General features: G+C 67.7%; 109 protein-coding genes and 1 tRNA gene (1 of these 110 cut by a window edge). 73 read left to right on the top strand and 37 right to left on the bottom strand.

What is annotated here, in order from left to right; all coding sequences use genetic code 11:
* The 4 genes from E3T61_RS18185 to E3T61_RS18170 form a co-directional block, all read left to right on the top strand.
* Positions 1-231: the 3' portion of a beta-xylosidase/alpha-l-arabinosidase gene (locus E3T61_RS18185; protein WP_134642287.1), read on the top strand. 2,049 nt of this gene lie to the left of the window's left edge; 231 of the gene's 2,280 nt are visible here — the last part of the coding sequence; its start codon lies off the left edge, out of view; it ends in the stop codon at positions 229-231.
* Between the two features lie 530 nt (positions 232-761).
* Complete coding sequence (locus E3T61_RS18180; RefSeq protein WP_134642260.1) at positions 762-1,958, top strand: acyl-CoA dehydrogenase; 1,197 nt, start codon at positions 762-764, stop codon at positions 1,956-1,958.
* Entirely contained in the window at positions 1,952-3,421 is a 1,470-nt protein-coding gene (locus E3T61_RS18175) for a bifunctional PIG-L family deacetylase/class I SAM-dependent methyltransferase (protein WP_134642259.1), read from the top strand. Before E3T61_RS18180 ends, E3T61_RS18175 begins: the two co-directional genes overlap by 7 nt.
* Positions 3,418-4,122 carry a glycosyltransferase family 2 protein gene (locus E3T61_RS18170; RefSeq protein ID WP_134642258.1) on the top strand — a complete coding sequence of 235 codons (705 nt, stop codon included), beginning with the start codon at positions 3,418-3,420 and terminating at the stop codon, positions 4,120-4,122. The genes E3T61_RS18175 and E3T61_RS18170 overlap by 4 nt, the downstream gene beginning before the upstream one ends.
* A 24-nt stretch (positions 4,123-4,146) precedes the next feature.
* On the opposite strand, the gene E3T61_RS18165 is transcribed toward E3T61_RS18170, so the two are convergent.
* Positions 4,147-4,893, bottom strand: a complete 747-nt coding sequence (locus E3T61_RS18165) for an SGNH/GDSL hydrolase family protein (protein ID WP_241992664.1) — start codon at positions 4,891-4,893, stop codon at positions 4,147-4,149.
* A gap of 69 nt (positions 4,894-4,962) precedes the next feature.
* Entirely contained in the window at positions 4,963-5,517 is a 555-nt protein-coding gene (locus tag E3T61_RS18160; protein WP_134642256.1) for a HEAT repeat domain-containing protein, read from the bottom strand.
* Between the two features lie 174 nt (positions 5,518-5,691).
* Here E3T61_RS18160 and E3T61_RS18155 point away from each other — a divergent pair, with 174 nt between their 5' ends.
* The 3 genes from E3T61_RS18155 to E3T61_RS18145 all read left to right on the top strand — a co-directional run bounded on the left by E3T61_RS18155 (position 5,692) and on the right by E3T61_RS18145 (position 8,367).
* Positions 5,692-6,678, top strand: coding sequence for a methionine ABC transporter ATP-binding protein (locus tag E3T61_RS18155; RefSeq protein WP_134642255.1), 987 nt, complete (start codon positions 5,692-5,694; stop codon positions 6,676-6,678).
* A 3-nt stretch (positions 6,679-6,681) separates the two neighbouring features.
* Positions 6,682-7,446, top strand: a complete 765-nt coding sequence (locus tag E3T61_RS18150; protein WP_134642254.1) for a methionine ABC transporter permease — start codon at positions 6,682-6,684, stop codon at positions 7,444-7,446.
* Positions 7,447-7,527: 81 nt separating this feature from the next.
* Positions 7,528-8,367 (top strand): MetQ/NlpA family ABC transporter substrate-binding protein, encoded by an 840-nt coding sequence (locus E3T61_RS18145; protein ID WP_134642253.1) that lies wholly within the window; start codon positions 7,528-7,530, stop codon positions 8,365-8,367.
* A 40-nt stretch (positions 8,368-8,407) separates the two neighbouring features.
* On the opposite strand, the gene E3T61_RS18140 is transcribed toward E3T61_RS18145, so the two are convergent.
* Positions 8,408-8,884 (bottom strand): GNAT family N-acetyltransferase, encoded by a 477-nt coding sequence (locus E3T61_RS18140; protein ID WP_134642252.1) that lies wholly within the window; start codon positions 8,882-8,884, stop codon positions 8,408-8,410.
* Positions 8,885-8,995: 111 nt separating this feature from the next.
* On the opposite strand from E3T61_RS18140, the gene E3T61_RS18135 reads away from it, so the two are divergent.
* Genes E3T61_RS18135 through E3T61_RS18125 form a run of 3 tightly spaced genes read left to right on the top strand, consistent with a single transcriptional unit; the run spans position 8,996 to position 11,122 of the window.
* Positions 8,996-9,442 (top strand): FAS1-like dehydratase domain-containing protein, encoded by a 447-nt coding sequence (locus E3T61_RS18135; protein ID WP_104163907.1) that lies wholly within the window; start codon positions 8,996-8,998, stop codon positions 9,440-9,442.
* Entirely contained in the window at positions 9,439-9,879 is a 441-nt protein-coding gene (locus E3T61_RS18130; RefSeq protein WP_134642251.1) for a MaoC family dehydratase, read from the top strand. The genes E3T61_RS18135 and E3T61_RS18130 overlap by 4 nt, the downstream gene beginning before the upstream one ends.
* A 7-nt stretch (positions 9,880-9,886) precedes the next feature.
* The gene (locus E3T61_RS18125) at positions 9,887-11,122 is read left to right on the top strand and encodes a UDP-N-acetylmuramate dehydrogenase (protein WP_134642250.1); all 1,236 of its coding nucleotides are present in this window, start codon (positions 9,887-9,889) and stop codon (positions 11,120-11,122) included.
* 219 nt (positions 11,123-11,341) lie between these two features.
* On the opposite strand, the gene E3T61_RS18120 is transcribed toward E3T61_RS18125, so the two are convergent.
* The 5 genes from E3T61_RS18120 to E3T61_RS18100 form a co-directional block, all read right to left on the bottom strand.
* A complete protein-coding gene (locus tag E3T61_RS18120) occupies positions 11,342-11,965 on the bottom strand; it encodes a response regulator (RefSeq protein ID WP_134642249.1) in 624 nt (207 codons plus the stop codon).
* The gene (locus E3T61_RS18115; protein ID WP_134642248.1) at positions 11,962-13,242 is read right to left on the bottom strand and encodes a sensor histidine kinase; all 1,281 of its coding nucleotides are present in this window, start codon (positions 13,240-13,242) and stop codon (positions 11,962-11,964) included. Before E3T61_RS18115 ends, E3T61_RS18120 begins: the two co-directional genes overlap by 4 nt.
* Positions 13,243-13,270: 28 nt before the next feature.
* The gene (locus tag E3T61_RS18110) at positions 13,271-14,146 is read right to left on the bottom strand and encodes an ABC transporter permease (protein WP_134642247.1); all 876 of its coding nucleotides are present in this window, start codon (positions 14,144-14,146) and stop codon (positions 13,271-13,273) included.
* A complete protein-coding gene (locus E3T61_RS18105) occupies positions 14,143-15,039 on the bottom strand; it encodes an ABC transporter ATP-binding protein (RefSeq protein ID WP_134642246.1) in 897 nt (298 codons plus the stop codon). Before E3T61_RS18105 ends, E3T61_RS18110 begins: the two co-directional genes overlap by 4 nt.
* Before the next feature lie 149 nt (positions 15,040-15,188).
* Entirely contained in the window at positions 15,189-16,391 is a 1,203-nt protein-coding gene (locus E3T61_RS18100; RefSeq protein WP_134642245.1) for a pyridoxal phosphate-dependent aminotransferase, read from the bottom strand.
* A 170-nt stretch (positions 16,392-16,561) separates the two neighbouring features.
* On the opposite strand from E3T61_RS18100, the gene E3T61_RS18095 reads away from it, so the two are divergent.
* The 6 genes from E3T61_RS18095 to E3T61_RS18070 all read left to right on the top strand — a co-directional run bounded on the left by E3T61_RS18095 (position 16,562) and on the right by E3T61_RS18070 (position 20,257).
* Positions 16,562-16,634, top strand: a tRNA-Trp gene (locus E3T61_RS18095).
* Between the two features lie 42 nt (positions 16,635-16,676).
* On the top strand, positions 16,677-16,949 hold the full coding sequence (gene secE / locus E3T61_RS18090) for a preprotein translocase subunit SecE (RefSeq protein WP_130177039.1): 273 nt from the start codon (positions 16,677-16,679) through the stop codon (positions 16,947-16,949).
* Positions 16,950-17,072: 123 nt separating this feature from the next.
* Positions 17,073-18,041 (top strand): transcription termination/antitermination protein NusG, encoded by a 969-nt coding sequence (nusG, locus tag E3T61_RS18085; RefSeq protein ID WP_134642244.1) that lies wholly within the window; start codon positions 17,073-17,075, stop codon positions 18,039-18,041.
* 99 nt (positions 18,042-18,140) lie between these two features.
* Positions 18,141-18,572 (top strand): 50S ribosomal protein L11, encoded by a 432-nt coding sequence (gene rplK, locus E3T61_RS18080; protein WP_066592266.1) that lies wholly within the window; start codon positions 18,141-18,143, stop codon positions 18,570-18,572.
* A 135-nt stretch (positions 18,573-18,707) separates the two neighbouring features.
* A complete protein-coding gene (gene rplA / locus E3T61_RS18075) occupies positions 18,708-19,397 on the top strand; it encodes a 50S ribosomal protein L1 (RefSeq protein WP_066592268.1) in 690 nt (229 codons plus the stop codon).
* Positions 19,398-19,618: 221 nt separating this feature from the next.
* Positions 19,619-20,257 (top strand): GntR family transcriptional regulator, encoded by a 639-nt coding sequence (locus E3T61_RS18070; protein WP_134642243.1) that lies wholly within the window; start codon positions 19,619-19,621, stop codon positions 20,255-20,257.
* A 51-nt stretch (positions 20,258-20,308) separates the two neighbouring features.
* Here the strand turns inward: E3T61_RS18070 and E3T61_RS18065 are convergent, their stop codons facing one another.
* Positions 20,309-22,009 (bottom strand): ATP-binding cassette domain-containing protein, encoded by a 1,701-nt coding sequence (locus E3T61_RS18065; RefSeq protein ID WP_134642242.1) that lies wholly within the window; start codon positions 22,007-22,009, stop codon positions 20,309-20,311.
* Positions 22,010-22,285: 276 nt separating this feature from the next.
* Between E3T61_RS18065 and E3T61_RS18060 the strand changes: the two genes are divergently transcribed.
* The 4 genes from E3T61_RS18060 to E3T61_RS18045 all read left to right on the top strand — a co-directional run bounded on the left by E3T61_RS18060 (position 22,286) and on the right by E3T61_RS18045 (position 26,294).
* Positions 22,286-23,971, top strand: a complete 1,686-nt coding sequence (locus E3T61_RS18060; RefSeq protein ID WP_134642241.1) for a circularly permuted type 2 ATP-grasp protein — start codon at positions 22,286-22,288, stop codon at positions 23,969-23,971.
* Entirely contained in the window at positions 23,965-24,894 is a 930-nt protein-coding gene (locus tag E3T61_RS18055; protein WP_134642240.1) for an alpha-E domain-containing protein, read from the top strand. The genes E3T61_RS18060 and E3T61_RS18055 overlap by 7 nt, the downstream gene beginning before the upstream one ends.
* Positions 24,891-25,733: a transglutaminase family protein gene (locus tag E3T61_RS18050; RefSeq protein WP_134642239.1), complete on the top strand. Its 843-nt coding sequence runs from the start codon at positions 24,891-24,893 to the stop codon at positions 25,731-25,733. The genes E3T61_RS18055 and E3T61_RS18050 overlap by 4 nt, the downstream gene beginning before the upstream one ends.
* Positions 25,734-25,832: 99 nt before the next feature.
* The gene (locus tag E3T61_RS18045; protein ID WP_134642238.1) at positions 25,833-26,294 is read left to right on the top strand and encodes a MarR family winged helix-turn-helix transcriptional regulator; all 462 of its coding nucleotides are present in this window, start codon (positions 25,833-25,835) and stop codon (positions 26,292-26,294) included.
* 58 nt (positions 26,295-26,352) lie between these two features.
* Here the strand turns inward: E3T61_RS18045 and E3T61_RS18040 are convergent, their stop codons facing one another.
* Positions 26,353-27,879, bottom strand: coding sequence for a helix-turn-helix transcriptional regulator (locus E3T61_RS18040; protein WP_134642237.1), 1,527 nt, complete (start codon positions 27,877-27,879; stop codon positions 26,353-26,355).
* A 177-nt stretch (positions 27,880-28,056) separates the two neighbouring features.
* On the opposite strand from E3T61_RS18040, the gene aceA reads away from it, so the two are divergent.
* The 3 genes from aceA to E3T61_RS18025 all read left to right on the top strand — a co-directional run bounded on the left by aceA (position 28,057) and on the right by E3T61_RS18025 (position 31,932).
* Complete coding sequence (aceA, locus tag E3T61_RS18035; RefSeq protein WP_420898497.1) at positions 28,057-29,472, top strand: isocitrate lyase; 1,416 nt, start codon at positions 28,057-28,059, stop codon at positions 29,470-29,472.
* A gap of 47 nt (positions 29,473-29,519) precedes the next feature.
* Positions 29,520-31,256, top strand: a complete 1,737-nt coding sequence (aceB, locus tag E3T61_RS18030; RefSeq protein ID WP_134642236.1) for a malate synthase A — start codon at positions 29,520-29,522, stop codon at positions 31,254-31,256.
* Between the two features lie 133 nt (positions 31,257-31,389).
* On the top strand, positions 31,390-31,932 hold the full coding sequence (locus E3T61_RS18025; protein WP_338145543.1) for a GNAT family N-acetyltransferase: 543 nt from the start codon (positions 31,390-31,392) through the stop codon (positions 31,930-31,932).
* A gap of 147 nt (positions 31,933-32,079) precedes the next feature.
* Here the strand turns inward: E3T61_RS18025 and E3T61_RS18020 are convergent, their stop codons facing one another.
* From E3T61_RS18020 to E3T61_RS18010, 3 genes are all read right to left on the bottom strand, one after another.
* Complete coding sequence (locus E3T61_RS18020) at positions 32,080-33,792, bottom strand: HNH endonuclease signature motif containing protein (RefSeq protein ID WP_134642234.1); 1,713 nt, start codon at positions 33,790-33,792, stop codon at positions 32,080-32,082.
* A 278-nt stretch (positions 33,793-34,070) separates the two neighbouring features.
* On the bottom strand, positions 34,071-35,501 hold the full coding sequence (locus E3T61_RS18015; RefSeq protein ID WP_134642285.1) for a cryptochrome/photolyase family protein: 1,431 nt from the start codon (positions 35,499-35,501) through the stop codon (positions 34,071-34,073).
* Between the two features lie 29 nt (positions 35,502-35,530).
* Positions 35,531-36,529, bottom strand: a complete 999-nt coding sequence (locus E3T61_RS18010; protein ID WP_241992663.1) for an NADP-dependent oxidoreductase — start codon at positions 36,527-36,529, stop codon at positions 35,531-35,533.
* Between the two features lie 430 nt (positions 36,530-36,959).
* Between E3T61_RS18010 and E3T61_RS18005 the strand changes: the two genes are divergently transcribed.
* From E3T61_RS18005 to E3T61_RS17990, 4 genes are all read left to right on the top strand, one after another.
* Positions 36,960-37,532 (top strand): alternate-type signal peptide domain-containing protein, encoded by a 573-nt coding sequence (locus E3T61_RS18005; RefSeq protein WP_134642233.1) that lies wholly within the window; start codon positions 36,960-36,962, stop codon positions 37,530-37,532.
* A 69-nt stretch (positions 37,533-37,601) separates the two neighbouring features.
* A complete protein-coding gene (locus tag E3T61_RS18000; protein ID WP_134642232.1) occupies positions 37,602-38,210 on the top strand; it encodes a hypothetical protein in 609 nt (202 codons plus the stop codon).
* 2 nt (positions 38,211-38,212) lie between these two features.
* Positions 38,213-39,499: an RICIN domain-containing protein gene (locus E3T61_RS17995; protein ID WP_134642231.1), complete on the top strand. Its 1,287-nt coding sequence runs from the start codon at positions 38,213-38,215 to the stop codon at positions 39,497-39,499.
* 1 nt (position 39,500) lies between these two features.
* Positions 39,501-40,091, top strand: a complete 591-nt coding sequence (locus E3T61_RS17990) for a signal peptidase I (RefSeq protein ID WP_134642230.1) — start codon at positions 39,501-39,503, stop codon at positions 40,089-40,091.
* Here the strand turns inward: E3T61_RS17990 and E3T61_RS17985 are convergent.
* The 3 genes from E3T61_RS17985 to E3T61_RS17975 form a co-directional block, all read right to left on the bottom strand.
* A complete protein-coding gene (locus E3T61_RS17985) occupies positions 40,079-40,750 on the bottom strand; it encodes a YqaJ viral recombinase family protein (RefSeq protein ID WP_174777046.1) in 672 nt (223 codons plus the stop codon). The two genes, E3T61_RS17990 and E3T61_RS17985, sit on opposite strands and share 13 nt — an antisense overlap.
* Positions 40,751-40,852: 102 nt before the next feature.
* Positions 40,853-42,724, bottom strand: a complete 1,872-nt coding sequence (locus E3T61_RS17980; RefSeq protein ID WP_134642228.1) for a glycoside hydrolase family 2 protein — start codon at positions 42,722-42,724, stop codon at positions 40,853-40,855.
* 79 nt (positions 42,725-42,803) lie between these two features.
* Positions 42,804-43,829, bottom strand: coding sequence for a LacI family DNA-binding transcriptional regulator (locus tag E3T61_RS17975; protein ID WP_134642227.1), 1,026 nt, complete (start codon positions 43,827-43,829; stop codon positions 42,804-42,806).
* 239 nt (positions 43,830-44,068) lie between these two features.
* Between E3T61_RS17975 and E3T61_RS17970 the strand changes: the two genes are divergently transcribed.
* The 4 genes from E3T61_RS17970 to E3T61_RS17955 are packed head-to-tail and all read left to right on the top strand — an operon-like array spanning position 44,069 to position 48,208.
* Positions 44,069-45,385 carry an ABC transporter substrate-binding protein gene (locus tag E3T61_RS17970; RefSeq protein WP_134642226.1) on the top strand — a complete coding sequence of 439 codons (1,317 nt, stop codon included), beginning with the start codon at positions 44,069-44,071 and terminating at the stop codon, positions 45,383-45,385.
* Between the two features lies 1 nt (position 45,386).
* The gene (locus tag E3T61_RS17965) at positions 45,387-46,340 is read left to right on the top strand and encodes a carbohydrate ABC transporter permease (protein ID WP_420898499.1); all 954 of its coding nucleotides are present in this window, start codon (positions 45,387-45,389) and stop codon (positions 46,338-46,340) included.
* A 9-nt stretch (positions 46,341-46,349) separates the two neighbouring features.
* Positions 46,350-47,204: a carbohydrate ABC transporter permease gene (locus tag E3T61_RS17960; protein WP_134642224.1), complete on the top strand. Its 855-nt coding sequence runs from the start codon at positions 46,350-46,352 to the stop codon at positions 47,202-47,204.
* Positions 47,205-47,221: 17 nt separating this feature from the next.
* Positions 47,222-48,208, top strand: a complete 987-nt coding sequence (locus E3T61_RS17955; protein ID WP_241992662.1) for a glycoside hydrolase family 43 protein — start codon at positions 47,222-47,224, stop codon at positions 48,206-48,208.
* Positions 48,209-48,289: 81 nt separating this feature from the next.
* Here E3T61_RS17955 and E3T61_RS17950 read toward each other — a convergent pair whose 3' ends face one another.
* Positions 48,290-48,961 carry an ABC transporter ATP-binding protein gene (locus E3T61_RS17950; protein ID WP_134642223.1) on the bottom strand — a complete coding sequence of 224 codons (672 nt, stop codon included), beginning with the start codon at positions 48,959-48,961 and terminating at the stop codon, positions 48,290-48,292.
* A gap of 36 nt (positions 48,962-48,997) precedes the next feature.
* On the bottom strand, positions 48,998-50,479 hold the full coding sequence (locus E3T61_RS17945; RefSeq protein ID WP_134642222.1) for an ABC transporter permease: 1,482 nt from the start codon (positions 50,477-50,479) through the stop codon (positions 48,998-49,000).
* A gap of 182 nt (positions 50,480-50,661) precedes the next feature.
* On the opposite strand from E3T61_RS17945, the gene E3T61_RS17940 reads away from it, so the two are divergent.
* Both E3T61_RS17940 and E3T61_RS17935 read left to right on the top strand, forming a co-directional pair.
* Positions 50,662-51,408, top strand: coding sequence for a response regulator transcription factor (locus tag E3T61_RS17940; protein ID WP_130177232.1), 747 nt, complete (start codon positions 50,662-50,664; stop codon positions 51,406-51,408).
* Positions 51,408-52,928 (top strand): sensor histidine kinase, encoded by a 1,521-nt coding sequence (locus E3T61_RS17935; RefSeq protein ID WP_134642221.1) that lies wholly within the window; start codon positions 51,408-51,410, stop codon positions 52,926-52,928. Before E3T61_RS17940 ends, E3T61_RS17935 begins: the two co-directional genes overlap by 1 nt.
* Positions 52,929-52,958: 30 nt before the next feature.
* Here the strand turns inward: E3T61_RS17935 and E3T61_RS17930 are convergent, their stop codons facing one another.
* Positions 52,959-53,468 carry a MarR family winged helix-turn-helix transcriptional regulator gene (locus E3T61_RS17930; RefSeq protein ID WP_166793300.1) on the bottom strand — a complete coding sequence of 170 codons (510 nt, stop codon included), beginning with the start codon at positions 53,466-53,468 and terminating at the stop codon, positions 52,959-52,961.
* 10 nt (positions 53,469-53,478) lie between these two features.
* On the bottom strand, positions 53,479-55,260 hold the full coding sequence (locus tag E3T61_RS17925; protein WP_134642219.1) for an MDR family MFS transporter: 1,782 nt from the start codon (positions 55,258-55,260) through the stop codon (positions 53,479-53,481).
* Positions 55,261-55,576: 316 nt separating this feature from the next.
* Here E3T61_RS17925 and rplJ point away from each other — a divergent pair, with 316 nt between their 5' ends.
* From rplJ to E3T61_RS17905, 4 genes are all read left to right on the top strand, one after another.
* Entirely contained in the window at positions 55,577-56,092 is a 516-nt protein-coding gene (rplJ, locus tag E3T61_RS17920; RefSeq protein ID WP_130177228.1) for a 50S ribosomal protein L10, read from the top strand.
* Positions 56,093-56,144: 52 nt separating this feature from the next.
* Positions 56,145-56,528, top strand: a complete 384-nt coding sequence (rplL, locus tag E3T61_RS17915; protein WP_066592329.1) for a 50S ribosomal protein L7/L12 — start codon at positions 56,145-56,147, stop codon at positions 56,526-56,528.
* 224 nt (positions 56,529-56,752) lie between these two features.
* Positions 56,753-57,232, top strand: coding sequence for a MarR family winged helix-turn-helix transcriptional regulator (locus tag E3T61_RS17910; protein WP_174777044.1), 480 nt, complete (start codon positions 56,753-56,755; stop codon positions 57,230-57,232).
* Positions 57,229-58,530: an MFS transporter gene (locus E3T61_RS17905; RefSeq protein ID WP_134642217.1), complete on the top strand. Its 1,302-nt coding sequence runs from the start codon at positions 57,229-57,231 to the stop codon at positions 58,528-58,530. The genes E3T61_RS17910 and E3T61_RS17905 overlap by 4 nt, the downstream gene beginning before the upstream one ends.
* A gap of 202 nt (positions 58,531-58,732) precedes the next feature.
* Here E3T61_RS17905 and E3T61_RS17900 read toward each other — a convergent pair whose 3' ends face one another.
* Together E3T61_RS17900 and E3T61_RS17895 are read right to left on the bottom strand one after the other, a co-directional pair.
* Positions 58,733-59,662 (bottom strand): DNA-3-methyladenine glycosylase family protein, encoded by a 930-nt coding sequence (locus tag E3T61_RS17900; protein ID WP_134642216.1) that lies wholly within the window; start codon positions 59,660-59,662, stop codon positions 58,733-58,735.
* 99 nt (positions 59,663-59,761) lie between these two features.
* Positions 59,762-60,772 carry a LacI family DNA-binding transcriptional regulator gene (locus E3T61_RS17895; protein ID WP_134642215.1) on the bottom strand — a complete coding sequence of 337 codons (1,011 nt, stop codon included), beginning with the start codon at positions 60,770-60,772 and terminating at the stop codon, positions 59,762-59,764.
* Positions 60,773-61,081: 309 nt separating this feature from the next.
* On the opposite strand from E3T61_RS17895, the gene E3T61_RS17890 reads away from it, so the two are divergent.
* The 4 genes from E3T61_RS17890 (at position 61,082) to E3T61_RS17875 (ending at position 66,504) form a co-directional block, all read left to right on the top strand.
* Positions 61,082-62,443: an ABC transporter substrate-binding protein gene (locus E3T61_RS17890; protein ID WP_134642214.1), complete on the top strand. Its 1,362-nt coding sequence runs from the start codon at positions 61,082-61,084 to the stop codon at positions 62,441-62,443.
* Between the two features lie 111 nt (positions 62,444-62,554).
* Positions 62,555-63,526 (top strand): carbohydrate ABC transporter permease, encoded by a 972-nt coding sequence (locus E3T61_RS17885; RefSeq protein ID WP_134642213.1) that lies wholly within the window; start codon positions 62,555-62,557, stop codon positions 63,524-63,526.
* A complete protein-coding gene (locus E3T61_RS17880) occupies positions 63,523-64,506 on the top strand; it encodes a carbohydrate ABC transporter permease (RefSeq protein ID WP_241992661.1) in 984 nt (327 codons plus the stop codon). Before E3T61_RS17885 ends, E3T61_RS17880 begins: the two co-directional genes overlap by 4 nt.
* Positions 64,507-64,611: 105 nt before the next feature.
* Positions 64,612-66,504: an ABC transporter ATP-binding protein gene (locus E3T61_RS17875; RefSeq protein WP_134642212.1), complete on the top strand. Its 1,893-nt coding sequence runs from the start codon at positions 64,612-64,614 to the stop codon at positions 66,502-66,504.
* 37 nt (positions 66,505-66,541) lie between these two features.
* Here the strand turns inward: E3T61_RS17875 and E3T61_RS17870 are convergent, their stop codons facing one another.
* The gene (locus E3T61_RS17870) at positions 66,542-67,183 is read right to left on the bottom strand and encodes a DUF305 domain-containing protein (RefSeq protein ID WP_166793299.1); all 642 of its coding nucleotides are present in this window, start codon (positions 67,181-67,183) and stop codon (positions 66,542-66,544) included.
* A gap of 28 nt (positions 67,184-67,211) precedes the next feature.
* Complete coding sequence (locus E3T61_RS17865) at positions 67,212-67,901, bottom strand: DUF3105 domain-containing protein (protein WP_134642210.1); 690 nt, start codon at positions 67,899-67,901, stop codon at positions 67,212-67,214.
* Positions 67,902-68,171: 270 nt separating this feature from the next.
* Here E3T61_RS17865 and E3T61_RS17860 point away from each other — a divergent pair, with 270 nt between their 5' ends.
* Together E3T61_RS17860 and E3T61_RS17855 are read left to right on the top strand one after the other, a co-directional pair.
* Positions 68,172-69,536 (top strand): cystathionine beta-synthase, encoded by a 1,365-nt coding sequence (locus tag E3T61_RS17860; RefSeq protein WP_134642209.1) that lies wholly within the window; start codon positions 68,172-68,174, stop codon positions 69,534-69,536.
* A gap of 62 nt (positions 69,537-69,598) precedes the next feature.
* On the top strand, positions 69,599-70,759 hold the full coding sequence (locus tag E3T61_RS17855) for a cystathionine gamma-synthase (RefSeq protein WP_134642208.1): 1,161 nt from the start codon (positions 69,599-69,601) through the stop codon (positions 70,757-70,759).
* A 3-nt stretch (positions 70,760-70,762) separates the two neighbouring features.
* Here E3T61_RS17855 and E3T61_RS17850 read toward each other — a convergent pair whose 3' ends face one another.
* Together E3T61_RS17850 and E3T61_RS17845 are read right to left on the bottom strand one after the other, a co-directional pair.
* Positions 70,763-71,962, bottom strand: a complete 1,200-nt coding sequence (locus tag E3T61_RS17850) for a hypothetical protein (protein WP_134642207.1) — start codon at positions 71,960-71,962, stop codon at positions 70,763-70,765.
* Between the two features lie 151 nt (positions 71,963-72,113).
* Complete coding sequence (locus tag E3T61_RS17845) at positions 72,114-72,332, bottom strand: Beta-galactosidase C-terminal domain (RefSeq protein WP_166793298.1); 219 nt, start codon at positions 72,330-72,332, stop codon at positions 72,114-72,116.
* Between the two features lie 34 nt (positions 72,333-72,366).
* On the opposite strand from E3T61_RS17845, the gene E3T61_RS17840 reads away from it, so the two are divergent.
* The 9 genes from E3T61_RS17840 to E3T61_RS22505 all read left to right on the top strand — a co-directional run bounded on the left by E3T61_RS17840 (position 72,367) and on the right by E3T61_RS22505 (position 81,495).
* Complete coding sequence (locus E3T61_RS17840; RefSeq protein WP_134642205.1) at positions 72,367-73,383, top strand: LacI family DNA-binding transcriptional regulator; 1,017 nt, start codon at positions 72,367-72,369, stop codon at positions 73,381-73,383.
* Positions 73,384-73,508: 125 nt separating this feature from the next.
* A complete protein-coding gene (locus E3T61_RS17835; RefSeq protein WP_420898496.1) occupies positions 73,509-74,561 on the top strand; it encodes a LacI family DNA-binding transcriptional regulator in 1,053 nt (350 codons plus the stop codon).
* Positions 74,562-74,672: 111 nt separating this feature from the next.
* Positions 74,673-74,864: a hypothetical protein gene (locus tag E3T61_RS17830; RefSeq protein ID WP_134642203.1), complete on the top strand. Its 192-nt coding sequence runs from the start codon at positions 74,673-74,675 to the stop codon at positions 74,862-74,864.
* Entirely contained in the window at positions 74,861-75,571 is a 711-nt protein-coding gene (locus tag E3T61_RS17825; protein ID WP_134642202.1) for an L-ribulose-5-phosphate 4-epimerase, read from the top strand. The genes E3T61_RS17830 and E3T61_RS17825 overlap by 4 nt, the downstream gene beginning before the upstream one ends.
* Positions 75,571-77,106 carry an L-arabinose isomerase gene (gene araA, locus E3T61_RS17820; protein WP_134642201.1) on the top strand — a complete coding sequence of 512 codons (1,536 nt, stop codon included), beginning with the start codon at positions 75,571-75,573 and terminating at the stop codon, positions 77,104-77,106. Before E3T61_RS17825 ends, araA begins: the two co-directional genes overlap by 1 nt.
* A gap of 68 nt (positions 77,107-77,174) precedes the next feature.
* Complete coding sequence (chvE, locus tag E3T61_RS17815; RefSeq protein ID WP_277613771.1) at positions 77,175-78,296, top strand: multiple monosaccharide ABC transporter substrate-binding protein; 1,122 nt, start codon at positions 77,175-77,177, stop codon at positions 78,294-78,296.
* A gap of 84 nt (positions 78,297-78,380) precedes the next feature.
* Positions 78,381-79,910 (top strand): multiple monosaccharide ABC transporter ATP-binding protein, encoded by a 1,530-nt coding sequence (gene mmsA / locus E3T61_RS17810; RefSeq protein WP_134642199.1) that lies wholly within the window; start codon positions 78,381-78,383, stop codon positions 79,908-79,910.
* Positions 79,911-79,943: 33 nt separating this feature from the next.
* A complete protein-coding gene (gene mmsB / locus E3T61_RS17805) occupies positions 79,944-81,185 on the top strand; it encodes a multiple monosaccharide ABC transporter permease (RefSeq protein ID WP_134642198.1) in 1,242 nt (413 codons plus the stop codon).
* A 184-nt stretch (positions 81,186-81,369) separates the two neighbouring features.
* Entirely contained in the window at positions 81,370-81,495 is a 126-nt protein-coding gene (locus tag E3T61_RS22505) for a hypothetical protein (RefSeq protein ID WP_255455709.1), read from the top strand.
* Positions 81,496-81,526: 31 nt separating this feature from the next.
* Here E3T61_RS22505 and E3T61_RS17800 read toward each other — a convergent pair whose 3' ends face one another.
* Together E3T61_RS17800 and E3T61_RS17795 are read right to left on the bottom strand one after the other, a co-directional pair.
* The gene (locus E3T61_RS17800; RefSeq protein WP_134642197.1) at positions 81,527-82,588 is read right to left on the bottom strand and encodes a LacI family DNA-binding transcriptional regulator; all 1,062 of its coding nucleotides are present in this window, start codon (positions 82,586-82,588) and stop codon (positions 81,527-81,529) included.
* Positions 82,589-82,733: 145 nt separating this feature from the next.
* Positions 82,734-84,290, bottom strand: coding sequence for a sugar ABC transporter ATP-binding protein (locus E3T61_RS17795; protein WP_241992660.1), 1,557 nt, complete (start codon positions 84,288-84,290; stop codon positions 82,734-82,736).
* 406 nt (positions 84,291-84,696) lie between these two features.
* On the opposite strand from E3T61_RS17795, the gene E3T61_RS17790 reads away from it, so the two are divergent.
* The 8 genes from E3T61_RS17790 (at position 84,697) to nrdF (ending at position 93,758) form a co-directional block, all read left to right on the top strand.
* Positions 84,697-85,692, top strand: a complete 996-nt coding sequence (locus E3T61_RS17790) for an ABC transporter substrate-binding protein (RefSeq protein WP_134642195.1) — start codon at positions 84,697-84,699, stop codon at positions 85,690-85,692.
* A 115-nt stretch (positions 85,693-85,807) separates the two neighbouring features.
* Complete coding sequence (locus E3T61_RS17785; RefSeq protein WP_134642194.1) at positions 85,808-87,334, top strand: sugar ABC transporter ATP-binding protein; 1,527 nt, start codon at positions 85,808-85,810, stop codon at positions 87,332-87,334.
* On the top strand, positions 87,331-88,407 hold the full coding sequence (locus E3T61_RS17780; RefSeq protein ID WP_134642193.1) for an ABC transporter permease: 1,077 nt from the start codon (positions 87,331-87,333) through the stop codon (positions 88,405-88,407). Before E3T61_RS17785 ends, E3T61_RS17780 begins: the two co-directional genes overlap by 4 nt.
* Entirely contained in the window at positions 88,404-89,429 is a 1,026-nt protein-coding gene (locus E3T61_RS17775; RefSeq protein WP_134642192.1) for an ABC transporter permease subunit, read from the top strand. Before E3T61_RS17780 ends, E3T61_RS17775 begins: the two co-directional genes overlap by 4 nt.
* Before the next feature lie 376 nt (positions 89,430-89,805).
* Entirely contained in the window at positions 89,806-90,039 is a 234-nt protein-coding gene (gene nrdH / locus E3T61_RS17770) for a glutaredoxin-like protein NrdH (RefSeq protein WP_066592430.1), read from the top strand.
* Positions 90,040-90,117: 78 nt separating this feature from the next.
* Positions 90,118-90,579 carry a class Ib ribonucleoside-diphosphate reductase assembly flavoprotein NrdI gene (nrdI, locus tag E3T61_RS17765; protein WP_134642191.1) on the top strand — a complete coding sequence of 154 codons (462 nt, stop codon included), beginning with the start codon at positions 90,118-90,120 and terminating at the stop codon, positions 90,577-90,579.
* A gap of 35 nt (positions 90,580-90,614) precedes the next feature.
* Positions 90,615-92,720 carry a class 1b ribonucleoside-diphosphate reductase subunit alpha gene (gene nrdE, locus E3T61_RS17760; protein WP_134642281.1) on the top strand — a complete coding sequence of 702 codons (2,106 nt, stop codon included), beginning with the start codon at positions 90,615-90,617 and terminating at the stop codon, positions 92,718-92,720.
* A 63-nt stretch (positions 92,721-92,783) separates the two neighbouring features.
* Positions 92,784-93,758 carry a class 1b ribonucleoside-diphosphate reductase subunit beta gene (gene nrdF, locus E3T61_RS17755; protein ID WP_134642190.1) on the top strand — a complete coding sequence of 325 codons (975 nt, stop codon included), beginning with the start codon at positions 92,784-92,786 and terminating at the stop codon, positions 93,756-93,758.
* Positions 93,759-93,860: 102 nt separating this feature from the next.
* Here nrdF and E3T61_RS17750 read toward each other — a convergent pair whose 3' ends face one another.
* Positions 93,861-94,898 carry a GTP-binding protein gene (locus E3T61_RS17750; RefSeq protein ID WP_166793297.1) on the bottom strand — a complete coding sequence of 346 codons (1,038 nt, stop codon included), beginning with the start codon at positions 94,896-94,898 and terminating at the stop codon, positions 93,861-93,863.
* A 46-nt stretch (positions 94,899-94,944) separates the two neighbouring features.
* On the opposite strand from E3T61_RS17750, the gene ykgO reads away from it, so the two are divergent.
* From ykgO to E3T61_RS17735, 3 genes are all read left to right on the top strand, one after another.
* Positions 94,945-95,067, top strand: a complete 123-nt coding sequence (gene ykgO / locus E3T61_RS17745; RefSeq protein ID WP_088455075.1) for a type B 50S ribosomal protein L36 — start codon at positions 94,945-94,947, stop codon at positions 95,065-95,067.
* Positions 95,068-95,129: 62 nt separating this feature from the next.
* Complete coding sequence (locus E3T61_RS17740) at positions 95,130-96,506, top strand: FAD-binding oxidoreductase (RefSeq protein WP_134642188.1); 1,377 nt, start codon at positions 95,130-95,132, stop codon at positions 96,504-96,506.
* A complete protein-coding gene (locus E3T61_RS17735; protein ID WP_134642187.1) occupies positions 96,503-97,849 on the top strand; it encodes a class I SAM-dependent methyltransferase in 1,347 nt (448 codons plus the stop codon). The genes E3T61_RS17740 and E3T61_RS17735 overlap by 4 nt, the downstream gene beginning before the upstream one ends.
* 35 nt (positions 97,850-97,884) lie before the next feature.
* Here the strand turns inward: E3T61_RS17735 and E3T61_RS17730 are convergent, their stop codons facing one another.
* Complete coding sequence (locus E3T61_RS17730; RefSeq protein ID WP_134642186.1) at positions 97,885-99,963, bottom strand: ABC transporter ATP-binding protein; 2,079 nt, start codon at positions 99,961-99,963, stop codon at positions 97,885-97,887.
* 2 nt (positions 99,964-99,965) lie between these two features.
* The gene (locus tag E3T61_RS17725; protein WP_134642185.1) at positions 99,966-101,699 is read right to left on the bottom strand and encodes an ABC transporter ATP-binding protein; all 1,734 of its coding nucleotides are present in this window, start codon (positions 101,697-101,699) and stop codon (positions 99,966-99,968) included.
* A gap of 122 nt (positions 101,700-101,821) precedes the next feature.
* Here E3T61_RS17725 and E3T61_RS17720 point away from each other — a divergent pair, with 122 nt between their 5' ends.
* Positions 101,822-102,103 (top strand): helix-turn-helix domain-containing protein, encoded by a 282-nt coding sequence (locus E3T61_RS17720; RefSeq protein ID WP_134642184.1) that lies wholly within the window; start codon positions 101,822-101,824, stop codon positions 102,101-102,103.
* Between the two features lie 16 nt (positions 102,104-102,119).
* Here E3T61_RS17720 and budA read toward each other — a convergent pair whose 3' ends face one another.
* Together budA and E3T61_RS17710 are read right to left on the bottom strand one after the other, a co-directional pair.
* A complete protein-coding gene (gene budA, locus E3T61_RS17715) occupies positions 102,120-102,848 on the bottom strand; it encodes an acetolactate decarboxylase (protein ID WP_241992659.1) in 729 nt (242 codons plus the stop codon).
* A gap of 41 nt (positions 102,849-102,889) precedes the next feature.
* Positions 102,890-103,810 carry a hypothetical protein gene (locus E3T61_RS17710; protein WP_134642183.1) on the bottom strand — a complete coding sequence of 307 codons (921 nt, stop codon included), beginning with the start codon at positions 103,808-103,810 and terminating at the stop codon, positions 102,890-102,892.
* Between the two features lie 175 nt (positions 103,811-103,985).
* Here E3T61_RS17710 and E3T61_RS17705 point away from each other — a divergent pair, with 175 nt between their 5' ends.
* Positions 103,986-105,425 (top strand): protein kinase domain-containing protein, encoded by a 1,440-nt coding sequence (locus E3T61_RS17705; RefSeq protein ID WP_241992658.1) that lies wholly within the window; start codon positions 103,986-103,988, stop codon positions 105,423-105,425.
* 138 nt (positions 105,426-105,563) lie between these two features.
* Positions 105,564-106,109, top strand: a complete 546-nt coding sequence (locus E3T61_RS17700) for a universal stress protein (protein ID WP_134642182.1) — start codon at positions 105,564-105,566, stop codon at positions 106,107-106,109.
* A 48-nt stretch (positions 106,110-106,157) separates the two neighbouring features.
* On the opposite strand, the gene E3T61_RS17695 is transcribed toward E3T61_RS17700, so the two are convergent.
* Entirely contained in the window at positions 106,158-106,451 is a 294-nt protein-coding gene (locus tag E3T61_RS17695; RefSeq protein ID WP_166793296.1) for a PLDc N-terminal domain-containing protein, read from the bottom strand.
* Positions 106,452-106,669: 218 nt separating this feature from the next.
* Here E3T61_RS17695 and E3T61_RS17690 point away from each other — a divergent pair, with 218 nt between their 5' ends.
* Positions 106,670-107,311, top strand: a complete 642-nt coding sequence (locus tag E3T61_RS17690) for a ScbR family autoregulator-binding transcription factor (RefSeq protein ID WP_134642180.1) — start codon at positions 106,670-106,672, stop codon at positions 107,309-107,311.
* A gap of 195 nt (positions 107,312-107,506) precedes the next feature.
* On the opposite strand, the gene E3T61_RS17685 is transcribed toward E3T61_RS17690, so the two are convergent.
* Complete coding sequence (locus tag E3T61_RS17685; protein WP_166793295.1) at positions 107,507-108,736, bottom strand: LCP family protein; 1,230 nt, start codon at positions 108,734-108,736, stop codon at positions 107,507-107,509.
* Positions 108,737-108,823: 87 nt separating this feature from the next.
* On the bottom strand, positions 108,824-109,255 hold the full coding sequence (locus E3T61_RS17680; protein WP_130177888.1) for an Ohr family peroxiredoxin: 432 nt from the start codon (positions 109,253-109,255) through the stop codon (positions 108,824-108,826).
* Between the two features lie 127 nt (positions 109,256-109,382).
* Between E3T61_RS17680 and E3T61_RS17675 the strand changes: the two genes are divergently transcribed.
* The 3 genes from E3T61_RS17675 (at position 109,383) to E3T61_RS17665 (ending at position 110,882) form a co-directional block, all read left to right on the top strand.
* Positions 109,383-109,943 carry a MarR family winged helix-turn-helix transcriptional regulator gene (locus E3T61_RS17675; RefSeq protein WP_134642178.1) on the top strand — a complete coding sequence of 187 codons (561 nt, stop codon included), beginning with the start codon at positions 109,383-109,385 and terminating at the stop codon, positions 109,941-109,943.
* A gap of 43 nt (positions 109,944-109,986) precedes the next feature.
* Positions 109,987-110,355, top strand: coding sequence for a GNAT family N-acetyltransferase (locus E3T61_RS17670; protein ID WP_134642177.1), 369 nt, complete (start codon positions 109,987-109,989; stop codon positions 110,353-110,355).
* Positions 110,356-110,468: 113 nt separating this feature from the next.
* Entirely contained in the window at positions 110,469-110,882 is a 414-nt protein-coding gene (locus E3T61_RS17665; protein WP_134642176.1) for an Hsp20/alpha crystallin family protein, read from the top strand.
* 88 nt (positions 110,883-110,970) lie between these two features.
* Here the strand turns inward: E3T61_RS17665 and arsB are convergent, their stop codons facing one another.
* The gene (arsB, locus tag E3T61_RS17660) at positions 110,971-112,053 is read right to left on the bottom strand and encodes an ACR3 family arsenite efflux transporter (protein ID WP_134642175.1); all 1,083 of its coding nucleotides are present in this window, start codon (positions 112,051-112,053) and stop codon (positions 110,971-110,973) included.
* 96 nt (positions 112,054-112,149) lie between these two features.
* On the opposite strand from arsB, the gene E3T61_RS17655 reads away from it, so the two are divergent.
* The 3 genes from E3T61_RS17655 to E3T61_RS17645 all read left to right on the top strand — a co-directional run.
* Positions 112,150-112,512, top strand: a complete 363-nt coding sequence (locus E3T61_RS17655) for an ArsR/SmtB family transcription factor (RefSeq protein WP_134642174.1) — start codon at positions 112,150-112,152, stop codon at positions 112,510-112,512.
* Between the two features lie 49 nt (positions 112,513-112,561).
* Positions 112,562-112,750 carry a hypothetical protein gene (locus tag E3T61_RS17650; protein ID WP_134642173.1) on the top strand — a complete coding sequence of 63 codons (189 nt, stop codon included), beginning with the start codon at positions 112,562-112,564 and terminating at the stop codon, positions 112,748-112,750.
* A gap of 384 nt (positions 112,751-113,134) precedes the next feature.
* On the top strand, positions 113,135-113,473 hold a 339-nt coding region (locus E3T61_RS17645; RefSeq protein ID WP_194114248.1), incomplete at its 3' end, for a hypothetical protein.

Below are 113,473 nucleotides of genomic sequence, written 5' to 3'. Positions count from 1 at the left end.
GAGGTTCCGACGGCCCGGCTGGCGTTCACCGGCCTGCGCCACGAGCGCATCGTCGAGGCGGGCCGGGTCGACCTGTGGGTGGGTGGTTCGTGCGCGGACAAGCAGACCGAGACCGGCATCACCATCACCGGGGCCGTGCACCGGGTGACCCTGGCGGATGGCCGCCTGGTGCTGAGCGCGGCCGAGAAGATGGCGGAGCCGTCGCGGGGGACCGCGCCGGTGCCGGTCTAGCGGCGGCGGCCTAGCGCCGGCCGGGTGGTGCCGGCCCGGTGGGGGTGCGCCGCGCGTGGGTGGTGCGCCGCGCGAGGTAGGCGGGGTAGGCGCCGGTAGGCGGGTGGCGCGCCACCCGCCTACCGGCGCGTACCCCGCCCGGCGCGAAATGGTCGCACGGACGGATGCCGCGCTCGCCGAGGAGCCCTCGGACGGCACCCGGCGCGGGGCCGGTCGCTCAGCGCAACGGCACCAGTGCGCAGAGCACCAGCGGGCAGGGGAAGGGGCAGGCCACCCCGATGACGGCCCGCCCCATGCGGAGATGCTTCTGGTGTGACCTCGGTCAGGCCCTATCAACGGTGCCTCAGGGCCACACTTCGGGGAACACCCCCGTATGGGGGGATACTAACCCGGATTTCCCGGCTTCGTAAGGAGTCGGGCGTGGATATCTGCGCCGCGCGGTGCGTTTTTTGGCAGGATATTCAGACACGAGAGGCGCATGGCGGCATCGGGGACGCCGGACAACCGCCGCGCCGGAACTTGGGAGAGCCATGACGACACAGCCAGGCCCCGCGGCGGTCATCGTCGGGGGAGTGAGCGGGAGTCGCGGATCCCGGCGGCCGGAGGATCTCGGGCGGCTGGCGCACCTCGCCGAGGCGGCCTGGGCGGTGGACGGCAACGCAGAGCGGGCCATCCGGTTCGCTGTGGCCGAGGCCGCCGGCCTGCCGCAGCCCGGCTCCGGCCACACCGTCACCCTGTTCGACGCCCTGGCCACTGTGGCCGCGGCCGACCTCACCGCCGCCAGAGTGCTCGAGGCGCACACGGATGCCCTCGCGATTCTGCAGCAGGCCCAGGGATCGGCCGACACGCTTCTGACCAGCCCCGTCCCGGCCGGCACTGTCCCGGCCGGCACGGTCCCCGCCAGCACGATCCTCGCCAGCCCCGTCCCGACGAACCCAGCCTCGACCAGCTGGGGTGTCTTCGCGGCGGAGGGCACAGGCCAACGGGTCGACGCCGTCAGCACCCCGGCCGGCTGGAGGCTGAGCGGTCGGAAGCCCTGGTGCTCGCTGGCCGGGTCGCTCAGCCACGCCCTGGTCACCGCACACACCACGACGGCGGGCGTGGAGCCGGCCCGGCGGCGGCTCTTCGCCGTTGACCTGGCCGACCCTGGCATCACGGTGCGGGAGGACGCCTGGTTCGCCACGGGACTCGTCGAGGTGACCAGCGGCCCGGTGGACTTCGCCGGTGTTGCCGCGCGGCCCGTCGGAGACGACGGGTGGTACCTCACCCGGCCCGGGTTCAGTTGGGGCGGTATCCAGGTGGCGGCGTGCTGGTTCGGCGGCGCCGTGGGCGTGGCGAGGCAGCTGCGCACCGCCGCCGCACAGCGGTCGGCCACCGGCGGGCGGGAACCCGACCAGATCCTGCTGGCCCACCTGGGCGCGGTGGACCTGGCGCTCGTGGGTGCGGGCGCGGCCCTGTTCGACGCCGCCGGGGCGATCGACAGGGGCGAGGCCGTCGGTGAAGCCGGCGCGCTGTTGGCTGCCCGGGTGCGCGGGCTCGTCGCGCGCACCGTGGACGAGGTGCTCTCCAGGGTCGGGCACGCGCTCGGACCGGCCCCGCTCGCTCTGGACGCCCGGCACTCCCGCCGGGTGGCCGACCTCAGCCTGTATATCCGTCAGCACCACGCCGAGCGGGACGACGCCGCGCTCGGCAGTCGCCTGGTCGCGGAGGAGGCGCCGTCATGGTGACCTTCACTCATCACAGCGGCGGCACGAGCGAACACGTGTGGCACGACGCCGATTGGTCTTCCCGCATCCGGCCGTTGGCCCTGGCGGACTGCGGCCGTCTGATCGTTGTGGCCGCGCACCCCGATGACGAGTCGCTCGGCGCGGGCGGTCTGATCGCGGTCGCCGGGCAGCTCGGGCTGGGCATCACGGTGATCCTGGCCACGAACGGTGAGGCGTCGCACCCGCGGTCGCCCACCCTCACCCCGGCGGATCTGGTGGCCGTGCGCCGGGTGGAGATGGTGAACGCGGTGCGAGCGCTGGCGGCGGCGGCGGTGGTGCGCCTGCTCGACCTGCCCGACGGCGACCTGTCCCAGCACCGGAACAGTCTGGAGGAAGCGCTCGCGGCCGAGGTGGCGGAGCTGACCGGTGCCGAGACCGCCGGCGCCACCTGGGTTGTCACCCCCTGGCGGCTGGACGGGCATCCCGACCACGCGGCCGCGGGCGAGGTGGCGGCGCTCGTCGCGGCCCGCACCGGCGCCAGGCTGCTCGAGTACCCGATCTGGGCGTGGCATTGGTCCTCGCCCGAGGATCCGGTGTGGCCCACCGGGCACGGCACGGGGCTGTGGAGCCTCGAGCTGGACGCGGCGGCGCGGCAACGCAAGAACGCCGCGATGGCGGCCCACACGAGTCAGGTGCAACCGCTGTCCGACCGGCCTGGAGACGAGGCGATCGTGCAACCGGGCTTCGCCGCCCATTTCGAACGACCCCGGGAGCTCTTCATCGGCGCCGCCGACGAGCCGGCGCACGGCCCACACGACGACGCCTCGCACGGCAGCAAGCCGACCAGCACGCCGAGCACGACGGATGCCGCGGCGCCGCAGAGCCTGTCCGCCGGGTTCTTCGACGACTTCTACGCCGGCTCGAGGGATCCCTGGGGCTTTGAGACCCGGTGGTACGAGGCCCGCAAGCGCGCGCTCACCCTCGCGGCGCTGCCCCTGCCGCGGTACAGTGCCGCCCTCGAGCTGGGCTGTTCCATCGGTGTGCTCAGCCGGGACCTCGCCGACCGCTCAGACACCCTGCTCGCCACCGACATCAACGAGCAGGCGCTCACCGTGGCCCGAGAGCGACTCATCGGCCTGCCCGGCGTGCGGGTGGAGCGGCGGGCCCTGCCCGGGGAATGGCCGGCGGGCACCTTCGACCTGGTGGTGTTGTCCGAGATCGGCTACTACTGCTCGCCGGCAGACCTGGCCGTTCTGCTCGAGCGCTGCCGGCAGAGCCTACGCCCCAACGGCACGCTGGTGGCGTGCCACTGGCGGCATCCGGTGGGCGAATACCCGCTCGGCGGCGACGAGGTGCACGCGGCGCTCGCCGCCCTACCCGGACTTGAACGCACCGTGCAGCACCTCGAAAGGGACTTCGTGCTGGAGGTCTACGAGCACGGCCCGGCCCCCTCCGTGGCCCAGCGGGAAGGGCTGGTCCCGTGACTCGCCGCATCGACCGGCTCATCGTGGTGATACCGGCCCGCAACGAGGAGAGCCGGTTGCCGCGGTGCCTGGCGGCTCTGGCCGATGCCGTGCAGGCCGTGCGGGACGAGTTCGGCGCCGACGCCCCGACCATGTCGGTCGTCGTGGTGCTCGACCGCTGCACCGACGGCTCGGCCGATGTCGTGGCGCGATGGCCGCAGTTCGGTGCCCTGGAGAGCGAGGCCGGGTCGGTGGGATCCGCCCGGCGGGAGGGCGTGGCCCATCTGCTGACCGCCGGAGCGGACGGCAGCACCTGGGTGGCGACGACGGATGCCGACTCCGCGGTTCCCCGGCGATGGCTGGCGGTGCAACTGGCCCTGGCCCAGGCGGGCACCGAGCTGGTGCTCGGCACCGTGCTGCCCGACGAGGAGCTTGCGGTGCCGGAGCGGGCCCGCTGGCACGACTCGCACACCCTGGTCGACGGGCATCCGCACGTGCACGGCGCCAACCTGGGCGTGCGCGCCGACCGTTACTTGCAGGCGAACGGGTTCAGCGACGTGGACTCAGACGAGGACGTGCTGTTGGTGGCGGCGCTTCGCCGCATCGGCGCTCGCGAGTGCCGCACCGCGCTCATCCCGGTGCTCACCTCCGGTCGGCTGCGCGGCCGGGTGCCGGGCGGATTCGGCGGCTACCTCGCCGGGCAGGTCGCGGCGACACGCTGAGAGAACCGCCGGGCCGACGTGCGGCTACGGTGTCTCGACGACGGTGAGTTCGGGGCGCTTGGGCGGCCGTCCGTCGCCGGACGACCGGCCGGTGAGCCGGCGGCCGATCCACGGCAACACGTAGGCGGCATAGTAGGCGGCGGTGTCCTGGATGCGTTCCCTGGGCGGTGCTTCGCCCGCCTGTCCCTGTCCCCAGCCGGCCGGAATCGGCACATCGAGGGCCTTGAGCACGTTGATCGCCACGCGGGTGTGCCCGCAGGCGTTCAGGTGCAGCTTGTCGGCCGACCAGAACCGGCTGTTCATCAGCTCGGTGTCGATCCAGTTGTCCACCAGGGTAACGCCGGGCTTGCCGAAGGTGTCCCTGGCGGCCTCGGCGAGCCTGTCGCCGCGCTTCTGCATCAACGAACCCAACGGCAGGTGCCTGGACGGATTGCCGCCGCTGAGCACCACAACGTGGATGCCGTCGGCCACCGCCCGATCGACGACCCTGTCGAGCAGGTCGACGACGTAGGAGATCTCCACCCGGGGGCGCATCATGTCGTTGCCGCCACCGCAGACGGTGAGCAGGTCGGGCTTCAGCGCCAGCGCCGGCTCCAGCTGGTCGTTCACGATCGGGCCGAGCAGCTTGCCGCGGATGGCGAGGTTCGCGTACGAGACCGGCTCGGGGGCCGCCGCGGCCAGCCCGAGCGCGACAAGGTCGGCCCAGCCGCGCACCTGGCCGTCGGGCAGGTCGTCACCGACGCCCTCGGTGAAGCTGTCGCCGATCGCCACAAAGCGGCGGTACGGCTGCGTGCTCCGGTGCGGGGTGTCCTGGTGCGAAGCGGCGATGGCGTTCGTGGGTTACTCCTTGGGAAGGTTGAGCCGGGTCGCGATGGCGTCGCGGGCCTGCTGGGCGGCGCGGCGCACATCCTTGTCGGGGTCGCGCAGGCGAACCACGATGGTGGGGATGTCCTGTTCGCGACCCTGCAGGGCGAGGGCGTTGAGGGCGGCGACCCGCACGCGGGGCACCTCGTCGGTGGTGGCCTTCACGAGCTTGGGCGCTACATCGAGCTTCCGAAGCATGACGACCTTCGCGCACATCTCGCGGATGCGCCAGGCCTCGTTGTTCAGGCCGACGACCACGTACGGGGCCGCAGAGTCGTTCCAGACGTGCAGCAGGGCGCGGGCGCCCCACAGCTCGGGCCAGTACAGCGCCGGCGCTCCCTCGAGGATGCCGAGCGCGTGCCGGCCGCCCACATAGAGGAGGAAGTCCTTGCCGGCGTTCTTGCCGCGCATCAAGGCGACGGAGTGGTCGACGACGGTGGACTCGCCGTAGTGCTCGACGGCCTTGGCGAGGCGTTCGGCCGTGGGCAGGTCGATCGGAAGATCGGGGTGTGGGGTCAATTTGTTATGCATAACGAGTCAACGTTATCCCTCGTAGCGGGTCGGTGTGGCTTCCGGGGGTCAGGTGACGCATTTCGTCACAGTGATTTGGCCGACGGCGTTGCGATTGACACACTCGGAAGGACTGCGGTAGAAGGCCGCCCGACACCGCCGCTCGCACAGCTCGGCCAGAACCTCAGGACCCCCGTGATCTCCGTACAGCACGTCTCCAAGACATTCCGCTCAGGCGGCACCGTCACCGCGGCCCTGCAGGATGTCTCGCTGGAGGTGGCCGAGGGCGAGATCTACGGCGTCATCGGGCAGAGCGGCGCAGGCAAGAGCACCCTCATCCGTGCCGTCAACCTGCTCGAACGGCCGGATACCGGCACGGTGACCGTGGACGGCGACGAGCTCACCGCGCTCACGCCGGCCGACCTGCGTCGGGCCCGCCGCAAGATCGGCATGGTCTTCCAACACTTCAACCTGTTGCAGGGCCGCACGGTGCGCGGGAACGTGGAGCTGGGCCTGGAGATCATCGGCGTGGACGGCGACGCCCGCCGACGCCGGGCCCTGGAGATCCTCGACCTGGTCGGCCTGGCCGACAAGGCCGGGGCCTACCCCGCCGAACTCTCCGGCGGCCAGAAGCAGCGGGTGGGCATCGCCCGGGCACTGGCCGGCAGCCCCAAGGTGCTGCTCTCCGACGAGGCCACCAGCGCCCTCGACCCCGAAACCACCCGGTCGATCCTCGACCTGGTCAAGAAGATCAACACCGACCTGGGCCTCACCGTGCTGCTGATCACGCACGAGATGGATGTGGTCAAGCGCATCTGCGACTCCGCCGCGCTGATCGAGGGCGGCCGGATCGTCGAGCAGGGCCGCATCGTCTCGCTGATCTCCACCGCCGGGTCCCGCCTCGCCCACGAACTCTTCCCGCTCGGCGCCGTACCGTCGCTGCCGGGCGACACCGTCATCGACATCACCTTCAGCGGCGGCTCCGCCGACCGCCCCGTGATCGCCCAGCTGGCCCGCACCTACGGTCTGGACGTGTCGATCCTCGGCGCCGCCATCGAGACCATCGGCGGCAATCAGGCCGGCCGCACCCGCCTGGCGCTGCCGGGTAGCCCGGCGGGCAATGCCGCGCCGATCCGCGACCTCCGCAGCCAGGGCATGCTCGTCGAAATCGTGGGGGAGTAACTTATGATCGATCCATCCGCACCCGACTTCTGGTCCGGCCTGTTCCAGGTGCTGCTCGTCGGCACCGGGCAGACCCTCTATATGGTGGGCGTTTCGCTGCTCATCACCATCCTCGTGGGCCTGCCGCTGGGCATCGTGCTCGTCGGCACCGAAGCCGGCGGCCTGTTCGAGAGCCCGTTCGGCTCCCGCCGCTTGGGCCGGGTGGTCAACCGGGTGCTCGAGTTCATCGTCAACCTCGGCCGCAGCGTGCCGTTCATCATCCTGATGGTGGCCCTGATCCCGTTCACCAGGCTCGTCGTGGGCACCTTCATCGGCCCCACCGCCGCGATCGTGCCGCTGGCCGTCGTGGCGATCCCGTTCTTCGCCCGGATGGTGGAGATCGCGATCAAGGAAGTCGACACCGGCCTGATCGAGGCGGCTGAGTCGCTCGGGGCCACCCGCTGGCAGATCGTGTCCAAGGTGCTGGTGCCCGAGGCGCTCTCGCCGATGATCCTGGGTCTGTCCACCACGGTGACGTCGATCATCAACTTCTCGGCCATGGTCGGGACCGTCGCCGGCGGCGGCCTGGGTGACGTGGCCGTGCGCTACGGCTACCAGCGCTACAGCACCATCCACATGGTCGCCGTGATCATCGTGATCTTCGTGATCGTGATGGTGCTGCAGGGGTTGGCGACGTTGCTGGCCCGGCGCTTCGCGCACAAGTCGCGGCCCGCCCGCGCCGAGAAGATCCTGCCGGCCCTGCGCGAAAGCGTCATCACCGGCGCCTGACCCACCCCAGTCCCCACCCGACCGCGTCGAAGTCAGCATGACGGCGTGGCCACCACCCCACCCCACGAGAAGAGTCCGCCCATGCAGTTCACCACCCGCCGCACGCGCCTTGCTGGTGCCGCCGTTGCCCTCTGGGCCGTCTTCGCCCTCACCGCTTGCGCGGGAACGGCCGACGAGCCCGCCGCCACTACCGGAGCCGCCGGCGACGACCTCGGCACGGTCACCGTGGGCGCCCTGGCCACCCCGGCCGGCGACATCCTCAAGTTCGTGCAGGACAACCTCGCCGCCGACGCGGGTCTGGACATCAAGTTCCAGGAGTTCACCGACTACAACACGCCCAACGTGGCGCTGTCCGACGGGTCGATCGACGCGAACCTGTTCCAGAACGCCACGTTCCTCGAGACCTACAACACGCAGGCCGGCGGCAACCTGGTCAGCGTCGGCGAGATCTACCTGCCCAGCGCCGCGTTCTACAGCAACACCGTGAAGTCCCTCGACGACCTCAAGGACGGCGCCACCATCGCCATCCCGAACGACCCGACGAACGAGGGCCGCGCGCTCAAGATCCTCGCCGGCGAAGGCCTGATCGAGACCACGGATGAGCCGACGTCGCTCGCCGACATCACCGACAACCCCAACAAGTACGAGTTCCGGGAGATCGAGAACGCCACCCTGCCGCAGGCCGTGCAGGATGTCGACGCCGCGTTCGTCACCATCTCGTTCGCACTGCCGGCCGGCCTCACCGCCGACCAGGCGATCCTGATCGAGGGCTCCGACAGCCCGTACGCCAACGTGCTGGCGACCACGCCGGAGCTCGAGAACGACCCGCGCATCGTCAAGCTCAAGGAGCTGCTGCTCTCCGACGAGACCGCGGCCTACATGGAAGAGACCTGGGGCGGACTGGTCATCCCGTCCGTCTAAGTCCTCCCGCAAGCCCCGTCCCTGCCGGCCCTGGCTGCCGTCAGTGGCGGGGCTTCGTCGTGACGTCGTCCAGGCTCAGCTCGAAAGCTGTGGCGTTCTCATACGGGCCGTAGCTGTCGATCTGCACGAACCCCAGCCGCCGGTACAGCGCCAACGCCTCGGGCTGGGCGTAGCCGGTTTCGAGCCGCACCCGCTGATAGCCGAGCTGGCGGGCCAGGCCGGCGAGCTCGCGCAGCAGCCGGCTGGCGTAGCCCTGACGGCGGTAGTCGGGGTTGGTCCACATCCGCTTGATCTCCACGACAGTGTCGTCGATGCGACGGATGCCGCCGCCGGCAACCGTGGTGCCCTCATCGAGCAGCACCACAAAAGCGCCGGTCGGCCCGTCGAACTCGCCCGCGTCGACATCCAGAACCGACTCGCCGGCGCCCTGCCCGTACCGGGCGTCGTACTCCTGGCGCAGGCCGGTGAGCAAGGGGGCAACCTCAGGGGCGGTCAGTGCGACCTGTACGTAATCCACTGGGCCAAGTCTGCCTTAACCTCACCTTCTGGACAATTCTGCCGGCCGCTACATGCCGAGCGGGCGCCGCCCGGCCAGCGCCCGCTTGCGTGGCGCAAGTACACTCGGTACGTGTCCGTGAATCCAGCAATCCAGGGCCGGGTCTTTCCCGCCGTGCCGCCGTATCTCGTCGGCCGGGAGAAGGTGCGCGAATTCTCGCGTGCAGTCTTCGCGACCAACCCGATCAACTTCGACCCTGACGCCGCCCGCGCCGCCGGGCACAGCGACATCGTCGCGCCGCCCACGTTCGCCGTCGTGGTGCAGGAGGCGACGCTCGCCCAGCTCCTGGCCGAACCCGACGCCGGCATCGATTTCACCCGGGTGGTGCACGGCGACCAGCGCTTCAGCTACAGCCGCCCGATCGTGGCCGGCGACGAACTCACCGCAACGCTTCGCGTCGCCAGCGTGAAGAGCCTCGGCGGTCACTCGATGGTCACCGCGGAGTCGACAGTCGTCGACGCCACCGGCGCCCACGTCGTCACCGCTACCTCCACCCTTGTCGTCAGGGGAGACGAATGACCATCAGCGCACCCGTCACGCCCGCCTTGGACACCCTCACGGTGGGTGACATCGTCGCGGAGAGCAGCTTCCCGCTGACCCGGGACTCCCTCGTTCGATACGCGGGCGCCTCCGGCGACTTCAACCCCATCCACTACCGCGACGACGTGGCCCACGCGGTGGGGCTGCCCGGTGTGCTCGCGCACGGCATGCTCACCATGGGCCTGGCCATCCAGCCTGTCGTGGACTGGGCCGGCGACTCCGCCCGGGTGCTCGACTACCAGGTACGGTTCACCCGGCCGGTGCCGGTCGACCCCGACCTCGGCGCCGTCGTGACCGTGGTCGCCAAGGTGGGAGCGCTGGACGCCGACGCCGGGGTGGCCCGGATCGACCTCACCGTGACCTTCAACTCGGTCACCGTTCTCGGCAAGGCGCAGGCGCGCGTCTCCCTGGTCTAGGGCTGTCATGACCGAGCCCGTGCCTGTTCCGGCGCCCGTGACCCTGGCCGAACTGACCACACTGCGTGTCGGCGGCGCTCCGGCGCACCTGGTGGCACCCGGCGACGAAGCCGGCCTGATCCAGGCCGCCCTCGACGCCTGGGCGTCCGACGAGCCGTGGATGCTGCTGGGCGGCGGCTCGAACACTGTCGCGGCCGACGCCGGCTTCGACGGCACCGTCATCCGGGTGTGCACCCGCGGTGTGCAGGTGCTTGCTCCGGCTCCAGAGCGGACGACCGCGCCCGCGAGCGAGGCCGTGACCGCGCCGGGTACCGACGGGGGTGTCGGCGGAGATGTCGACGGGCGGGCCGTGCGGATCCGTGTGCAGGCCGGTGAACCGTGGGATGACCTCGTCGCGCTCACCGTGGCCAACGGCTGGGCCGGCATCGAAGCGCTCTCCGGCATCCCGGGCACCAGCGGCGCCGCCCCGGTGCAGAACATCGGCGCCTACGGCCAGGAACTGGCCAGCAGCCTGGCCGCCATCGACTTCCTCGACTACGAATCCGGCGAGGTGGAGCACCTCAGCGCCGCCGAGCTCGGGCTGGGCTACCGCACCTCCGTGCTCAAGCAGGGTCGCCGAGGTGTGGTGCTGGCCATCGAACTGGACCTGCACGACATGTCGCCGCAGGCCGCCGTGCTCGGCAGCGCCCTGAGCCGGCCGGTGACCTACCCGCAGCTGGCCCAGGCCCTCGGTGTGCAGCTGGGCGACCGGGTACCGCTGGCCGACCTGCGCCGGAGCGTGCTCGAGCTGCGGGCGAGCAAGGGCATGGTGCTCAACGACGCCGACCCCGACACCTTCAGCGCCGGGTCGTTCTTCACCAACCCGATCGTGACCGAGAGCTTCGCCCGCTCGCTGCCCGCCGACGCCCCGCGCTGGAAGCAGGCCGAGATCGACCTGCCCGACCGGGTGATCCCGCTCGACGAGTACGCCGGGGTTGGACCGATGCCGGGCGCGGAGGTCCTGCGCACCGTGAAGCTCAGCGCCGCCTGGCTGATCGAGCACTCCGGCATCCAGCGCGGCTTCAGACTGCCCGGCTCCGCCGCAGCGATCTCGAGCAAGCACACACTGGCCATCACCAACACCGGCGGGGCCACCGCCGACGAGATCGGCCAGCTGGCCCGTTTTGTGCAGCAGCGGGTACAGGCCGACTTCGGTGTCATCCTGCACCCCGAGCCCGTCTTCGTGGGCTTCTCGCTGGTCTAGCAGCCAGGCTGCCGCGCTGCCCGCTCACAAGGCTGCCGCCGAGAGGGCATTTAAGGCCAGTTGTGGAGCCCCGGACTACCCCACAGTGCCTTCTCGCGAGCGACGCCGCCGGCGAGAGGACAGTTGGGGCCAGTTGCAGAGCCCTCCGACTGGCCCCAAGTGTCTTCTCGCGAGATCGTGTCCGGCGCTCCCGGCGGGCAACGGGCGGGGATGAGCGGGCTAGAGCAGGCGCAGTTCCATCGCCAGGGTGACCGCGCGGGTGCGGTCACTCACCCCGAGCTTGTCGAACACGTGCAGCAGGTGGGTCTTCACGGTGGCTTCGCCGATGAAGAGCGACCTGGCGATCTGCGGGTTGCTCTCGCCTGCCGCCACCAGGCGCAGCACCTGCAGTTCGCGGGCCGACAGCCTGGGCGCCGGCGTCGCATCCGCGCGCACCCGTTGCACCAGCTTGGCGGCGATGACCGGGGCCAGCACGGTCTGGCCGCCGTAGACCGAGCGCACGCCCTCGATGATCTCGGCCTGGGGCGCGGCCTTGAGCAGGTAGCCGCTGGCCCCGGCGGCGATGGCGCCGAGGATCTGGTCGTCGGACTCGTAGGTGGTGAGGATCAGCACCCGGGTGGCCGGGTTGTGCGCCAGGATCTGAGCCGTGGCCGCGGCGCCGTCCAGGTGCGGCATCCGCAGGTCCATCAGCACCAGGTCCGGGCGCAGTTCTTCGGCCAGCCGTACCGCGGCGACGCCGTCGGCGGCCTCACCGACCACCTCGATGTCGGCGGCGGCGCCGAGCAGGCCCACAATGCCGCCGCGCACGATCGGATGGTCGTCGGCGACCAGAACCCGGATCATCCGCGCCCACCGGGGGTGGCCGGCAGGAGCCCGGGCACGGGCATCGCTACCGGCACTGGCGTCGGCAGCATCACTCGAAGCACCGTGCCGGTTCCGGTCGTGGCGTCGGCCGCCTCGAGCCTGCCGCCGACCAGGCCGACCCTGTCGCGCATGCCTGCCAGGCCGAAGCCGTTTTCGGACTCCGGACGGTACCCGCCCAGGCCCTGGCCGTTGTCGGCGACCGTGAGGGTGACCTCATCGGCCGTGCGGTCGATGGTAATGCGGGCGACGTCGGCCCTGGAGTGTTTGCGCACATTGGCCAGACCCTCCTGAGCGCAGCGCAACAGCACCACCTCGAGGGCGCGATCCAGCGTGCCGGCCCCGCCCAGGCCGTCGAGGCCCAGCGTCACCTGGATCCCGGTCTCCCGTTCGAAGCGTTCCGCGAGCCGGGTCACGGTGTGGGCGAGGTCGCCGTCGGCGGCTCGCACCGGCGACATCGACGCCACGAGCGCGCGGGCCTCGGTGAGGGCCTCGCGCCCGGTCGACTCGATCAGGTCGAGGCTGTCGGCCACGGCGGAGGTGTCGCCGGGCAGGGCGGCCAGCTCGGAGCGGCCGCGCTGGGTGAGCATGACCAGGCTGGTGAGGCTCTGCGCGATGGTGTCGTGGATCTCGCGGGCCAGGCGCTCCCGCTCGGCCGAGCTGCCGGCATCGCGGTGCAGGACGGCGAGTTCCTCCTGCGCGGCGGTGAGCTTCTCCACCAGCCGTCGCTGGGCGGTGCCGGCGTCGGCGATGCGAGTGATCCAGGTGCCCATCGCCAGGGCGAAGACGAAGGAGATCGACTCGATCGCGGCGGCCTGAACGGCCGCGTCACTGGTGCGCCCCATGCCGACCCACAGGCCCAGGCCGGCAGAGAAGGCCAGCAGGGCGCTCAGGACGACGGCGCCGGAGAACGACGGCGCCAAGGCCCAGAGGATCGGAAATGCCAGCGTCTGCGCGGTGGCCAGGCTCGGGTCGAACGCCGCGGCAGCACCGCACGCGACGATCAGGGTGACCTGGAACAGCCGGGCGGACACGGGGAACGCCACGAGGTCGAACCCGGAGTCGCCGGCGCTTCCCGACGCGTTCGGTGAGCGGAGCATCCGCCGGCCCCAGACCAGGTAGGCGAGACCGATCGTCGCGAGTGCGAGCACCGCGCCGACGTGAGCGGCGGGGCCGGACGCCGTGCCGTCCAGCGTGATGAGAACCAGAACGAGGAGGGACCCGACCACGATCAGGTCCCACCACCGCCTGGCATTCATGCGCTAAGCATCCCATGCCCCCGGCGCATCAGGCGTCCTTGCGGATCCAGCGGAAGGTGAGCCTACTGCCGACCAGGCCCACCACCAGCCAGATCAGCAGCGCGAGCGCCACCATGCCCAGCTCCCAGGCGCCGTTCTGCTCCTGGACGGCGAAGCTGTCGGGCAGGAACACCGCCCGCATGCCCTGCGCCATCCACTTGAGCGGGAACAGGCCCGCGACGTTCTGCATCCAATCGGGGAGCTGGTTGAACTGCAGGTAGACGCCGGAGATGAACTGCAGCACCAGCACGATCGGGATCACGACGGCCGAGGCGCTGCGGCCCGACCGGGGCAGGGCCGAGAGGGCGATGCCCAGGAAAGCGCAGGTGATCACGCCGAGCAGGAACACCCAGGCGAAGGTGAGCCATTTCTCCGGATCGGTGGGCAGGGCGATGTCGAAGACGAACCTGGCCACCACGAGCAGCAGCACGGCCTGCAGGATGCCCGTGACGAGCACCTGGCCGATCTTGCCGATGAAGTAGCTCAGCGGTGACAGCGGGGTACCGCCGAGCCGCTTGAGGGTGCCGTCACCCTTCTCTCCGGCGATGTCGATGGCGAGGTTCTGCAGCCCGGAGAGCAGCATGCCGGCGGCCAGCATGCCTGGCAGGTAGTACGCGCCCACACTGATGCCGCCGGAGCCGTCCGGGTTGGTGCCGATGTTGCCGGAGGCGCTGAAGGCGGCCGTGAAGATGCCCAGCATGATGAACGGGAACAGGAACGTGAAGAAAACCGTGTCGGTGGAGCGGAAATACAGCTTGATCTCGAAGCCCACCCGGGCCAGGCCGAGGGTCAACATGCCGTGCCTGGTGGTGCGGCGCTGTGCGAGCCGAGGCCGCTGCGGTTGCGGGGTGAGCGTCGCGCTCATGCGAGCACCTCCGTGCTTTCGGTGGCGCTGGTGGTGCCGGCCGCGTGACCGCGCACCAGGCCCAGGTAGATGTCTTCGAGGCTGGGCCTGATGATTTGCAGCTCGGCGGGTTCGCCGCCGAGATCTCTGGCCAGTTGGGCGACCAGCCGGGCCGGCGTCTCGGTGCGGCACTCCTGTGCCGCCCCGTCGGCATCCAGCCAGCGCACCACCGGGATGCGCGCGGCCGGGCCGCCGAGCTCGCCGATGGTGCCGATGTCGATGAGCTTGCCCCCGACGATGATGCCTGCACGGTCACTGAGCTCCGCAGCCTCGTCGAGGTTGTGAGTGGTCAGCAGTATCGTGGTGCCCTCGGACTTGAGGGTGCGGATGAGATCCCAGAACTGGTGCCGGGCCTCGGGGTCGAAGCCGGTGGTCGGCTCGTCCAGGAAGAGCAGTTCCGGCCGGCCGATAATGCCCAGCGCCACATCCACGCGCCGTTGCTGCCCGCCGGAGAGCTTGTGGATGCGGGTCTTCGCCTTCTCCTCGAGCCCGACCGCGGCGAGGACTTCGTCTACCGATCGCGGGTTGGGGTAGAGGCCGGCGAAGTGCCGCAGCTGCTCGATGACCGTGGCGTTGCCGCTCTCGCCGCTGGACTGCAGGACGATGCCGATGCGTGCCTTCCAGTCCAGGCCGGCATGCTGGGGGTCTTCGCCCAGCACCGTGACGTCACCCTCCGACCGGTCGCGGTAGCCCTCGAGAATCTCGATAGTGCTGCTCTTGCCCGCGCCGTTCGGGCCGAGCAGCGCGAAGGTCTCCCCGGCGCGGATGTCGAAGCTGATGTCGTTGACCGCGTCGAACGCGCCGTACGACTTGCTCAGCCGCGCCACACGCACGGCCGGAGGTGGAGTTGTCATGTACCCACAATCGCCCCAGAGCCGCCCCGGGGCAACACCTTTCCGGTCGATGTCCCCATCCACCGCCCGGTGGATACGCGAACCGTGAGTTAAGCCCCGAAAACTCGCGGGTTGAGGTGCTTAGCTCACAGTTCGCGGAGACCCGAAGGCTAGGAGAACAGCTTCTGGAGGCGACGGATGCCCTCCAGGAGTGCATCGTCGCCCAGAGCGTAGGACAGGCGGAGGAAGCCGCTCGGCCCGAAGGCCTCGCCGGGGACCGCGGCGACCTCGGCCTGATCCAGGATCAGGTCGGCCAGCTCGAGCGACGTGGTGGGGGTGACCCCGCCCCAGGTGCGGCCGAGCAGACCGGTCACGTCGGGGTACACGTAGAACGCCCCCTGCGGGGTGGGCGTGCGGATGCCGGGGATCTTGTTGAGCTCGGCGACGATGAGCTTGCGGCGGCGGTCGAACGCAACCCGCATGGCTTCTGCGGCGTCCTGCGGTCCGTTCAACGCCGCGATGCCGGCGCGCTGGGAGATGTTCGACACGTTGGAGCTGAGGTGCGACTGCAGGTTGGCCGCGGCCGTGATCGCATCCTGCGGCCCCACCATCCAGCCCAGGCGCCAGCCGGTCATGGCGTAGGTCTTGGCGACCCCGTTGACCAGGATGGTGCGGTCGGCCAGGGCGGGGACGGCCTCGACGATCGAGACCGCGCGCACCCCGTCATAGGTGAGGTTCTGGTAAATCTCATCGCTGATCACCCAGAGCCCGTGTTCCTCGGCCCATTCGCCGATGGCGCGGGTCTCGTCCTCGGAGTAGACGGCGCCGGTGGGGTTGGAGGGGGAGACGAACAGCAGCACCTTGGTCTTGTCGGTGCGGGCGGCTTCGAGCTGCTCGACGGTGACCAGGTAGCCCTGGTCGCTGCCGGCGAACACGTCGACAGGCACGCCGCCGGCGAGGCGGATCGCCTCCGGGTACGTGGTCCAGTACGGGGTGGGCAGCAGCACCTCGTCACCCGGGTCGAGCAGGGTGGCGAAGGCCTGGTAGACGGCCTGCTTGCCACCGTTGGTGACGAGCACCCGGGATGCCGGAACGGCCAGGCCGCTGTCGCGCAGCGTCTTCGCTGCGATGGCTTCGCGCAACTCCGGCAGGCCGGCTGCCGGCGTGTACCGGTGGTTGCGCGGATCCTTCACGGCGGCCAGCGCGGCCTCGACGATGTGCGGCGGGGTCGGGAAGTCCGGCTCGCCCGCGGCGAAGCTGATCACCGGCCGTCCGGCGGCCTGCAGCGCCTTGGCCTTGCCGTCGACTTTGAGGGTTGCGGACTCCGCAATGGAGCCGATTCTGGTGGAGATCCGTTTGATGTCGTGTGCCACATAACGAGCATACGGGGCCGTCGTGTGCGGGGAACAGGGGTGCTGGCTTTACAGGGCCTTCGCCGTGACCTAGACTTGATCCGGTAGTTGAAATCTGCCAAGCTTTTTTGCGCCTATTTTGGTCATTCGGCCAGCCTGGGCGGCATTGACGCCTGACGGTTTCGCTTCATAGGGTGGTGGCTCAATTGGTAGAGCAGCGGTCTCCAAAACCGCAGGTTGCAGGTTCGAGTCCTGTCCGCCCTGCAAGTCGGTGGTCTTTCCGCCGGCCCACGAAAGGTGTAACAGGTGGCCCGAAAAGTTATCGACGAACCCAGCGAGGAAATCGTCGCCAACGCCAGAGTGGCCCGCGAAACCAAACGCGGTCCGTTCGCTCGGGTGTCCCTGTTTATCAAGCAGGTCCTGGCCGAACTCCGCAAGGTCGTCACCCCGACCCGCAAGGAACTGCTCAGCTACACCGGTGTGGTTCTGGTTTTCGTCGTGATCATGATGGCGCTGGTATCGGCACTCGACTGGGTGTTCGCGCTCGTCGTCACGTACGTATTCGGCACTCCCAGTTGACCCGTGCCGCACTAGCGGCACCGAGACTGATCATGAAAAACGTGGATCGGTGAGCACGCACCACGGCAGTAATCAGAACGCTGCAGCCTCACGCCCACGCAATAGAAGAAGGATTGATATTTAGTGACTGAGACCAATCGCGACGACGTCGACTGGGCCACCGCCGCCGAGCAGTCCTCCAACGACGATGAGGCGCAGGAGGGCAACACCCTCGCCGCCGACGAAACGTCGGTCGAAGCCGCCGAGCAGGTCGCCCTGCACGTTGAAGACGAAAACGCCGACGTCGAAGACGACCTCGACGCCGCACTGGACGCCCTCGCCGAGTCCACGGACCCCGAGGCCGACGCCATCGTCGAAGACGCCCTCGACATCGACTCCGCCGACGAGGCCGAGGCCGCCGTCGAAGCCGTTGAAGACGAGGAAGAGGTCGACGGGGACGCATCCGTCGAGACCGACGCCGACGCTGAAGCCGAAGAGGAAGACCCGTACGAAGCCTTCCGCAAGGAACTGCGCTTCCAGCCCGGCAAGTGGTTCGTCATCCACTCCTACGCCGGCTTCGAACGTCGCGTGAAGTCGAACATCGAGAACCGCAAGCAGTCGATGGCCATGGAAGATTTCATCTACCAGGTCGAGGTTCCGATGGAAGACGTCGTCGAGATCAAGAACGGCCAGCGCAAGATGGTCACCCGCGTGCGCATCCCCGGCTACGTCCTGGTGCGCATGGACCTCAACGAAGACAGCTGGTCTGTCGTGCGCCACACCCCCGGGGTCACCGGCTTCGTGGGCAACGCGCACAACCCCACCCCGCTGCGTTTCGAAGAAGCCTTCGGCATGCTCAAGGGCCTCGTTGAGATCAAGGATGTCCCGGTCACCAAGTCCGGCGCCCCAGGCAAGGCCGCCCAGCGCGTTCTGCCCGCCGAGATCGACTACGAAATCGGCGAGACCATCACGATCAAGGAAGGCTCGTTCGCGGGCCTGCCCGGTTCGATCAGCGAGATCAAGCCCGAGAGCGGCAAGCTCATCGTGCTCGTGTCGCTCTTCGAGCGCGAGACCCCGGTCGAGCTCAGCTTCGACCAGGTCACCAAGCTTTAACCTCCCCCAACCACCGCCCCCCGGAAATGCCGGGGACGCGGGAGAACCTGGATCTCGACTAGCTCGATCCCGGGTTCGATCACTGAAAAGGAATAGAACATGGCACCGAAGAAGAAGGTTACTGGTCTGATCAAGCTTCAGATCAAGGCCGGCGCCGCCAACCCCGCACCCCCCATCGGGCCGGCGCTGGGTCAGCACGGCGTTAACATCATGGAATTCTGCAAGGCCTACAACGCCCAGACCGAATCCCAGCGCGGCAACGTCATCCCGGTTGAGATCACCGTGTACGACGACCGTTCCTTCACCTTCATCCTGAAGACCCCGCCCGCAGCGGAGCTCATCAAGAAGGCCGCAGGAGTTGCCAAGGGCAGCGGAACCCCGCACACCGTCAAGGTTGCCAAGCTCACCAAGGCGCAGGTTCGCGAAATCGCCGAGGCCAAGATGGTTGACCTCAACGCCAATGACCTCGACGCCGCGTCGAAGATCATCGCCGGAACCGCTCGCTCCATGGGCATCACGGTCGAGGGCTAACACCCTTTCGTTCGATTCGTCGAACACCCGCCGACAGGCATGGTCTCAGCGACCTGCCGACTGGCACCAAGTGGAAGAGCCAGCCAGGCTCACGAAAACCACGCTCTCAGCACATGCATCTACAGGAGATTCAAAATGGCACCCAAGTCAAAGGCCTACCGCGCTGCGGTCGAGAAGATCGAAGCCGATAAGTTCTACACCCCCACCGAAGCCGTCACCCTCGCTCGCGAGACCGGCTCCGTCAAGTTCAACTCCACCGTCGAGGTCGCGCTCAAGCTCGGCGTCGACCCCCGCAAGGCAGACCAGATGGTCCGCGGCACCGTGATTCTTCCCCACGGCACCGGCAAGACCGCCCGCGTCATCGTCTTCGCAACGGGCCCCGCGGCTGAGGCAGCCATCGCTGCCGGCGCCGACGAGGTCGGTGGCGACGAGCTCATCGAGAAGGTAGCCGCCGGCTACACCTCGTTCGACTCCGCCGTCTCGACCCCCGAGCTCATGGGCAAGGTCGGTCGTCTCGGTAAGGTCCTCGGCCCGCGCGGTCTCATGCCCAACCCGAAGACCGGAACCGTGACGCCTGACGTCGCCAAGGCCGTGTCCGACATCAAGGGCGGAAAGATCGAATTCCGCGTCGACAAGCACTCCAACGTGCACTTCGTCGTTGGCAAGGCTTCGTTCTCGGCCGACCAGCTGAACGAGAACATCGGCGCAGCACTCGAGGAGATCGTTCGCCTCAAGCCGAGCTCCTCCAAGGGCCGCTACATCACCAAGGGCGCCGTGTCGACCACGTTCGGTCCCGGCATCCCGCTCGATGTGAACAGCATCTAAGCATTTCGCTGGCGCGTTTCGCAAGAAACGCACATCGACACAGGGGCCCGTCGCGAGACGGGCCCTTTTGTGTGCCCGGCCCTCTTGCTTGCAGGGCGGGGGCGGCGTCACCCCAGTACTGGGCAGTCTGCGAGGTTTGGCGAGGGCAGCCCCCGTTGGCCGCCGTACTGTGTCAAGCTCGATAGCACGGGCAGGAGTGCCCGTCGCGAAGAAGGGGAATCGTGGCGTCAACAGGTGGGGAAACGGTCTATCTGACCCTGCGCGCGCGCATCCTCTCCGGCGAACTGGTTTCCGGCCTGATGCTGAGGGAACAGGCCCTGGCCGAGGAACTCGGGGTGAGCCGCACCCCGATCCGGGAAGCGCTCCGCCGCCTCGACGAGGCCGGACTGGTGACCGTCGTTCCCAATCGCGGCGCCCAGGTGGTGCCGTGGACCATCGAACAGGTTCGCGAAACCTACTTCGTGCGGGCCGGGCTCGAAAGCCGGGCCGCAGGCTTGGCCGCAAGTCGGATCACGCCTGACGAAATCGCCATGCTCAGCGTGCTCATCGACGCCATGGAACCCCTGGTGACGGCGGAAGACGAGCTCGGAATCACCGAACTGGGCAGGCTCAACGCCGAATTCCATCGCATCGTGGTCACCGCCTCCCGCAGTCCGCAGCTGATGGCCCTGACCACCTCAGTTGCCCGGGTGCCGTTGATGGAGGCCGCCTTCCGCGCTCACGGCGCGCTGTACCGCTCGCGGAGCAACCACCAGCACCGCGACATCCTGACCGCTCTGCGCACGGGTGACACCATTTGGGCCGAAGCGGCCATGCGATCGCACATCCTCGGCGCCCGCAACGCCGTCAGCGACGCCTGACCGGCTCTTGAGCCGCGCGGGCGTGCTCGAACCGGGGCGCGACCGTGAGCGTCAGGGGCCGTTGGATTCCGGCGCGCCCCGTGCGACCAGCCGCTGGGTGTGCGGATGCTGGGGCGCGGTCAGCAGCTCCGGAACCGACGCGTATTCCACGATGGCGCCATGGCTCATGATCGCGACCCGGTCGCATCGTACGGCGATCTCCACCCTCGGGGACACGATGATGAGGGTGAAGCCGCGCTCCTGTTGCAGCGAGTGCAGCAGGTCGAGGAATTCTGCCTCATCACCGGCGGTGAAGCCCCTGGTGGGATCGTCGGCGACGACCAGTTGCGGCCCGCCGACCAGCGCACCGGCGAGCAGCACTCGCTGGCAGGTCGCCGTCGGCGTCTCACCGGGGTAGGCCGCGAACACCTTCTCCGCATCGTCGAGACCGACCTGGGCCATCAGCGCCAGGGCAGCCGAGCGGGCTTGGGATCGGGGCGTTTCGGTCCGGCGGGTGACCAGCGTCACGAGGTGCTGCCCGATGCGGGCGTTCGGGTCGAAGTGGTCGGCAGCCGGCGCGGGCAGGAACCCGATGCGCTGCCCACGCAGGTGCCGGAAGTCCCGCTCTGGCAGCCCGACGAGTTCGATGCCGTCGAAGAGGATAGACCCTGACATTGCGGTGTGCCTCAAGTGCTGCATTCCGGCGATGGACTGGCAGAGCAACGAGGTGCCGTCCGGGTCGTCGCCGATGACCGCAAGGGTCTGCCCACGCGGCAGCGTGAGGCTGACGCCGTCCAGAGGCTCCCGCTGCAGTCCTTCCCCGGTCGTGCGGGTGCGCAGGTCGCGGATGTCGAGGAAATCAGCGGCCCGGAAACCTGTGGAGGCCAGGGTGGGCTTGGTGAGGCTGGGCCGGGGAGGGCTGGGCCGTGGTGAGGTGATTCCCGGTACGGCGAGCAGGGCGGCGAGCCCGCTGTCCGCAGCCGAAGTCCGCCGCAGCGTGTCGACGACGGGTGCCGGGGTGCTCGTTGCGAGGGCGACACCGGCCATCACGAAGCCGACGGCGCCGAGCAGGATGCTCCCGAGCACTATGGGCAGACTTTCGGCGGGGAGCAGCGGGGGCAGGTCGGCGGCCGGGAGCGGTGTGGCGAGTGCGGCCTGGACAGTCAGCGAGCCACCGTAGAACACGAGGAACTCGACGAGCTGGACGGCCACGATTGCGGGTAGCGTGCGGCGGATCACCCGGCGAAGGATCGGCCAGGTGGTGGGCAGCCCCCGACTGCGGGCGGTTTGCACGTGCCCCTCGGTGACCATGATCCGCGTCGCCGCCCTGACGTGCACGGCGACGGCGACCGCGCCGCCGAACACCGCGATGGTGGACGGAATGAGGAGGGTGTTCAGCGTGTCCAGTCCGGCGTGGGCAGCCGGCTCATCGGCCAGTAACGGCAGGATCTCACCCTGCACCGCAAACCAGAAGACACTCACGAGCGTCAACCAGAGCAGGCATACGGCGCCCCCGGCAAGAATCAGCGCACGAAACCGCTGGTCGGCCCAGCCACGGCGCCGCGTGACCAACAGGCCTGAACCCACGCCCAGAAGACCGGACAGGATCGGTGCAACCACGGTGCCCGCCGCGGCAAACGGCAGTCGCTCCGAGAGCGAGCCCAGCAATGCGGTGTCGGGTCCGGCCAGCGACCACGTGATGATCACTGGGCAGGCCACCAGGGACAGCAGGATCAGCAGCCCCAACCATCGGGGCCATACAACAGCGCGCATGAGTGCTCGGATCTTGTTGGTGCGGCCGAACGTGAACTGACGTGTGCGGCAGAGAATCGGACTTTTGCTAACTGTATGCAAAAAAGCCGCAGTCTGTCACCGATTTCGGGAGATCTGCAGGGCACGGCTCGCTTGTTCACATGATTGTGTATGCATATTGCACGGTGGGGACGACAGATGGGTCGGTCCGGCGCGCGGCGGGGCACCCGGGATGAACCACCGGACGCGCCGCAAGCAGGAAACAAAACGGCAACACCGGGCGACTAGCATCCAGTCATGGTTGACCTCTTCAGTGGCTATGGCGCTACCTCCGCACCGCCCCGCGAGCGAGGCGCGACTTCGGCCTGGGACGAGATGTTCCCGGATCCGTCGTCGCTCTCGCCCACGGAAACCCGGGCGGCATACAAGGACGTTTACAACGCGCTCGCCCGCATGACCCAGGAGGAACTGCGCGGGCGCACCGACGCCCTGGCCAGCTCCTACCTGGCCCAGGGAGTGACGTTCGACTTCGCCGGCGAGGAGCGGCCGTTCCCGCTCGACGCCGTGCCCCGGGTGATCGAGCAGCCGGAATGGGTGAACGTGGAGGCCGGCATCAAGCAGCGAGTCCTCGCGCTGGAGGCCTTCCTGGCAGACATCTACGGCCCGCAGGCCGCGGTGCGAGACGGCGTCATTCCCGCCGGCCTGATCACCTCGTCCAAGCACTTCCACCGTCAGGCCGCGGGCATCACGTCGGCGAACAATGTGCGGATCCAGGTGTCCGGCATCGACCTGATCCGCGACGAGGTGGGCGCCTGGCGGGTGCTCGAAGACAACGTGCGGGTGCCCAGCGGGGTCAGCTACGTCATCTCCAACCGGCGCGTGATGGCGCAGACCCTGCCCGAACTGTTCGTCTCGATGCGGGTGCGCCCGGTGGGCGACTACCCGAACAAGCTGTTGCAGGCCCTGCGTGCCTCGGCCCCGGCCGGCGTCGACGACCCCAACATCGTGGTGCTCACCCCCGGCGTCTTCAACTCCGCCTACTTCGAGCACACCCTGCTGGCCCGGCTGATGGGCGTCGAGCTCGTCGAGGGCCGCGACCTGTTCTGCTCCGGCGGCCGGGTCTGGATGCGCACCACGGCGGGCCCGACCCGGGTCGACGTGATCTACCGCAGGGTCGACGACGAGTTCCTGGACCCACTGCAGTTCCGTGCCGACTCCCAGTTGGGGTCGCCGGGCATCCTGATGGCCGCACGCCTGGGCAACGTGACCATCGCCAACGCCGTCGGCAACGGCGTCGCCGACGACAAGCTGGTGTACACCTACCTGCCCGACCTGATCAAGTACTACCTCGGCGAGGACGCGATCATCCCCAACGTGGACACCTGGCGGCTCGAAGACCCGCTGGCGCTGGAGGAGGTGCTCGACAGGCTCGACGAACTCGTTGTCAAGCCCGTCGACGGCTCGGGCGGCAAGGGCCTCGTGGTGGGGCCGGCAGCGTCCAAGGCGGAGCTGGAGACCCTGCGGCTGCAGCTGCTCAAGGATCCGCGCGGCTGGATCGCCCAGCCGGTGGTGCAGCTGTCGACAATCCCCACCCTCGTCGACGACGGGATGCGTCCCCGTCATGCGGACCTCCGTCCGTTCGCGGTGAACGACGGGTCGGATGTCTGGGTGCTGCCGGGCGGCCTCACCCGGGTGGCCCTGCCTGAGGGTGAGCTCGTGGTGAACTCCAGCCAGGGCGGTGGGTCGAAGGACACCTGGGTGATCGGGCTCGAGCCCGACTTCAACACCGGTGGCGGTTCGGCCCGCAACATCCAGGGTCTCGTCAACGACCAGGCCGCGAACACCCAGTCCATCTCGATCATCCCGACCCGGATCGTCGACCACTCCCCGCAGGACACCCCGCCGGGAGGCGACCAGGATCAAGAACAGCAACAGCAACAGCAACACACCATCACTCCAGCCGAAAGGATCCTCGAATGCTGAGCCGCATCGCCGAGAGCCTGTTCTGGATCGGCCGTTACATCGAACGCAGCGACGGCACTGCCCGCATCCTGGACGTGCACCTGCAGCTGCTGCTGGAGGACCCGTGGATCGAGGAGAACCTCGCCTGCCGGTCCCTGCTGCACCTGATGGGCAGCCCGGTGCCGCCCAACCGTGAGCTGACCCGCAAGGACGTGCTCGCGACCCTGGCGGCGGACCGCACGCATCCGGCCTCGATCGCGTACTCGCTCGGCGCCGCCAGGGAGAACGCCCGGCGGGCTAGGGAGATCGTGTCGACCGAGCTGTGGGAGTGCCTGAACACCACCTACACGAAGATGCCCAAGAACATCGCCAGCGCCAAGACCCACGACTTCTTCGGCTGGGTGCGCGAACGCGCGGCCCTGGCTGTGGGGATCGTGGAGTCCAGCGCCAGCCGGGACGACGCCTGGCACTTCTTCACGTTGGGCCGCAGCCTCGAGCAGGCAGACATGACCGCGCGACTGCTGGCCACCCGGTCGCTGACCGAGAACAGCGGGCCGTCCTGGACGACCATCCTGCGCTCCTGCGGGGCGTACGAGTCATATCTGCGCACCTACCGCGGGGTGCCCTCGGCCCGGAACGCTGCCGAATTCCTGCTGCTCGACCGGCTGTTCCCGCGGTCGATCGTCTTCTCGATCTCGCGGGCGGAGCAGTGCCTGCAGGAGCTGGAACCGCGCACCGACCGGTTGGGTGTCTCGGAGTCGTCCCAGCGGGTGCTCGGCCAGATCCGTAGCCAGTTGGAATACCGGCCGATCATGGAGATCCTGAACGACCTGCCCGGGCACATGGACATGGTGCAGGACGCCACCAGCACCGCGTCGGAGTCGATCGGGCAACGGTACTTCCCCACCAGCGCTGTGCCCACCTGGACGGGAGAGGCATCGTGAAACGCCTGCGCATCCGGCACACCACCGGCTACCGGTACAACGGTGAGGTCGCGACGTCGTACAACGAGGCGCGGATGCTGCCCGTCACGTCGCCGGACCAGTTCGTGTTGTACTCCAACCTGGACATCAGCCCGGTCTCGAGCAACCACAACTATGTGGACTACTGGGGCACCCGGGTGTCGTCGTTCGAAGTGCTCACCCCGCATGCCGAGCTGACCCTCACCGCCAACAGCCTCGTGGAGGTGTCGCCACGGGAGCACCCGCTGCATCCGATGCCCTGGGACGACCTGGCGGCGCTGGTGGCCAGGTCGACCTCCTCCGTCGAACAGTCCTGGCAGACGCCACTCACCGAGCCACCGGAGGATGTGGTGGCAAGCGCCGCCGAAATCGCCGGCCGGCTTGACCCGTGTGACGCGGCGCTGGCGATCTGCCGGTTCGTGGGCGAGAACATGGCCTACGTGCAGGGGGTCACCGGTGTGAAGACCAATGCCCGCGAGGCCTGGTCCGACAAACGCGGGGTCTGTCAGGACATCACGCATGTGGCACTCGGGGCGCTCCGCTCGGTCGGTATCCCGGCCCGCTACGTCTCCGGCTACCTGCACCCCAAACCGGACGCGTTGATCGGGGAGACCGTCACCGGGGAATCGCACGCCTGGGTGGAGTGGTTCTGCGGCGAGTGGCGCGGCTACGATCCCACCAACCTGATCGACATCGGCGACCGGCACGTGGGCGTCGGCCGAGGCCGCGACTATAACGACATCGCCCCGCTGCGCGGTGTCTACGCCGGGTCGGGCGGGTCACAGCTGTTCGTGAAGGTGGAGATCACCCGGGAGTCGTGAGAGTCGGCTGGGCCGTGGGCGCCGGGCTGCCTAGACTGGTAGTTGCAAGCGCGTTGTACTTGCGTTTTTAGCTGGAGTCGGGTCGAGGGAGCAGCACGGATGAGCATCGAAGACGACGCCGTCGAGATTCGGGCGCAAGGCTGGCGTACCCTTGCCGCCCTGCACGGCCGAATCGAGACCGTGCTGGAGCGCGCCCTGCAGGCCGGCTTCGACCTCTCGGTGGTGGAGTTCACGGTTCTGGATGCCCTCAGCCGCCAGCACGGCTGGCACATGCGGATGCAGCAGCTCGCGCGGGCCGCGGCGCTGTCGAGCAGTGCCACGACCCGCCTGGTGAACCGGTTGGAGGACCGGGCGCTGCTCACGCGCATCCTCTGCGCTGATGATCGGCGCGGCATCTACACCGAGCTCACCGAGGCCGGCAAAGCACTGCTGGCCCGGGCCCGCCCGGTCTACGACGACGCGCTCGCCGGCGCCCTGGCCGCCGCCGAGGAGGAGCCGGAGCTCGGCCCGCTCGTGGACGCCCTACACCGCCTGCCCGACCTGGCCCGCGCCTCGGCCTGACCCCGCCCGCATCCTCTCGAACTCGAGGAATCAACTCGGCGCGGGCGAGCCGGGCACCTCAGGCGGGGGAGTGCGCCTCGAGGAACTCGTAGACCTCAGTGGGGTCGACACCGGGAAAGGTGCCCGTTGGCAGGGCGGCGAGCAGACTCGTGGGGGTGCGGGCCACCGGCCAGGACTGGCCCTCCCACCGACCGGAGAGCGTGTCGGGCGCCCGCCGGCAGCAGGACTCATCCGGGCAGCTGGACACCGCACGGTTGGTGGTCTCCCGGCCGCGGAACCAGTTGACGTGCGTGAACGGCACGCCGACGCTCACCGAGTAGTCGCCTTCCTTGGCCTTCTCGATGCGTGAGGTGCACCAGAAGGTGCCCGACGGCGTATCGGTGTACTGGTACCAGGGGCTGAACCGGTCCGGCACATCGAAGACCGTGCGAGCGGTCCAGCTGCGACAGACCGTGGAGCCCTCCACGGCGCCGAGGGCGTCGCTGGGGAACTGCACGTCGTCGTTCTCGTAGGCCTTGATGATGGTGCCGGACTCGTGCACCTTCATGAAATGCACCGGGATGCCCAGCCTGGCCGTGGCCAGGTTGGTGAAGCGGTGCGCGGCGGTCTCGTAGGACACCGAGAAGGCATCCCGCAGGTCTTCGAGCGAGATCCGGCGGGCGGCTTTGGCGTCGTTCAAGAGGCGCAGGGTGTCGGTTTCGGGCAACAGGATGGCTGCGGTTAAGTAATTGGTCTCCACCCGCTGTCGCAGAAAGTCGGCGTAACTTTCCGGTTCGGAGTGGCCGCAGAGGTGGCTGGCGAAGGCTTGGAGGATCGGGGAGCGACTGTCGCGGGACGCTGACTGCTCGGTGGGCAAGTAAATTCGGCCGTTGCGCTTGTCGGTCACCGACCGGGTGGAGTGCGGCAGGTCGCCGACGTAGTGCAGCGAGAAGCCGAGGTGGGCAGCCATGTCGGCGACCACCTGGTGCGAGACCGGGCCGCCGGAATGCCCGACGGCGGTGAGCAGTTCGAGCGCCTGCGCCTCGAGGTCGGGGAAGTAGTTGTCCCGCTCGCGCATCTCGGCGCGCAGCTGGGCATTGGCGCGCCTGGCCTCCTCCGGGGTGGCCGCCCGTTCCCGGTGCAGCCGTTCGATCTCGTTGTGCAGGGTGAGGATGGTCTGCAGGGTCTCGTCGGGTTGGCCGGGGCCGACCCGGAACCGAGGCAGCCCGAGGGCCGTGAATACCGGCCCGCGCTGGGCCCGTTCGACGGCGATCTCCAGCGCCGCCCGCGGGGTGGGCGCATCGGTGCGCAGCAGCTCGTCGACGGAGGTGTCCAGGGCCGCGGCGATCAGCCGCAGCATCGACAGCCGCGGCTCACGTTTGCCGTTCTCGATCATCGAGATCTGCGAGGGTGCCCGGTCGACGGCCGCGGCGAGGGTGTCAAGGGTGAGTCCGAGCCGGTGCCGCCGATCCCGGATGCGACGCCCGAGGGTGAGCGCGTCGAGGCCGGTTTCGCCCGGGTCGGCGGCGCCGGGCGTGCTGGTCGGGGCAGGCGCCGGACGGGTGGGCGCGGCGGCGGACGAGAAGCTGGGATCGACGGTGACCATCTGCTCATGGTCACATGCGGCGATTGTTCACACAACCGGAAGAACAGGATTTCTTCTTCGGAACGAGCCAGGGGTGCGGGCGATGGCGCGCCGCAGAGTGGGTGCACACACCAGATCCGCCCCGCACTATTTGGCCCGCACTATTTGGCCCGCACGATCCGCCCCGCACGATCCGCAATGACGCAGACCGAGGAGAACACCATGACGCACCCCGCCGCATCAGGACACAACGCATCAGGCACCCCCAAATCCGGCCCCACCGGCGCCCGGCCCGGCGATCAGACTCAGACGGCCGCAGAACTCGCCCTGGAGTGGGCCGCCGACCCGCGCTGGGAGGGTGTGCGTCGCGACTACACCGCCGAGGACGTAATCGCGCTGCGCGGTGCGGTGCGGGAAGAGCGCACCCTGGCCCGCCGCGGCGCCGAGAAGCTCTGGGAGCTCATCCACCAGAACGGCACCCCGGAGAACCCGGAGTGGGTCGCCGCGCTCGGCGCCCTCACCGGCAACCAGGCCGTGCAGCAGGTGCGCGCCGGGCTCAAGGCCATCTACCTGTCCGGTTGGCAGGTCGCGGCCGACGCCAACCTGTCCGGCCAGACCTACCCCGACCAGTCGCTCTACCCGGCGAACTCGGTGCCCGCCGTGGTGCGGCGCATCAACAACGCGCTGCTGCGCGCCGGGCAGATCGAGGGCTCGGAAGCGGTCGCATCCGGGGCCGACGCCACGAACAACGGCACCGGCATCGACTGGATGGCGCCGATCGTGGCCGACGCCGAGGCCGGCTTCGGTGGCCCGCTGAACGCCTATGAGCTGATGGCGTCGATGATCGAGGCCGGCGCGGCGGGCGTGCACTGGGAAGACCAGCTGGCCAGCGAGAAGAAGTGCGGCCACATGGGCGGCAAGGTGCTCGTGCCCACCGGTCAGCACATCCGTACCCTCAACGCGGCCCGGCTGGCGGCGGATGTCGCGGGGGTGCCCACGATCATCATCGCGCGCACCGACTCGCTCGCGGCTACCCTCATCACGAGCGACATCGACGAGCGCGACCGGGAATTCCTCACCGGTTCCCGCACCGCCGAGGGGTTCTACGACACCGCGAACGGACCCGATGTGGTCATCGCCCGCGGCCTGGCCTACGCGCCGTACGCCGACCTGCTCTGGGTGGAGAGCAGCGAGCCCGACCTCGCACTCGCCCAGCGCTTCGCCAAGGAGATCCACGCCCAGTTCCCCGGCAAAAAGCTCGCCTACAACTGCTCGCCGTCGTTCAACTGGAAATCCCACCTCAACGACGAGCAGATCGCGGTGTTCCAAAAAGAACTCGCCGCCTGCGGTTACGCGTTCCAGTTCATCACGCTGGCCGGCTTCCACGCCCTCAACCACTCCATGTTCACCCTGGCCAAGGACTACTCCGAGCGTCAGATGAGCGCATACGTCGACCTGCAGGAGGCCGAGTTCGCCTCGGAGGCCGACGGCTACACCGCCACCCGCCACCAGCGGGAGGTGGGCACCGGCTACTTCGACCGGATCGCCACCGCGCTCAACCCCACCAGCGCCACCCTCGCGCTGGCCGGTTCCACCGAGGCTGAGCAGTTCTAACCGGCCTCGCCACAGACATCCGTATCGCTTCGAAGGAGAACACGATCATGACAACACCACCGCTGTCGACGGCGCCGAGCCCCGTGACCCGCACGCAGAGCGCCCCACGCCCTGCCCGGGCGTTCGGCGAGACCAGTACCGGCAGCTTCGCCACCATCCACCCGCACCTCGAGGTCACCGGAACTCTCGGCGACCGTTACGACGAGGTCCTCACGCCGGCGGCCCTCGAGTTCCTCGCCGAGCTGCACGACAGGTTCGCCGGCACCCGGCACGACCTGCTGGCCGCCCGACTGCAGACCCGGGTGGATGCCGCGAACGGCCGGGACCCCCGTTTCTTGCCCGAGACCGCGCATATCCGGGATGATCCCTCCTGGCGGGTGGCCGGGCCTGGCCCCGGCCTTCAGAACCGCCGGGTGGAGATCACCGGACCGACCGACCGCAAGATGGCCATCAACGCGCTGAACTCCGGTGCGGCGGTGTGGCTGGCCGACCAGGAGGACGCCACCAGCCCCACCTGGGCCAACGTGATCGAGGGCCAGCTCACCCTGATCGATGCCGTGCGTGGCACGCTGTCGTACGACGGCCCTGATGGCAAGGCGTACCGGGTCACCGGTGCCCCGTCCGGCCGGCAGGATGGTGCGACGCCCGGGTCCACGCCGACCATCGTCATGCGGCCGCGCGGTTGGCACCTGGTGGAGAAGAACCTCACCTTCGTCGACCGGGCCAACCGACGGATGCCGGCATCCGGCAGCCTGGTGGACTTCGGCCTCTACGCGTTCCACAACGCGCACAAGCTGATTGAGAACGGCAGCGGCCCGTACTTCTACCTGCCCAAGCTGGAGACCCACCTCGAAGCGCGGCTGTGGAACGACATCTTCAGCCACAGCGAAGACCACCTGAACCTCGGGCACGGCACCATCCGCGCCACGGTGCTGATCGAGACCATCCAGGCCGCGTTCGAAATGGACGAGATCCTCTACGAGCTGCGTGACCACTGCGCGGGCCTGAACGCCGGCCGGTGGGACTACATCTTCAGCATCATCAAGACCTTCCGCGCGAGGGGCCGCCGGTTCGTGCTGCCAGACCGCAGGGAGATCACCATGACGGTGCCGTTCATGCGGTCGTACACCGAGCTGCTCGTGGCCACCTGTCACCGACGGGGCGCGTACGCGATCGGTGGGATGAGCGCCTTCATCCCCAACCGGCGCGACCCGGCCGTGACCGAGCGAGCACTGGAACAGGTTGCCGCCGACAAGCGCAGGGAGGCCGGCGACGGCTTCGACGGCACCTGGGTGGCGCATCCGGACCTCATCCCCACCGCCAGGGCCGAGTTCGATGCCGTGCTCGGCGACCGGACCAACCAGCTGGACCGCACCAGGGACGAGGTGCATGTCACCGCTGCCGACCTCCTGGATGTGGCGTCGGCCGGTGGCCAGATCACCGAGGCCGGGGTGCGCGACAACGTGCGTATCGCTCTTCGGTACATCGAGTCCTGGCTGCGCGGCGTGGGTGCGGCGGCCATCGACAACCTGATGGAGGACGCCGCGACGGCGGAGATCTCCCGCTCCCAGATCTGGCAGTGGATCCACGACAATTCGGTGCTCGACGATGGCCGCCGGATCGACGCGGAGTGGGTGGCCGGGCTGGTCGCTGAGGAGATGGCGGCGCTGCCGCGCACGACCGGAGACCGGTTCGACGACGCCCTCGAAGTGTTCCGGTCCTCGGCACTCGAGGCCGATTTCCCGACCTTCCTCACCGTCGCCGCATACGCCCGCTACCTGTAGGCGCCCGGCACACACAATCGGCCCCGTCGGCACCCCGACGGGGCCGTTTGCGCGCCGGGAAACCTGCTGCGAAGCTGGGATGGTGACCGAGACCACCCCGCCAGCTCCCATGCCCGATCGCCCGGATCGGCAGGTGACGATCCGCCCGGCCCGACCCGATGAGGCCGCGGCGCTCGCCGAACTGGCGGCCGCCACCTTCGCCCTGGCCTGCCCGCCGCACACCAGCGCCGACGCCATTGCCGCGTTTCTCACGCATGTGCTCGCGCCGGCCAACTTTGAGACCTTCCTCGCCGACCCCGACCGACTTCTCCTCGTCGCTGAGGCCTCCGGCGGAGAGGAACCACGCGGACTCCTGCTGGGCTACACGATGCTGGTCTTCGGCGAGCCCCACGACGCGGATGCCGCCGCCGCGATTCGTATTCGCCCGACCGCCGAACTCAGCAAATGCTACGTGCGCGCCGAGGCGCACGGAAGCGGCACGGCCGCCGCCCTGATGGCGGCCACGCTCGATGCCGCACGGGAGCGCGGAGCGGCGGGCTCCTGGCTCGGGGTGAACCAGGAGAACGTGCGTGCCCTCCGTTTCTACGGCAAGCACGGCTTCGAACAGGTGGGCATCAAACGCTTCCTGGTGGGCGAGCGTTACGAAGACGACTACGTGCTGGAGCGCGCCCTCTAGCGATTCGAGAGCTGACTACGCGTGGGGCATCTCCGTTGGCCAAGCTTGTCGACGTGTGCTGCGCATCTCGAAGTGCTTGTGCTGAGCGCGTCCTATGTTCTTGTGCTGGGTCTGTCGAAGTAGATCTCGTGACGTGCCCGTGTGTGGCTAGAACGGCGGGTTCTCGGGCACCGGTGGTGTCGGTGTACGGGTCGGTCGGGGCCGCGGCGGCATCAGGTAGCTCTCTTCTGCGGGTCGTTTCCGGGTTTTGGGACCCACCACCGGTGCTTGGGGTCGGGGTGGTCCCATGGGGTTGGCCGGGTCGGTGCGGTAGCCGCGTTTGCCGGGGGAGGTCCAGAGCAGAATCCCGCCCGGTTCCTGGGTCACCTGCCACTGCGAGAGGTGCTTGAGTCGGTGGTGCGGTTCGCAGAGATGGGCGAGGTTGTCGCAGTCGGTCTTCCCGCCGCCGGCCCAGTCTTCGGTGTGGTCGACGTCGGACTTCACCGCGGGCCTTGAGCAGCCGGGGAACCGGCAGGTTTCGTCGCGCACCCGCAGCCACTTCTTCATGGCTTTGGTGTTCTTGTGCTGGGTCTTGCCCAGCGAGAGCACGACGCCGGTTTCCGGGTGGGTGAGCAGCCGGGTGAAGCTCGGGGCGTGTCCGGCGATCTGCCGGGCGACGTCGGGGGATATCGGCCCGTACCCTTCGAGGGTGGCGGGTTCCTCGTCCAGGCCGAGGAGGGTGAGCACGGGCACGGTGATCATCACCGTGCCGCGGATCCCGGCGCCCATTCCGTCCGGGGTGATGCCGTCCAGCAGCAGGGCGCGGGTGATGTCGGCGCGGAGTTGGTCGAGGGTGCGTTTCTGCTCCTCCGCGTCCTCTTCAGCACCCGCAACCGCGCCCGCTTCCGTGCCTGTCGCCGCGCTCGCGTCCGCGCCTGCCCGTGCGCTGGCTTCTCCGGCCGCGGCGCCGGCCCGCGTGGGGTCGCCAAGTTTCTTCAGGCTCGTCGCCATGGTGTTGATCCGGTCGTAGGCGGCCTTGGTGTCGTGCGCGGTTCCGTACCAGTGCAACCAGCCCATCCCGTCCGGCGCCGCCTCCCACCGGCTGTGGCGTTCGGCGAGGGCGTTGGTGGTGCGGGTCACGATGGATTCCGGGTGCAGTCGTTCCCGGAGTCGGCGGGCCCGGTCGGTGAATCGGGCGACCGGGAGTCGTTTCGCGTCCGGCAGGACTTTCTCTTCGAAGGCTTCCTGGTCTTCGGCGGGCAGGGTGCGCATCTGGTCGATGAGCACGGTGGCGTGCCGGTAGCTGATCTCACCACTGGAGAGCGCCTCGAACGTCGCGGGGGCCGACAGGAGCCAGAGCGACTGCTCCATCAGGTGTTCCACCGTGCGTTCGTGCATCCGGAGCAGGCACGCGGTCTCGCTCACGATGGTGCGGCGGGCCACTTCCCGGTCCTCCCACCGGCCATACGCGGCCGCGCGGGCCTGATCCTCGGTGAGGGTCGCCGCGTCCAGGTCGGCCAGCCGGATGCTTTCCGGGTTGCCGTGCAGCCGGGAAGACACCTGCGGGTCCTCGCTCCAGCACTGCAGCTCCACAAGGAATTCGGCCTGCCGGGCCTGCGCGTGGGCGATGGCCCGGGCCTCGGCCGCGATCAGTGCGGTGCGGCGGGCCAACTCCGAACAGACCAACTCGTCCAGGGCTGGATTGGGAACATAGGCCTCACGATCAGCGGGTTCAGTCGGGCCGGGTTCAGTCGGGCCGGGTTCAGTCGGGCCGGGTTCGGCCGGGCCGGGTTTAGTCGAGCCTGGTCCGGTCGAGCCGGGTTTAGTCGAGCTGGGTTCAGGCGGGGCAGTCTCGGCCGGCTGGGCCGAGGCCGCTGGCATCGACCGAGATTCGGCAGGGGAGACGGCGGGCGGGGTGTTGCCAGGTGGAGCGGACTCCGGAGAGCAATGGTCATCATCCGGAGCGGGCGGTGTTGCCTGGTCGGGGTTACTCATAATGAGATCGTCTCACCTGCCACTGACACTGCCCCCGCCCGCGGGCACACCCCAGACGACCCATCCGCGAACCGTGAGAAAAGCACCAAAAATCGCGGAACTACGGTGCTTAACTCACAGTTCGCGGGCTCGACGGGCTCGACGGGCTCGGCGGGCTCGGCGGACTAGGAGGACGGGCGGGCGGCCTTTACGTGCTCGTAGGCGGCCAGGGCGGCGCGCCGGGTCTCGCCGAGGTCGACGAGGGGCTGTGGGTACGACGGTGTGCCCCACTCCGGCACGTTCTGGCGCACGTACTCGTTGGCAGGGTCGAACTTGTCCGCCTGCAGCTCGGGGTTGAACACCCGGAAATAGGGCGCCGCATCCGCCCCGGAACCGGCCACCCACTGCCAGCCGAACGGGTTGCTGGCCGGGTCGGCGTCGACGAGGGTGTCCCAGAACCATTTCTCGCCCTCGCGCCAGTCGATGAGCAGGTTCTTGATCAGGAACGACGCCGTGACCATGCGCACCCGGTTGTGCATGCTGCCGGTGCGCCACAACTCGCGCATGCCCGCATCCACCAGACGGAAGCCGGTGCGGCCCTGCTGCCAGGCCGAGAGTGCGACCTTGTCGAGCGGGGGCCAGGGGAACGCGTCGAAGCCGGGGCGCAGATTGGCGGTGGCCAGATCGGGTGCGTGGAAGAGCACGTGGTAGGCGAATTCGCGCCAGCCCACCTCGGTGAGGAAACGGGTGGCGCTGGTGGCGGCCGCGCCGCTGAGGCCGCGGCGGGCGATGTCGGTGGCGTGCCAGATCTGGTGCGGGCTGATCTCTCCCCAGCGCAGGTACGGCGAGAGCCTCGAGGTGGCCTGCTGCGCGGGCAGGTCGCGCTCGGTGCCGTACTTCGGCAGGGACTCGTCGAGGAAGGCCGCCAGCAGCTGCTGGGCGGCGGCCTCACCGGGCGTCCAGGCCTCGCGCAGGCCGCCGGCCCAGTCCGGGTGGCTGGGCTGCAATTCCCACGACGCGAGGTCGTCACCGGGTAGAGCGGGTGCGGCGTCGGTGAGCTCCGCCGGCGCCGGGTAGGGCGCCCGCGGCGGTGGCCCGGCGGTGCACGCCCGCCAGAACGGGGTGAACACCGTGTACGGCGTGCCGCCTCCGGTGCGGATGGTCCACGGTTCGAACAGGAGCGAGCCGGCGAAGCTGTGCGCCACGACGCCGGAGTCGGTGAGGCCGGTCTTGATGCGAGTGTCCACCTCGCGCTCTGCCGCACCGTACCGGCGGTTCCAGAACACAGCGCCGGCGCCGAGCTCCTCGACGAGTTCGCCGATCACGGCCTCGGCCGCGCCGCGGCGCAGCACCAGCCGGCCACCGAGCGCCGCGGCGTCGGCGGCGAGCGAGACCAGGCTCTGGTGCAGCCACCAGCGCGCGGCACCACCGAGCGGGCGGATGCCGGGGGAGACCTCGTCGAGCAGGTAGACCAGGGCGATCGGTCGGCCGCGTTCGAGCGCCGCGGTGAGGGCGGGGTTGTCGCCCAGTCGCAGGTCGTCACGCAGCCAGACCAGCGAGGGCCCGTCGGGATGGGCCGGGGCCGGGCCTGTCGAGGCCGTACCTGTCGAGGCCAGGCCGGAGGCAGCGGACCCGCCGGTCACGCTCACGCCGCGCTTTCGTCGGCGTCGGAAACCCGCAGCACGATCTTGCCGCGGGTGTGTCCACCCTCGAGGGCCCGGTGAGCGGCAGCGCCCTCTTCGAGGTCGAAGACTGAGTCGATGTTCACCCGCACGCTACCGTTGTCGATCAGCGCCGTGATGGTGTCGAGCACCCGGGCGTCTGCGGCGACCTTGTAGCCAGTCGCGCGCACCCCGGCGGCGGCTGCCTCGGCCTGCATGGTGGGCCAGCTGCCGGTGGGGGCGTTCACGAGCAGGCCGTCGGGCCGCAGCGTCGCGAGCGACCGGGTACCGGTGGCGTCGTGCACGTTGCCGATCAGGTCGATCACGCTGTCGAGGCCCGAGAGCGTCTCTTCGAACCGGGTCGTGCTGTAGTCGATCACCTCGTGCGCGCCAAGGCGGTGCAGGAACTCTACCGAGGCGGTGGAGCCCGTCGCGGTGACGTGGGCGCCCAGGTGCCGGGCGAATTGCACGGCGAAGTGACCGACGCCGCCGCTGCCGGCGTGGATGAGCATCCGTTGGCCGGGTGCCGCGCCGGCGAGGGTCACCATGCCCCAGGCGGTCATGGCGGCCAGCGGGATGCCGGCGGCCTCGATGTGACTCACGGCGACGGGCTTGCGGGCCACGGACAGGCTCGACACCACCAGGTATTCGGCGTAGCTGCCCGCGATGCGGGGCGGCCGGGCCATGCCGTACACCGCGTCGCCGGGCTGCAACGGGAAGGTGTCGTAGGGAGCGCGCACGACGATGCCGCTGAAGTCGTTGCCGAGCACCGTGGGGTAGCCGCCGATCGCGGGCGCGGCGCCGGAGCCGGCCCTGGTCTTCGCGTCGATGGGGTTGATGCCGGCGGCCACCACACGCACGAGGAGTTCGTCGCTCACCGCGGCGGGCAGCGGCAGCTCGGCGAGGTGTAATTCCTCGGGACCGCCGGTGCGGTCGATGACGAGGGCGCGCATGTGGGTGGGCAGTACCGGGGAAATGGGCATGACCCTATTCTGTGGCACGGAGCCGACTGTGCGTCGGGACGCAGCGGCCGTTCGAGGTGCGCACCCGGCGCCGGTACGCCGGGACAATCGACGGGTCCGCCCCTCCGGTAAGCAGTTGTGACTCTCACTGGGGGTGCGAAATGCCCGGTTGTGCCCACAGCTGGGGGCGGGCTGCTCGCGGCGGCGGGATCTCGCGAACGTACGCTGGAGGAAGGAAGAGAAGCTCTGAATCTGATGGTTCAGCCCTTCTCTGGTACCTCACTCGCTGCAGTCGAACCCCAGCAGGCGCCGCTGCGACAGCGAGCTCTCCCAGGCAGCCGGAGTTTTCCGGCGCGGTCAGGCAGGTCTTTTTGCTGCCCACACCTTGTCACGCCCGTCCCGATTCCTGACAACGATTTGGCGCCGGCATGGGCGCCGCGAGAGGAAGATCATGAACAAGTTTTTGAAGGGCGGGATCGCCGGTGCCGTGGGCATCGTGCTCCTCCTTGGTGGCGCGGGCACCTTCGCGCTGTGGAATTCCAGTGCGAACACCGATGCCGGCACCATCGCCGCGGGCAACCTCTCGGTCGTCGCCTCCAGCACCGCCGGTTCCTGGACCGTCAATGGCAGCACGTCCCGCGCCACCATGACCGGATACAAGGTCGTCCCCGGCGATGTGCTGGTCTACAGCAAGACCATGAGCATCATCGCCACCGGCGACAACCTCGTGGCTACCCTGGGTATCACCCCGGCGTCCATCCTTGCGACCTCCACGAGCGCGCCGGCCGATGTGGCGCTGGCCGCGTACCTGACCAAGACCGCCACACTGACGGCGACGGGAACGGGTATCTCCACAGGGTCGGCGCCGTACACCGTGACGGCGGGCGCTGCGGGGGTGTCCCAGGACATCTCGGTGGCCGTGACCATCACCTTCCCGAAGAGCACGACAGCCGGTTTTGAGAACGACACGAAGCTGGGCTCGGTGAACCTCAACGCATTGGCCGTCACCCTCACCCAGAAGTAGTCGTGTATCGGTGGTAGGAGCAGCCGTTTGCGGGGCCCAGACCCCGTGGGTGGCGGAAGGATGGTCGCAATGCAACGGGTGCGGAGGTCAGCCAGGCACGCTGCCGGCGGGCACGGCGGGCGCATGCGTTCGGCGGCCCTGCGCTGGCCGGCTGTGCTCTCGGCCGCGGGGTTGACCCTGGTCCTCCTCGCCACGTCGGAGATCGGGGGCACCGCCGCGTTCCTGAATGCCAGTGCGGCTGCGTCGCCTGCCGCCGCAGTGATCACCTCGGGAACGGCCGACCTGACGGTATCGGCGCTGTCATTGCCCGCGACAGCGCTCTACCCGGGGCTGACCTTGTACGGCGCGGTGACCGCCAGCAACACCGGAGATGTCCCGCTCACCCTCCGGGTATCCGGGCTCACCGTCACGGGCACGCCCACGAACGACCTCTCCACTTCACTGGTGGTCGGCATCGGTGCGGCCGGATCAACCGCCGCGTGCACCGCAGGCACTGTCGCGCCGGGCTGGAGCGGCTCCGTCGCCGCTCAGACTGCAGGTCCGGTAGGCGTGATCCTGCGCGCGGGTGCACCGCAGGTGCTCTGCGTGTCGGTGACACTGCCGCTGGCGGCTCCGGCCACGAGCCAGGGGCAGTCCGCGGCCAATGTCGGTCTGCGCCTGACCGGAATCGCGGACTAGCAATGCCTCGCATCAGACAGCACAGTTCCGGCGCGGCCGGTCTGGCCGTGCTGGCCGCCGCCCTGGCGGTGGCGCTTTCGGGCGCCGGGGTCGCCAACGCCAGCTGGACCACCCCGGAGAAACCGGTGGCGGGCAGCGTTGCCGCCGGCACCCTGAGGATCGAGCAGACGGGTCTTGGCGCCCTCACCAGGATCTACTCGTCGGGTGCGCTCAGCGCGACCGCGCCGGTCACCGTGCGCAATGTCGGCACCGTTCCCGCGCCGTACACCTTGAGCTTCGGAGCGCAGGCGGCGACAGCGCTCGCCGGTGCGGCGGATGTGCGCGTGTGGCCGGTGGCATCCGCGGCGCTCTGCACCGCGGCGGCGACCGCGGCAGGGCCGACCGGGAAGACCTGGCTCACCGTTGGGGCCGTCACCGGCACCCTTGCCCCTAACGCCGACGCCGTCTATTGCGTGCGCAGCTCGGTGAGCCAGTCGCAGCGCTTCGCTCTGGTGGGCGGAGATGTGACAGCCACGGCCTCGGCGGCTGCCAACCAGGGCAGCTGGACCAGCGCGGTAACCGCGACCACGGCCCAATCCGTCGCCGACACCCTCACCCCTGGCGTGCCCACGAAGACGGGTGACACCGACCGGAGCATCACGTTCACCTGGTCCGCGCCCGCTGACACCGTGGCCGTGACCGGGTACCAGATCTACCGGGACTCGGTGCTCGTGGGCTCGGTTGCGGCGGCCTCGCTCAGCTTCACCGATACGGGTCTGGTCATGGGAAAGGGGTACGTCTACACCGTGCGTGCCGCCCACGCGGCGACTCCAGTGGATCTGTCACCGGCTTCGCTATCGGCGAACCTGACGACGGGAGGGCTGAGCACGTCGAGCTGGTACGTAATCAGGAACACCGCTACCCAGCTCTGTCTTGACGCCGAGGGCGTCGGTACCGACTCGGGCACGGCGCTGATCGACTATTCCTGCAACGGAGGGACCAACCAGTCCTGGAAATTCACGCAAACAGGGGCGTACTACCGGGTCGCCGGCCGGCACGCGCCGACACTGTTCTGGGATAGTCCGACCCTCGACCGGTCAATTCTGCGCCCATTCAACAGCTACGTCTATGCCCAGCAGTGGACCGTCACCCCGGTCACGGCGGGCAGCGGAACCGTCACCCTTCGCAACCGCAACAACAAGTGCCTCGACATCGGCGGCGGAATCACGGCCGACGGCAACAACCAGCTGAAGGTGGCCACCTGCGACGGTTCAGTGGACCAGGTCTTCACCCTCACGAACGGCGGCTGACATGCGTATGCATTTTGGTCGAAGCGCTCCCTCCGCGACTAGGACGGCCGGCTCCGGAATCTGGCACTGGATCGGCCAGGGCGTGAGCGCCGGCCTCCTGTTGCTCGTTCTGGGCTTGGCGCTGCTGGTCATCGTTCTTCCGAGGCTCACCGGCGCCATTCCGCTGACCGTTCTCACGAGCTCGATGGAGCCGGGGTTGCCGGCCGGCACCCTGGTCGTCATCCGCGCGGTGGCGGCGGATGACCTCGCGCTCGGCGACATCGTCACGTACCAGGTGCGATCCGGTGACCCCACCGTCATCACCCACAGGATCGTCGGCCTCACCCTCGCCGCGAACGGCGACCGCAGCTTCGTCTTGAAGGGGGACAACAACAGCCTTGCCGACCCGGATGCGGTCAGCGCCGCCCAGGTGCGCGGCCGGCTCTGGTACTCGGTGCCGTTGATCGGGCTGGTCAATAACGCAATTTCCGGCCAGGCGAAGGGTTGGGTCACGGCGGGAGGGGCCGCGCTGCTGTTCGGCTACGCGGGGTTCATGATCGTCGGAGGCATCGGTGACGCCCGGTCACGACGCGCGGCGGTTCAGCGACCGTAGTCGTAGGGCGGCGGCCCGGCGGCGCGCTCACGTTCGCGCTGGTGGTTGAGCAGGTCGATCAGCTGGTCGGCGAATCCCACCAGAATGCTGATCTGGTCATCGTCACGGTCGATCCACCGGCACTCGGGAACGGCGGAGCGGGGCACGAAGTTGTCGTGTTCCTCCCACACCAGCAGGGTGCGGTCGGCGCCGAGCACGTACTGCTGCCACCAGATCTGACGCAGGTATGAGCGGGGGATGCTGCGCCAGGGCTTGCTGGTGGTCTTGATCTCGGCGAGCTCGAACACCCCGTTGCCGGCAAGGCCCAGACCGTCGGGAGTGGCCAGGTGGCGGGGCTGCTCCGCCGCGTGGAACAGGTTGGTGCTCGGTTCGATGCCGTAGTTCGCCAGCACCCAAGCCGCGATCTCCGGCTCCCTGGCGCGGCCGTGATCGGTGTACGGGTTGCCGCTGAAACCGCTGCCGTTGATCTTCTCCCTGGCCGCGGTGTGCACCGATTTCTCCGTGGCGAGCTTGGCGACATCCGTGGCGGTGATGCCCTGGCTGCGAGCCCGCAGCCAGGCGACCCGGTCGGTGGAATCGGCCACGATGCGCGACAAGTGGGAATGCGCGGCCGGCGCCGGGGGCTGCTGTACGAGTAATTCGGCAGACTCCTCGCCCAGGTCGAACAGGGCGAGCAGGTTGTGGGGCACCTGCCTATTCTGCCGCACCGCTGAGCCGCCGCTGTCGTGGCGGGCCGAATAACGAAGGACCGGGCGCCGGATCTAGTCGAGCGCGGGCGTCGCGGGCGCACTCTGCGTGACAATGGCACGTAGGTGCCGCATCGGCGCCTTGGGCATCCGGTTCTCATCCAGCAACCCGTTGGTCTCCTGCAGAGTGTCGGTGAGCTGGGTGTAGCAGAATCCGGCGAGGAACGCACTGGTGTGGACGGCCGAAACGACGGCGTCCATCCGTTCGAGAAAATCGTCTGCGGTCTGCGCGCTCGAGTAGCCCCAGGCATCGCTGTCGGTGTACTGCGTGGCGAACGAGATGCCGCCGAATTCGGTGAGCATCACCGGTCGCTCCCCGATTTCCTGCCCGGGCAGCAGCAGGCGCCGGCCGGCGGGGCCGAGGTCGCCAAGCAGGGCGTGCTTGGCGTGCTCGTCGCTGTAGCGTTCTCGCAGGATGTCACCCGACGATTCGTAGTCGTGAACAGACAGGATGTCGGAGTCGATGTGCTCCCAGCCGTCGTTGGAGATCACGGGTCGGGAGGGATCCAGAGTCCGGGTGAGGGCCGCGAGGGCACGCGCATAGTTCTGTTGGGCAGGGTTGTGGGCGATGTGCTGCACGCCCCAGCTTTCGTTCAGCGGTACCCAGGTCACCAGGGAGGGATGGGAGAGGTCGCGCTCGATGACCTCGGTCCATTCCGCCAACATGCGCTGCACAGCCGTTGCGCCGAATTCGAAGGCCCCGGGGGTCTCACCCCAGACCAGGAGACCGAGCCGGTCGGTCCAGTAGAGGAAACGAGGGTCCTCGATCTTCTGGTGCACGCGGGTCGCATTGAAGCCGAGTTCCTTGATGAGCTCGACATCCCTGCGCAGCGCCTCGGGCGAGGGGCTGGCGAGGTGGGATTCGGGCCAGTAACCCTGTTGCAGCACCGATCGCACATAGTAGGGCCGGTCGTTCAGGAGAAACCGGCCCCGGGCGACGGCCGCGGAACGAAGCCCGAGATAGGAGTGCACGACGTCGACGGCCGTGCCCTGCACGTGCGAGGTGGAACCGGTGCGCACGGTCAGGGTGGCGTCGATCAACCGTGGGGACTCCGGGGTCCAGAGCAGTTCCTCGTAAGCCTGGCCGTTCATCTGAACGGGGACGGCGAGTGTGAAGCTCTGGGTCGTTGCGGTCACCGCGACAGTCGTGTCGGACAGGGGGACGCCGTCGAAGCTGAGGCTGAGCGAGACCGTGGTTCCGGGCGCGGGCCGGCGGCTGAGGTCGACCCGGACCCGGACGCTCGCGTTGGGCAGGTCGGGCACCCAGTGCACGAGTGTGACGGCAAGGGGGTTCGTGGATTCGAGCCAGACCGGCTGCCAGATGCCGCTGGTGCGGTGGTACCAAATGGAGTGCGGATCCACCCGCCAGTCCTGCTTGCCGCGCGGCTGCGTCACGTCGAGAGGATCGTCCTCCGCCCGCACCACGATGGTGTGCTCTGACAGACCGGACACGACGGCGTCGGTGATGTCGAAGCTGAACGGAGTGTGGCCGCCTTCGTGCTGCCCGAGGAAGGTTCCGTCGACCCACACGCTGGCGCGATAGTCGACCGCACCGAAGCGCACGTGCAGGCGCTGACCCGCGAAGAAGCCCGCCTCCGCCAGGTCGATATCGTCGAAGGTCCTTGAATACCAGGCCACCTTGTGAAATCCGGTGTCCTGGATGCCCGACGCGGCCGACTCGAAGGGGAAGGGAACCTGGATCTTCCGGTCGAACTGCGGGTCGGCAAACCACCGGGCAGTCAGGCCGATGTCGGCGTCGTCGAAGGCGAAGCCCCACTCCCCGGACAGCTCGGCCCAGGACGGGCGCACCAGCTGGGGGCGCGGGTAGCGCCCGTCCTGCTGGCTGGCGCGGAAGACGGCGGGCTCGAGGTCGACGCTGCTACTCATGTCACCCATAATGCACCGAATTTGCAGCGCTGTAAAACTGGATACTTGAAGTCGGGGACCGAATGGCCTCGCGGCCGGCTCAGGCCGGGGGTGCCGCCGGCGCGCTTTCCCTGATGACGAGGTCGAAATCGACCAGGCGGTGACGGCCCAGGCCGGTGTACCCGGCGATGCGCTCCTCGAGCATTTCGAGGGCGACCTTGGCCAGCGCGGGCATGTCGGGGGCGATCGTGGTCAGGCTCGGGAAGGTGACCGCTGCGAAGGAGATGTCGTCCCAGCCCACGACGGCCACATCGTCTGGAATGCGGATCCCGCGTTCTTGCAGTGCGCGCAGTGCGCCGATCGCGGCGAGGTCATCCCGGCACACCAGGCCGTCGAATCGGAGGCCCCGGTCCAGCGCCGCACCCACCGCGCGGGCCGCTTCGGCCGGAGCGATGGCACGGGTGGGGATGAGCAGGGACATGTCCACGTTCAGTCCGGACTCCTCGAGCCCCTGTTGGTAGCCGATCAGCCGTTGGGTGGAGGTGGCCGATTGCCCGGCCTCCTCGTGGCCCACGAAAGCAATCCTGGTGCGGCCGAGCGCGCTGATGTGGCGGGTGGCGCGGTTGGCGGCGGCGACGTTGTCGATCATCACGTGGTCGACGCCGATCGGCGCGGCGCCCTCGCCCAGCAGAACCATCGGGATATCGCCGCGGCGCTGGGCCACTTCGGTGGAAGTCATCATCGAGGGCTGGAAGAGCATGCCGTCGACGAGGCCGGCTTCACTGGACGAGAGGACGGCCCGTTCGCCTTCGATTGTTCCGGAGGTTTCCTCGAGCAGCAGCCTGTAGCCGGCACCCGTCGAGGCCGCTGCCGCTGATACCAGGCTCGCCAGCTCGGAGAAATAAGCCAACCGCACATCGGCGAAGGCGAGCGCGATCAGGCCGGTGCGTCCGGTGGCCAGGCGCCTACCGAGTGCGTTCGGCCGGTAGCCGAGTTCGTCGATGGCGCGTTGCACACGCTCGCGCATGGCGACCGACACGTTCGGATGCGCGTGCACCACGTTCGATACGGTCTTCATCGACACGCCGGCATGAGCGGCGACGTCCTGGAGTCGAACTCCGGCCATTGCTGCTCCTTGAGTCGGCGCTTCGGGGGCCCGTGCGGGTTCCATTCATGACTCTAGCCGTCGTGCCGGTGTAGCTCGTGAAACAAATGACGCTTGACGGATCACTTTCTAGCGCTGTAAATTTGTCCCCGTCGCATCATCGGGTTTCAGACGCCGGTCCGGAACGCACGCATCCCCGGTCCGTTGGCTGATGTGACTCATACTTCGCCGTGTCGGGCGACTACTCAAAGGAGAGCACCATGAAGGAAGGATTCGCGCGTCGCGCAATCGCCGTGACCTTAGCGGTCGGAATGGGAGTGGCCCTCGCCGGCTGCGGCAGCGGAGGTGCGAGTTCCAGTGGCGGCGTCGTCTCCGGAGCCGACTACACCGGCCCGGAGGTGACGATCAGCTTCTGGAACGGCTGGACCGGCGGCGCGGCTCCGGTCCTTGTCCCCAAACTCGTCGAGAAGTTCAACTCCGAGCACCCGAACATCGTGGTCAAGAACGTTCCCATGGAATGGGGCGACATCTCCAAGAAGATGCCGTTGGCCGTCAAGGCAGGCAAGGGCCCCGACGTCGCCGTGGCCCACGGTGACGACGTCGCCACCTACGCGGCACAGGGCCTGCTGTTGGAAGCCGACACCATCATCGATGACCTCGGATACACGGCAGACGACTTCCCCGAGGGCCTCATGGACGCCGGCGCGTACTCCGGCAGCCAGTACGGGATCCCGTGGAGCGTGACGCCTCTCGGTCTCTACGTCAACAACGACGTCCTCAAATCCGCCGGCATCGACCCCGCCGTCGTGCCCACCGACAAGGACGGCTACATGGCCGCGTTGGAGGCCCTCAAGGCTGCCGGCATCCAGGGTGAGTGGGTCGACGGCTACGTCTTCACCGGCACCTTCGAATTCCAGTCCCTGCTCTGGCAGTTCGGTGGTGACCTGTACAACGACGATGTGACCAAGGCGACCTTCAACTCCGAAGCCGGCGTTCAGGCGCTGACGCACATGACCGACCTGGTCGACCAGGGCTACAGCCCGGCGAACGTGGCGCAGGACGGCAACATCAAGGGGCTGCTCTCGGGTCAGACCGCCTACAACTGGAACGGTGTCTGGCAGACCACCAATGAGGCGTTCGACGCCCTCGACTGGACCGCCGCGGCGGTGCCCCAGATCGGGACCGAGAAGGCCGTCTGGTCGAGCTCGACGCACTGGATGTTCATGAACAACAAGGGCCAGGACGCGAACAAGACCTCTGCCGCGGCCACCTTCGTCAAGTGGATGAACGAGAACTCGGCCGGCTGGGCCGAGACCGGCGAGTTGCCTGCGGCCAACGACGTGCGTAATGATCCGGCTCTGATCGAGGCGCACCCCAACCTGAAGACGTTCATCGATGAGCTGCCGTACGCGCACTACGAGACCAGCGCACCGGGCATCACAGCCGCGAACGCTCTCATCACCACCGCGCTCAACGAGGCCCTGACGGGTAAGAAGTCAGCCCAAGACGCCCTCGACGACGCGGCCAAGCAGGCCGACGCCATCCTGAAGCAGAACGAGGCGAAGTACGGTGACTAGCCTGGCACCCCTGTCCGCCACCACTGTGGTGCCCGAACCCTCGGCCACCCGGCGCGAACGCGTCGGGCGGCCGGCGGCCCGCAAGCGGACCGTCACGGCCTATGCCTTCCTGGCTCCGTTCCTGATCCTCTTCGCCACCTTCGTGGTCTGGCCCGCGGTCTTCGGTATCTGGATCAGCGTCACAGACTGGAGCCCGTACAAGACCGAACAGACCTTCATCGGACTCCAGAACTACATCGACCTGATCACGCCGGGGTCGGTCTTCTTCAGCGATTTCTGGCAGAGCCTGGGTGCCACCGGCATCTTCACCGTGGCGAGCGTCCCCTTCCTTCTGGTCATACCGCTCGGCGTCGCGCTGCTGCTGAACCAGAAAATCGCCGGCGGAACCGTGTTCAGGGCGATCTTCTTCGCCCCGTTCGTCTTGGGCGCCGCGGTGATCGGGGTGATCTGGAAGTACATGCTCGACACGCAGTCGGGCATGATCAATCACCTCCTGGGTCTGGTGGGTCTGCCGACCGACATCCCGTGGACAGTGGATGTGCCATGGGCCTGGGTGTCGCTGGTGGGGGTGACCGTGTGGTGGACCCTCGGGTTCAACGCGGTCATCCTGCTCGCCGGGCTCAAAGGCATCAACACCGACCTCTACGAGGCGGCAGCCCTCGATGGTGCCGGAACGATCCGCAAGTTCTGGAACGTCACCCTGCCGGGCCTGCGCCCGGTGATGCTCTTCGTCAGCACCACAACCATCCTCGCCTCGGCGAACATGTTCGGCCAGTCCTACCTGCTCACCAAAGGCGGGCCGGCCAACCAGACGCGCACGGCGATCATGTACATCTCGGACCAGGGCCTGTCGCAGGACAACATGGCAGCGGCTGCGGCGATGAGCTACGTGCTCTTCGCCTTCCTGGCGATCATCAGCGTGATCAACTTCCGCCTCCAGCGGGACAAACTCTAAGGATCATCGATGACTACTCTCACTGTGCGGCGGGTGTCGGGCCCCGCCCGCCTCCGCCGTGGTGCCCTGTATGCCGTGCTGATCATCATCGCCCTGACGATCATCCTTCCCCTCATCTGGATCGTGATCACCTCGTTCAAGACAGACTCCGACGTGATCTCCAACCCCTATTCGATCCTGCCCAACCCGTTCTCCGCCGACGCGTACCGCACCCTGGCCAGTGGGCAGCAGCCGATCTTCCGATGGCTGGCCAACAGTTTCGTCGCGGCCACGTTCCAGACAGTCATCGTGCTGGTGACGGCCTCGATGGGTGCCTACGCGCTGGCCCGGCTCGACTTCGCGGGAAAGAAGTTCATCTTCGGGCTGATCATCGGCACCCTCCTGGTGCCGCCCGTGATCTTCCTCATCCCCAACTACCTGATCGTGCAGAATCTCGGTTGGCTGGACACCCTGTGGGCGGTATCGGTTCCCGGGGCTGCGGGCGCATTCGGGATCTTCTTCCTGCGTCAGTTCTTCGTCGGGCTTCCCACCGAGATCGAGGAAGCCGCCCGAATCGACGGCGCCGGGGATATCAGGATCTTCCTCCAAATCCTGCTGCCGCTGGCCAAACCGGCGCTGTCGACCCTGGCCATCCTGACCTTCCTCGGCAACTGGAACGATTTCCTCTGGCCCATCTACGTTCTGCTCAGCCCGGAGAACCTCACTCTGCAGCCCGGCCTGTCCCAGCTTCAGGGCGCTTATTCCACCCATTTCAGCATCGTCATGGCCGGGGCGGTCCTCGCGTCGGTGCCGGTGCTGATCCTGTTCTCCCTGGTCCAGAAGCAAATCGTGGAGAGCGTGGCCAGTTCGGGCGTGAAAGGGTGATCGCGCCGGGCGGCGTCGTGTCTGTGCTCCTGGCCGGGGTGCTGGCCCTGGGCGTGAGCGGATGCGCGGCCACAACACCGGGCGCCGCGCCGGGCGCCGCGCTGGATGTCTCACCGGCACCATTCGCGATCGATCAGGACTTCGCCGATCCTGACGTGCTTCTTGTGGACGACACCTACTACGCATACGCGACCAATTCGCTGGTCGCGAATGTGCAATACGCCACCTCGAGCGACCTCGACTCGTGGGAGGTGGCGGACACCGACGTCTTCCCGGAGCTGCCCGAGTGGGCGGACACGCGCAAGACTTGGGCGCCGGATGTGAGCGACCGGGGCGATGGGACGTTTCTGCTGTACTTCACCGCCGCAGACAAGGCCTCCGGCAAGCAGTGCATCGGTGTCGCCACGGCTCCGGCGGCTACGGGTCCGTTCGTCGGTGACCCGTCGCCGTTGATCTGTCCGATCGACCAGGGCGGCGCCATCGACGCGAGCAGCTTCGTCGACCTCGACGGCAGCCGGTGGGTGCTGTGGAAGAACGACGGAAACTGCTGCGCCCTCGACACCTGGCTGCAGATCACTCCGCTCAGCGCTGACGGCCTCACCGTTACCGGGGACACGACGAAGCTGATCAAGCAGACCCAGGGCTGGGAGGGCGACGTGGTGGAGGCGCCGGTGCTGGTGCGCGGGCCCGACGATCGCTACGTTCTCTTCTACTCAGCAAACAGTTACGCGGATGAGAGTTACGCCATGGGCTTCGCCACGGCCTCGACGATCGTGGGTCCGTACGTGAGCGACCCCCGACCGCTTCTGAGCACCGACAGTACGAACGAGCGTTACCTCGGTCCCGGGGGCCAAGACCTGGTCTTCGCACCGGGCGCCGGCGGGGCCGGGACGCCGAGCCGGATCGTTCTGCACTCCTGGGACCCCGCCTATGTCTATCGCGGGCTGAGTGTGCTCGACCTGGACTGGATCGACGGCCGACCGTCTGTGCGTCTCCCCGGGTGACGAAAGTGGCCGGTGGACTCCCTCGTCGGGACTCCGCCGGCCATCTCTCGTCTGGACCGGTCGATGACCGGTTCGGCGCGGTTAGCTGATCTCCTTGACCACGCCCTGCTTGATCAGGAGACGGCGCTGGGCACGCTTGGCCACGGCACTGTCGTGGGTGACCACGATCAAGGTCAGGCCGCGGTCCCGCCAGAGCCCCTCGAGCAGGTCCATGATCTCGTCGCGGGTCTGCTCGTCCAGGTTGCCGGTCGGTTCGTCGGCCAGGAGCACGGCCGGCTCCTTGACCAGCGCGCGGGCTATCGCCACGCGCTGCTGCTGGCCGCCGGAGAGCTCGGCCGGCAGGTGGCTGCCGCGTTCGCCGAGCCCGACGGACTCAAGCGCCGCCGCGGCCCTGGCGGTGCGTTCGGCCGAGGGAACCCCCAACGGCGCGAGCGCGGTCTCCACGTTCTCCTGAGCGGTGAGGGTGGGGATCAGGTTGAAGCCCTGGAACACGAAGCCGATCTCGCGCGCGCGGATCTCACCCAACGGCCCCTGGCCGAGCTTGGACAGATCAGATGTACCTAGCTGCACAGTGCCGTCGGTGGGCCTGTCGAGGGCGCCGAGCATCTGCAGCAGCGTGGACTTGCCGCCGCCCGTCGGTCCCTGGATGGCGACCATCTGGCCATCCGGAATGGATAGGGTGACCTTGTTCAGGGCCGTGACCGAGTGCTTGCCCTGGTCGTATTTCTTGGTGACATCGGTCAGTTCATACATGGGAGCTCACTTCTGGGATGAATTCGACGGAGGGGATCACGCGATGCTGCGCAGCGCTTCTGAGGGGCTCAGGCGCGAGGCACGCCAGCCGCCGATGGCACCGGCGAGCAGACCGCCGAGCACGGAGAGACCGACGGCGATGAGGATGACCGACAGGGTCACCGGCACCTGCAGCACGATGTCGGAGGTGGCGGCTTCCACCGCAGCCTGACCGAATCCGCCGCCTCCGCCGGGCATGCCCATGGGGCCTGCAGTGTCGGTGGTGGCCGCGCCCGCGGTGAGGGTGGGTGCGACGAGGTTGATCACCAGGATGCCGGCCAGGCCGACCGCGATGCCGACGACCCCGCCGATCAGGCCCTGTACGAGGGATTCGCCCGCCACCTGGCGCACGATCCGGCCGTTCGACCAGCCGATCGCCTTGAGGGTGCCGAATTCACGGGTGCGCCGGGTGACACCGGAGATCGTGAACAGGATGGCGATCAGGAACGCCGCGGCCAGCACGATGAGCGACAGCCAGAGACCGAGGTTCTTCACCAGGTCGGAGGCGCTGGACAGCGACCCGGACACACTTGACGCGAGGTCGGACTGGGTCTGCACCGTCGCATCCGGCAGGGCGGTTTCGACATCGGCCTGGATCTGCTCGATGTCGGTGGACGAGGTCGCCTGCACGTAGATGTCGGTGACCTGGTCGGTCAGGCCGGAGAGGGACTGGGCCACGTCGAGCGGGATGTAGACGTTGGACGCGGTGGCGGCATCCGCCGAGGAGGCCGTGACCAGGCCGACGACGGTGAAGTCGGTGCCCGCGATGGCAACGGTGTCGCCCACGACGAGCTCGGCGGTGGTGGCGTAGCTGGCGTCGAGAACCGCGACGTTGCTGCCGGCGTCGCTGCTCTCCAGGCTGCGACCGTCGGTCAGGCTCACGGTGGAGAGCGGTCCGACGGCTTCGTCGGCCGGGTCGAGGCCCAGCACGCTGAAGGAATCGACGCTGAACGAGCTGCCGCCGGCGCCGTCGGGGCCACCGCTGGGCGGTGTTCCGCCGGCTGCGGCATCGCCACCGGTGGGCATTCCGCCGGTTTCGGAGAAGTCCGGCAGGGCGCCGTCGAACGTGGTGTTGCTCAGCGACAGGGTCGCGGCGGCGGCGGAGACATTGTCGATGCCGCTGACCGTGTCCAGCGCCGTGGCGTCGAAGGCTGTCGTGCCCCGGTCCACGGAGAGCCTGGACTGGCTGACGGTGGTGGTGCCGTCGGTCGTGGCGCCGTCATCCGCGCCGAAGTCGAAGTTCTGCGGGCCGCCGGCACCCGCTTCGCCCTCGGTGGGCGCCGTGGGCGTCTCGCTGACGGTGATGTCGGTGCCGACGCCGTACACCGAGGCCAGCACGGTGGACTGCGCCAGCTGCACCCCGCTCGAGACGGCGTTGACGATAATGACCAGGGCGATGGCGAGGGCCATGCCGATGGCGACGATGGCGGTCTGCTTGCGGCGACCCGCCAACTCTCGTCGCAGATAGGTAACAAACATCGATTCTCCACTCCGGTGGCAGGGAGGTTCCCGCCTTTCGTTTCTGAAGTTAAGGAACCCGGTTATGGCCGCACTATGGCCTGCCTATGAATCTGCCCAGGATGCGACCGGGCAGGATCTTCTCAGGGCGCCCCTGGCCGGCACATAGCCCGTTCATAGAAAAGGCAGGGATACTTCGATTCATGAGCACACGAACCACCGAGCAGCCGGCCCACGGACCCCGCCTTCGCAAGGCCGACGGATCCCCGATCCGGGTCCTCGTCGTCGATGACGAGCCCACCCTGACCGATCTGCTCTCGATGGCCCTCCGTTACGAGGGCTGGGAGGTCCGCACGGCCGGCGAGGGCCGGGCGGCCATCACCCTGGCGCGCGAGTTCCGGCCGGACGCCATCGTGCTCGACATCATGCTGCCCGACATCGATGGCCTGCAGGTGCTCCAGCGGGTTCGGGCGGATGGCTACGAGACGCCGGTGCTCTTCCTCACCGCCAAGGACTCCCTCGACGACCGCATCGCGGGCCTCACCGCCGGCGGTGACGACTACGTCACCAAACCGTTCAGCCTGGAGGAGGTCGTCGCGAGACTGCGCGGACTCATCCGCCGCTCCACCATGGCCGTCTCGGACTCCAACGACCCCCGGATCACCGTGGGCGACCTCACCCTCGACGAGGACAGCTACGAGGTGTTCCGCGCCGGCGAACAGATCGAACTGACCGCCACCGAGTTCGAACTGCTGCGCTTCCTGATGCGCAACCCGCGCAGGGTGCTCAGCAAGGCCCAGATCCTGGACCGGGTCTGGAGCTACGACTTCGGCGGCAAGTCCTCGGTCGTGGAGATCTACATCTCCTACCTGCGCAAGAAGGTGGATGCCGGGCGCGAGCCGATGATCCACACGGTGCGCGGTGCCGGATACATGCTGAAGATCGCCTGATGGTCGGGAGGCCAGCCGCGGTGAACCCCCCGATCATCGCGACCCGCACCGGACGCGCGCCCTGGACGCTTCGCCGCCGCCTGGTCGTGGCGGTGGTGGGGCTGCTCGCCCTGGTGAGCCTGGTCATCGGTGTGGTGAGTGTGGCCATCCTCAGCGCCAGCCTGATGGACGGCCTCGACCAGCAGGTGAAGGGTGCCGCCGAACGTTCGACCGTGTTCTTCGACCGCCGGCCGAGCGGCGATTTCACGCTCCCCGCGGCAACGGCCAACGATGTGCTGAACGGACCCTCCCAACCGCCCGGCACCCTCGCGCTGGTGTATGACGGCAGCACCGTCACGGCTGGGTACACCGACGACACCGGTGCCGTTGTGGCGCTGAGCAGCGAGCAGGTCACCCAGCTCGTCACCGAACTCGACACCGCCGTGCAAAACGGTGGCACCGCCGTGCCGTTCAGCGTGAATCTCGGCGGCGACGTCGGCGAATACCGGGTCCTGGCCGAAACGGCACGCTCCGGCACCCTCTACCTGATCGGCCTGCCCGTCGCCAGCGTCACCGGAACGGCCACCCAGCTCGCCCTGATCATCGCGGTTGTGTCCTTGGTTGGCATTGTGCTGGTGGCCTTCCTCGCCACCGCCATCGTGCGCCTGGCCCTGCGGCCGCTGCAGCGGGTCACCGCTACCGCCACCCGGGTCTCCGAGCTGCCGCTTGACCGCGGCGAAGTGCTGCTGGTCGACCGCGTTCCGGCGGCGGACACCGACCCCCGCACCGAGGTCGGCCGGGTGGGCTCAGCGCTCAACCGCATGCTCGACCACGTCGACGTCGCCCTGGAGACCCGGCAGGCCAGCGAGAACAAGGTGCGCCAGTTCGTGGCGGATGCCAGCCATGAGTTGCGCACCCCGCTCGCGTCGATCCGCGGCTACTCCGAGCTCACCCGCCGAAGCGGCCAGGAACTGCCGCCAGATGCCATCCATGCCCTGGGTCGCATCGAGTCGGAGTCTGTGCGGATGACCGGCCTCGTCGAGGACCTGCTGCTACTAGCCAGACTGGACGAGGGCCGGGAACTCGAGCGGGAGCCCGTGGACCTGACCAGGCTGCTCGTCGACGTGGTCAGCGACGCCCATGCGGCCGGCGGTGACCACACCTGGGACCTCGACCTGCCCGAAGAGCCCGTGCTGGCCGCCGGCGACGGCCCGCGGCTGCACCAGGTCTTCGCGAACCTGCTCGCCAACGCGAGGGTGCACACCGACCCCGGCACCCGGGTGGACGTGGCGTTGGGCGTCGAGGGGGAGCACGCCGTGGTGACGGTGTCCGACGACGGCCCCGGCATCCCGGAGAACCTGCGGGCGACCCTGTTCGAGAGGTTCGCCCGCGGCGACAGTTCCAGGTTCCGCGGCACAGGGGGCAGCACCGGCCTGGGCCTGGCGATCGTGCAGGCCGTTGTGCTGGCGCACCACGGCGAGGTCACCGTGGACAGCCGGCCGGGGCGCACCAGCTTCAGGGTGGTCCTGCCGCTGGCCTGAGGGGCGCGGCCTGCTGGTCGCCTGCGCGGGTTACGCGGCGCCGTCCGGCGAGTTCAGCCGTTTGAGCATCAGGGCGAAGTTGTGCAGGTCGGCTTCGGGCCAGCCGGCCAGCCGGCCGTGCAGGAGGCTCTTGTCGCCACCGGGCACGGCCGCCATCTTCTCGATCGCCAGCGGGGTTGCCGCGAGGTACTTGGCGCGCCCGTCGGCCGGGTCCGCGGCGAGTTCGAGCAGACCGAGATCCTCGAGCAACCGGGCCTGGCGGCTGATCACGCTGCGGTCCACCTCGAGAGCCTCGGCCACTGCGCTGGCGTGGGTGGGGCCGCAGCGGCGCAGCATTCGCAGGATCTTGAGGCCGAACGGCTGGAGTGCCGGATCGATGCGCAGGGCGGTGTCGCGCATCGCGCCCCGCACATAGGCAGCGAGCTGCATCATCTGCTCCTCGACCTCGGCCAGCGCCTCGGCGCTGTCGGGATCGCTGCCCGAGGGCTGGGCCGGGTCGCCGGGCGCGGCGGCCGGGGGGAGGTCACCGTTCTCGGTCATGACCATCACCCTAGCGACCCGTGCCCGGGTTTCCGGACCGGCCGTCGGCAGCCTGCTGCACGCGGATCGAGCCGGTCGGGTGGGCCAGGCCCACCGGGGTGAGGCCGGCGGTTGCGGCGCCGACTTCGATCAGGATGTCTTCGGCGTCCTCGAGTTCGCGCAGGTCCTCATCCTCGAGGTTCTCGGGGGAGTTCTTCGCGTTCTTCGCCGCCTCGGCCTTGGTCAGGGCGACCGCGGTCTGAGTGCCCAGTGACGCGTTGGGCATCAGCGCCACCATCACCAGGGTGATCACGGCCAGGGGCACACCGAGCAGGAACACCGTGCCGACGCCGGAGCCGTAGGCAGACTCGACGACCACGCGGATGGCGGCCGGCAGGTCGCTGACGTGGGGGATGACGCCCGAGCCCAGGGTCTGCACGGCAACGGCCTGGTCGGCCGGGGCGAGCGTGGTGATGCCGTCCTTGATGTGCTGGGCGACGACGGTGCCGAGGACCGAGCCGAGCACCGAGACGCCCACGGTGCCGCCGAGGCTGCGGAAGAACGTGACGGCGCTGGTGGCCACACCGAGGTTCTTCACCTCGATGGAGTTCTGCACCACCAGGACCAGGTTCTGCATGACCATGCCCAGGCCCGCGCCGAGGACGAACATGAAGATGCCCACCAGGATCAGGTTGGTGTCGTACTGCAGGGTGCCCAGCAGCAGCAGGCCGGCGACAACGAGGACCGAGCCGGAGACCATGATCGACTTCCACTTGCCGGTGCGGCTGATCAGCGTGCCGAACAGGGTGGACGAGATGAGCAGGCCGCCCATCATCGGGATGGTCAGCAGGCCGGACTGGGTGGGTGTGGCGCCGCGGGCCAACTGCATGTACTGGCTGAGGAAGACCGAGGTGCCGAACATGGACACGCCGACCGAGATGCTGGCGACGGTGGCGAGGGTGAAGGTGCGGTTCTTGAACAGGGTGAGCGGGATGATCGGCTCGGCGACCTTGAACTCCACGATCACGGCGGCGATGAGCAGCAGCGCCGCGGCGGCGACCATGATGAACGAGGTGACGGATGCCCACTCGAAGTCGTTGCCGGCCAGGGTGACCCAGATCATCAGCAGCGAGACGCCGCCGGCGATGAGCGCGGCGCCGAGGTAGTCGATCTTCACCACTCGCTTCACCCGTGGTGGCAGGTGCAGGGTGCGCTGCAGCAGCACGATGGCGACGATGGCGATGGGCAGGGCGATGAAGAAGTTCCAGCGCCAGCCGAACGCATCCGTCACGACGCCGCCGAGCAGCGGGCCGCCGACGGTGCCGAGGGCCATGACGCCGCCGAACAGTCCGGCGTAGCGGCCACGGTCACGGGGGCTGATGATGTCGGCCATGATGATCTGGCTGAGCGCAGCGAGGCCGCCGGCGCCGAGGCCCTGCAGCACGCGGAAGCCGATGAGGGTGCCGGTGTCCTGCGAGAAGCCGGCCAGGGCCGAGCCGATCACGAAGGTGGCCAGGGCCAGCTGGATGAGCAGCTTGCGGTTGAACAGGTCGGCGAACTTGCCCCAGATGGGAGTGGACACCGTGGTGGCCAGCAGTGTCGCGGTGATCACCCAGGTGTAGGCGGACTGGTCACCGTGCAGGTCGGAGATGATGATCGGCAGCGAAGTGCTGACCACGGTGCCGGCCAGGATCGAGACGAACATGCCCAGCAGTAGGCCGGACAGTGCCTCGAGCACCTGGCGCTTGGACATGGAACCGTCGGCCGAGATGGCCCGGTTCGGGGTGGTGGTGGTGCGGGAACGGCGTGACATGAATCTCCAGCTGAATAATTGACAGATGTCAACTATAAATAGATAGTGGACTTCTGTCAACTACTTTTACAGATTCGGGTGTCTGATGCTCGATTTGCGCTCCGCCGGGGGAGTCCCGTAGGGTGGGGAACAGCCAAAGACCGCCGGTTGTCGCTGCCCAGAAATGGAAAAGCGATCGAAGGTTCATTCACGTGAACGGCCCGCGCAGGTGTTCGAAGTTAGCCAGTCCAACTGGCCTCAGCTCCGGCGCTTGCGCTGGGGCTTTTTTCATGTCTGCGCCCCGGGCTACCGGCACATGAATATTTAGAGGAGCGCCATGGCGAACAAGGAAGCAACGGTCGCCGAGCTGCAGGAGAAATTCCAGAGCTCGACCGCCGTTCTGCTCACCGAGTACCGCGGACTCACTGTTGCGAAGCTCAAGGAGCTGCGCACGTCCATCAGTGAGGACGCCACGTACGCCGTGGTAAAGAACACGCTCACCAAGATCGCGGCCAACAACGCCGGCATCACGTCTTTCGACGAGGAGCTCGTTGGTCCGTCCGCTATCGCTTTCGTACACGGTGACCCTGTCGCCGTCGCGAAGACCCTGCGTGCCTTTACCAAGGCAAACCCTCTCCTGGTTGTCAAGGGTGGTTACTTCGACGGTAACCCCCTGACCGCCGCAGAGGTAGGCAAGCTCGCCGACCTCGAGTCCCGTGAAGTTCTGCTCGGCAAGCTTGCCGGCGCCTTCAAGGCCTCGCTGTTCGGAGCCGCATATCTGTTCAACGCACCGCTGTCGAAGGCTGTTCGCACCATCGACGCGCTGCGTGAAAAGCAGGAGTCCGCGAACTAGGCATCTGCCTGTTCCGCGGTGAGTAACTTTAGAAACTAATAGGAGAAAAATCATGGCAAAGCTTTCCACTGAAGAGCTGCTCGAGCAGTTCAAGGGCCTCACCCTCATCGAGCTCTCCGAGTTCGTCAAGGCATTCGAGGAGACCTTCGAGGTCACCGCCGCTGCCCCCGTCGCCGTCGCCGGAGCCGCTGGCCCCGCCGCCGCTGCCGAAGAGGTCGAAGAGCAGAGCGCGTTCGACGTCATCCTCGACGCCGTTGGCGACAAGAAGATCCAGGTCATCAAGGTTGTGCGCGAGCTCACCAGCCTGGGCCTCGGCGAAGCCAAGGCTGTTGTCGATGGCGCGCCGAAGGCCGTCCTCGAGGGCGTTGCGAAGGAAGCTGCCGAGAAGGCAAAGGCTTCCCTCGAGGCCGCTGGCGCAACCGTCACCCTCAAGTAATCACGCCCCGCAAGGGGTTGTTACTTAAGGTGTAACGGCTTAGCCGCACACTCGCGAAACGGGCGTCGCATCCACACGGATGCGGCGCCCGTTTCCGTACCCCCCTCCCTTCCTTCCGCGAACTGTGAGATAAGCCCCTAATAACGCGAGTTTTCGGGGCTTAGCTCACAGTTCGCGGGGAGGGTGGGGTGGATGTATAGCTTGGCTATGTATATGATATGGGGATGGCTTCTGATCTACACGACATCCTCGGGGACCTGGTCTCCGTCAACCACCGGCTGACCCGTGTGGCCGCTCGCGCCGCGCGCGGCACCGAGTCGCCCGCCCTGTGGCGCACCCTCAGCGTGCTGCTCTCGACCGGTCCGATCCGCCTGGGCGAACTGGCCGACCTCAGCCGCGTCTCGCAGCCCACCGCCACCAAGCTCGTCGGCAGCCTCGTCGCCCGCGGCTGGATCGAGCGCACCAGCGACGCCGCGGACGCCCGGGTGAGCCTCATCGCCAGCACCCCGGCGGGGGAGGCCGCCCTCGTGGCCTGGCGCACCGAGCTGGCCGCCGCTCTGCTGCCCTACTTCGCCGACCTGCCTGCCGCCGACGTCGAGACCCTCGAACGCGCGGTCGCCATTCTGCGCGAGCGCGTCGAGGCCACCGAACGGATGGCTGCGCCGCACCGTCCGGCCGCGGCGACCACGGTGACCGACCGATGAGCCGCCGCTCCTCTTCGGCCCCGTCCTCCTCCGCCTTGTCTTCCGCGCCTGCTGGGTCGCCCGCTGCCACCGCCCCGGCCGCCAGCATCCTGCACCAGCCCAAGGCAGTCTGGGCCGTGGCGTTCGCCTGCGTCATCGCCTTCATGGGCATCGGGCTCGTCGACCCGATCCTGCCGGCCATCGCCGCCGACCTCGCCGCGACCCCCACCGAGACCGAAATGCTCTTCACGAGCTATCTGCTCATCACCGGCATCGCCATGTTCTTCACCAGCTGGCTGTCCAGCCGCATCGGCGCCAAGCGCACCCTGCTGATCGGCCTGGCCCTCATCGTGGTGTTCGCCCTCGCGGCCGGCCTCTCGCAGGACGTCGAGTCGATCATCGGCTTCCGCGCCGGCTGGGGCCTGGGCAATGCCCTGTTCATCTCGACCGCGCTGGCCACCATTGTGGGCGCCGCGGCCGGCGGTACCTCGTCGGCGATCATCCTCTACGAGGCCGCGCTGGGCCTGGGCATCGCGATCGGTCCGCTGCTGGGCGGGTTGCTCGGCAGCATCAGTTGGCGCGGACCGTTCTTCGGCAGCGCCACCCTCATGGCCGTCGGCTTCATCGCCATCGTCGTGCTCCTCAAGACCGAGGGCCCGAGCCCCGTGCCCACCCGCCTGTCCGCCCCGTTCCGGGCGCTCGCCCGTCCGGGCCTGGGCATCCTCGCCGGCGCCGCCCTGTTCTACAACATCGGCTTCTTCGTGCTGCTGGCCTACACGCCGTTCGCGCTGGTGCCGCTGGGCCTCGGCAGCGCCGTCAGCCTCGGCCTGGTCTTTTTCGGCTGGGGGCTCTCGCTCGCGATCACCTCGGTCTGGGTTGCTCCGCTGCTCACCCGACGGATGCGCCGTAGCCGGGTGCTCTGGCTCGTGCTGCCCCTGCTCGCCCTTGACCTGGCCGCGGCCGGCCTCCTGATCGGCTCGGCCGGGGGCCTGGTGCTGTGTGTGATCGTGGGCGGGCTGCTGCTCGGCGTGCTGAACACCGTGCTCACCGAGAGCGTGATGGAGGCCACCGACCTGCCCCGCAGCGTCGCGTCGTCGGCCTATTCCGGGGTGCGGTTCCTCGGTGGGGCCGTCGCTCCGCCGGCGGCGACGCTGCTGGCCGCCCAGTTCAGCTCGGCGACACCGTTCTACGCCGCCGGCGCATCCGTTCTGGTTGCTCTGCTGGTGATAGTGCTGGGTCGCCACCACCTGGCCAGTGCCGACGGCGGCGTCGAGAGCTCCCTCGAAGAGGCCGAGGCCATCGGCGCCGGCGACAGCTGACCGCCCGCCGCTGCGCCTCAGTCGGTAGCGCTCGTGGCGCAGGTTGCGCGGCCGCTCTTCCTGCGCCGCGACGCTTCTCCTGCGCGGCGAGCTCCCCTCCTCGCCGCGAGGACTGTCCCGCGCCGCCAGCACTTTCCCACGCTGCGAGACTGCTCTCACCGCGGAGGTGTCCTCCGCTGCGGGTGTCTCCTCACTGCGACCGTCAGTGCAGGCGGTGATCCTGGATGGTCATCCGCGGGCCACGCCGGGGCGCCCGGTAGCCGCTGCCCAAGATGAGGCGCACCACGCGTTGGCGGTGCCCCGCGAAGGGCTCGAGCAGCTCGAGCATGCCGTCGTCGTCGACCGGAGCGCCGGTCAACGCCCAGCCCACCTGGGCGGCGAGGTGGTAGTCGCCCACGCTCACCGAGTCGGGGTCGCCGTGCGAGCGCTGGGTCACCTCGGCGGCGGTCCAGCGGCCGACGCCGGGCAGTGACTGCAGCCGGCGCGCGGCGGTACCGGCGTCGACGGGCCGGTCCAGCGAGGTCGCCACGGCCGCGACCGTCACCGCCGTGCGCGAGCGCCGCGGATCCACGCCCGCCCGGTGCCAGTCCCAGGACGGCACCAGTCGCCAGCGCTCGGGACCCGGCGAAACCATCATGCCCGCCGGAGCAGGGCCGGGTGCGGCCTCACCGTGTTGGCGGATGAGCCGGTACCAGGCCCGGTGCGCCTCGAGGGTGGTGACCTTCTGTTCGATGATCGCGGGGATCAGTGCCTCGAAGACCAGCCCTGAGCTGCCCAGCCAGACACCGGGATTGCGGCGGCGCACCTCGGCGAGGGCGGCGTGGGCGCCCAGGTCGAGACCGGTCCAATCGTCGTCGGCGCCCAGCAGGGCGGGCACCTGGCTGATGCACCACTCGGCGCCCTGCCCCCAGGCGCGGGCGTCGATCACGCCGTCGGATCCCTGCCGCAGCCGCAGGGTCGCCGGACCGAGCGGGGTGCGCTGGGTGCGCCAGAGGCCGTCGGCGTCGGTGCGTGCGGTGGGGTCGCCGCTGCCGCGACGGTGCGGGGCCATGGTGGCCGCCAGATCGACCGGTCGCCGGGGCTCATACAGCGTGGCGACCACCTGAGGCGCGGCGGCTGGATCGGAATTCATCCCTTCGAGGCTAACCCGGGCCGCCGATGGTCTCAGCCGGCCTGCCCCAACTGTTACCGATGCGGATACTCCGCACGGGCAACAGTTGCCCTGTCGCCGTCACCGCGGTGCGCTGGTGCTGGAGCGCATCACCAGGTTGGTCGGCGCCCTGGTGAGCCCCGGGCTGACCGTGACCGACTGCTGCTCGAGCGCGCCCAGTAGAGCCTCCACAGCCATCCGGGCCTGATTGCGCGGGTGCTGTTCGATGGTGGTGAGCCGGAACATCTCGGCGTAGGGATGCCCGTCGATGCCGATAACCGAGAGCTCGGAGGGGACCAGGATGCCGAGCTCCCTGGCCGCGACGATGAGGCCGATCGCGATCTCGTCGCTCGCCGCGAACACCGCCGTCGGCCGCCGGTGCGGATCGCCGAACAGGGCCAGGCCGGCTTCGTAGCCGCCGGGCACCGTGAACGCGCAGGGGGCGAAGCAGCCGTCCGTGTTGAGCCCGGCGGCTCGCATTGCCGTGTTGAAGCCGGTGAGCCGTTTGGTGTGCACGGCGAAATCCATTTGATCCACCTGGTCGCCGCCGATGTGACGGATGTCGGTGTGGCCGAGACTGATCAGGTGTTCGGTGGCCAGCCGCGCGGCCGCGATGTCGTCGATGGCGATGGTGTGCACACCGGGGATCTCTCCGCCGATGCCGACCAGCGGGCGGCCCAGCCTGTGCAGCAGTTGCACCTCGGTGTCGCTGAGTTCGACCCCGACCGAGATGACGCCGTCGAACCGTTTGCGGGCAAGGAAGAAGTCGAAGACCCGTTCCCGCTCGACCGAGTGCGCGGGGAGGTTGTACAGCGTCATGTCGTAGCCCTTGGCGAGCAGGGACTGTTCGAGGCTCTCAAGGATCTCGGAGAAGAACCAGCGGCTGATGAACGGAATGATCACGCCGACGCTCTGGGTTCGCCCGGTCACCAGGCTTGCTGCGTTGGGGGAGGCGACGTAGCCGATCAGGGCCGCGGCCGCGACCACCTTGCTGCGCGTTTCGTCCGACACGTAGCCGCGGCCGCTGAGGGCGCGTGAGGCCGTCGCTTTGGCGACACCGGCGAGGCGTGCGACATCCGCGATCGCGCTCATACCAGCCTCCCGTCGTTGGAACCGCTGTGCACACCCTAGCCCTTCGGCCACCAGGCTGGAATCGGTTCCAGAAATTCGACGCCGAAGTGTGACCCGGTCGAAACCCCGCCGTGGTGAGAGCGCGATCTTTGTCAATCTGTGATCTATACGGGCTTGTGGCGAACCGTTCCGTGCCGTACTTTGTGGTGTGGAACCGGTTCCTTATGCAACCGTTTCCAGATCTGTCTGTACCCAGAGCACCCGCACCACATTTTCGGCCCGACCGCCCGGCGGAACGGCCACAAGCAACACTCAACGAGGAGGATTTGCATGAGCGTGAAACAGCATCGCCGGCTCATTGTCCCGGTCGCTGCAGCCGCAGTGATGGGACTCGCCCTGACCGGCTGTACCGGCGACATCGCCGCCCAGACCGCAGAAGACACCGACTGCGCCGCCTACGCCGACTACGGCACCTTCGAGGGCAACCCCGAAGTGAGCATCGGCGGAACCATCCAGGACGTCGAAGCCGACCGGCTCGTGGAGTCCTGGGCCGACTTCCAGGCCTGCACCGGCATCACGGTGAACTACACGGGCACCAAGGAGTTCGAGGCTCAGATCGCCGTTCTCGCCGAGGGCGGCTCCGCGCCGGACATCGGCATCATCCCGCAGCCGGGTCTGTTCAACAAGCTCGCCGACGCCGGATTCCTCAAGCCCGCCCCCGAAGCCGTCGAGGCCAACGTGGACAAGTGGTGGTCCGCGGACTGGAAGGGCTACGGCACTGCGACCGACGGCACCTTCTACGCCGCCCCGCTGATGGCCAGCGTCAAGGGCTATGTCTGGTATTCGCCGGCCATGTTCGAGGACAAGGGCTACGAGATCCCCACCTCGCTTGACGAGATGATGGACCTCACCGCCCAGATCGCCGCCGACGGCACCGTGCCGTGGTGCGCGGGCGTCGGATCCGGTGACGCCACCGGTTGGCCGGGAACGGACTGGGTCGAGGACTACGTTCTTCGCCAGGCCGGTGCCGAGACCTATGACAAGTGGGTCAAGCACGAGATCCCGTTCAACGACCCCGCCATCGTCACCGCGTTCAACTCGGTCGGCGACATCCTGAAGAACCCGGAGTACGTCAACGGCGGACTCGGCGACGTCTCGTCGATCATCTCCACGGAGTTCGGCGACGCCGGCCTCCCGGTTCTCGACGACAGCTGCGCGATGCACCACCAGGCCTCGTTCTACGAGGGCTTCTGGAAGAACGCCGATGGCTCTGAGGTCTCCGTCGCTCCCGACGGCGACGTCTACGCGTTCCTCCTGCCGCCGGCCGAGGCCGGCGGAGAGCAGGCCGTCACCGGTGGTGGCGAGCTGGTCAGCGCGTTCAACGAGGGCGACGAGATCACCGCGGTGCTCAGCTACCTCTCCAGCGACACCTGGGCGAACAACCGCGTAGAGCTGGGCGGCGTCATCAGCGCCAACACCGGCCTCGACGCCTCGCTCGCATCCAGCGACATCCTGAAGCAGAGTGTCGAGATCCTTCAGGACGAGAACACCGTGTTCCGTTTCGACGGCTCTGACCTGATGCCGGGCGCCGTGGGCACCGACTCCTTCTGGAAGGGAATCGTGAACTGGCTCAGTGGCGATGACACCCAGAAGGTCGTCGACGCCATCGAGTCCAGCTGGCCGAAGAGCTAGCTTCCCGCATTACCCCCACGGGGTGGGCCCGCCGTCTGGCGGGCCCACCCCCGCATTACCCCCCAAAGTTTTCGAACCACCCCCTCTCGACACCATAGAAGGGTCCGGCCAATGACGACCGCAGATCTGCTCGGCAAGATAATTCAGGTGGTAGCGGCCCTCGCCGCCTTCTCGCTCGTTATCGGGCTCGTGCTATTCCTTATCGACAAGGCGCCCAAACGTGGGCGCGACTACTGGCAACTCGCCTTCTTCCTGCTTCCCGCCCTGATCCTGCTGGCCGTCGGGCTCATCTATCCGGCCTTCCGCACCTCGCTGCTGGCCTTCAGCAATAGCTCCGGCGAATGGGTGGGCGCAGAGAACTTCATCTGGATGTTCACCCAGCCGGCCGCACTGGTCACCCTGGGCAACACCGTGATCTGGGTCGTGGTGGTGCCGATCCTCTCCACCACCATCGGTTTGGCCTATGCGATGTTCATCGACAAGTCCCGCGGGGAGAAGTACTTCAAGGCGCTGGTGTTCATGCCCATGGCGATCTCCTTCGTGGGCGCCGGCATCATCTGGCGCTTCGTCTACGACTACAAGTCCGGCGACAACGCGCAGATCGGCCTGCTCAACCAGATCCTGGTCTGGTTCGGCGGCGAACCCGTGCAGTGGCTGCAGACCTCGCCGATCAACACCTTCCTTCTGATCGTCGTGATGATCTGGATCCAGACCGGTTTCGCCATGGTCATCTGCTCCGCCGCGATCAAGGGCGTTCCGACCGAGCAGATCGAGGCCGCGCAGCTGGACGGCACCAACCCGTGGCAGCGGTTCACCAACGTGACCCTGCCGGGCATCCGCGGTTCGCTGGTCGTGGTCATCACCACCATCTCGATCGCCACCCTCAAGGTGTTCGACATCGTGCGCACCATGACCGCCGGTAACTTCAACACCAGCGTCATCGCCAACGAGATGTACACCCAGGCCTTCCGGGCCGGCGAGCAGGGCCGAGGCGCCGCGCTCGCGATCGTGCTGTTCCTGCTGGTGCTGCCGATCGTCATCTACAACGTACGAGTCCTGCGTCAGCAGAGGGAGATCCGATGAGCGACAACGTAGTCGACCTGCCCATCCCGGGTGCCAAGACGAGCAAGGCCGACACCGCCGCAGAAGTGGTCGGCAAGTCAGCCCGGGTGAAGCGCCGTCTCACCTCGCGCACTGCCACAGTCGTGGCGCTGGTCATCGCGGTGCTCTGGACCCTGCCCACCTTCGGGCTGTTCATCTCCTCGTTCCGGCCCGCCGGCCTGATCAGCACCACCGGTTGGTGGACGATCTTCCAGAACCCGGGTTTCACTCTGGCGAACTATCAGGAAGTGCTGTTCAGCACGTCGCAGTCGTCGCCGCAGCTTGGCGCCTACTTCGTGAACTCGTTGGCCATCGCGATCCCGGCCACACTGTTCCCGCTGGTGATCGCCGCGATGGCCGCCTACGCCTTCGCCTGGATCAAGTTCAAGTGGAGCGGCGGCCTGTTCGTCCTGATCTTCGCGTTGCAGATCGTCCCGCTGCAGCTCGCCTTGATCCCGCTCCTGCAGATGTTCACCCAGTTCCTGCGCCCCGGCCAGGCCTGGGTGCACGACCTGATCCCGATGATCCCCGAGCAGGGCTACCTGCCGGTCTGGATCGCGCACACGATCTTCGCGCTGCCGCTGGCGATCTTCCTGCTGCACAACTTCATCTCGGAGATTCCGGGCGAGGTCATCGAGGCAGCCCGGGTGGATGGCGCCAGCCACGGCCAGGTCTTCTTCCGGATCGTGCTGCCGCTGGCGGTTCCCGCCCTGGCGTCCTTCGCGATCTTCCAGTTCCTCTGGGTCTGGAACGACCTGCTGGTGGCGTTGATCTTCTCGGGCGGCACCCAGGATGTGGCGCCGCTCACCCAGCGGTTGGCGGAGCTCACCGGTACCAGAGGGCAGGACTGGCAACGTCTGACGGCTGCCGCGTTCGTGTCGCTGATCGTGCCGTTGGTCGTGTTCTTCAGCCTGCAGCGCTACTTCGTGCGCGGTCTGCTGGCCGGTTCCACCAAGGGATAGTTCTCCATCGTGGCCGGGCCGGCACTGGCACCGGCTGCGACGGACCGGCCCCGGACTCTCCGGGGTCGGTCCGCTGTCTTTAAACCACTGTCTTAGAGTGAATGCATGAGCGGAACGCACGGCGCGGGAGGACGTCCTCCAGAGGGGTTCCGCGGTCGCCGGAACCGGGTCAGCGGAGACGATCCGGCCGCTCAGAAGGCCGAGAACGCCGAGGCGCCCGAGATCCCCAACCTGCTCGGCCGCATCCGGGCGCTGTTCGCCCCGCACACGCGCAAGCTCGTCGTCACGGTCATCCTGGTGCTGATCTCCGCCGGGCTGTCGGTGCTGCCGCCGCTGCTGATCCAGCGGGCGTTCGACGACGGGTTGTTCCCTCCGTCCGGCGGGCCCAACCTGCAACGGTTGACCGTACTCGTGGCGCTGATGATCGCGGCCTACCTCACCACCGCACTGCTGGGCGTCTGGCAGACCTGGCTCACCGCCACGGTGGGCAACTCGGTGATGGGCGAGCTGCGGGTGCGCCTGTTCAGCCACCTGCAGGCCATGGAGCTGAGCTTCTTCACCCGCACCAAGACCGGCGTGATCCAGTCCCGGCTGCAGAACGACGTCGGCGGCGTGGCCGGCGTACTCACCAACACCGTCTCCAGCGTGCTCGGCAACGCCGTCACCGTGATCGCGGCGTTCGTGGCGATGTTGCTGCTCAACTGGCAACTGGCCATCGTCGCGGTGATCCTGATGCCGATCCTGGTGTTCGCCCAACGCCGGGTGGGCCAGGTGCGGGCCCGGATCGCGGGCAAGACCCAGGAGTCCCTCTCCGACATGACCGCGATCACGCAGGAGACCCTGAGCGTGTCGGGCATCCTGCTCTCCAAGAGCTTCACCCGGCAGAAGGCCGAGATCGCCCGGTACTCGCTCGAGAACGACAATCAGGTGCGCCTGCAGGTCAGCCAGCAGATGAGCGGCCAGTGGTTCTTTGCCATGGTCAGCATTTTCCTCTCCAGCATCCCGGCCATCGTCTACCTGGTGGCCGGGCTGCTGCTCACCAACGGCGCCGCCGATATCACCGCGGGCACCGTGGTGGCCTTCACCACCGTGCAGGCGCGGCTGCTCTTCCCGCTGCTCGGCCTGATGCGGGTGGCCCTGGACCTGCAGACCTCCAGCGCCCTGTTCGCCCGGATCTTCCAGTATCTCGACCTGACCCCGGCGATCAGCGACGCTCCCGATGCCCGCCCGGTGCCCCACGTGAGCGGCCGGGTGCAGTTCGACGCCGTCACGTTCGCCTATCCGGATGCCCCGGCCGACGCCCGGCCCACCCTCGACGCGGTCTCGTTCACGATCGCGCCTGGGGCGTTCGCCGCCTTCGTCGGGCCCAGCGGAGCGGGCAAGACCACGGTGTCGTATCTCATCCCGCGTTTCTACGAGGCGACCGGGGGCCGGGTGCTGTTCTCCGGGGTCGACGTGCGCGACCTCGAGCAGGAGTCGCTGGTCTCCCACATCGGCATCGTCAGCCAGGAGACCTACCTCTTCCACGCGACCATCGCCGAGAACCTCCGGTACGCCAAACCCGACGCCACGGATGCCGAGCTCGAGAGCGCGGCGCGGGCCGCGAACATCCACACCACCATCGCGTCGTTCCCGGACGGTTACGACACCGTGGTCGGCGAGCGGGGCTACCGGCTCTCCGGTGGTGAGAAACAGCGGGTGGCGATCGCCCGGGTGCTGCTGAAAGACCCGGAGGTGCTCATCCTCGACGAGGCCACGAGCGCGCTCGACGCGATCTCCGAGCGTGTGGTGCAGTCGGCCCTGGACACCGCGTCCCGCGGCCGCACGACCATCGCCATCGCGCACCGTTTGTCAACCATCGTGACCGCCGACGTGATCTTCGTCGTCGACGCAGGCCGGGTGGTCGAGGCCGGCACCCACCAGGAGCTGCTCGCCGCCGGCGGTACCTACGCCTCCCTCTACGCCGAGCAAGCCCCCGAGCAGGCTCGCGAACTGTGAGCTAAGCCCCGAAAATCACGAGTTTTCGGTGCTTTTCTCACGGTTCGCGGTCGGCGAGCATCGACTCCATCAGGGTGATCTCGGCCTCTTGGGAGAGGATCACCGAGTTCGCGAACCCGAGGATCGCGCTGTTGTTGGCGCGATCCTGAACGGCCTCGGCCATCTCGACGGCGCCCAGGTGGTGTTTGATCATCAGGGTGAGGAACTGCCGCTCGGCGTCGACGCCGCTCGCGGCGGTGAGGGCGGCGATCTGGTCGGCGGTGGCGAGTCCCGGCATCGGGTCGCCCGGGGTGTGGGCGCCGGCCGAACCGTTGCCGGTCGCGGCGTCGTCGGTGTGGGCATGCCCGGCATCCGAGCGGCCGGGCCGGGTCATCCAGGTCATCGACGGCTCCGGGCCGGCCTGCGAGAGGTTCCACTCGGTGAGCCAGCCGTAGAGCTGGCCCGCCTGCTGCTGCTGGGTGAGGGCGATGTCGTAGCCGAGCCGGCGCACATCCTCGGCGTCGGTGCGGTCACGGATGATCATGGCCAGCTCGGCTCCCTGCAGGTGATGCACCTGCATGTCCCTGGCGAAACCGGCCTCAGCGCTGGTGGACAGCGGAGTGGGATTGTCGATGGTGCTCAGTCTCCCCACCGAGAAGCCCACCAGGCCGACGGTGACAGCGGCGACGCCGGCCGCCACGATCAAAATGGCCCGCCGGGCGCCCGGACTACGCCTTTCCGGGGCCATCGATACCGCCGGTGCACGGGGCACCGGGCTCAGGCACCGAGTTGCTTTGCCAGTACTCCTGGATGAACTCGGGAATGCGCTCATCGTCGACGGAGTCGACGGCCAGCTGGGTGTTCCAGCCGCTCAGCACCACCGGAGAGGGCAGGTCGTCGAACGGCGACAGGATGACGTAGGTCGACGGCAGCAACCCGCGCAGGGTGCTGAGGTCCTCATCGCTGATGGCCGGGTCGTAAGTGATCCACAGCGCGCCGTGTTCCTGGGCGTGCACCGCGTTCTCGTCAGGAACGGCCTCGGTGTAGACGCCGCAGTTCAGCCAGGTCGGGTTGTGCTCGCCGCCGGCCGGCGGGGTCTGCGGGTAGCTGACCGGCGTCTGCACGTGCGCCGCAGTGTTCTCGAAGGTCTGCACGCCCTCGATCTCGGCACCGCTGCCGCCTCCGGCTGTGTAGCTGGGGCTCTGCGGGGTGAGCACGATCGAGGTGATCAGCAGGCCGATGACCGCGACGGCCACGGTGATCCCGCTGATCAGGGCGATGCGCCGGTTGCGGGCGCTCCGTTTCTGCTCCCGGTGGTACTGCTCGAGCTTCTGGGCACGCTGCACTGCCCGTTGCTGCTTGACGCCGGGCTTGGGCGACGACGATCCGGATGAGCCGGCGGGCGGGGCAGGGGTCACGAGGGGCCTCTTTCATTTGCTGTGCACTCATTCGAACGTATGGACCGGTGCCCGGGCTTCCTCGATTGCGGATCTCACAGATGGTTCACAGGCTGGCCGCGGCCGCTGCCCGCGGACTAGAGTGAGGGTGTGATCATCCTGACGTCGTGTCCCTGTCGCTGCTGTCTCTAGCCGACCCACGCACCTCACTTTCGGTTCCAGGACCGCCCACCCGCGGCCGCGCCCACGCCCGCACGCGCTGCACCACGTCTCCCAGACGAAGGATCCTTCATGAAAATCGCCGACACCATCCTCGACCTCATCGGCAACACGCCCCTGGTCAAGCTGCACAAGGTCACGACGGGCATCTCCGCCACCGTGCTCGTCAAACTCGAATACCTGAACCCCGGCGGGTCCGCGAAGGACCGCATCGCCACCCGCATCATCGACGCGGCCGAACGTGACGGGCACCTCAAGCCCGGCGGCACCATCGTGGAACCCACCTCCGGCAACACCGGCGTGGGCCTGGCCCTGGTGGCGCAGCAGCGCGGCTACAAGTGCGTCTTCGTCCTGCCGGACAAGGTCGGCGAGGACAAGCGCAATGTGCTCACCGCGTACGGCGCCGAGATCGTCGTGACGCCGACATCCGTGGCGCCCGACGACCCCGAGTCCTACTACAGCGTCTCCGACCGGCTGGCCCGGGAGATCCCCGGCGCCTTCAAGCCCAACCAGTACTCCAACCCGAACGGGCCGCTCAGCCACTACGAGTCCACCGGACCGGAGATCTGGCGAGACACCGACGGAACCGTCACCCACTTCGTCGCCGGCGTCGGCACCGGCGGCACCATCACCGGAACCGGTCGCTACCTGCGCGAGGTCTCGAACGACGCCGTGCGCATCATCGGCGCCGACCCCGAAGGATCGGTCTACTCCGGCGGCACGGGCAGGCCCTACCTGGTCGAGGGTGTCGGCGAGGACTTCTGGCCGGGCGCATACGACCCGGCCGTTCCGCACGAGATCATCGCGGTCTCCGACGCCGACTCTTTCGCCATGACCCGCCGGCTCGCCCTCGAAGAGGGCATCCTGGTCGGCGGCTCCAGCGGCATGGCGGTCGTCGCGGCGCTCCGCGCGGCGAAGGACCTCCCCGCCGACGCCGTCGTCGTCGTGCTGCTGCCCGACGGTGGCCGCGGCTACCTGGGCAAGATCTTCAACGACGGCTGGATGCGCAGCTACGGCTTCTCCAACGCCCCCGCCGGCCACACGGTCGCCGACCTGCTGCAGTCGAAGACCGGCACGCTGCCGGCCTTCGTCTACGTGCACCCGAACGACACCGTGCGTGACGCCATCGAGACGATGACCTCGGCGAACGTGTCGCAGCTGCTCGTGCTCGCGGCCAAACCGCCCGTGGTGATGGGCGAGGTCGTCGGCGCACTCGACGAACGCAGCCTGATGGGCCGGGTGTTCTCCGGAGAGACCAAGCTCACCGACAAGGTCGGCTCGATCGTGGGCGACGCCCTGCCGCTGATCGGCGTGAACGAACCCGTCGGCGCGGCGCGCGCCGCCTTCGCCGAGCACGACGCCCTGCTGGTCACCGACGGCGGCAAACCGCTCGGCGTGATCACCCGGCACGACCTGCTCACCTACCTGAGCGTCTGATTCCCGCCCGCGCAGCTGCGCCAGGCCCGCAACATCCCGAATTTTGTGAAAGAGACCCCATCATGAGCCAGTCAGACAAGCAGAAGTTCAGCACCATCGCCATCCACGCCGGGCAGGAATTCGACCCCAGCACGGGCGCGGTCATCCCGCCGATCTACCAGACCTCCACCTACGTGCAGGAGAGCATCGGCGTTCTCCGTGGCGGCTACGAGTACAGCCGCGGTGGCAACCCCACCCGCACGTCGCTGGAGACCATGCTCGCCGCACTCGAGGGCGGCAAGCACGGCCTCTCGTTCGCCAGCGGCCTCGCCGCCGAAGACAGCCTGCTGCGTGCCGTGCTCGTGCCGGGTGACCACGTGGTGCTCGGCAACGACGTCTACGGCGGAACGCACCGGCTGATCAACCGGGTGCACGGCGCCTGGGGCGTGCGCAACACCACCGTGGAGATGAGCGACCTGGCCGCCGTCGAAGCCGCCATCATCCCCGGCGAGACCAAGATCCTCTGGGTGGAGACGCCGAGCAACCCGCTGATGAAGATCAGCGACATCGCCGGCCTGGTCGAGGTCGGCCACCGGCACGGCGTTCTCGTGGTCGTGGACAACACCTTCGCCTCACCCGCCCTGCAGCAGCCCCTCGCGTTCGGTGCCGACGTGGTTGTGCACTCGACCACCAAGTACCTGGGCGGTCACTCCGATGTGCTCGGCGGCGGCCTGGTCATCAACGATGACGAACTCGCCGAGAAGACGAAGTTCATCCAGTTCGCGGCCGGACCCGTCTCGGCCCCGCTGGACGCCTGGCTCACCGTGCGCGGCATCAAAACCCTCGCGGTGCGGATGGAGCGTCACAGCAGCAACGCCCTCACCATCGCCCAGTACCTCGAAACGCACCCGGCCATCGAGAAGGTCTACTACCCGGGACTGGAAAGCCACCCCGGCCACGATCTCGCCAAGGCGCAGATGAGCGCCTTCGGCGGCATGCTGTCCCTGGCGTTCACAGGCGGCGAGAGCGCGGCACGGCTCTTCGCCGAATCCACGGAGCTGTTCCAGCTGGCCGAATCGCTCGGTGGCGTCGAGTCGTTGGTGAACTACCCGTCGGAAATGACCCACGCCTCCGTGCGCGGCACCGAGCTCGAGGTGGCCACCAACATCGTGCGCCTCTCGGTGGGCATCGAAGACATCGACGACCTGCTCGCCGACCTCGCCCAGGCGCTGCCCGCCAGCTAGGGACTAGCCCACCCGGGTCAGCACGGTGAACGACATGGTGGAATTCGAGCCGTTGATGCAGGTCTGGTACAGCAGGTCGTAGCCGCGCGGCACGTCCTGGGTGCCCTGGGTGTTCGCATTGAGCACGGCCGCGACGCCGCCCACCCGGTAGGTGCCCGACCGCACTCCGCTGAGGGTGATCACGCTGCCGCTGCCCGGGAACCAGGATCCACCGCAGGACCAGTGCTCGGCGATCACGGCCACGCCGTAGTTCCCGGTGACGTCGACGGCTCCGTTGCAGGAGTCGATCTCGCTCTGGAACCCGTTCGTCCACACGTACTTGTCGAAAGTCGCGGATGCCGGTGCCGGTATGGTCCCGGCGCTGCCCGAGGTGCCACCGGACGAGCCGCCGTTCGCCGAGCGGGGTCCGGCCGCGTTTGCGGCGGCGGCCGCGGCCTCAGCGGCGAGGCGTGCGGCTTCGGCGGCCGCCTGCCTGGCGGCCTCCTCGGCGGCCAACCGGTCCTGCTCCGCCTGCCACGCGGCGACGGCATCCGTCACCGTTTGGGCCGCGGCCGTGACGTCGTCGGTGAGCAGGTCCAGCGCGTCTCCGCTGCTGTCGCGCAGCCGGTCGGTGGCCTGCACGAACTCGGCGGACGCCGCGAAGTAGCTCCCGCTCGAACGGTGGGAGTCGACCAGCTGGTTCGCCTGGTCGACGGTCGTGCCGGCCCGGGCGACGACCGCTTCGAGGGCGCGGATGCCGTCGGCCAGTGCGGTGCGCGACGTCTCGTCGAGCACCCGCCCGGCACTGTCGGCCAGGACGAGACCGGCGGAGTCGAGCCCCGCCGTGGCGCGTCCGATCGACAGGGTCTCCGCCCGTCGCTGGGCCGTGAAGGCGGCGACGGCGGCGAGGTAGGGCGCTCGGGCCTGTTCGGGTGCCGGCGGCAGCGCGGCGCGCGCGGCCGACGACCCGGTCGACGACGGTCCGGCTGCCGGGCCGGGCCGTGACACCGCGACGGCCGCTACTGCCGAGACAGGTTGCCCTGGCGAGACGGGTGCGCTCGACACGAACCGCTCGGCACCGAGCGCTGCGGCCTCGCCGGGCACACCGACCAGGACGGACGCCCCCAGCACCAGGAGGGCGGCGGCGAAGACTGTGAGTCCCTGCAGCGGGCGGGTATCTCGGCCGGTGGAGCGCGCGGTTCTGGCTGGTCTCGATGACCTCATGGCTGTCGCCCCTTGGCCGCCCCTTTCGGGAAGGGCGGCCCAGACAGTAAACGCCCGAGGGCAATAGCTGAATAGGGCTCAGGAAGATCTGCTGGCCGCGCGGCACCCCCAGTTCGGGATCGGCCGGAGACCAGCGTGGGCCGGGGCGCGGCTAGCGGATGGTGTGCACCACCCGGGTGAGTCCGGCCGGCACCAGCACGGTGCCGGTGACCGTGCCGCCCGTGAGCAACTCGGTTCCGGTGGCCGGCCAGGTCTGGTCGGCATCCGTGTGGTTGATCAGGAACAGGAAATCGTCGGTGTCGGTGGACCGGGTGATGGTCTCGACGCCGGTGAGGCCGCGGGCCGCCTCGATGCCGGCGGTGTTGAGCACATCGAGCAGCAGGGACGGAAGCTAGGATTCACACGTGACCCCGCCCCCCGCGAAGCGCCGGCCGACCATCGATGACGTGGCCGCAGCCGCCGGCGTATCCAGGGGCACCGTGTCGCGAGTGCTCAACGGCGGCCACTGGGTGAGCCCTGATTCCCTGGCCGCGGTCAACGGCGCGATCAAGAAGACCGGCTATAGAGTCAACCCGCACGCCCGCAGTCTCGCCACCAGCCGGGCCAACTCGGTCGCCTTCCTGCTCACCGAGTCGCACGACCGCCTCTTCGAAGACCCGAACTTCGCCGTCCTTATGCGCGGCGCGTCGAAGGCGTTGTCCGCGCACGATATCTCGCTCGTGCTGATCATGGCGGGCGACGAGGATGAACAGCGCCGGGCCACCGAGTTCATCACCGCCGGTCACGTCGACGGGGTGCTGCTCGTCTCCTCGCACAGCGGCCGGCGCGGCCTGATCTCCGAGATCATCGCCGCCAACGTGCCGGCCATAGCCTGCGGGGTGCCGTTGGGCTTCGAGAAGAAGATGGGCTACGTCGCCGCCGACGACTACGACGGTGCCAGGGAGATGGTGCGGTACCTGCGGGGACTCGGCCGTGACCGTGTCGCGACGATCGCCGGCCCTGAAGATACCTCTGGAGGCATGCGTCGGTTCGAGGCATATGCCGACGAGCTCGGTGCGACATTCGATCCGAGCTATGTGGCCAGGGGCGACTACAGCCGGGCCAGCGGGGCGCAGGCCATGACCGAGCTTCTCGAACGCCACCCCGACCTGGACGCCGTGTTCGCGGCGAACGACGTGATGGCCGCCGGTGCCATCGACGTTCTGCTGGCCGCCGGCCGCCGCGTGCCGGAGGATGTGGCCGTCGGCGGGTTCGACGACGCCCCGGTAGCGACCCAGACCACCCCGGCACTGACCACGATGCACCAGCCCTTCGAACGGATCAGCGAGGAAATGGTGCGTCTGCTGTTGCGGGTCATCGACGGCGAACGGCCCGCCGCCATCGTGCTGCCCACCGATCTGGTGGTGCGCGCCAGCGCCTGAACTCGCACTGTACGCCGCCGTCCGGCCATGTGACTGTCACATATGCCCGGACCGGGACATGTGACCGTCACATTCTGCATTCTCACCGGGTCAGTCCCGTGCATAATTGGGAGGCGTCCACATTTGTGACCGTGCACATTCGAACGAGGCCTCCTCCCGTGCCAGCTGATCTGCCCAAGAGTCGCGCACCCAGCATCCGGGATGTCGCGCGCCTTGCCGGTGTTTCACATCAGACGGTCTCCCGCGTGCTCAACAACCATCCGAGCATCCGCGATTCCACCAAGGCGCGCGTACAGCAGGTGATGGACGACCTTCAGTACCGGCCCAACCGTGCGGCCCGTGCGTTGTCCCGCGGGACCTCCCGCACGATTGGTGTGCTCTCCGCTTCGAGCTCGCAGTACGGGCCCGCCAGCAGCATTGCGGCCATCCAGGACGCGGCCCGCGAGGCCGGCTACTACGTCAACACGGCCAATCTGACCTCGGCGGACCCGGCGACCATCGAGGCCGCACTGGACCACCTGATGCTGCAGTCGGTGGAGGGCATCGTCGTGATCGCCCCGCAGATGCGGGTCTTCGACGTGCTCGAGCAGCTCTCCGTCGCCGTGCCCTATGTGACCCTGCAGTCCACCGGGAGCCTGAACGAACACGGCCTCTCCTTCGACCAGATCGCCGGCGCCCGGGCCGCGACCCGGCATCTCATCGATCTCGGGCACCGCAACATCTATCACCTGGCCGGCCCGCAGGACTGGATCGAGGCCGAGGCGCGCATGCGCGGGTTCCTCGACGAGATGGGTGCGATGGACGTGCCGACGACGGCGCCCATCCTCGGGGACTGGACGGCCGACTTCGGCTACTACGCGGGTCGCGAGCTGCTGCGGGTGCGGGACTTCACCGCGATCTTCTCGTCGAACGACCAGATGGCCCTGGGTCTGATGCACGCCATCCGAGACGCTGGACTCGACATCCCCGGCGACGTCAGCGTGGTCGGATTCGATGATATTCCCGAAGCGGCACACTTCTGGCCGCCGCTGACCACGGTGCGGCAGGACTTCGCCGAACTCGGTCGGCGCTGCATGGCCCTGCTGCTGGATGACATCACCGACGGCCCCGACCAACAACGCAGCGCCATCATCCCCGAGCTCATAGTGCGCGGGTCCACGGGCCCGCCGGCATTCTGACCGACGTCTGCAGAGACCCCCCCTTCGGGCTGCTGGTCCGGGCGTTACCCAAAAGTGACAAACCGGACTTGACAGATGTTTCCCCGATGCGGCTAACATGAGGTCAGCAATGTGACCGTTCACATTCACCGCATTCAGCGCATCCGCATCACCTGCACCATTTCAGACAAGGGAGTCGATTCTGTGAGCACGTCCACCGCTCAGTCCGCTGCACCGGCAGCTGCTGCAGACGAGTCACACCTCACCGGAATCGACCACGGAACCCTCGCCGACTTCGCCACGAGCGAGCCGGTGTTCGCGTGAGCACCTTCGGCCCGCAGATCGAGGTGGCGATCGCGCGAGTGCGCGCGGACATCGCCCGGTTGCACGGTGAGTTGACCGCGAACGGCCTGGTCGTGTGGACCGGCGGTAATGTCTCTGGTCGGGTGCCCGGTGCTGACTTGTTCGTGATCAAGCCGTCCGGGGTGGATTACGCGGATCTGGCGCCGGAGAACATGATCCTGTGCGATCTGGACGGCAACGTCATCCCGGAGACCCCCGGCGCGGACCGGTCGCCGTCCAGCGATACTGCCGCGCACGCGTATGTCTACCGGCACATGAGCGAGGTCGGCGGGGTCGTGCACACGCATTCGACTTACGCCACAGCGTGGGCGGCGCGGGGTGAGGAGATCCCGTGTGTGATCACGGCGATGGCCGATGAGTTCGGCGGTCCGATCCCGGTGGGCCGGTTCGCGATCATCGGTGATGACACCATCGGCCAGGGCATCGTCGAGGCGTTGACCGGGCACCGATCCCGGGCCGTGTTGATGCAGAACCATGGCCCGTTCACCATCGGCAAGGATGCCCGCGACGCGGTCAAGGCCGCCGTGATGGTCGAAGACGTCGCCCGCACCGTGCACCTCGCCCGCCAGGGCGGCCCGCTCATCCCGATCCCGCAGGACGCGATCGATTCCCTCTTCAACCGCTACCAGAACGTCTACGGACAAGCACCGCAAGGAGCACTCAAGTAATGTCAGCTGTCTCAACTCCCACCGCCCTGGCCACCACCCTGGACTCGTACGAGGTGTGGTTCCTCACCGGTAGCCAGAACCTCTACGGCGAGGAGACCCTGCGTCAGGTCGCCGAGCAGTCCCAGGCGATCTCCGACGCGTTGAACGCGTCCAGTGATGTGCCGGTAACAGTGGTGTGGAAGCCGGTGCTCAAGGATGCCGAGTCCATCCGTCGGGCCGCGCTGGATGCGAACAGTGATGACAGTGTGATCGGCCTGATTGCGTGGATGCACACGTTCTCGCCGGCGAAGATGTGGATCGGTGGCCTCAACGCGCTGACGAAGCCGTTGCTGCACCTGCACACCCAGGCCAACGTCGAGTTGCCCTGGGCTGAGATCGACTTCGACTTCATGAACCTGAACCAGGCCGCCCACGGCGACCGGGAGTTCGGCTACATCCAGACCCGCCTGGGCGTGTCCCGGAAGACCGTTGTGGGCCACGTGTCCAACCCCGTCGTGTCCGCCTCGATCGGCACGTGGACTCGTGCTGCGGCCGGTTGGGCGGCATCGAACAGCATGAAACTGGCCCGGTTCGGCGACAACATGCGTTACGTGGCCGTGACCGAGGGCGATAAGACCGAAGCCGAACTGCGGTTCGGCGTGCAGGTGAACACCTGGTCGGTCAACGAACTCGCCGACGCCGTCCACGCCCAAACCGATGCCGACATCGACGCTCTCGTGGCCGAATACGACGAGCTCTACGACGTCGCCCCGGAGCTGAAGGTCGGCGGTGCCCGGCACGAGTCACTGCGCTACGGCGCCGCGATCGAGCTCGGCCTGAAGTCCTTCCTCGAAGCCGGCGGTTTCAGTGCTTTCACGACCAACTTCGAAGACCTCGGTGCGCTCAAGCAACTGCCCGGCCTGGCCGTGCAACGCCTGATGGCCCAAGGCTACGGCTTCGGTGCCGAGGGCGACTGGAAGACCTCGATCCTGGTCCGGGTGGCCAACGTGATGGGTTCCGGCCTGCCCGGCGGGGCGAGCCTGATGGAGGACTACACCTACGACCTCACCCCCGGCGCCGAACTCATCCTCGGCGCCCACATGCTCGAGGTCAGCCCGTCACTAGCGACCGCCAAGCCGACCCTGGAGATCCACCCGCTGGGCATCGGCGGCAAGGACGACCCGGTGCGCCTGGTCTTCAACGCCGCCCCCGGCCCGGCCGTGGTCGTCGCGATGAGCGATATGCGCGACCGATTCCGCCTCGTCGCCAACGTCGTCGAGGTCGTCGAACCCTCCGAAGCACTACCCAAACTCCCCGTCGGCCGCGCCGTCTGGAAGCCCGCACCCGACTTCGCCACCTCCGCCGCCGCCTGGCTCACCGCCGGCGCCGCCCACCACACCGTCATGTCGACAGCCGTCGGCATCGAGGTGTTCCACGATTTCGCCGAGATCGCTCAAACCGAGCTTCTCGTGATCGATAAGACCACCACCCTGCGGGACTTCACCCGCGAGGTGCGATGGAACCAGGCGTACTACCGCCTGGCGCAAGGCCTGTAAATCACACACGCACCACTTACTTGACCCATTTGACATCAAAGTCGATTGAAAATATGAAAGGAACCACAGTGAAGAAGAAAGCTTTCCTCGCGACCCTGGCTGCCGGAGCCATGGTTATTTCCCTGGCAGCCTGCTCGAGCGGCGGCGACGGCGGCGGCGAGGGTGCCGGCGACGGCGGACTCGTTGGCGTTGCAATGCCCACGAAGTCCTCCGAGCGCTGGATCAACGACGGTAACGCCGTCAAGGAGCAGCTCGAAGCCGAGGGCTTCACCGTCGACCTGCAGTACGCAGAAGACGACATCCCCATGCAGGTCTCGCAGATCGAGAACATGATCACCAAGGGCGCCAAGGCCCTGATCGTCGCCTCGATCGACGGCACCACCCTCACCAGCGTGCTCCAGGACGCCGCAGACGCCGACATCCCCGTCATCGCCTACGACCGCCTGATCCGCGACACCGAGAACGTCAGCTACTACGCCTCGTTCGACAACTTCAAGGTCGGCCAGCAGCAGGCTTGGTCGCTCCTGAACGGCCTCGGCCTGGTCGAGCTGGACGGAACGCCCATCGAGGGTGCCCCGGCCGGCCCGTTCAACGTCGAGCTGTTCGCCGGTTCGCTGGACGACAACAACGCGTTCTTCTTCTACGACGGCGCGATGGATGTCCTCCAGCCGCTGATCGACTCGAAGACCATTGTGGTCAAGAGCGGCCAGACCGACATCGAGCAGGTTGCAACCCTGCGTTGGGATGGCGAAGAGGCACAGAGCCGCATGGAGAACATCCTGACGTCGACGTACTCTGACGGCAGCGTTGTCAACGGCGTTCTCTCCCCGTACGACGGCATCTCCCGAGGCATCATCTCTGCCCTCGAGGGCTCCGGCTACTCGCTGGGTGACACCTGGCCCGCGATCTCCGGCCAGGACGCCGAGCTCGACTCGGTCAAGGCCATCGTTGCAGGCGAGCAGTACGCCACGATCTTCAAGGACACCCGCAAGCTCGCCGAGGTCGCCGTTTCGATGACCCTCGCGCTGCTGAACGGTGACACCCCGGAGATCAACAACACCACCGACTACGACAACGGCGTGAAGGTTGTGGACTCCTACCTCCTCGACTCCGCGATCGTGGTCAAGGACAACATCACGGAGCAGCTGGTTGACAGCGGCTACTGGACCCAGGCCGAGATCGACGGCTAAGAGTCACGTGTTCTGACCGGCCGGCGGGGCTCACGCCCCGCCGGCCGGTCACCACAACGGAATAGACCTCAGAAAGGAACGCACGTGACCACCAACATCCTCGAGATGCGCGGTATTACCAAGACCTTCCCCGGCGTCAAGGCGCTGCAGGACGTGACGCTCAATGTCGCTCGCGGCGAAGTTCACGCCATCTGTGGTGAGAACGGCGCGGGCAAATCCACGCTCATGAAGGTGCTCAGCGGGGTCTACCCCCACGGCACCTACACCGGCGACATCGTCTTCGAAGACGAGATCGTTGAATTCAAGGACATCAGGGACAGCGAAGCCAAGGGCATCGTCATCATCCACCAGGAACTCGCCCTGAGTCCCTACCTCTCCATCGCGGAGAACATCTTCCTCAACAACGAGCAGCGCGGCGCTCTGGGCTTGATCGACTGGAACAAGACCAACAGCGAAGCCGTCAAGCTGCTCGCCCGCGTGGGCCTGCGCGAGAACCCGACCACCAAGATCATGGACATCGGCGTCGGCAAGCAGCAGCTCGTGGAGATCGCCAAGGCCCTCTCCAAGCGCGTGAAGCTGCTCATTCTGGACGAGCCTACGGCCGCCCTCAACGACGAGGACTCCGACCACCTGCTCAACCTGATGCTGCACCTCAAGGGCCAGGGCATCACCTCGATCATCATCAGCCACAAGCTGAACGAGATCAAGAAGGTCTCCGACGCCGTCACGGTCATCCGCGATGGCAAGGCCATCGAGACGATCGCCAAGCAGGAGGTCACCGAAGACCGCATCATCAAGGACATGGTCGGCCGCGACCTCGAACACCGCTACCCGGATCACACGCCCAACATCGGCGAGGAGATCCTGCGGGTCGAGGACTGGACCGCTCACCATCCTCAGGATGCCACCCGGGTCATGGTCGACAACGTGAACCTGAACGTGCGCCGCGGCGAAATCGTCGGCATCGCCGGGCTCATGGGAGCCGGGCGCACCGAGTTCGCGATGAGCCTGTTCGGCCGCACCTACGGCAGCCGCATCAGCGGCAAGGTGTTCAAGGCCGGCAAGGAGATCAAGACCCGCACCGTGACCGAGGCGATCGACAACGGCATCGCGTACGCCACCGAGGACCGCAAGACCTACGGACTCAACCTCATCGAGGACATCAAGCGCAACATCTCGATGGCGTCCCTCGGCAAGCTCGTCAAGGGCGGGCTCGTCGACGACAACGAAGAGTTCAAGGTCGCCAACGAGTACCGCACGAGCATGAACATCAAGGCGCCGACCGTGCTGGCCAAGACCGGAAAGCTCTCCGGCGGCAACCAGCAGAAGGTCGTGCTGTCGAAGTGGATCTACTCGAACCCCGATGTGCTCATCCTGGATGAGCCCACCCGCGGCATCGACGTCGGCGCCAAGTACGAGATCTACGCGATCATCAACGCCCTCGCCGCACAGGGCAAGGGCATCATCGTGATCTCGTCGGAGTTGCCGGAACTGATCGGCATCTGCGACCGCATCTACACCCTCTCCGAGGGCCGCATCACGGGAGAATTCCCGATCACTGACGCCACCCCGGAGACCCTTATCAAGCACATGACCATGGAAAAGGCCCGTTAGCGTCGGCGCTATCGGAATAGGAGAAACGTCAAAATGAGTGATCTCGAAACCAAGCCGGCGAGCAACACGGCCGCAGGTGCACAAGTCAACCCCAGCAACTCCAAGGCGGGCCAGTGGGTCAGCCACGTCATCGCCGACCTCGGCAAGAACGGCATCTTCGTCGCTCTGATCGTGGTGGTCGTGCTGTTCAGCATCCTGACCGACGGCATCCTGCTGCGGCCGCAGAACATCTCGAACCTGATCGTGCAGAACGGGTACATCCTCGTTCTCGCGGTCGGCATGGTGATGGTCATCATCGCCGGCCACATTGACCTGTCGGTCGGCTCGGTCGCTGCCTTCGTCGGTGCCGTGTCCGGTGTCTTCGCGGTGACCTGGGGACTGCCCTGGTGGCTGTCGATCATCCTGTCGCTCCTGGTCGGCGCCCTCGTGGGTGTCTGGCAGGGCTTCTGGATCGCCTATGTGGGCATCCCGGCGTTCATCGTGACGCTGGCCGGCATGCTGATCTTCCGTGGGCTTGCGCTCGCGGTGCTCGGCAACGCCAACATCGGTTCCTTCCCGGGCGAGTACCGCGCCCTCGGCAACGGCTTCCTCACGGATGTCTTCGGCGAGTTCGAGCTGGACCCGCTGACCCTGGGTGTCGCCGCGCTGGCCATCATCGCCCTGATCGTGCAGCAGGTGCGCACCCGTCGCGGCCGTGCCTCGTACGGCCAGGAGGTGGAGCCGCTGGTGTGGTTCATCGGCAAGCTCGTGCTGATCACCGCCGGTATCGGCCTGTTCGCCTACGCCCTCGCCTCCTACAAGGGCATCCCGGTCACCCTGATCGTGCTGGCCGTGCTGGTGCTGGTCTACGGCGTCGTCATGAACCGCAGCGTCTTCGGCCGTCACATCTACGCCATCGGTGGCAACCTGCACGCCGCTGAGCTCTCCGGTGTGAAGACCCGCAACGTGACGTTCTGGCTGTTCGTGAACATGGGCGTGCTTGCTGCCCTCGCCGGCCTGATCTTCACCGCCCGCCTCAACCTGGCCGGCCCGAAGGCCGGTGACGGCTTCGAGCTCGAGGCCATCTCCGCCGCCTTCATCGGTGGCGCGGCCGTGCAGGGTGGTGTCGGCACCATCGGTGGCGCCATCATCGGTGGTCTGATCATCGGTGTGCTGAACAACGGCATGTCGATCATGGGCATCGGCATTGAGTGGCAGCAGGCCGTCAAGGGCCTCGTGCTGCTTCTCGCCGTGGCCTTCGACGTCTACAACAAGCGTCGCGCCGGCGGCCGCTAACTTCCACCTGGCCGCCGGCCCCGCATCCTCTCTACGGATGCGGGGCCGGCGGTCTTTCTGCGCCCGCCCCGCGCCGCCCCCCTCCCGCCCCGCACCGCACGCAACTTCGCGGCGCAGGTTCAGTGTCGCGGCGCACCTTTGGTGTCGTGGCGCAGGTTGGCGGATCTTCGAGCTGGGCTTCGAGGTGCCGGAACTGCAGGTGGGCTTCCCCGACATCCTGGGCGGCGACGTCTGGGCGGACTTCTTTTGGCGCCGGGTGCGCAAGATCGGTGAGTTCGACGGGTTCCTCAAGTACGGATCGGGGCCGTGATCCGTCGGCCCGAGTTCGCTGACGCTGTCGGTCAGGCGATGGCTGACCGGCGATCTCTGGCGGGAGGCTGGTTGTCATGTGAGCCGGGTGGGTGACTCCGGGTGGAGGCTCGCTCGATCAGTTCGGGGACCGACTGGCGAATGATCGAGTCGTCGTCGCCGCTGATCTGGTCCAGGAGCGCGCTGAGCAGGTCCCGGCCGATGCGCTCGAAGTCCTGCCGCACGGTGGTGAGCGGGGGAGCCAGGTATTCGGCCTCTGGGACGTCGTCGAAACCGATCACACTGATGTCGCCGGGAACCGATCGGCCCCGCACGGTCAGCGCGTGCATCAGGCCGATGGCCATCTGGTCGTTCGCCACGAAGACCGCGCTGAGGGTGTCGAGGTCGCACTCCATGCCGAACCGGTAGCCGGCCGACGGCGACCAGTCGCCCGTTCCGATCACGCGGGTGTCGAGCCCGCGGGAGGCGAGCTCGTCGCGCCAGCCCCGCTCGCGTTCCCGGGCATCGACCGAGTCCCGGGGCCCGGCCAGGTGTGAGATGTGCCGGTGGCCGAGTTCGGCCAGGTGCGCGACGGCGGTGCGGGCTCCGGTGTACTGATCGGCGCCCACCGTGGTGATGCCGGTGCGCGGCGTCGCCTCCAGCGCCACAACCGGGATGGCCAGTTCCATGCCGGCGACGACGTCGACGATGCCTTGGTGGCTGGTGATCACGGCGATCCCCTCCACGTTCTGGCGCAGGAACGCCTCGACCACGGCCCGGATGGACGCTGGTTCGCTGTCGATCATGCTGGCGGTGAACACCGACCAGGACGCATCCCGGGCCGCGGCGTTGAAGTAGAGCTGGGTGGACGACGGGCCGAACTCCGGCACACCCGTGGCCATCAGCCCGATCGTGCGGGAGCGCCGGGTGACGAGGGCGCGCGCGGCCGGAGAGGGCACGTACCGCAGCTTCTTGATCGCCTCTTCGACGCGCACCCGCGTGGAGGCCCGCACGTTGGGCAGGTCGTTGAGCACCCGGGAGACGGTCTGGTGGGACACCCCGGCGAGACGGGCGACGTCGAAGATCGTCGCCTGACGAGGTGTGTCCTCTCTCACTGGGTTCCCTCTTCCGGCGGCCTGCAACGCCCCGCGATGGCGGGGCCGGACGACTCACGCCGGAGGTGGACAGCCCCTGCCGAATCGTGTCCTAAAACGAACTGTAGTCGAGTGCCCGCGCGGTCAGGTGTCCCGCGCCGACCGGTCAGGGTGCTGCCCCCCGATCCCTCGGGTCGGCGATGCCGGCGCCCTCGCTGCCATCCTCGCCGCCGTCCGCGATGGCGGCGAGCAGCCGGCCGACGGTGAGGTCATTGTTGGTGAGGTCGCCGACCTTGCGGCGGTCCCTGAGCACCGCGACCCGGTGGCTGATCCGCAGGACCTCCTCCAGCTCGGCCGAGATGAACACCACGGCCAGCCCGTTCTCGGCCAGGTCGGAGACGAGCTTCTGGATCTCGGCCTTGGCGCCCACGTCGATGCCTCGAGTGGGCTCGTCGAGGATGAGCAGCCGCGGCGCGATGGCCAGCCAGCGGGCCAGGAGGACCTTCTGCTGGTTGCCGCCGGACAGGTTGCGCACCAGGGCGTTCGGGTCGTTCGGGCGGATGTTGAGGGCCTGGATGTAACTGGCCGCGAGTTCGTTCTGCCGCTTGCGGGGTATCCGGCGCGCCCAGCCCAGGTCGGCTTGCAGGGCTAACGCGATGTTGTCGCGGATGGTGAGATCGCCGATGATGCCCTCGGTGCGGCGGTCCTCCGACGCGTAGGCGATGCGCTGCCGCAGGGCGCTGCGGGGGCTCCGGAACCGGCGGAGCCGCCCGTCGACGCGGATCTCGCCGGTGTCGGGCCGATCGATTCCGGCGAGCAGCCGAGCGAGCTCGGTGCGACCCGAGCCGAGCAGGCCGGCGACACCCACGATCTCGCCCTCGTGCACCGACAGGTCCAGCGGGGTGATGCCGCCGTCGCGGCCCAACCCGATCGCAGTGAGCAGCGGCGGATCGACGAGCAGATTGTCTTCAAGGTCGCTCTCGCTGGTGCGGGCCTGGATATCGACGAGCACCGAGAGGTCCTTGCCGATCATCTTGTGCACAAGATCGATGCGGAGCAGCTCATCAGTGAGGTATTCGCCCACGAGCCGGCCGTCCCGCAGCACGGTGAGCCGGTCGGAGATCTCGTAGACCTGTTCCAGGAAGTGGGAGATGAAGAGGATGGCGACGCCGGACTCCTTGAGGCCGGCGATCACCCGGAACAGCTCGGTCACCTCGTCGTTGTCCAGGCTCGAGGTGGGCTCGTCGAGGATCAGCACCTTGGGCCGCACCACGATGGCCCGCGCGATGGCGACGAGCTGCTGCACGGCCGGGGAGTGGTCGGACAGCTGCGACGACGGGTCGATGTCGAGGTTCATGGTCTGCAACAGCTCGGCGGTGCGGCGCCTGGCGGCAGGCCAGTCGATGGTGCCCCACCGGCGCCGAGGTTCCCGGCCGAGCATGACGTTTTCGGTCACGCTCAGATTGGGCAGGAGGTTGACCTCCTGGTAGACGGTGCTGACGCCAGCGCGCTGGGCGTCGGCGGGCCCGGTGAAATGCACCGGAGCACCGTCGATCTCAATGGAGCCGTGGTCGATGGACTGAACGCCCGTCAGGGCCTTGATCAGGGTGCTCTTGCCTGCCCCGTTCTCGCCCATGAGCGAGTGCACCTCGCCGGGGAACATCCGGAAATCCACGTCGTCGAGGGCCCGTGCCCCGGGGAACTCCACGGTGATGCCGGTCATCCGAACCAGGGGCATGCGCTGCGGGGGTTCAGGCGCGCTCACAGCGCCCGCCCGGCCGCATGCGTGCGCCGGCAGGCAGCAGTGTCACTGCTCGTGTGCACTCTCCTGAACCTCCTCGTTCACCTGAATGTTAGGGTTCACAACCGGATGCCGCAACTGCGCGATCCCGCGCTCGGCTGCTGAGAAAAGGGCCTTGACAATCTGAATGAGCCAGTTGTAGCCTCCGGGTGACGCAATTGTGAAGGCTAACAATTCGTAAATGACGACGAGGTCAGCGATGACCGACCTGCACAGGTCGTCAAATTGTTAGCGATCACAGGAAGCTTTGCACCGAAGCCGAGTCCAGTTGGACGCATTCACACTGTTGACACGTAGATCGTGTCGGCAGATCTCAAGGAGGAGATCCATGGCACACACAGCACGATTCCGGGCATTCGCGGGTTTGGCCCTCGCCGGAGCGATGACACTGAGCATCACGGCCTGTTCTGCAGGCTCGAGCGACGAGGGGTCCGCCCCGGCGGGCGACGACATCGTCACCGTCGGCTTCGTTGCCGTCGGCCCCGAGGGCGGCTGGCGCACCGCGAACGAGAAGAACATCCAGGACTCGTTCTCGACGGAGAACGGCTTCGAGCTCAAGTACGCACCGGCCACCAACGGCGACCAGAACTCGCAGATCACCGCCTTCACGTCGTTCATCGACGAAGGCGTCGACGTGATCCTGCTCTCCGCGACCGAGGCCACCGGCTGGGAGGACGTGCTCACGCGCGCCCAGGAAGCCGAGATCCCCGTGGTGCTCCTCGACCGCGGCATCGAGCCGAACGACGAGAGCCTGTACACGAGCCGCATCGCGCCCGACAACGTGGGCATCAGCGCGTCGGCCGCCGAATGGGCCAACTCGCAGTTCCCGGATGGCGCCAACTACGTGGTCCTCGAAGGCCCGCCCGGCCTGTCGGTCGTGAACGACCGCAACAAGGGTTGGGACGCGAACGTGGCCGACAACCTGGTCAAGCTCGAGAGCCAGTCCGCCAACTGGTCCACCGAAGAAGCCAAGAGTGTCTTCGAGACGATGCTCAAGGCCAACGGCAACAACATCCAGCTCGTCTTCGCCCAGAACGACGAGATGGGCCTGGGCGCCGCCCTGGCCGTTGAGGAAGCCGGCCTCAAGCCCGGCACCGATGTGAAGATCATCACCATCGACGGCACCAAGGCCGCGCTCGAGGCACTCGCTGCGGGACGGCTCAGCTTCGTCGCCGAGTACAACCCGCTGTTCGGTGACGACGCCATCTCCGTGGTGAACGCCGCACTTGCCGGCGACTCCGTTGAGTCCAGCATCGTCGTGCCGAGCACGACGTTCGACTCCCCTGAAGCGGCCACCACGGCGCTGCCCGACCGCCAGTACTAGCTCTGACAGTGCCCGTTCCCGTGGCCGGTGCCACGGGAACGGGCACGAACATCCGTGGCAGGTGCCACGCAACTCAACGACGAGGCCGGCCGACCGGCAGAACGACCAGGCAAACATGGCAGCGACAGAGCCGATCGTCGAGATGGAGAACATCTCGATCGAGTTCCCGGGGGTCAAAGCCCTCCAGGACGTGAACTTCCGACTCTTCCCCGGCGAAGTGCACACCCTGATGGGCGAGAACGGTGCGGGCAAGTCCACCCTCATCAAGGCCCTCACCGGCGTGTACAAGATCGACTCCGGCAGCATCAAGGTCGCCGGCGGGCCCCGCCGGTTCACCGGAACGGCCGACGCGCAAAGTGCCGGCATCTCCACCGTGTATCAAGAGGTCAACCTCTGCGACAACCTCACCGTGGGTGAGAACGTGATGCTCGGCCACGAGGTGCACGGGCGGATGGGCATCAACTGGCGCAAGACCAACCTCGCCGCTCACGACGCCCTGGTGCGGCTGGGCCTGGGCGGTCTGGACCCCAAGGCCCCGCTCTCCAGCATCTCCCTCGCGCTGCAGCAGCTCGTCGCGATCAGCCGTGCCATGGTCACCAATTCCAAGGTGCTGATCCTCGACGAACCTACCTCGAGCCTCGACGCCAACGAGGTCGAAGGCCTCTTCGCCGTGATCCGGCGCCTGCGCGACGAGGGTGTCGCCATCCTCTTCGTCTCGCACTTCCTCGACCAGGTCTACGCCATCAGCGACCGGCTGACGGTGCTGCGGAACGGCGAATTCGTCGGCGAGCACATGACCCAGGACCTCTCCCGTGGCCAGCTCATCTCGATGATGATCGGCAAGGACGTCGACACCCTCAATTCCCTCGGCTCGAACCGCGGCCGGGCCGTGCACGCGGTGGGCGCGCCGTACTACAGCGCCACGAACCTCGGCCGGCAGGGCTCCATCGAACCCGTCGACATCGACGTGCACGCCGGCGAGGTGGTGGGCCTGGCCGGACTGCTCGGCTCCGGCCGCACCGAACTCGGCCGGCTGATCTACGGCGCCGACCGGCCCGACTCCGGCGACGTCACCATCGACGGCGTCGCGACCGAGGTGCACAGCCCGGTCGCCGCGCTGGCCCGCAAGATCGCCTTCTCCACCGAGAACCGGCGCGACGAGGGCATCATCGGCGACCTCACCGTGCGCGAGAACCTGATCCTGGCCGTCCAGGCCAGACGCGGCTGGGCCCGACCGCTGTCCCGCCGTGAACAGAACGAGATCTGTACGAAGTACCTCGTGGAACTGAACGTGCGGCCCGCCGACCCCGAGCGCGCCATCCGCAACCTCTCCGGCGGCAACCAGCAGAAGGTGCTGCTGGGCCGCTGGCTCGCCACCAACCCGGAACTGTTGATCCTCGACGAACCGACGCGGGGGATCGACGTGGGAGCCAAGGCCGAGATCCAGGAGACCATCGCCGCACTCGCCGAAGACGGCATGTCGGTGGTGTTCATCTCCTCGGAACTCGAAGAGGTCGTGCGGCTGAGCGAACGCATCATCGTGTTGAAGGACCACCGTAAGATCGGCGAGATCACCAACGGACCACTCGTCACCGCCGAAACCATCGTCGACATCATCGCTTCCGAAGGGAGCAGCGAATGAGCGCCCCCGTGTCGCGTCAGCCGTCAGCAGTGCAGTTCGTCACCCGGCTCTTCCACCAGCCCTACGTCTGGGCGATCGTGGCCCTGATCCTGCTGCTGGTGATCAACCTGACCAAGAACCCCGGCTACCTCGGGGTGTCCGTCAACCCCGCCACCGGCAACCTCTCCGGCAATGTCATCGACATCCTGAGGGCCAGCGCGCCGATCATGATGATCGCCGTGGGCATGACCCTGGTCATCGCCACCCGCGGCATCGACCTGTCGGTGGGTTCGGTGATGGCCGTGGCCGGCGCCGTCTCGATGGAGTTCATGAACAACGCCGGCACCGGCAGCTTCGGCACCGCGGCGATCGCCGTCATCCTGGCTCTGGGCATCAGCGCGGTGCTCGGCACCCTCAACGGCATCCTGGTGTCGATCGTGGGCCTGCAGCCGTTCATCACCACCCTGGTGATGATGCTCGCCGGCCGCGGCCTGGCCAAGGTGATCACCTCCGGGCAGAACACCTCCGCCACCAACGAATCGTTCCGCTGGCTCGCCAACGGCACCGTGCTGGGCTTCCCGGTGGTGTTCGTGATCGCAGTGGTGATCGTCGCCGTGCTCGCGGCGCTGGTGCGCCGCACCGCCCTGGGGCTCATGATCGAGTCCATTGGCATCAATCCCAAGGCCGCCCGGATGGCCGGCATCCGCCCGGTGGGCATCCTCATCTCCGTCTATATAGTGAGCGCCGTGCTCGCCGGCGTGGCCGGCATCTTCAGCACCGCCAGCGTCATGACCGTCGAGGTCGCCAAGACCGGCATGACCGCCGAGATGGATGCGATCCTGGCCGTCGTGATCGGCGGCACCTCGCTGGCCGGCGGCAAGTTCTCGCTGACCGGCAGCATCATCGGCGCCCTGCTCATCGCGACGCTCGACAAGACCATCGTCTACATGTCGATCCCGTCCTCGGCCACGCCGGCGTTCAAGGCCATCGTGATCGTGGTGATCTGCCTGCTGCAGTCACCGCGGGTGCGGGCACTGTTCAACCAACGAAAAGCCACGACCACCAGCACCCGGAAGGAAGCAGTGTCGGCATGACCACCACGCAGATCGACAAACCGGCCTCCTCGGCGCTGCTGTCCCGACTCAAGCCCAACCTGGAGACGCTGCCGACCCTCGCGGCCGTGGCGATCTTCATCGGCATGCTCATCTACGGTGAGATCGCCTACGGCCGGATCATGCAGTTCAGCACCATCTCCAACCTGCTGATCAACAACGCCTACCTCATCATCCTGGCGGTCGGACTCACCTTCGTGATCCTCACCGGCGGCATCGACCTCTCGGTGGGTGCGGTCATCGCCATCAGCAGTCTCGTGGGGGTGATGCTGGCCAACGCCGGCTGGAACCCGATCGTCGTGATTGTTCTGATGATCCTGATCGGGTCTACCTTCGGCCTGGCCTCCGGTGTGCTGATCCAGTACTTCAACGTGCAACCCTTCATCGCGACCCTGGCGATGATGTTCCTGGCCCGGGGTCTGGCGGCCATCCTGAGCACCACCCCGCAACGGCTGGAAGACGACTCGCCCATCCGCACCCTGTCAACGGAGTGGAAGGTCTACGACGGGCCCAAGATCAACGACCTCGTCACGACCCCTAATGTGCTCATCGCGGCCGTCGTCGTGATCGTGGCGTTCTTCCTGCTGCACCGCACCCGGTTCGGCCGCACCGTCTACGCGATCGGCGGCTCCGAGCAGTCCGCGCTGCTGATGGGCCTGCCCGTGGTGCGCACCAAACTGCTGATCTACGTCATCAGCGGCTCCCTCGCGGGACTGGCCGCCGTGGTGTACACGTCCAAGCTCGGTATCGCGCAGAACATCACCGGCGTCGGCTGGGAGCTCGACGCCATCGCCGCGGTGATCATCGGCGGAACGCTGCTGACCGGCGGCGCGGGCTTCGTGCTCGGTTCGGTGATCGGCGCCCTCGTGCTCGGCCTCATGAACGTGCTCGTCACGCGCGACGGCGGCATCCCGCCTGAGGCGACCACCATCATCACCGGTGGCATCCTGCTGGCCTTCGTGCTGCTGCAGAGAGTGGTCGTGTCGCGCAAGCGCAAGACCTGATTGCCGGCCGGGCCGTTTGCGACACTCCCGACGCGCCCGGCGCCGAATTCCACAGGTCGGAATCGTGGTGTTCTGCGACCTGTGGATAACTCTGTGCCCGCCCGCGTGATTCTGCGGCTTTTGCATGAGCTGCCCTGTTGACAACCGGTGGAATGTCGGTGGATAAGTACATAATTGTAATTCCCCCATGTAGTGGCCGTTCCCATTGGGGATCACTAGATGTAGTATTGAAGTCCAAGCAATCGCACAACGCCTGAATCTGAACTTCGCACCTCACGGGTGCATTTCCACCACATTTCCATCACGTCTTCACCACGGTTTTCGCACAGTAATGCCCACGGTCCTGAACGACGAGAACGACACGAGAGGCCTATCGATGGCAATCACCGTTTACACCAAGCCGTCCTGCGTGCAGTGCACTGCCACCTACCGCGCCCTGGACAACAAGGGCATCGAGTACAACATCCTCGACCTGTCGGCCGACGAGAACGCGCTCGAAGCCGTCAAGGCGCTCGGTTACCTGCAGGCGCCCGTCGTCATCACCGACGAGGACCACTGGTCGGGCTTCCGCCCCGACAAGATCAACGAGCTCGCCGCCCGCCTGGCGTAGCTATCACCGCGCCTGGGGGGCGCCGCCCGCCGAGCGCCCGATGGGGGCGTTCGCACAACTCGCACGAAAAGGGGACCCATGCTGCTTCAGGCTGATTCCACTCGCGAGTCCACCACGGGGAGCACCGGCTCCGCCGCGGTCGACATCATCTATTTCTCGAGCCTCTCCGGCAACACCAAGCGGTTCGTCGAGAAGCTCGGTCGGCCCGCCGCGCGCATCCCGCTCTACCCCAAGGATGCGCCGCTCGTCGCCGAGCGGCCCTATGTGCTCGTCGTGCCCACCTACGGCGGCGGCATCGAGGGGTCTGCGGTACCCAAACAGGTCATCCGCTTTCTGAATGACGAGCGCAACCGTGCGCTCATCCGCGGCGTCATCGGCGCCGGGAACACGAATTTCGGTGAGGCTTTCTGCCTCGCCGGGGACATCATCGCCCAGAAGTGCGGTGTGCCCCACATGTATCGCTTTGAAGTATTCGGCACCCCGGACGACGTAGCCACCGTTCACGAAGGATTGGAAGAATTTTGGAAGCAACAGCCGTGAAGGTCACCCCGATCAGCCCGCCCTCGGGTCTGGACATGGATTATCACTCCCTGAACGCCATGCTCAACCTGTACGGTCCGAGCGGGGAGATCCAGTTCGACAAGGACCGCGAGGCTGCCCGGGAGTTCTTCCTGCAGCACGTGAACCAGAACACGGTGTTCTTCCACTCGCTGCGCGAACGCCTCGACTACCTGGTGGAGAAGGAGTACTACGAGCAGGCCGTGCTCGACATGTACAGCTTCGAGTTCATCACCAAGCTCAACGACCTCGCGTACTCGAAGAAGTTCCGCTTCCAGACCTTCCTCGGCGCCTTCAAGTACTACACCTCCTACACGCTGAAGACTTTCGACGGCAAGCGTTACCTCGAGCGCTTCGAGGACCGCGTCGTGATGAGCGCCCTTGGGCTGGCCCAGGGTGACGAAGAGCTCGCGATCGCTCTCGTCGAGGAGATCATCGCCGGCCGTTTCCAGCCCGCGACGCCCACCTTCCTCAACTCCGGCAAGGCCCAGCGCGGCGAGCTCGTCTCCTGCTTCCTGCTCCGCATCGAAGACAACATGGAGTCCATCTCCCGCGGCATCAACTCGTCGCTGCAGCTGTCCAAGCGCGGCGGCGGCGTGGCCCTGCTGCTCTCCAACATCCGCGAGTCCGGCGCGCCGATCAAGCAGATCGAGAACCAGTCCAGCGGCATCATCCCCGTGATGAAGCTCCTCGAAGACTCCTTCAGCTACGCCAACCAGCTCGGTGCCCGTCAGGGTGCGGGAGCTGTGTACCTGCAGGCGCACCACCCCGACATCATGCGCTTCCTCGACACCAAGCGTGAGAACGCCGACGAGAAGATCCGTATCAAGACCCTCTCCCTCGGTGTGGTCATCCCCGACATCACCTTCGAGCTGGCCAAGAACAACGAGGACATGTACCTGTTCTCCCCGTACGACGTGGAGCGCGTCTATGGCGTGCCGTTCGCCGACATCTCGGTCACCGAGAAGTACCACGAGATGGTCGACGACCCGCGCATCAAGAAGTCCAAGATGAAGGCCCGCGACTTCTTCCAGACGCTCGCCGAGATCCAGTTCGAGTCCGGCTACCCGTACATCATGTTCGAAGACACCGTCAACGCGGCGAACCCCATCAAGGGCCGCGTCAACATGTCGAACCTGTGCTCGGAGATCCTGCAGGTCAACACCCCGACCACGTACAACGAGGACCTCTCCTACGACACCATCGGCAAGGACATCTCCTGCAACCTGGGCTCGATGAACATCGCCCTGGCCATGGATGCGCCCGACTTCGGCCGGGTCGTAGACACCGCCATCCGCGGCCTCAGTGCCGTCTCCGACCAGAGCCACATCGCGTCGGTACGTTCGATCGAGAGCGGCAACGACAAGTCGCACGCCATCGGCCTGGGCCAGATGAACCTGCACGGCTACCTCGCCCGTGAGCGGGTGTACTACGGCAGCGAAGAGGGCATCGACTTCACCAACATCTACTTCTACACGGTGCTGTTCCACGCCCTGCGCGCCTCGAACAAGATCGCCATCGAGCGTGGCATCACCTTCGAGGGCTTCGCCGACTCCACGTACGCCTCTGGCACGTTCTTCGACAAGTACACCGACCAGGTCTGGGAGCCGGCCACCGCCCGCGGCGCCGAGCTGTTCGCGAACTCCAACGTCGAGATCCCCACGCAGGCCGACTGGGCCGAGCTCAAGGCATCCGTCATGGAACACGGCATCTACAACCAGAACCTCCAGGCCGTGCCGCCGACCGGGTCGATCTCGTACATCAACAACTCGACCGCGTCGATCCACCCGATCGCCTCGAAGATCGAGATCCGCAAGGAAGGCAAGCTCGGCCGGGTGTACTACCCGGCGCCGTTCATGACGAACGACAACACCGAGTTCTACCAGGATGCCTACGAAATCGGCTACGAGAAGGTCATCGACACCTACGCCGCCGCGACGCAGCACGTGGACCAGGGCCTCTCGCTGACCCTGTTCTTCAAGGACACCGCCACGACCCGCGACATCAACCGCGCGCAGATCTACGCGTGGAAGAAGGGCATCAAGACGATCTACTACATCCGTCTGCGCCAGATGGCTCTCGAGGGGACCGAGGTTGAGGGTTGTGTTTCCTGTGCGTTATGAGTGAGTTTGCTGTGAGCGCCACAAGTACCATCCCTTCTGTGACTGGCCTAAAAAGGACAAGAAATGATTGACAAGCTCAAGCTCGTCTCCCACGTTGACGCGATCAACTGGAACAAGATCGAAGACGAGAAAGACGTCGAGGTCTGGAACCGCCTCGTCAACAACTTCTGGCTGCCCGAGAAGATCCCGCTCTCCAACGACGTGCAGTCCTGGAACACCCTCACCCCGGTGGAGCAGCAGCTCACCATGCGCGTGTTCACCGGCCTGACCCTGCTGGACACCATCCAGGGCACCGTCGGCGCCGTGTCGCTGATCCCGGATGCGATCACGCCGCATGAAGAGGCCGTCTACACGAACATCGCGTTCATGGAGTCCGTGCACGCCAAGAGCTACTCGTCGATCTTCTCGACCCTGTGCTCGACGAAGGAGATCGACGAAGCGTTCCGCTGGTCGACCGAGAACGTCAACCTGCAGAAGAAGGCGTCCATCGTCATGGACTACTACCAGGGCGACGACCCGCTCAAGCGCAAGGTCGCCTCGACCCTGCTCGAGTCGTTCCTGTTCTACTCCGGCTTCTACCTGCCGATGTACTGGTCCAGCCGCGCCAAGCTCACGAACACGGCCGACCTGATCCGTCTGATCATCCGGGATGAAGCCGTGCACGGCTACTACATCGGATACAAGTTCCAGAAGGGCCTCGAGAAGGAGACCCAGGAGCGTCGCGACGAGATCAAGGACTACACCTTCAACTTGATGTTCGAGCTCTACGAGAACGAGATCCAGTACACCCAGGACCTCTACGACGCCGTCGGCCTGACCGAAGACGTCAAGAAGTTCCTGCACTACAACGCCAACAAGGCCCTGATGAACCTCGGCTACGAGCCGATGTTCCCCAAGGCCGTCACCGACGTGAACCCGGCGATCCTCTCGGCCCTGTCGCCGAACGCCGACGAGAACCACGACTTCTTCTCCGGGTCGGGCTCCTCGTACGTCATCGGCAAGGCCGTCAACACCGAAGACGACGACTGGGATTTCTAGCCCCACCAGCGTCATCCGCCGGAGCACCCGCGTTCACCAACGCCGGGTGCTTCGGCGTTTAACCCGCACCAACCATCAGCTCGATGACGGCGGCGACGGGGGCTAGTCGTCGTCCCTGTTGAGGTCCCAGGCCGGGAATGGGTCGGGCAGGCTTCGCCATTCGAGCGGCCCGCCGATGAACTCGCGGTCGTCGAGCAGGCAGGCATCGAGGTTCGCGGTCAGTCTGGACGCGTCGAGGTCCCGGCCGAAGAAGGCGATCTCCTGGCCCCAGGGCGATTCGGGGTCGTGACTGCCCATGTCGGTCGGTTCGAACTCGATGGTCGGTCCTGCGCTGTTCCAGGACCCCACCACGTGTGGACGGGACGCCAGTCTGAAGAGGCCGCGTGAGCGCAGGATCTCGCCCGATTCGGTCGCGCTGTCACTGAGGAAGTCGGCCAGCCGGCCCGGGTGGAACGGACGCGGGTCGCGGTAGACGACGCAGCCGAGCCCGGTGCGGCTGGATGCCAGCAGGCCCTCGCCGTTCAGCTGGCGGATCCAGCCCGGGCTCTGCTGCAGCCAGGTGAGCATGTCCTCCCGTGGCGGCAGCCAGGGGCTGACCGCGCTGCGGCCGTGCCGGGCGAACACGACATGGCTGGACGGGTTGAGCAGCCGCACGAAATCGCGCAGGTCCGCGCAGTCGGCCGCGGTGGCCAGGTCGGTCTTGTTGATCACCACCACGCTGGCCCACTCGATCTGCTGCACGAGGGCATCGGCCACGGTGCGGTCGTGCTCGCCATGCGTGACGCAGGGCACCGGTGGCTCCGGAGCGAGGCTGTCGCTGCGGATGTCCCGCCAGAAGCTCGAGGCGTCGAGCACGCTCACGAAGTTGCCCAGCCGGATGGCGCCGGTGTCGGGCCGGAGCGCGGGGTCGCCGCCGGCCGCGATGACCGAGATGGCCACCTCCAGGGGGATCGCGGAGGGGTGCACCTCGAGCATCACCTCCCTCGGGGTGGGGTGGCCGGCGATGGCCAGGCTCACCGACTCCGGGTCCGCGGCGGTCAGCCCGATGCTAGGGCGACCGCTCGCGCGGGCGATCGAGGACTTGCCGGAACCGGTGAGTCCGCTGACGAGGTTCACGGTGAGGAAGGGGGGCGGTGTCATGCTGTTAGTGTAATTGATATTCATTCTCATTAAGGAAGTCGTGGCCATGAAAGTACGCAATTCGCTCAAGGCGCTGAAGAAGCTCCCCGGCGCCCAGATCGTGCACCGGCGAGGTCGGGTGTTCGTGATCAACAAGAAGAACCCGCGTCTGAAGGCCCGGCAGGGCTGAGCCTGGCCCGATGCCGGGCAGACCCCGTCGCGGCCGGGGCGACCGCGGGCTATCGTGTGGGCGTGCCCGCTCTAGTTGACGCGAAGCGCGCTCACGCCGCCGGCGTGCAGCGCCTTCTCGAGAGCTATCGTGCGGTTCCCGGCGATGTCCCGATCCGGCTGGCCAAACCGACCTCGAATCTGTTTCGAACCCGCACCAAGACCCAGGGCAGGGGCCTCGACACCTCCGGTCTGACCGGCGTCATCACGATAGACGCCCAGGCGCGCACGGCTGACGTGGCCGGAATGTGCACCTACGACGACCTCGTCGTGGCGACGCTGCCACAGGGGTTGGCACCGCTGGTGGTGCCGCAGTTGAAGACCATCACGCTCGGCGGTGCGGTCACCGGCCTCGGTATCGAGTCGACGTCGTTCCGCAACGGCCTGCCGCACGAATCGGTGCTGGAGATGGACATCCTGACCGGCGCGGGGGAGGTTCTCACGGCCTCACGACACGAGCACGCTGATCTGTACCGAGCGTTCCCCAACTCGTATGGAACCCTGGGCTACGCGGTGCGCTTACGCATCGACCTCGAACCCGTGCAGCCGTTCGTCGCGCTCACGCATCTGCGGTTCCACTCGCTCGTCGACCTGATCCGGGTGATGCACGACATCATCGACACCGGGAGCTTCGACGGGCACCGGGTCGACTACCTCGACGGTGTGGTGTTCAGCAAGGCGGAGGGCTATCTCTGCCTCGGCCGGAAGACCGGGGCGCCCGGCCCCGTCAGCGACTACACCGGCCAACAGATCTACTATCGCTCCATCCGGCACGAGCACGGTGTGACGGATGACCGCCTCACCATCCACGACTACTTCTGGCGGTGGGACACCGACTGGTTCTGGTGTTCGGAGGCGTTCGGTGCGCAGAATCCGGTGATCCGCAGGGTCTGGCCGCGACGCTACCGGCGTAGCAGTGTCTACGGCACGCTGATGAAGTACGAACAACGGTTCCACATCGGCGATCGCATCGAGAGACTCCGCGGCCGCCCATCACGCGAGCGCGTCGTGCAGGACATCGAGGTGCCGCTCGGGCGTTGTGCGGAGTTTCTGGACTGGTTCCTGGACACCGTGCCGATCACGCCGATCTGGCTGTGCCCGCTGCGGTTGCGGGGTGAGACCGGCTGGCCGCTCTACCCGATCCGGCCCCAGCAGAACTACGTGAACGTCGGCTTCTGGTCGACGGTGCCGGTCGGTGCCACCAAGGGGGCGACGAACCGCCTCATCGAAGACACGGTGCGTGAGCTTGACGGGCACAAGTCGCTGTACTCCGACTCCTACTACTCCCGGGAGGAGTTCGACGAACTCTACGGTGGGGACGACTACCGGGCACTGAAGACAAAATACGACCCTGATTCACGTCTCCTCGACCTCTATGCCAAGGCGGTGCAACGACGATGACCACGTTCAAGGAACGCCCAACCCAGCCGACGTCGCTGACGGAAGCGAGAGGCAAGACGGCAACCGCGGGGAAGTACACCCTCGCCGAGGTGCTGGAGATCCTGGCCGGCGGCCGGCTTCCGCTGCGGTTCACCGCCTACGACGGGAGTTCCACCGGACCGCCGGACGCCCAGTTCGGCCTGGATCTGCGCACCCCGCGCGGCACGAGCTACCTCGCCACCGGCCGCGGCGACCTCGGTTTTGCCCGTGCCTACATCGCCGGCGACCTCGATATCCGCGGCGTGCACCCCGGCGATCCCTACGAGCTGCTCAAGGCGCTCACCGACAGCCTCGTCTTCACCCGCCCACCGGCCCGGATGCTGGTCGACATCATCCGCTCCATCGGCGCCGAACACCTGCGCCCGATAGCGCCGCCGCCCCAGGAGGCGCAGCCCCGGTGGCGCAGGATCGCCGGGGGACTCCGGCACAGCAAGTCCAGGGACGCCGACGCGGTCCACCACCATTACGACGTTTCGAACACCTTCTACGAGTGGGTGCTCGGGCCGTCGATGACCTACACCTGCGCGTGTTACCCGCGCGAGGGCGCGTCCCTCGAGCAGGCGCAGGAGAACAAGTACCGGCTGGTCTTCGAGAAGCTCCGGCTGACGCCGGGCGACCGGCTGCTCGACGTGGGCTGCGGCTGGGGCGGCATGGTGCGCTACGCCGCCCGCCGCGGCGTGCGGGCCACCGGGGTGACACTGTCGACCCAGCAGGCCCGGTGGGCACAGCGGACCATCGCCGAGGAGGGCCTGAGCGATCTGGCCGAGGTCCGGTACGGCGACTATCGCGATATCACGCACACCGGCTATGACGCGGTGTCGTCGATCGGGCTGCTCGAGCACATCGGCGTGCGCAACTATCCGTCGTACTTCGACTTTCTGCAGTCCAGGTTGCGCCCCGGCGGGCTGCTGCTCAACCACTGCATCACCCGGCCCGACAACCAGAAACTGCCGGATGCGCGCGGCTTCATCGACCGATACGTCTTCCCCGACGGCGAACTCACCGGATCGGGCCGGATCATCAGCGACGCTCAGGACGTGGGGCTGGAGGTGGTGCACGACGAGAACCTGCGACAGCACTACGCGATGACGCTGCGCGACTGGTGCGCCAACCTCGTCGAGCACTGGGACGAGGCCGTCACCGAGGTCGGGCTGCCCACCGCGAAAGTGTGGGGTCTGTACATGGCTGGATCGCGGCTCGGGTTCGAGAACAACGGAATCCAGTTGCACCAGATACTGATGACCAGGCCCGGCACGCACGGGGCGGCCGGCGAGTTGCCGTTGCGTCCGTGGTGGACTCCCTAGCCGCAAAACCAACCGGATTCACGGCACCACCGGCGCTACTCGGCGGGCACCGCTTCGGTCACAGGCTCGGCCAGGGTCTCGGGATCGGCGGCCGGGTCTTCACCCCTGAACTGGGACATGTAGAGGGCGTAGTAGGCGCCGCGGCGGGCCAGCAGGTCGTCGTGGTTGCCCTGCTCCACGATGCGGCCCTCGTCCATCACCAGGATGGTGTGGGCGTCGCGGATCGTGGAGAGCCGGTGGGCGATCACGAAGGAGGTGCGCTCGGCGCGGAGCGCGGCCATGGCGTGCTGCACCAGCAGCTCGGTGCGGGTGTCCACCGACGACGTGGCCTCGTCGAGGATCAGCAGGGACGGGTTGGCGATGAACGCCCGGGCGATGGTGAGCAGCTGCCGTTCACCGGCGGAGACGCTGCCGCCGTCGGCGTCGAGCACGGTGTCGTAGCCGTCGGGAAGCTGGCGCACGAACCGGTCGACCATGGTGGCCTCAGCGGCGGCCACGACCTCCTCGTCGGTGGCGTCGAGCCGGCCGTAGCGGATGTTCTCCCGGATGGTGCCGCCGAACAGCCAGGCATCCTGCAACACCATGCCCACCTGCGAGCGCAGTTCACCGCGGGAGAGCGCTGTGATGTCGACGCCGTCGAGCAGGATGCGGCCACCGGTGAGCTCGTAGAAGCGCATCACCAGGTTCACCAGAGTGGTCTTGCCCGCCCCGGTGGGCCCCACGATCGCGACGGTGTGGCCGGGTTCGGCCGAGAAGGACAGGTCCTCGATCAGCGGCTTGTCGGCGCTGTACGCGAACGACACCCGCTCGAACTCGACGTGGCCGTCGGTGCGCTCCGGCAGCTGGGCGGTCGGGGCATCCGGTTGCTGCTCATCGGCATCGAGCAGTTCGAAGGTGCGCTCCGCCGAGGCCACGCCGGACTGCAGCATGTTGGCCATGCCGGCCATCTGGCCGATCGGCTGGGAGAACTCCCGGGAGTACTGGATGAACGCGGTCGCGTCGCCGAGGGTCATCTGACCAGAGGCGACCCGCAGGCCACCGACCACGGCGATGAGCACGTAGGACAGGTAGGAGACGAAGGTCATCGCGGGCATGATCATGCCCGAGACGAACTGGGCGCCGAACGACGCCCGGTAGAGCTCCTCGTTGCGCGTGTCGAACTCCTCGAGCATCTCCTTGTCGCGGCCGAACGCGCGCACGATCTCCTGGCCGGAGAAGGTCTCTTCGATGTGCCCGTTCAGCGCGCCGGTGTTCTTCCACTGAGCGGTGAACAGCTTCTGCGAGCGCACGCCGATGACCCCGGCGATGATCGCGGACAGCGGCAGCGAGATCAACGCGATCAGCGCCAGCTGCCAGGACACGATGAACATCATCGCGGCGATGCCGAGCACCGTGAGCACGGACTGCACCAGTTGCGAGAAGGCCTGTTGCAGCGCCTGCTGGATGTTGTCCACGTCGTTGGTGACCCGCGACATCAGGTCTCCGCGCTGGCGGGTGTCGAAGTAGCTCAGCGGCAGCCGGTTGAGCTTCTCCTCGATGTCCTGGCGCAGCCGGAAAACCACCCGCATCACCAGGCCGTTGAGGATGAATCCCTGCGCCCAGGACAGCACGGACGCGATCGTGTACATGGCCAGCACGGCGATGATCAGCCGGCCGAGCACGGTGAAGTCGACACCCTCGCCGGGCACAACGGTGGTGCCCTGCAGCATATCGGCGAACTGGTCGTTTCCCCCGGCGCGGGCCTGGGCCACGACCTGGTCCAGCGGCACGCCGGCGGGCAGCTGCATGCCGATGACACCGTTGAAGATGGCGTCCATCGCCTGGCCCAGGATCTTGGGCGCCAGCACCGTGAGCACCACCGAGACGACGACCAGGGCCACCACGATGATCATCTTCGTGCGCTCCGGCCGCATCAGGCCGATCAGGCGTTTGGCCGACGGCAGGAAATGCTCGGCCTTGCGGGCCGGAGTGCCACCGAACATGTCGCCGTCGGCCTCGGTGGGGACGAAGTCGTCGTCGGGTGCGACGGTCGTTGCAGTCGCAGCGGCAGCGGCAGCGGCAGTGTCTGCTGCTGCGGCCACTGCGGCTGCCCGCTTGCTGATTCGCTTGGCCATGGTCACGCCACCTCAACGCTCAATTGTGATTCGACGATTTCCCGGTAGGTGGCATTGCCCTCCAGCAGTTCCTCGTGGGTGCCTCTGCCGGTGATCACACCGTTGTCGACCACCAGGATCTGGTCGGCCTCGGTGATGGTCGACACCCGCTGGGCCACGATGATGACCGTGGCGTCCTTGGTCGCATCGCCGAGCGCGGCGCGGAGACGAGCATCCGTGGCCACGTCGAGCGCGGAGAACGAATCGTCGAACAGGTAGACCCGCGGTTGGGCCACCAGCGCGCGGGCGATGCACAGGCGTTGGCGCTGGCCGCCGGACACATTGGTGCCGCCCTGGGCGATGTGCTCGTCAAGACCCAGCGGCATCGCGCGCACGAAGTCGTCGCCCTGCGCGATGCGGAGGGCCTCCCAGAGTTCGGCATCCGTCGCATCCGCCCGGCCGAAGCGCAGGTTGGAGCCGATGGTGCCGGAGAACAGGTACGGCTTCTGCGGGATCAGACCGATGACCTGGGCGAGCTGGCCGCGGGTGAGGGTGGACACGGGCACCCCGTCGATCGTCACCGCGCCCTGCTGGGCGTCGTACAGCCGGGCGATGAGGTTGACCAGGGTGCTCTTGCCGGCGCCGGTGGAGCCGACGATGGCGGTGGTCTTGCCGGGCTCGGCGATGAAGCTCACGTTGTCGAGCACCGGACGCTCGGCTCCGGGGAAACCGAAGCTGACGCCGCTGAACTCGACCAACCCGGTGGTGGGGGCGGCCACCTGGGCGTCTTTGGCGATGGTCTGGCTGCTCACGGTGTTGAACACCTCGGTGATGCGTTCGGCGCAGACGACGGCGCGAGGGATCATCATCACCATGAAGACGCCCATCATCACGGCCATCAGGATCTGCAGGAGGTATTGCAGGAACGCCGTCAGCGATCCGATCTGCATGTCGCCGGCGTCGACCCGGTGGCCGCCGAACCAGAGCACCGCGGCCGTGGCGAGGTGCAGGACCATCGTGATCACCGGGAACATCAGCACGAAGATGTTGCCGACCTTCACGGACACGGCCGTGATCGATTCGTTCGCCGTGCGGTAGCGCTCGGACTCGAAGGGTTCGCGCACGAAGGCGCGCACGACGCGGATGCCGACGATCTGTTCGCGCAGCACGCTGTTGATGCCGTCGAGGCGGTCTTGCATCAGCCTGAACAGCGGCAGCAGCAGGAAGACCAGGACACCGACGATGAGGAACAGAACCGGTACGGACACCCACACCAGCCAGGAGAGCCCGGCATCTTCACGGAGCGCCATGATGATGCCGCCCACGCACATGATCGGCGTGGACACCATGAAGTTGAGGGTCATCAGCACGAGCATCTGCACCTGCTGCACATCGTTGGTGCCGCGGGTGATGAGGGTGGCGGTGCCGAAGCCGCCGAGTTCGAGCGCACTGAGCGAATCGACCTTGCGGTACACCTCGCGGCGCAGGTCCCGGCCGATGGCCATGGCAGTGCGCGCTCCGAAGTAGACGCCGCCGATCGCGGTGACCACCTGCACGAGGCAGACGATCAGCATGGTCATGCCGGTCGACCAGATGAAGTCGGTGTCGCCGCGGGTCACGCCCTCGTCGATGATCTGCGCGTTCAGGCTGGGCAGGTAGAGCGCGGCGATGGTGGAGACCAGCTGCAGTACGAAGACCCACACGATCCAGGACCGGTACGGTCTGGCGTGGCTGAGGATCAGGGAGGTCAGTATCAACAGGGGTCCTCACAGTGGATGTCTGCCACCGCGCGGTGACAGGGCGGAGCCGTGCCCCCGAGCCTGATGGATTTTAGCAGCAGGGCACTGACACGGCCCCGGCTGAGCCCTACTCTGGGGGGATGTCCCGCACCATGCGTCTGAAGCCGAATGAACTCGTCACGGCGTGGCCGGACGGCCCGGCCAGTGACGCCATCGGCGAAGTCGCCCGGGTGTTCGCGGCGAACCTGCGACGGGCCATCGGGACGCGGAGCATCCGCAGTGCCGCGGAGACCTGCGGCATGAACCACGCCACCCTGATCGGCATCCTGGAGGGGCGGGCCTGGCCGGACATGGAGACGATCGCCAAGCTCGAACGCGGGCTGGATGCGGCGCTGTGGCCGGGCCACAACACCCTGTCCTGAACGAGATCCCTCGAGGTCAGCGGTGGTTTTCGGTCTGCTCGATCTGGTCGGCGAGGTCGTCCGGGCTGAGGTCGGCGTTCTTGAACTCCGGCGTGAGCGGCAGCTCGAGGTGCAGGTCGGTGCCGACGCAGATCTCGATGGTGCCCGAGAGCAGCCTGAAGTCGAGCACGTGGCCACCCTGCCGACGCTCGGCGTCGATGTAGTGCACGTGCCCGCCGGGCACACCGATGCCCTGCCCGTAGAGCGGGGTGCGGAAGCCCGCGACGACCCCGGCCGAGCGGCCGAATTCGAGGGTCTTCTCGCCGCGGATGGCCTCCGACATGGGCTGGTACGGCTTCTCCTGCCGTTCGACGGCCCGCACCCGAACCCACTCGAACTCGCCGGTCAGCCGCACGGCGTAGAGATAATTTGAGCTCTGCAGGGTCTCGCTGATCAGGCGCACAGCCTCGTCGCGTGTGGCCGGTTCGTCAACCCGAATGGTCACGCCGGGCACGAACTCGGTCACGACCGCGAACGGGGTGAGGTCGTCGGCCGCGGCCGGCGTCACCGTGCCGTCGTTGCGCATCCGGTAACAGACGCCGTCGAGGATCAGCATCTCGCCGTCAAGCGCGTTGAAGGTGCCCAGGCCGAAGTCGCCGTGCTCGAGCAGGGTGGCCACGGTGGTGTCACCGTCGTAGATGCCGTCGAGCAGCGCGCTCATGAGGCTGGTCTGGTAGACGAGATGGCGGCCGGCGTTTGCGTCCACGATGGTTCCTCCAGTGCGGGTCAGATACCCAGGTCAGATGCCTAGAGCGACGGGACCAGTTCGGGCACCCGGCAGGGCTGGCCGTGGGCAAGGTTGAGGCAGGCGTCGAATACGTCGGGGTACGGGTCGGTGTCGCCGGGGCCGAACCAGGCCGTGTAGAACAGCCAGAAGTTGAGGTTGCCGTGTGTGGAGCATCCGTCGCCGTCACTGTCGGGGTCGGCAAGGGCTGCCTCGTTGGGCTGGTACGGCGTGTAGTTGTACAGGTTGGCGGTGGCCTGGTTCTGGATGTCGACGGTGCTGGCGCCGCACTCGGCGTCGGGGTTGTAGCCCACGTCGACGGCGCCGATCTTGTAGGCGCGTTCGGGCTCCTGGCTGTACTGCCGGAACTGCCAGGCGGCGTTGTAGACCTGGTTGAAGAAACCGAAGTACTCGGTCTCGCAGTCGGCGGTGTCCGGGCAGCCGTAGCCGGTGGCGCGCAGGTAGCCGGACTCGGTGGGTCGGCTGAGCAGCGACTGCTCCTTCTGCAGAAGCACCAGCAGCACGCGCGGGCTGATGCCGCAGGCCTCGGCGACCTTGCTGAGGATGGTGCTCGCGTGCTCGTTGTCGGCGCCCCGGTATGCGGCGCAGTGACCCGGTCCCGCGGCGGGCTGGTCGACGGTGCTCTCCCGGTACTCCCAGAGGCAGGGTGAGCTGTCGGTGCGGATGCAGCTGCGCGACAGCAGGAAGGACTGGATCTGCTCCTCGGTCATGGCGCCGGCGTTGAAGAAGGTGTAGTCGCTGACGATCCGGCCCGCCTCGAAGCCGGCCAGGTCGATGTCGTTCGTCGCGATCGGCGCGGTGGGAGCCGCTGTGGCCGGTTCGGCGCGGACCGCGGCGCCGACGAGGGCGGCTCCGCCCAGCACGACGACAAGAACCGCGGCCGTCGCGAGCGCGGACAGTCGGTGGCGCTCGAAGAAGCTCATTCGGCCAGACTATCGAAGGCGTGCCGACGCCGGGTGGGAAGGGGCTGCGAGGCGGCGGCTGGCGGGCCGCTGCCCGGTGTATTACGGGCTTCTAACAATGCCTGCCCCGGGGAATTCTGCTCGCGGCCAGAGGCATCCGGGCAGATAGAATTACAGGTCAGGAAAGGCGGGAAACGTGCCGAACGGTACATCGACAGGTCTCCTGCGCGGGCGGTACCGGCTGCTGGAACTGATCGGCCAGGGCGGCATGGGGGCCGTCTATAAGGCCACCGACGAGTTCCTCGGCCGCAACGTGGCCATCAAGATCTTCCTCGCCAACGCCACAGAGGCCGCCGATGTGCGCCGGCAGGAGGACGAGGTCAACATCCTCGCCTCCCTCAGCCACCACAGCCTGGTCACGCTGCTCGACGCCGCCGTTGACCGCAGCATCCCCGCGATGCCCAGGATCTACCTGGTGATGGAACTCGTCGAAGGCGCCGACCTGCAACGCAAGCTCGTTCGCGGTCCGCTGCCCGTGCGGCAGATCGCCCAGCTGGCCTATGACCTCGCGGAGGGCCTGGAATACATCCATTCGCGCGGCGTGGTGCACCGCGACGTCAAACCGGCCAACGTGCTGCTCGTCGACTACAACGGCGACGAATCCCGCACCCGCGCCAAGCTCACCGACTTCGGCATCGCCCTGTTGGCCGAGTCCGAGCGGTTCACCGCGGATGGCGCCGCCACCGGCAGCGCCCACTACATGAGCCCCGAGCAGGCGTCGGGGGATCCGGTGGGGCCGGCCAGTGACGTGTACGCCCTCGGCCTGGTGCTGCTGGAGTGCTTCACCGGAGAGGTCGCCTTCCCCGGCTCCGCCGTGCCCTCGGCGCTGGCCCGGCTGCTGAACGACCCGACGATCCCCGCCACGGTGCCGGCAGCCTGGGCCGGACTGATCGGCGCGATGACAGCTCGCGACCCCCGTGACCGGCCGCTCGTGCACGACCTGGTGCTGGCCCTGCGCCAGCTGATCATCGGCGCCTCCGGCCGGCACCGCGCCGGTGCCCCGGTGCTGCTGCCGGCGACCCAGCCCACCACCCGCCCGAGCGCCAGGCCGGGGGCCCCCGAGGCCGCGGACGAAGAAGGCAGGATGACCGCCGTGCGGCGCTACGACCTGCTGGACACCCCGCCGGACGGCACCTTCGACCGGATCACCGCGATGGCCGCCCGCATCTTCGGCGTGCCCATTGCCCTGGTCAGCGTGGTGGACTACGACCGGATCTGGTTCAAGTCCCGGCACGGGTTGACGATCGAGCAGATCGACCGGGACGCGGGACTCTGCGCCTCCGCCATCCTGCACGACGAACCCTGGGTGGTGACGGATGCCCGGATCGACCCGCGGGCGCTCGCGAACCCGCTGGTCGCCGGTGAGATGGGCGTGCAGTTCTATGCCGGCGTGCCGCTGACCAGCCGGGACGGCCACAACCTCGGCACCCTGTGCCTGATCGACTACGAACCGCGGGAGTTCACGGCCGCCGAGCTGGCCACCCTCGAGGACCTCGCCGCCGTGGTGATGAGCGAGCTTGAACTGCGCCTGGACAGCCGCCAGGCTCTGCTCGACCGCCGCGCCCTGCACGGCTAGAACAGGCTGCGGGGCTGGTCGGATCGGAAATCCGTTCCCCGACATGCCGTTGGGCTCTTCCGGCAAGCGTCCGGCGACGGTTGAATGGGAGGGAACCGTAGAAGTCGGATCCACCGCCTTCCGCGGCAGGAGGTCATCATGGACGCTGACACAGGTAGAGACACCGACCCGCGGGCCGGCGCCGGCGATGCCGCGGCGGTGCACGCCGAGGGAGCAGCGCAACCGGCGCAGGAACCCGGACCCACCACGGGCATCGTGGTCGGGCACGACGGATCGGCCGACGCGAATCACGCCCTGACCGTGGCGCTGGAGTTGGCCGCCGGCCTCTCGGTACCGGTGACCATTGTGCGGGCCTGGTCGATCGACACGGCCCCGCGGCCGGCGAACTGGGAGTTCGGCTACGTCTCCTCGTACTCCGACTACGCCGAAGCCGTGCGGGACCGGCTCCGGAACGATAGCCGGATCGTCGTCGCGAAATATCCGGATCTCACGGTGGAATACCGGGTGGCGCTCGGCGGGCCGGCCAAAACCCTCATCGACGTGTCCAAGGGGTCCCGGATGCTTGTTGTCGGCTCCCGGGGACGCGGGGGACTGGCCGGCATGCTGCTCGGCTCGGTCAGTGAGCAGTGCGTGCGGCACGCGGACTGCCCGGTGCTCGTGGTGCCGCCCCCGCCCCGGTCCTGACCTGGGCCGGTCGACACGCCTCGGCCGGCTCCGGGTGCGCGTGTGCGGTCAGCCGGCCTGCAGCCGGTTGCCCACCGCGAACCAGGCCAGCGCTCCGAACACCGGGGCGAAGACCACGGTCAGCACCCAGCGGGTGCGGGACGGTTCGCTCAGGTGCACGGCCTGGGCCACCTGCACGAGCGCGGCCACGATGAGCACGATGGCGCCCAGTGCGGCGAGGACTATGAGCGCCAGGCCGATCAGCCCGCCCAGAGCGGCGCCGTCGATCGCGCCGCCGTCCAGAACATCCGTGTGCCCCGTTGCCCCCGGCAACGCGATGCTGAGTGTAACTGTGCTGTTCATTCGTCGGTTTCCCCTCGATCCCGGCAGATGGTGCCCAGCGGCGACGCGGGGCGGGTAAAGCGGTGGTGCAGTAGTCGTCGGCCGGGAGAACAGGTTCCCCCCGGAATATTCGCCCGGCCTGCCCAAAGCATACCAAACGGTATGATTCATTTTGTGAAGATGTCGGAATTGGTCTCGGTGCCGCGCCTCCCGGTGCCGGTTCCGACTCGAGGAGCATCGTGACCCAGCAGGCCCGCGCCGTGGAAACCCGCGCGGCGATCATCCGGGCTGCGGCCGATGTCTTCGGTGACCTGGGATACGGCGGAGCATCGATGGCGGACATCTGTCTCGCGGCCGGGCTGACCAAGGGCGCGCTGTACTTCCACTTCGCGTCGAAGGATGCCCTGGCCCTTGCGGTCATCGACGCCCAGCACGAACGCGCTCTCGCGCTCGGCGACGAGCTGCTGCACAGCGAACAGCCCGGTCTGCAGGTGCTGTTGCGGATGGCTTTCGAGCTGGGCAGACAGGTGCGGGACGATCCGGTCTCCCGGGCCGGCATTCGCCTGACGATGGAGTCCAGCAACCTGTCCACGCCGGTCGTCACGCCCTATGAAGACTGGATGGCGGCCTGCGAGGTGCTGCTGCAGCGCGCCATCCGCGATGGCGACGTGCGCGCCGATGTCGACGTCGCGGCCGCCGCCCACTTCATCAGCCCGGCGTTCACCGGTGTGCAGGTGGTCTCCGGCGTGCTCACCGGCCGGGCCGACCTGGTGCAACGCCTTGTCGAGATGTGGTCTTTTGTGCTGCCCAGCCTGGTGGTGCCCGACCAGTGGGAGCGGCTGTCGGCCCTCCCTGAGGAGATGGCCGCCGCCTGGGGCTGACCCGTGGCCGGTGGGCGCTGGCTGTTACGCCGCATCCGCCGCTTCCGCCGCATCTCGGGTCTGCGTTTTTCGGAGCTGTGCGGGTGCCTGCCCCGCACAGCGGCGCCTGCCCCGCCTGTGGCGACTGAACGCATCCAGACCGGCGTTGGAGGAGCAGCCTCAACCCCGTGTGACCCAGGTAGTCGCCCGATTCAGTTAGCCGGTGAACGCCTGGGCGCAGGATTCGTCGTTCGCCGTGCGGCCGGTGAGTCCGTCGAGGACCTCCGGTGCGGCCTCGATGACGGGGGTGTCGGTGGCGACGGGCGCCTCCGGGTCGATGGGCGCTTCCGGGTCGACGGGCGTCTCGGTCGGCTCCGGGTCCTCCGCCGCCAGGGCGAAGGGCTCATCGGCCAGGATCTTGGCGAACATCGTGTCGGCGAGGCCCTGCAGGGGGACCACCTTGTTCGGGAAGTCCGGGTCGTCGGTCGTGCCCGGATACTGCACGAAGACCAGCCGGGTCAGGTCGATGTCCTTGAGCGCCAGGGCCATCGACACCATGGTGTCGGTGTTGGCGAGGGGCTTGGACAGCTTGATATTCGTGGCGGCGGCACTGGCCAGGGAGAACAGCTTGGGCAGGTTGGTGAAGGTCCCGTCGCCCTGCACTGTGCGCATCAGCGACGCCAGGTAGATCTGCTGCGAAGAGATCCGCGACAGGTCGCCGCCGTCGCCGACGCCGTGCCGGCTGCGCAGGAACGCCAGCGCGGTGGAGCCGGAGACCACGCTCGTGCCGGCCGGCAGGTCGAGGTCGGCCAGCGGGTCGTTGATCGCCTCGGTGAGGCAGATCGGCACCCCGCCGACGGCATCGCTCATGCGAACGACACCGTCGAAGGAGGCCAGGCCCGCGAAGGGGATCTCCAGCCCGGTGAGCTCCTCGATGGTGTGGACCACACACGGCAGTCCGCCGCGCGACATGGCCTCGTTCACCGGGCGGGCGGACATCGAGCTGAATTCCTCGCCCGTGTCGGCGTTTGTGCAGGTGGGGTGGGCCACGATCAGGTCGCGCGGGATGCTCACCACCACGGCGTTGGTGTGGTCGGCCGAGACGTGCACCAGGATGTTCACGTCGTTGAGGGCGGAGTCACGATCACCATAGGCGCCGCCCTGCTCGGCATCGTTGTCGACGCCGACGATGAGGATGTTGAAGCCGGACTCGTAGCTGCCGATCGACGGTGCCGCATCGGGAACATCCGCGCCGTTGAGGTCGATCGAGTTCGCGGACACCGTGCTGCTGAACTGCCACAGCGCGATCCCGGCCACGGCGGCCGTGCTGACCAGAAGCACGGCCAGCGACGCGGCCACCAGGCCGAGGGCCGTGCGCACCGGGTGGGACCGCCGCAGTCGCCCGTGCCGGGCGATCCCGGTGAGCTGCTCACGTCGTCTGATCATGGCCAGCCCCCTTTTTCCCCAAAAAACGGAGGTTAGCATCCCAATTCTGGGGAAATGCCTGATCGGACGGGTGCCCTTCGGGCGGGGTTAGTCCTCGTCGGTGACGACGAGGAGCTTCACGGCGATGTTGCCCCGGGTGGCCCGCGAGTAGGGGCAGACCGCGTGCGCGGCCTCCATCGCGGCCTGGGCGGTGGCCGGGTCTGCGCCCGGGATCTGCGCCTCGATGGTGACCTCGAAGTCGAGGCCGGCGGCCATGCTGCCGACAAGGTTGACGGTGAGGGTGACGGCCGACTCGGAGACGTCGATCTTGTTCTGCCGGGCTGTGGCCTTGAGGGCGTTGTGGAAGCAGGCCGCCCAGCCGCTGGCGAAGAGCTGCTCGGGGTTGGTTCCGGGGCCATCGTCGCCGCCCATGTCCTTGGGGATGGACAGGTCGAGGTCGAGCTTGTTGTCGCTGGTGACGACCTTGCCGGTGCGACCGCCCCAGGAGGTGGCGGAGGCTGTGTAAATGGCGTTGGTCATGATTCTCTTCTTTCGGTAGAGCGGAGCACACTGGACTCAGTCGTCAACACGCAGAACGTTTGACACCGAGCCGCCAAGTGCTTCGTATTTGAAACAACTTCTTTCTCACCCTAACGGAGGCCCGACCATGGGAATTCCCGAACCATCCATCTCGGCCGATGAGATGCGTGCCTGGGCGGCCCTGTTCGAGACGTCGAACATCGTGCAGTACGCGGCCGACCGGAACCTGCGCGACTCGGTGGGGCTCACCCTCGCGCAGTTCGAAATCCTGCTCCGCATCGGCGAGGCCGGCACCGACGGCCGCCGCATGACCGACATCGCCGACTCGCTCACCGTCTCCCGCAGCGGGCTCACCTACCAGGTGGGTCAGCTCGAGCGGAAGGAGCTGGTGCTGCGGCAACCGGCCCCCGACGACGACAGGTCGGTGATCGCCCACATCACCCCGACGGGCCTCGAGCTGTTGCGGGCGGGCATCCCCGGCTACGTCGATCTGGTGCGGGAGATGCTCTTCGACAGGCTCAGCCATGCCGACCTGATGACCGTGACCGAGATCCTCGACGACGTGCGCCGCCAGCTCAAGGAGCAACCCAAGCGCTCGACGTACCGGCGGGCACGGCGCGCGGCTGCTCCGGTCGGTACCGGTGCGGATGCCGGGCCTGCGGCCGGCGCGGTACCGATCGCCGAGTAGCCCGAGGGGTTGCGCCCGTCGGCGTGGTGGGCAGACTGGGGGAATGAGCATCCCCACGCAGGACGACAACCAGCACGGTGAGGGCGAGCAGCGCACGGTCCAGCTCGTCGAGGCCGAGCGCCGCTACGTGCTGCTGCTCGACGGGCAGCAGGTGGGCTTCACCGTCTACGCCGACCACGGCGACCAGCGGGTGTTCGTGCACACCGAGATCAGCATGGACCAGTCGGGCAAAGGGCTCGCGTCGACCCTGGTGGCCGCAGCCCTGGCTGACGTGCGGGCGCGCGGCCTGCGGGTCGTGGCCCTCTGCCCGTTCACAGCGGCCTATCTGCGCGGGCACCGCGAATACGACGATCTCGTCGATCCGCTGACCCCGCGCCTGAAAGCCGACCTGCGTGCGGCGGAGTTGATCTAGCGCCCGCCGCGGCGGTACCGGCCTGCGGGCCACTGGGCGCAGGGGCGCAGGGGTGCTGGGCGCGGGGGTACTGTGTGCAGCGAAAACCGACCCGAACCACAAGGAGATGCATCATGGCTGGTGGAGTAGCGCGCCGCGATCGATTCGAACTGCCCGACTCTGTGCGACGCTTTTTCGAGGGCGACTGGGATTCCGCCGCTCTGCGAGTGGAGGAATACCAGGACGGCAGCACCCTCGTGGTCAAGGCCGAGATGCCCGGCATCGACCCGGAGAAGGACGTGGACATCTCGGTGTCCGACGGGGTGCTGCACATCCAGGCCGAACGCCAGGAGACCTCGGAGCACAAGGACAAGGGCGGGTATCGCACCGAGTTCCGTTACGGCTCCTTCTCCCGCGACATTCCGCTGCCCAGTGGCAGCAAGGACTCCGACGTGTCGGCGAGCTACCGCGACGGCGTGCTCGAGGTACGGGTGCCCGTTGCCGAGCGCTCCGAAACCACGTCGAAGATTCAGGTGACGCGGGGCTGATCGGCCGGGCTGTCGCCGAGATGCTCCCATCCGGACGAGCTGCCCCGCCGGGGCGGGGCAGCTCGTCCGCAGCGGGGCAACTCGCGGGTCAATCGGCGGCGGGCGCCGGCTCGTGGCCGAAGAGCTTCGGGCGCAGCCACAGCGACAGGTAGACCAGGGCGATGAGGGCGGGCACCTCGATGAGCGGGCCGACGATGCCGGCCAGGGCCTGGCCGCTGGTGGCGCCGAAAGTGCCGATGGCCACGGCGATGGCCAGTTCGAAGTTGTTGCCCGCCGCCGTGAAGGCCAGCGTGGCCGTGCGCGCGTACGACAGGCCCGCCAGCCGGCCGGCAACGAACCCCGTCGCGAACATCACCGCGAAGTAGACCAGCAGCGGAAGCGCGATGCGCACCACATCCAGCGGTCGGTCGATGACCTGTTGCCCCTGCAAGGCGAAGAGCAGCACGATCGTGAAGAGCAGCCCATAGAGCGCGAACGGGCCCACCCGGGGCAGGAACTGGCCCTCGTACCAGGCGCGACCGCGGGTGGCCTCACCGATGCGCCTGGAGAGATAGCCGGCCAGCAGTGGGATGCCGAGGAAGACCAGCACGCTCACGGTGATCGCCCCGATCGAGAAGTCGGCACTGGTGGTGGCCAGGCCCAGCCAGGCCGGCAGTACCTGCAGGTAGAACCAGCCCAAGGCCGCGAACGCGATCACCTGGAACACCGAGTTGACCGCCACGAGGAACGCGGCGGCCTCCCGGTCGCCGCAGGCCAGGTCGTTCCAGATGAGCACCATGGCGATGCAGCGGGCCAGGCCCACGATGATCAGGCCGGTGCGGTACTCGGGCAGGTCGGGCAGGAAGGCCCAGGCCAGAGCGAACATCAGCGCCGGCCCCACGAGCCAGTTCAGCACCAGCGAGGAGACCAGCAGGCGCCGGTCACCGGCAACGGCGCGGGCATCCGAATATCGCACCTTGGCCAGCACCGGATACATCATCACCAACAGGCCCACCGCGATCGGCACGCTGACCGAGCCGATCGAGAAGGCGTGCAGCACATCGCCCACCCCGGGCGCCAGGACGGCGAGCAGTAATCCGAGGCCCATGGCGAGCAGGATCCAGACCGGCAGCAGCCTGTCGGTGGTGCCGAGTTGGGCGGCGGTGGGGGCTGTCTGGACGGTGGATGTCATGGTGCTCCATCGGTCACGGCTGGGAAATAGATGAACGTCGATATTGAGTGTGGCGACAGCATCGATGGATGTCAATTCGCGTGCCAGAATGGGGGAATGGTGAACGTTGAACTGCTGCAGGACTCCGCGGAGACCGCCGCCGCCGCCGACTGCTGCGCGCCGCCCGTGCGGGAGGCGCTCGCCGCGGAGGGCGCGGAGAAGCTCGCCAGGACCCTCAAGGCCATCGCCGATCCCGCCCGCCTGCGACTGATCTCGATGGTGGCCGCGCACGACGATGCCGAGGCGTGCGTCTGCGATCTCACCGAACCCCTCGGTCTCAGCCAGCCCACCGTGTCCCATCACCTCAAGGTGCTGGTGGATGCCGGCATCCTGTCCAGGGACAAGCGTGGCACCTGGGCGTACTACCGGCTCGTGCCCGGCGCTCTCGACGCCCTGGCCCGGTCGGTTGTCACGGTCTGATCTGCTTTTTCCCTGGACGTGGGTCGGCATCGTTTCCTAGACTGGTGCCATGACTGTCGATCGGACCGCCGCCACTCGCCGCCGCACCGCACTGCTCGGCTGGCTGTGGAGTGTGCTGATTCTCGGCGTCGGCCTCTGGGTGAGCCTGGCCACCGGGGAGTGGATCGCACTGCTCTGTGCGGCAGGCCTGGTGATCCTGCCCATCGGCGGACTCGCCCTGCGCGCCCGGCGCCCCTAACTCCGCCGCCCGCTCCGGCACCGTGGCGCAGGCGCTCGATGTGCCGCACCAGCCGTGCCGCGCTCGCCATTGGCGGCGCCTGAGACCCTGAGCCTGAATCCGTGCATATGCATGAATACACACGGTTTACCCAGAAACGTGACGTAACGTCATTTTCCTGCGCCCGGAGCCGACGATGTCGCCGCGGTGCTGGATTCCATTCGGCGGCATGCTCCCGCCCGCTCCACGCCCTACCCGGCTGGGCACCATTTTCGTGGTGCCGCCGGCGAGTGAACCCGTCCGAGGTCTAGTGGATCCACCTCCTGATCCCGCTCCGACCAGAAAGCTTCGCCATGCCCACTTTCGCAGCCCACACCCTTGCCCACCTTTCGGCCGGGGAGGCCTATGCGTAGGCGCACCGGATACATCGCGCCGCCCTCCCGCCGCAGGCAGGCCTCCGCGGTCACCGCGATGACCTTCGTCGCGCTGCTCACGGCCATGGGTGCGCTGCCAGCACAGGCCGCCTACCTGGACGCCGACGGCATCCCGGCCAGCTCGGTGAACGGCGCCGGGATTGCCGGGAGCAGTGCGGGCCAGCCCGCCGAGCCGGAGCAGAGCATCACCGTGACCGCCGCCGCGCCCGTCGCCGTGCAGGTGGACACCTTCGCCGCCGAGGAAGTCGCGCCGCCACCCCCCGTCGTCGCCGCGCCGGCCGCCGCGGCCGCACCTGCGGCCGTGGCCGCC

It is taken from the genome of Cryobacterium lactosi (genome assembly GCF_004403945.1).
GTDB classification, from domain to species: Bacteria; Actinomycetota; Actinomycetes; order Actinomycetales; family Microbacteriaceae; genus Cryobacterium; species Cryobacterium lactosi.
Note: the sequence above shows the minus strand (reverse complement) of the source record. Positions and strands in the feature narration are given on the sequence as shown.

Bases quoted from the DNA above. Each gene is read 5' to 3' on its own strand.
- E3T61_RS18010 (WP_241992663.1), bottom strand. From the start codon at position 36,529: ATGCCCATTTCCCCGGTACTGCCCACCCACATGCGCGCCCTCGTCATC.
- E3T61_RS18005 (WP_134642233.1), top strand. From the start codon at position 36,960: ATGAACAAGTTTTTGAAGGGCGGGATCGCCGGTGCCGTGGGCATCGTG.
- araA (WP_134642201.1), top strand. From the start codon at position 75,571: ATGTCAGCTGTCTCAACTCCCACCGCCCTGGCCACCACCCTGGACTCG.
- rplL (WP_066592329.1), top strand. From the start codon at position 56,145: ATGGCAAAGCTTTCCACTGAAGAGCTGCTCGAGCAGTTCAAGGGCCTC.
- E3T61_RS17995 (WP_134642231.1), top strand. From the start codon at position 38,213: ATGCCTCGCATCAGACAGCACAGTTCCGGCGCGGCCGGTCTGGCCGTG.
- E3T61_RS17720 (WP_134642184.1), top strand. From the start codon at position 101,822: ATGTCCCGCACCATGCGTCTGAAGCCGAATGAACTCGTCACGGCGTGG.
- E3T61_RS17665 (WP_134642176.1), top strand. From the start codon at position 110,469: ATGGCTGGTGGAGTAGCGCGCCGCGATCGATTCGAACTGCCCGACTCT.
- E3T61_RS17940 (WP_130177232.1), top strand. From the start codon at position 50,662: ATGAGCACACGAACCACCGAGCAGCCGGCCCACGGACCCCGCCTTCGC.
- E3T61_RS18150 (WP_134642254.1), top strand. From the start codon at position 6,682: ATGATCGATCCATCCGCACCCGACTTCTGGTCCGGCCTGTTCCAGGTG.
- E3T61_RS18040 (WP_134642237.1), bottom strand. From the start codon at position 27,879: ATGGTCACCGTCGATCCCAGCTTCTCGTCCGCCGCCGCGCCCACCCGT.
- E3T61_RS17885 (WP_134642213.1), top strand. From the start codon at position 62,555: ATGACGACCGCAGATCTGCTCGGCAAGATAATTCAGGTGGTAGCGGCC.
- E3T61_RS18065 (WP_134642242.1), bottom strand. From the start codon at position 22,009: ATGCGCGCTGTTGTATGGCCCCGATGGTTGGGGCTGCTGATCCTGCTG.
- E3T61_RS17970 (WP_134642226.1), top strand. From the start codon at position 44,069: ATGAAGGAAGGATTCGCGCGTCGCGCAATCGCCGTGACCTTAGCGGTC.
- E3T61_RS17930 (WP_166793300.1), bottom strand. From the start codon at position 53,468: ATGACCGAGAACGGTGACCTCCCCCCGGCCGCCGCGCCCGGCGACCCG.
- E3T61_RS17975 (WP_134642227.1), bottom strand. From the start codon at position 43,829: ATGGCCGGAGTTCGACTCCAGGACGTCGCCGCTCATGCCGGCGTGTCG.
- E3T61_RS18055 (WP_134642240.1), top strand. From the start codon at position 23,965: ATGCTGAGCCGCATCGCCGAGAGCCTGTTCTGGATCGGCCGTTACATC.
- E3T61_RS18180 (WP_134642260.1), top strand. From the start codon at position 762: ATGACGACACAGCCAGGCCCCGCGGCGGTCATCGTCGGGGGAGTGAGC.
- E3T61_RS17775 (WP_134642192.1), top strand. From the start codon at position 88,404: ATGACCACCACGCAGATCGACAAACCGGCCTCCTCGGCGCTGCTGTCC.
- E3T61_RS18130 (WP_134642251.1), top strand. From the start codon at position 9,439: ATGACCATCAGCGCACCCGTCACGCCCGCCTTGGACACCCTCACGGTG.
- rplA (WP_066592268.1), top strand. From the start codon at position 18,708: ATGGCACCCAAGTCAAAGGCCTACCGCGCTGCGGTCGAGAAGATCGAA.
- E3T61_RS18105 (WP_134642246.1), bottom strand. From the start codon at position 15,039: ATGACAACTCCACCTCCGGCCGTGCGTGTGGCGCGGCTGAGCAAGTCG.
- E3T61_RS17680 (WP_130177888.1), bottom strand. From the start codon at position 109,255: ATGACCAACGCCATTTACACAGCCTCCGCCACCTCCTGGGGCGGTCGC.
- E3T61_RS18020 (WP_134642234.1), bottom strand. From the start codon at position 33,792: ATGCCAGCGGCCTCGGCCCAGCCGGCCGAGACTGCCCCGCCTGAACCC.
- E3T61_RS17875 (WP_134642212.1), top strand. From the start codon at position 64,612: ATGAGCGGAACGCACGGCGCGGGAGGACGTCCTCCAGAGGGGTTCCGC.
- E3T61_RS18120 (WP_134642249.1), bottom strand. From the start codon at position 11,965: ATGATCCGGGTTCTGGTCGCCGACGACCATCCGATCGTGCGCGGCGGC.
- E3T61_RS18175 (WP_134642259.1), top strand. From the start codon at position 1,952: ATGGTGACCTTCACTCATCACAGCGGCGGCACGAGCGAACACGTGTGG.
- mmsB (WP_134642198.1), top strand. From the start codon at position 79,944: ATGAGTGATCTCGAAACCAAGCCGGCGAGCAACACGGCCGCAGGTGCA.
- nrdE (WP_134642281.1), top strand. From the start codon at position 90,615: ATGGATTATCACTCCCTGAACGCCATGCTCAACCTGTACGGTCCGAGC.
- E3T61_RS17980 (WP_134642228.1), bottom strand. From the start codon at position 42,724: ATGAGTAGCAGCGTCGACCTCGAGCCCGCCGTCTTCCGCGCCAGCCAG.
- E3T61_RS17780 (WP_134642193.1), top strand. From the start codon at position 87,331: ATGAGCGCCCCCGTGTCGCGTCAGCCGTCAGCAGTGCAGTTCGTCACC.
- rplK (WP_066592266.1), top strand. From the start codon at position 18,141: ATGGCACCGAAGAAGAAGGTTACTGGTCTGATCAAGCTTCAGATCAAG.
- nrdH (WP_066592430.1), top strand. From the start codon at position 89,806: ATGGCAATCACCGTTTACACCAAGCCGTCCTGCGTGCAGTGCACTGCC.
- E3T61_RS17795 (WP_241992660.1), bottom strand. From the start codon at position 84,290: ATGACCGGCATCACCGTGGAGTTCCCCGGGGCACGGGCCCTCGACGAC.
- rplJ (WP_130177228.1), top strand. From the start codon at position 55,577: ATGGCGAACAAGGAAGCAACGGTCGCCGAGCTGCAGGAGAAATTCCAG.
- E3T61_RS17960 (WP_134642224.1), top strand. From the start codon at position 46,350: ATGACTACTCTCACTGTGCGGCGGGTGTCGGGCCCCGCCCGCCTCCGC.
- E3T61_RS17710 (WP_134642183.1), bottom strand. From the start codon at position 103,810: ATGAGCTTCTTCGAGCGCCACCGACTGTCCGCGCTCGCGACGGCCGCG.
- E3T61_RS18000 (WP_134642232.1), top strand. From the start codon at position 37,602: ATGCAACGGGTGCGGAGGTCAGCCAGGCACGCTGCCGGCGGGCACGGC.
- E3T61_RS17900 (WP_134642216.1), bottom strand. From the start codon at position 59,662: ATGAATTCCGATCCAGCCGCCGCGCCTCAGGTGGTCGCCACGCTGTAT.
- E3T61_RS17855 (WP_134642208.1), top strand. From the start codon at position 69,599: ATGAGCCAGTCAGACAAGCAGAAGTTCAGCACCATCGCCATCCACGCC.
- E3T61_RS17685 (WP_166793295.1), bottom strand. From the start codon at position 108,736: ATGATCAGACGACGTGAGCAGCTCACCGGGATCGCCCGGCACGGGCGA.
- E3T61_RS17890 (WP_134642214.1), top strand. From the start codon at position 61,082: ATGAGCGTGAAACAGCATCGCCGGCTCATTGTCCCGGTCGCTGCAGCC.
- E3T61_RS17785 (WP_134642194.1), top strand. From the start codon at position 85,808: ATGGCAGCGACAGAGCCGATCGTCGAGATGGAGAACATCTCGATCGAG.
- nrdI (WP_134642191.1), top strand. From the start codon at position 90,118: ATGCTGCTTCAGGCTGATTCCACTCGCGAGTCCACCACGGGGAGCACC.
- aceB (WP_134642236.1), top strand. From the start codon at position 29,520: ATGACAACACCACCGCTGTCGACGGCGCCGAGCCCCGTGACCCGCACG.
- E3T61_RS17730 (WP_134642186.1), bottom strand. From the start codon at position 99,963: ATGGCCAAGCGAATCAGCAAGCGGGCAGCCGCAGTGGCCGCAGCAGCA.
- arsB (WP_134642175.1), bottom strand. From the start codon at position 112,053: ATGACATCCACCGTCCAGACAGCCCCCACCGCCGCCCAACTCGGCACC.
- E3T61_RS17675 (WP_134642178.1), top strand. From the start codon at position 109,383: ATGGGAATTCCCGAACCATCCATCTCGGCCGATGAGATGCGTGCCTGG.
- E3T61_RS18110 (WP_134642247.1), bottom strand. From the start codon at position 14,146: ATGAGCGCGACGCTCACCCCGCAACCGCAGCGGCCTCGGCTCGCACAG.
- E3T61_RS17695 (WP_166793296.1), bottom strand. From the start codon at position 106,451: ATGAACAGCACAGTTACACTCAGCATCGCGTTGCCGGGGGCAACGGGG.
- E3T61_RS18115 (WP_134642248.1), bottom strand. From the start codon at position 13,242: ATGAATGCCAGGCGGTGGTGGGACCTGATCGTGGTCGGGTCCCTCCTC.
- E3T61_RS17655 (WP_134642174.1), top strand. From the start codon at position 112,150: ATGGTGAACGTTGAACTGCTGCAGGACTCCGCGGAGACCGCCGCCGCC.
- E3T61_RS17895 (WP_134642215.1), bottom strand. From the start codon at position 60,772: ATGAGCGCGATCGCGGATGTCGCACGCCTCGCCGGTGTCGCCAAAGCG.
- E3T61_RS17905 (WP_134642217.1), top strand. From the start codon at position 57,229: ATGAGCCGCCGCTCCTCTTCGGCCCCGTCCTCCTCCGCCTTGTCTTCC.
- aceA (WP_420898497.1), top strand. From the start codon at position 28,057: ATGACGCAGACCGAGGAGAACACCATGACGCACCCCGCCGCATCAGGA.
- E3T61_RS17945 (WP_134642222.1), bottom strand. From the start codon at position 50,479: ATGTTTGTTACCTATCTGCGACGAGAGTTGGCGGGTCGCCGCAAGCAG.
- E3T61_RS18125 (WP_134642250.1), top strand. From the start codon at position 9,887: ATGACCGAGCCCGTGCCTGTTCCGGCGCCCGTGACCCTGGCCGAACTG.
- E3T61_RS17850 (WP_134642207.1), bottom strand. From the start codon at position 71,962: ATGAGGTCATCGAGACCAGCCAGAACCGCGCGCTCCACCGGCCGAGAT.
- E3T61_RS18045 (WP_134642238.1), top strand. From the start codon at position 25,833: ATGAGCATCGAAGACGACGCCGTCGAGATTCGGGCGCAAGGCTGGCGT.
- nrdF (WP_134642190.1), top strand. From the start codon at position 92,784: ATGATTGACAAGCTCAAGCTCGTCTCCCACGTTGACGCGATCAACTGG.
- E3T61_RS17650 (WP_134642173.1), top strand. From the start codon at position 112,562: ATGACTGTCGATCGGACCGCCGCCACTCGCCGCCGCACCGCACTGCTC.
- E3T61_RS18145 (WP_134642253.1), top strand. From the start codon at position 7,528: ATGCAGTTCACCACCCGCCGCACGCGCCTTGCTGGTGCCGCCGTTGCC.
- E3T61_RS17670 (WP_134642177.1), top strand. From the start codon at position 109,987: ATGAGCATCCCCACGCAGGACGACAACCAGCACGGTGAGGGCGAGCAG.
- E3T61_RS17880 (WP_241992661.1), top strand. From the start codon at position 63,523: ATGAGCGACAACGTAGTCGACCTGCCCATCCCGGGTGCCAAGACGAGC.
- E3T61_RS17790 (WP_134642195.1), top strand. From the start codon at position 84,697: ATGGCACACACAGCACGATTCCGGGCATTCGCGGGTTTGGCCCTCGCC.
- E3T61_RS17735 (WP_134642187.1), top strand. From the start codon at position 96,503: ATGACCACGTTCAAGGAACGCCCAACCCAGCCGACGTCGCTGACGGAA.
- E3T61_RS17950 (WP_134642223.1), bottom strand. From the start codon at position 48,961: ATGTATGAACTGACCGATGTCACCAAGAAATACGACCAGGGCAAGCAC.
- E3T61_RS17925 (WP_134642219.1), bottom strand. From the start codon at position 55,260: ATGTCACGCCGTTCCCGCACCACCACCACCCCGAACCGGGCCATCTCG.
- E3T61_RS17750 (WP_166793297.1), bottom strand. From the start codon at position 94,898: ATGACACCGCCCCCCTTCCTCACCGTGAACCTCGTCAGCGGACTCACC.
- E3T61_RS17910 (WP_174777044.1), top strand. From the start codon at position 56,753: ATGGCTTCTGATCTACACGACATCCTCGGGGACCTGGTCTCCGTCAAC.
- E3T61_RS18160 (WP_134642256.1), bottom strand. From the start codon at position 5,517: ATGCATAACAAATTGACCCCACACCCCGATCTTCCGATCGACCTGCCC.
- E3T61_RS17700 (WP_134642182.1), top strand. From the start codon at position 105,564: ATGGACGCTGACACAGGTAGAGACACCGACCCGCGGGCCGGCGCCGGC.
- E3T61_RS18060 (WP_134642241.1), top strand. From the start codon at position 22,286: ATGGTTGACCTCTTCAGTGGCTATGGCGCTACCTCCGCACCGCCCCGC.
- E3T61_RS17990 (WP_134642230.1), top strand. From the start codon at position 39,501: ATGCGTATGCATTTTGGTCGAAGCGCTCCCTCCGCGACTAGGACGGCC.
- ykgO (WP_088455075.1), top strand. From the start codon at position 94,945: ATGAAAGTACGCAATTCGCTCAAGGCGCTGAAGAAGCTCCCCGGCGCC.
- E3T61_RS17935 (WP_134642221.1), top strand. From the start codon at position 51,408: ATGGTCGGGAGGCCAGCCGCGGTGAACCCCCCGATCATCGCGACCCGC.
- E3T61_RS17860 (WP_134642209.1), top strand. From the start codon at position 68,172: ATGAAAATCGCCGACACCATCCTCGACCTCATCGGCAACACGCCCCTG.